Genomic DNA, 112612 nt, shown 5'->3' with positions numbered 1-112612 from the left:
CGCCAGTGACACCAGCACCGCAGGCGAAAGCCAGCCCCCGGCCCATTGCGGACGGGACAACAAGACCGCCACTGCCACGACGATCAATGGAATGCCGACGAAGTGGGTGGCGATGTTGCGCGGGTCGCGGTGGTAGGCGGCGTATTGACTGAGATGGTCAACGAGGCTTTTTTTCATTGTTATTCCTCCTGTAGGGTGACTGATCATGCCTTGGGGCCATTTCGCGCTCTGTCAGCCAGACGACAATCTCTAGGAGTTTTGATGGATAAGCAGGTCTGGCGTGCGCGCCTGATGCGTGGTCAGTGGTTCAGCCATCTGCCTGTGTCCCTACAGGATAGTCTGCTGGGTGCTGCGCGGGTACGGCACCTGTCAGCGGGTCAGCGCCTGTTCCAGCGTGGCGATCCGCCCTGTGGGCTGTACGCGGTGCTTGAAGGTGCGGTTCGCGTCGGCGCCGTCAACGAGCAGGGCAAGGAGGCATTGCTGGGCCTGGTGGAATCGCCTAACTGGTTCGGCGAGATCTGCCTGTTCGACGGTCAGCCACGTACCCATGATGCGTTCGGCGTGGGGCAGAGCACGCTGCTGCACCTCCCGCAAACCGTGCTGCTCAAGATGCTCGACGAACAGCCAGGGCATTGGCGGCAACTGGCATTGCTGATGAGCCAGAAACTGCGCATGACCTTCATCAATCTCGAACAGTTGAGCCTGTTGCCGGCCCCGGCCCGGCTGGCGCATCGCTTGCTGATGATCGCCGAAGGCTACGGCCAGCTCGACGAACCGCGTCGCGTCCTGCAACTGCCGCAAGAACAGCTTGCTGCCATGTTGTCGCTGTCACGCCAGACCACCAACCAGATCCTCAAGGATCTGCAGGGGCAGGGGATATTGCGTCTCGGGTATGGCGAGATCGAAATCCTCGATGTGCAACGGTTGCGGGCGTTGGTTGTTGTTTAATGGTGGGCTTTATCCGTGAACGCGCTTAGCCTGTCAGAACGACAGTCGAGGTGTGCCATGCGTGTACTGCTAGTAGAAGACAAACCAGGACTCGCCAAACTTCTGGCCAATGGCTTGAGTGAGGCAAGCTTTGTGGTGGATGTAGCGGTCAATGGCATGGACGGCCGGCGCTTTATCGAGAATGGCGAATATGAGCTGATTATCCTCGACGTCATGCTGCCAGGGCTCAACGGTTGGCAGTTGCTGCAACAGATCCGCAAGCTCGGCGAAACCCCTGTGCTGTTCCTCACCACCAAGGACGGCATCGAGGATCGCCTGCGTGGGTTGGAGTTGCACGAGGATGATTACCTGATCAAGCCGTTTGCCGTGAGTGAGCTGGTGGCGCGGGTGCGCAAGTTGTTGCGGCGGGATCGGGGGCGCTGAGTGGTTTCTGTGGTGCCTGTCCGGGCCTCTTCGCGAGCAGGCTCGCTCCCACATTAGACCGGGTCAGTCTGAACAACTCGTTCAACTGTGGGAGCGAGCCCGCTCGCGAAGAGGCCAGACGAGACAACCAACCTCCTGGATCAATCACCGCAACCCATCCCGAAACTGCCCCGGTGTCATCCCCGTCCAGCGCTTGAACGCACGGCTGAAGCTGCTGGTATCGGCAAACCCCAGCAAATAGCTGATCTCACTCAATGAGCATTGCGGATCACGCAGGTGCAGCAACGCCAGGTTTTCGCGGCTTTCGTTGAGCAGCGTATCGAACCGGCAACCCTCATCCGCCAGGTGCCGTTGCAGGCTGCGCAGACTCAGGTGCAGAGCCTTGGCGATGTGTTCGGCGCTGGGTTCGCCTTCCGGCAATTGCTCTTCAATGGCGTCGCGGACCTTGCGTTCCCACGTCAGCGGTTTGAGCTGCGCCAGGGTACGGTTGAGCACGGTTTCGTTGTGTTCGGCCAGTTCCGGGTTGGCATCGTCCAGGTGACTGTCGAAATCAGACAGCGCGAATTCCAGCCGATCCTCGCCGGTGGCGAAATACACTGGCGAGCGAAACACCTTGTGCCATTGGTGCGGGTCCGCCGGTTCAGGGCGACGCAAGTACACCGCCAGCGGTGCATAGTCGCGGCCCAGGCGATTGCGGCAAGTGCGCACATAAATCGCCACGAAGGCGTCGATGGCTTCGAAGGCCGGGGCTGGATTGCCTGGCGGGATTTTCAGATGGAAACAGTAGCGGTCATCGCAGCGGGTCAGCTCCAGTTCCAGGGCGTCGCTGACCACCTGGTGATAGCGCACGATGCGCTCGAAGACTTCGCGCAAGCTGCCGCTGGCCACCAGTGCATAACCTAGCGCGTGGAAGGTCGTGGGGCTGACGAAGCGCGAGACGCGCAGGCCAATCGCCGGGTCGCCGCTGACCTGTACCGCGATTTCCCACAGGCGCGTGGTGCCGGACAACGGATAGCGCGCATTCGGGTCGTCCATCAGTTGCGGGTCGAGCCCGGCCTGCTGGCACAGGGCGGTGCTGTCGAGGCCCAGGGCGTCGAGTTGCTTGCGCAGGGCGCGGGTCCAGCTGGCGAGGGAGGTCGGTTCAGTCATGCTGATTGGCGCTTCCGGTCAACAGGTTGGCGTTCTCGGCTACCGCTCCAGGTGTGTGAAGCGGGCAGGATGCGAACATCAATAACCAGAGGATGGAAGCATGCAAGGTACTTCTGCAAGTCCCCAGCGATTGAATGCAGCTGCGCGATCGGCACATATTCGTGAAGTGGTGCTGGCCAAGGGCGTAGAACTGCGCCAGCGCTACCCGATTCTCAAGCACCAGGACGCCTTGGGCGCGGGCATCCTGGCCTTCGCGCTGGCCGGGATGATCGGCTCGGCGGCGCTCTACATCCAGGGTCACATGGCTTGGTGGGTGTGCATGCTGCTCAATGCTTTTTTTGCGTCCCTGACCCACGAACTCGAGCACGACCTGATTCACAGCATGTACTTTCGCAAACAGCGGGTGCCGCACAACGTGATGATGGGCCTGGTCTGGCTGGCGCGTCCGAGCACGATCAATCCGTGGATTCGTCGTCACCTGCACCTCAATCACCACAAGGTATCCGGCTCCGAAACCGACATGGAAGAGCGTGCCATCACCAACGGCGAGCCTTGGGGTTTCGCGCGGTTGTTGATGATTGGCGACAACATCATGTCGTCGTTCATCCGCATGCTGCGGGCCAAGACCTGGGCGATGAAGCTCAGCATCATCCAGCGCACCCTGAAGGTCTATGCACCGCTGGCGCTAATACATTGGGGCGCGTGGTATGTGTTTCTCGGTTTCCACACCGCGAATGGCATCGCCTACCTGATGGGCACGCCGATCGAGTGGTCGGCGACCACGGTGTCGGTGATGAGCGTGATTGATATCGCCACGGTGGTGATCATCGGCCCGAATGTGCTGCGCACCTTTTGCCTGCACTTCATCAGTTCGAACATGCACTACTACGGTGACATCGAGCCGGGGAACGTGATGCAGCAGTGCCAGGTGTTGAATGCCTGGTGGCTATGGCCGTTGCAGGCGTTCTGCTTCAACTTCGGCAGCAGCCACGGGATTCATCACTTTGTGGTGAAGGAACCGTTCTACATCCGCCAGATGACCGTGCCGGTGGCGCATAAAGTGATGCGTGAGATGGGGGTGCGGTTCAATGATTTCGGGACGTTTGCGCGGGCGAACCGGTTTGTGCGCAAGGACGAAGCTCAGGGTGAAACCGTAGAGGGCGTGCGCGTCTGATGGCCTCATCGCTGACTTGCCAGCGATAGCGATTTTTCAGACAACCTCAATCCGGCTGAAATGGCGGCTCACTCAATGTCTGGTCTCTGCAGCCCTTACAGAGCAAAGCCGCAGTAAATCACACATTGTTAATATTCTTTTTTGGTCTATCTATAACGTTAAAAATTACTTTAAGAGATAAGCGTCTGGCTTGATGATTAAGCCATCGGGTAGCAATTTGCTCGACCTCGGGCATCCCCATCGACTTCAAGATTCATTAAACCGACACCTATTTAGCGCGAAACGTTTATAGGAGGAATTCACCATGACGTTATTGATCAAGTTGTCGGTGATCACTGCGCGCTGACAATTTTTCAAGTTTCCTGGGGCCGTCTCCTTGGCAGGGTGCGGCCCCTTTTTTTACCTGTAGGAGCTGGCTTCCCAGCGTAAGCGGTTTGTCAGGCGGTAGCTCTTTGACTGGAAGGACGCCTTCGCTGGCAAGCCAGCTCCCACAATTCTTATATTCGATTCAGGACTTAATAAATAGCTTCTTATTCCTTAACGAATATAAATCCCATCCCTATACTCGATCAGGAACAGACACGCAGCAGGAGAGCTTGCCCCATGCGCAACGAATCAATTCGCTACCTGATTGTGCCGGGCTGGCAAGGATCGCCAGAAGATCATTGGCAAAGCCACTGGCAAAACAGTTTGCCGAACAGCGCACGGGTGGAGCAGGCGGACTGGCTGACGCCGCGTCGTGAAGACTGGGTGGCGGCGCTGGCCGAGGCGATTGCAGCCGACAGCACTCCCGTCATCCTGATCGCCCACAGCCTTGGCTGCATCACCGTCGCGCACTGGGCGGCTACGGCGCCAGTGCAGTTTCTGCGTCAGGTACGTGGTGCCTTGCTGGTCGCGCCAGCGGACGTCGAACGCCCGGCTTGCGCGCCGGCGCTGCGCAATTTTGCACCGATTCCAACCGATCTTTTGCCGTTTCCCAGCCAGGTTGTCAGCTCTGACAACGACAGCGCCGTCAGCGCGCCGCGGGCTCTGGAGCTGGCGCGTAACTGGGGCGCGGAGGCGGGGATCCTGGCGGGTGCCGGGCACATCAATGTGAAGTCGGGTCATCAGCGTTGGGAGCAGGGTTTTGCCTATCTCTATCGTCTGCAAAACCGCATGGAACACCACGCCCTGCGCCGCGCCTGAACCTTTTGTTTTTTTCAACGCCCCCGTCCCCTGGCGGTTTTGGGCGGGAGTCTGCCATGAGCTTTGAAACCTTTGGTCAGCCACTGCTGACCTTTCCCGATGCTGAAAAAAGTCCCCTGAGCATCCGCGCCAAGGCGCTGGTATTCGTCGACCCGCGCTCGCGGCAATTACGCCAGGAGCTGGAACAGCTGGCACCGCGCTCGATCTCGGTACTGATTCGTGGTGAAACCGGCAGCGGCAAGGAACTGCTGGCCCGGCACATCCACCGCGCCAGTGATCGCGGCGGTTTGTTCGTCTCGGTCAATTGCGGAGCAATCAGCCCAACCTATGCCGACGCCGAATTGTTCGGCTATGCCGCCGGCAGCTACAGCGGTTCTGCCAGCAGCCGCGCCGGTTGGTTCGGTTCGGCCAACGGTGGCACGTTGTACCTGGATGAAATCGGCGACCTGCCGCTGCCGATACAAATCAAATTGCTCGCCGCCCTGGAAAACCACGAAGTGACCCGCGTCGGTGCGCATCAACCGAGCCCGGTGGACGTGCGCCTGGTCGCCGCTACCAGTATCGACCTGGCCCAGGCTGTCGCCGCCGGGAAATTCCACGAGCGGCTCTACCATTACCTCAGCGAAGGTCAACTCGAACTACCAGCACTGCGCGAACGTGTGGGCGACATCCTGTCGTTGGCCGAATACTTCCTCGGCATCTACAGCCAGCGCCTGGACCTGCCAGTGCCGTTGATCAGCGAGGCCGCGCAAGCGGTGCTGGAGCGACATAGCTGGCCGGGCAATACCCGTGAGCTGGAAAACGTCATTCACTTTGCGCTGTTGGTGAGTACCGGCGACGAGATTTTGCCGGAGCATTTGAATTTGCCTGATGAAGGGCTGAAGCAGGTCGAACAGCAGCTCAAGCGGATACTCGGAAGCGGCTCCACTGCTGAGAAAGAAGCCTTGAAACGCCTTCTACAAAACGCCGGCCTCCTGTAGGAGCTGCCGCAGGCTGCGATCTTTTGATTTTCAGCTGCCTTGAGGTCACAAAGGAGCAAAATCAAAAGATCGCAGCCTGCGGCAGCTCCTACATGGGTTGTGGCGATGTATGAACAAAATGGAATATGAAAGTGAATAAAAGATATTATTCGGGAATAAAAAATCCCGGTATTGTCCGCGTCACGCCAGCGATAGCACTTCACTGGCACCTAAATATCTAGCCGTCGCCACAAGCGACCGTGATTTTCGATAAGGACACTGCATGAAAAAGGTTCTGTTGTTCACCGCACTGGCGGCTGCCCTGACTGCGGGCCTGGCACAGGCTGGCGAGAAACTGGTGGTTGCGGCGACCCCGGTTCCACACGCCGAGATTCTCGAACTGATCAAGCCAACCCTCGCCAAAGAAGGCGTGGACCTGGAAATCAAGGTTTTCACCGACTACGTTCAGCCAAACGTGCAGGTCGACCAGAAGCGTCTGGACGCCAACTACTTCCAGACCCTGCCGTACCTGAAGAGCTTCAACGAAGGCAAAGGCACTCACCTGGAAACCGTGATCGGCGTTCACGTCGAACCGTTCGGTGGCTACTCGAAGAAAGTCAAAACCCTGGCCGAGCTGAAAGACGGCGCGACCATTGCCATCCCTAACGAAGGCAGCAACAGCGGCCGTGCCCTGATCCTGTTGCAGAAGGCTGGCCTGATCGAGTTGAAAGACCCGAAGAACGCCCTGGCCACCCCGAAAGACATCGCCAAGAACCCGCACAACTTCAAGTTCAAGGAGCTTGAGTCCGCCATGCTGCCGCGTGTGCTGGACCAGGTTGACCTGGACATGATCAACACCAACTACGCGCTGGAAGCGGGCCTGAACCCGGCCAAGGATGCACTGGTGATAGAAGGTGCCGATTCGCCTTACGTCAACTTCCTGGTGGCTCGTCCTGATAACAAGGACAGCGTCGCCATCCAGAAACTGGCCAAGGCCCTGACCAGCCCGGAAGTGAAAGCTTTCATCGAGAAGAAGTACAGCGGCGCGGTTTTGCCAGCGTTCTGATTCACGAGGTAAACCCGTTCCAGGTTGCCAACGCCGACAGCTGAGACAGCGTCGGCGTGATCGTTCCCACGCAGAGCGTGGGAACAATCCATGTGCCTCAATCCGGCCAATACCACGCCGGCTCATCCAGCATCCGCTGCCCGACAATCCCGGTTTGCCCGAGGTTTTTCTCCAGCACGATGCAATTGCACTGCGGGTCCTCTTGCAGTGCCGAAATCAGGCGTCGCGCATGGGACACCACCCACACCTGGCATTGCTCCGACGCCCGGATAATCAGCCTCGCCAGCGCTGGCAGCAGATCCGGATGCAGACTGGTTTCCGGTTCGTTCAGCACCATCAATGTCGGCGGCCGGGGCGTCAGCAGTGCCGCCACCAATAGCAAGTAACGCAACGTCCCGTCCGACAACTCAGCCGCCGACAACGGCCGCAGCAAACCTTCCTGATAGAACTCGATAGCAAAGCGTCCGCCGGGAAGCGGTTCGATGTGCAGTCGTGCACCGGGAAATGCGTCACTGATCGCGTTGCGCAATGCCTCGGGGTCGCCGATTTCGATAATGGTCTGCAATGCTGCCGCCAGGTCCCGACCGTCGTGGTGCAATACCGGGGTGCGGGTGCCCAGTTGTGGCTGACGCACCAGAGCGTCGGCATCGCTGCGAAAGTGATCGTAGAAGCGCCAGCGGCGGATGAACTCACGAGTCTCCAGGACTTCCGGCGAAGTACGCAGGCTGCCGACCTGATCGAACAGGCTGTCGAAATTCGGCGTGTGTTGCGCCAGCACGTCCCAGCTGCGGTTGGACCGACTGCGAATCAGCGGGCCGTCACGATCTACCAAAACGCTTGCTGGGCGATAGAACGTCCCGGCCCACAGACATTCGCGCTTGATTTGCGGGTCGAGGCTGAAACGTGACGGAATGGGTAAAGGGTTTCCAGGGAGCATGAAATGACCATTCGAATCGGGCAGCCCCAGGCTGATCGAGTATCCGAATTCTTCTCCGGTAAATCCCAATCGCAAACGCTTCACGCCCTGTCGCACCGTCGTCTCTACCGGCACTTCGCCATTGCGCATGCGCCGGGTGATGGTTTCCGGGCCGGCCCAGAAGGTCGAATGAAGTCCACCCTCGCGAGCCAACGCATTGACCACGCCACCCTGAGCCGTTTCCGCCAATAGGCGCAGCGCGCGGTAGAGATTGGATTTACCACTGCCGTTGGGGCCAGTAATCAGGTTCAACCGACCCAGCGGAATGACCAGTTTGTTGATCGAGCGGTAATTGGCCACCGCGAGGGTCTTGAGCATGAAGGACGTTCTCTGTAGGCGCTGCCGGAGACTGCGATCTTTTTTGATTCTTATCATTTAAATGCAAAAGATCTCAGCCTTTCGCAGCTCCTGTGTAGGAAATGACGATTATTGCGTAGGCGAAGGTTAATCCCTGTTCTAAGCTCACATGCGAATCGCGCCCGTTAAACGCAAAGGAGTCTGCATGGTTGGTCCCGGAATGAAAATAGCGCTTGGCCTGAGCCTGTTGGCCTTGCTGAGCGCCTGCAGTGAAGAGGCGCCGGTCGAAAAGAACCGGCCCCGGGTTTTCGTGCAAGAGGTCAAGCTGGCCGACTACGCCGTCAACATCACGTTGACCGGTGATGTCCAGGCCCGGGTGCAGACTGAGTTGTCGTTCCGCGTCGGGGGCAAGATCATCCAGCGTATGGTGGATGTCGGTGACCGGGTCTCGGCCAGGCAGGTGCTCGCCCGGCTCGATCCCAAGGACCTGCAGACCAACGTCGATTCGGCCCAGGCCCAGGTCGTCGCCGAGCAGGCCAAGGTCAAGCAGAACGCCGCGGCCTTCGTGCGCCAGCAGAAATTGTTGCCCAAGGGCTATACCAGCCAGAGCGAATACGATTCCGCCCAGGCGGCATTGCGCAGCACCCAAAGTTCGCTCGCGGCTGCCGAGGCGCAACTGGCCAACGCCCGTGAACAATTGAGCTACACCGCGTTGATCGCCGACGCACCGGGCGTGATCACGGCGCGGCAGGCCGAGGTCGGCCAGGTGGTGCAGGCCACGGTGCCGATTTTCAGCCTGGCCCGGGACGGGGATCGGGATGCGGTGTTCAACGTCTACGAGTCGCTACTGGCCGAGCCACCGTCGGACAGGGCGGTGGTGGTCAGTCTGCTGGATAATCCGGCGGTCAAGACCACCGGGACCGTGCGGGAAGTCACTCCGGCCGTCTCCGAGCAAACGGGTACGGTGCAGGTCAAAGTCACCCTCGACAGCTTGCCGCCAGGGATGCAATTGGGCTCGGTGGTGAGTGCCACCGCCAATACCCGGGGCAAGTCCGCCGTGGAGCTGCCGTGGTCGGCGCTGACCAAAAATGTCAGCGAGCCGGCGGTGTGGCTGGTGGATGGGGAGGGCAAGGCGCAATTGCACAACGTCAAGGTTGGCCGCTACCTGACCGGTAAAGTCATCATCAGCGCCGGACTGACCGGCGGTGAAAAAGTCGTCGTCGCGGGCGGTCAGTTGCTGCACCCCGGTGTGACGGTGGAAATCGCCGAAGACACCTACAAGGATTTGTCTGTGGGGGCTGCGCAATGAAGCGTCTGTTAGTGGTGCTCGCCGGTATGATGCTGCTGGCCTGCTCGAAAGAAGAACCCGCCCCGGAAATAGTGCGTCCAGTGTTGTCGATCACGGTCCAGGCCCTGGATGAGCAGAATCTCGGGCGTTTCGCGGGCAGCATCCAGGCCCGTTATGAAAGCAATATCGGTTTCCGAGTACCGGGGCGCATAGCCAGTCGCAGCGTCGATGTCGGTGCCGAAGTCGACAAAGGGGCCTTGCTCGCCACGCTTGATCCCACCGACCAGCAGAACCAGTTGCGTTCGGCCGAGGGCGACCTGGCGAGTGTCCAGGCGCAACTCATCAACGCCCAGGCCAGCGCCCGGCGACAGCAGCAATTGTTTGATCGCGGGGTGGGCTCCCAGGCGCAGCTCGACAGCGCACTCACCGACCTGAAAACCACCCAGGCCTCGCTCGACCAGGCCAAGGCCGCGGTCAGCCAAGCCAGGGACCAGCTCAACTATGTCGAGTTGCGCGCCGATCACAAGGCCGTGGTCACGGCGTGGAGTGCCGAAGCCGGGCAGGTCGTCACCGCGGGCCAGCAGGTGGTCACTTTGGCGCAGCCGGACATCAAGGAAGCGGTGATCGACCTGCCCGACACCTTGATCGACCAGTTGCCCGCCGACGTGGTGTTCCAGGTTGCCTCGCAACTGAACCCGAACATTGCCACCACGGCCATTGTGCGTGAAATCGAACCCCAGGCCGAAAGTGCGACCCGAACCCGGCGCGCACGCCTGACGCTGACCGAAACACCGCCGGCGTTTCGCCTCGGCACGGCGATCAGCGTGACCTTGAGTAGCGCGATCAAGCCGCGCATCGAGCTCCCCCTGAGTGCCTTGCAGGAGGTCGACGGCAAAAACCGCGTCTGGATCATTGATGCGCAGACGCAAACGGTTTCTCCAAGGGATGTCAGCATCGTCAGCCGTACGCAAACTACGGTGGTGCTGGCCAACGATATCAAGGCTGGCGAGCGAGTCGTCAGTGCCGGTGTGAACAGCCTCAAGCCGGGGCAGAAAGTGAAAGTCGATGAGGGCAACCCACAATGAAAGGGAGTTTCAACTTATCCGAATGGGCCCTCAAGCATCAGTCGTTCGTCTGGTATTTGATGTTTGTTTCTCTGCTGATGGGCGTCTTCTCGTACCTGAACCTGGGTCGCGAGGAAGACCCGTCGTTCACCATCAAGACCATGGTGATCCAGACCCGCTGGCCCGGTGCAACCCAGGAAGAAACCCTCAAGCAGATCACCGACCGTATCGAGAAAAAGCTCGAAGAGCTTGATTCCCTCGACTACGTGAAAAGCTATACCCGCCCTGGCGAATCCACGGTCTACGTGTACTTGCGCGATACCACCAAGGCCAAGGACATCCCGGAAATCTGGTACCAGGTGCGCAAGAAAATCGGCGACATCCGCTACTCGTTTCCCCAGGGCATTCAGGGGCCGTCGTTCAACGACGAGTTCGGTGACGTGTTTGGTTCGATCTACGCCTTCACCGCCGATGGCCTGTCGTTGCGCCAGTTGCGCGATTACGTCGAGCAGGCGCGCGCCGATATCCGCGGTGTGCCGGGGCTGGGCAAGATCGAGATGGTCGGCCAGCAGGACGAAGTGCTCTACCTGAATTTCTCGACACGCAAACTGGCGGCGCTGGGCATCGACGAGCAGCAAGTCGTACAAGCCCTGCAGACCCAGAACGCCGTGACGCCGTCCGGGGTGATCGAAGCCGGTCCGGAGCGGATTTCCGTGCGCACGTCCGGGCAGTTCATTTCCGAGAAGGATCTGGCCAACGTCAACTTGCGGCTCAATGACCGTTTCTATCGCCTGGCCGATATCGCCGATATTCGCCGTGGTTACGTCGACCCGTCGACCCCGGAATTTCGCTTCAATGGCCAACCCGCCATCGGTTTGGCCATTGCGATGCAAACGGGCGGCAACATCCAGGACTTCGGTAAGGCCCTGCACCAGCGCATCAGCGAGCTCACGGCGGATCTGCCAGTAGGCGTCGGTGTGCACAACGTGTCCGATCAGTCTGTCGTCGTGGAAGCGGCCGTAGGCGGGTTCACCAGTGCGTTGTTCGAAGCCGTGGTGATCGTGTTGGTGGTCAGCTTCATCAGCCTCGGCGTACGCGCGGGGCTGGTGGTGGCGTGCTCGATCCCGCTGGTGCTGGCGATGGTCTTCGTGTTCATGGAATACAGCGGCATCACCATGCAGCGAATTTCCCTCGGCGCATTGATCATCGCTCTCGGACTCCTGGTGGATGACGCGATGATCACCGTCGAGATGATGGTCTCGCGTTTGGAACTGGGCGAAACCAAGGAACAGGCCGCGACCTTTGCCTACACTTCGACCGCCTTCCCGATGCTCACCGGTACGCTGGTAACAGTGGCGGGTTTCGTACCCATTGGCCTCAATGGCAGCTCGGCCGGTGAATACACCTTCACCCTGTTTGCGGTCATTGCAGTGGCCATGTTGGTCTCGTGGGTTGTCGCGGTGTTGTTCGCCCCGGTGATTGGCGTGCACATCCTCAGTACCAATGTGAAGCCGCACTCGGCAGAGCCCGGGCGCCTCGGGCGGGCGTTCAATGGCGGCCTGCTGTGGAGCATGCGTAACCGCTGGTGGGCGATCGGCATAACGGTGCTGCTGTTCGGGTTGTCGGTGGTCGGCATGCGCTTTGTGCAGAACCAGTTCTTCCCGGCCTCGGATCGCCCGGAAATCCTGGTGGATCTGAACCTGCCGCAAAATGCCTCGATTGATGAAACCCGCAAAGCCGTGGATAAACTTGAAGCGACCCTCAAGGGCGACCCCGACATCGTGCGCTGGAGTACCTACATCGGCCAGGGCGCGATTCGTTTCTACCTGCCCCTCGACCAGCAACTGCAGAACCCTTACTACGCTCAGCTGGTGATTGTGAGTAAAGACTTCGAGACGCGCGCAGCCCTCAGTGACCGCCTGCGCGAACGCCTGCGCAAAGACTTCGTCGGCATCGGCAGTTTCGTCCAGGCCCTGGAAATGGGCCCACCCGTGGGGCGGCCGATCCAGTACCGCGTCAGCGGCCCGGACATCGACCAGGTGCGCAAGCACGCCATCGATCTGGCCAGCCAACTGGACAAGAACCCGCACATCGGTGAAATCATTTTCGACTGGAACGAGCCAGGCAAGGTACTGCGCATCGACATCGCCCAGGACAAGGCGCGCCAGCTCGGCTTGTCGTCCGAAGACGTGGCGAACCTGATGAACAGCATCGTCAGCGGCTCGACGGTGACCCAGGTCGACGACGATATCTATCTGATCAACGTGGTCGGTCGCGCCGTGGACGCCGAGCGGGGCTCACCGGATACCCTGCAGAACCTGCAGATCCTCACACCGGGCGGCACCTCCATTCCACTGCTGGCGTTTGCCTCCGTGCGCTACGAACTCGAGCAACCGCTGGTGTGGCGTCGCGACCGCAAACCGACAATCACCATCAAGACGGCGGTCATCGGTGATATCCAGCCAACCGATCTGGTGACACAGCTCAAGCCGGATATCGAAAAATTCGCCGCCTCGTTGCCGGCTGGCTACAAGGTCGCCACGGGCGGTACGGTGGAGGAAAGCGCCAAGGCCCAGGGGCCGATCAACAAGGTGGTGCCGTTGATGGTGTTCCTGATGGCCACCTTCCTGATGATTCAGCTGCACAGCGTGCAGAAGATGTTCCTGGTGGCCAGCGTCGCGCCGCTGGGGCTGATTGGCGTGGTGCTGGCGCTGGTGCCGACCGGAACGCCGATGGGCTTCGTGGCGATCCTCGGCATCCTGGCGCTGATCGGTATCATCATCCGCAACTCGGTGATCCTGGTGACCCAGATCGATGAGTTCGTGGCACAAGGTTCGTCACCCTGGGATGCGGTGGTGGAAGCTACCGAGCATCGTCGTCGACCGATCCTGCTGACCGCGGCGGCGGCGAGCCTGGGCATGATCCCGATTGCCCGGGAAGTGTTCTGGGGGCCGATGGCCTACGCGATGATTGGCGGGATCATCGTCGCCACCTTGCTGACGCTGCTGTTTTTGCCGGCCTTGTATGTGGCCTGGTACAAGATTCGCGAGCCGAAGAAAGAAGTGCGCTAAGACGAGCGCTGCGCGCTCATCGCGGGCAAGCCCGCGATGGCGTCAGTACTGACTACGAAGACTTGCGCCATACACTCGCCAACCAAGGCTGCTGCTCGCGCGGCAGCCCCGCTGGCCGGTAGTAATGCTCCAGCTCCACAAAGCCCGCTTCGGTCAGCAATTGCTGCCATGCCTTCAGGTCGTGATACGACCCATAGCGTGGCCCGTTCCAGCCTTCCTGGTTGTCGCCACGGGGATTGGAACTGAACAACACACCACCTGCCTTCAATGCCGTGCGCAGCTCTTTCAATACCCGGGGCAGCTCCTGGCGCGGGATGTGAAACAACACCGCATTGGCAAAAATCCCATCGAAGCGTTCCTGAGGCAAATCCAGCTTCAGGAAGTCCTGCTGCCAGACCTCGCAACCGCTGTCCTCCCGGGCCATTTGCGCAAACTTCTGCGAGCCATCAAGGCCTACCGCCGTGTGGCCCATGCGCGTAAAGGTCTGCAGGTCGCGACCGGGACCACAGCCAAAATCGAGAATGTCGAACGGCGGCTCGCCCTGAATATGCCGCAACAGCGCGTCGATGTTCTGGCTGACATCGTGATCGCGGGTGCCTTCGCGGAAACTTTCGGCCACCGAGTTGTAATGGTCCAGAGTCGTGGACGTGATCTGCTCGAGGTCGGCGGGAGTCTGTTTCATGGTCGGCTGCGCAGGTAAAGGGAGATGCGCAAACTATAAGCGCTTTCGCGCTTTAAAGATCGCAGCCTGCGGCAGCTCCTACAGAGGAGCTCCCTGTAGGAGCTGCCGAAGGCTGCGATCTTTTGATCTTGATTCAGCTCTTCTTCATCCCCAGGCACTCAATGGAATGATCCACCATCGCCTTGGCAATCTCCAGCAAATGCCAGACCGAGAACACCATTGCACGGTCGGCGCCCTTTAGATGGTCGCCACATTGATAGGCTGTGACCGAGGCGCAGCGCAGCAGATCGGCGATGTAGAGTTGGGTGTCTTCGAAGCTCACGTCTTTGCTGACGTTGTAGAACCGCAGTTCGTCGGGCGGGGAGGGTTGATCGCCAGTGAGGTAGAAATCAATGGCGCGGTAGAGCGCTGATCGATCCCTGAGCGGGTCTTTTTCGGGGGGTGGGTCGGGTACTGATCTTTCCATGTGTTGCTCCTATTGCTGCATGGGAGCCGACACTTTTCGCCTACTAAACGATTGGGTGGCGGCTGTACGCAGGTTAGTAGGCCGGTCAATAGGAGAAACCGGTGCACCCGAAGGTACCCCACGCACAGCCACCATTTTCTGCATGCGGCAAAGTGCCGGACATGAGCATGGAATTGCTATGCGCCTATTGTTCCGGGCTACTAAACCCGATCACTGATGAGCAGTGACGGACCGAGACTAACCACGGAGTTTGGCAGGCGCAAGCGAGCGGAATAATCTAGGAAACGTCCTGCAAAGGAAAGGGATTGAGCCTTCAGAATTGCCGATTTTCTTGTACGAAATATCGCCAAGATCGCAGCCTTCGGCAGCTCCTACAGGGTGTACACATTCCCTGTGGCGCCACCCTGTAGGAGCTGCCGAAGGCTGCGATCTTTTGATCTTGATCTAACGTTTGTTCAATCCCCGAGCCAACCGATCCCCACCCAACTGAATCACCGCCACCAACGCCACCAGCAACACGATCACCGTCAGCATGATCTGGCTATCGAAGCGCTGATACCCATACCGATAGGCAATGTCCCCCAACCCACCGGCACCAATCGCCCCCGCCATGGCAGATGAGTTGATCATCGTCACCAGGGTGATGGTGAAGCCCCCGACAATCCCCGGCAGCGCCTCAGGCAACAGCACATGCCAGACGATGTGTTCACGTCGGCAGCCCATGGCCTGTGCGGCTTCGATCAAGCCGTGATCGACTTCGCGCAAGCTGACTTCAGCGATGCGCGCAAAGAACGGCGTAGCGGCGATGGTCAATGGCACCACGGCTGCCCAAACGCCGTACGTGGTACCGACGATCAAGCGAGTGAACGGAATCAACGCCACCATCAGGATCAGGAACGGAATCGAGCGGAACAGGTTTACGAAGGCACCCAGTGCGCGATTAAGCGCCGGGGCTTCATAGATACCGCCCTTGGAACTGGTGACCAGGATCACCGCCAGCGGAATGCCCGCCAGCAGGGCGATCAACGACGACACGCCGACCATCAAGAACGTGTCGATGAATCCCTGCAGCAAGCGATCAAACCACATAGCCCAATACCTCTACCTGTTGCGCCCACTGGCCGGCGCGTTGACGCAATTCTTCGACGCCCAGGGACGAGCCCGTCACGGCCAGCAGCAGTTGCCCAAGCGCGTGTCCCTGAATCCGTTCCACGCCACCCTGCAGCAAGCGCACGCGGCCACCGAGTGCACTGAACAGTGCGGCAAGGTCCGGTTCGGCCTGGGCCGTTCCGGTGAACTGCAGGCGCAGTACCACCGCGTCCTCTGCGGACTGCGGTTGCGGATGCAAGCGGCTTTGCAGCTCTGGCGGCAGGGCGTGTTGCAACGGTGCGAGCAGGGTCTTGCTGACCTCATGCTGCGGGTTGCCGAAGACTTCCCACACCGGGCCTTGTTCGACGATGCGCCCGTATTCCAGCACCACGACGCGATCACAGATCTCGCGGATCACCGCCATTTCATGGGTGATCAGAATGATCGTCAGGCCCAAGCGTTGATTGATCTCGCGCAGCAGGCCGAGGATCGATTGCGTGGTCTCCGGGTCGAGTGCCGAAGTGGCTTCGTCGCACAGCAGAATCGCCGGGTCGTGAACCAGGGCGCGGGCGATGCCAACTCGCTGTTTCTGGCCACCGGACAGTTGCGCCGGGTAAGCCTTGTGCTTGGCTTGCAAGCCCACCAGTTCCAGCAGTTCACGAACCTTCTGCTCGCGCTTTTCCTTGGGTACGCCGGCGACTTTCAGCGGCAGCTCGACGTTCTGCCAAACCGTCTTGGCGGACATCAGGTTGAAGTGCTGGAAGATCATGCCGATGCGCCGACGCAACGCCACCAGATGGTCTTCATCGAACTCGCCGATGTCCACTTGATCGATCAGCACGCGCCCCGACGTCGGTTGTTCGAGGCGGTTGATGGTGCGGATCAGCGACGACTTGCCGGCGCCGCTACGACCGATGATGCCGAACACTTCACCGTGCTGGATCGCCAGGTCGATGCCCTGCAACGCGGCCACCGGACCTTGCTTGCCGTCATAGGTTTTACCCAGGCCGATGAAGCGCACGTGAGCGCGGTTCAGGTCCGGGTGCAGTTCGGTCTGTTCAGCTTTCTGGGGCTCTGGAATATCCAGTCGCCGTTGGATCGCAGCTGTCATGCTCAGCTCTCCCAACCGGCTTGGTAGAGCTTGCCGTGGGCTTTATCCAAGGCTGCGCGAACGGCTGGCGAGTGCTGGTAGATGTCGACGAACTTGATCAGGCGCGGGTCGGTTTTGCTCTTCGGCTGGATCACGAACTGGATCACGTATTCCTTGTGGTCGAGGCCGTCGAACAGCAGGGCAGAACCGGCGTCGAAGGTTTTAGCCAGGCGAATATAGGCCGGGTAGCCCTGGACGAGATCGGCGTCGTCGTAGGCACGTACCAGTTGCACGGCTTCGACTTGCAGGATCTTGATGTTCTTCGGGTTGGCGATGATGTCTTCTTCGGTGGCCTTGTAGCCGACCCCCGGTTTAAGCGTGATCAAGCCGGCCTTGGCCAACAGCTGCAAGCCACGCCCGCTGTTGATCGGGTCGTTGGCGATGGCCACGCTGGCGCCTTGCGGTAGCTCGTCGAAGCTTTTGTACTTCTTCGAGTAGAGACCGACATTGTTGATGATCCCCGGTGCAAAGGGCACCAGGTCAAACCCTGAGGCATTCTTGGCGTTTTCCAGGAACGGGATGTGTTGGAAGTAGTTCACGTCGATGTCGCCGGCGGCGAGGCTGACGTTGGGCGCGATCCAGTCGGTGAATTCCACCAGTTCAACTTTCAGGCCTTGTTTGCCGGCCTCTTCTACGGCCGCTTCCAGAGGAATGGCGAAGGCGGCGGTGGTGCCGATTTTCAGCGGCGCATCGGCGGCGAAAACCGCGGAGCTGAACAGGCCGAGGGCCAGGGCCAGTGCTTTGACTGGGTGGGTCAGGAGTTTCTTGGTCATGTTGGTTATTCCAGTCAGTACATAAATTTGGCCGATCGTTCCCACGCTCTGCGTGGGAACGCCTCTCGGGACGCTCCGCGTCCCTGCGGCTGTGACGCGGAGCGTCACTGGCTGCATTCCCACGCAGAGCGTGGGAACGATCAGTTACAAGGGTTAGTGTCGGTAGTGAGACCCGGTATGTTGCTCAGGCAAATGTGCGCCCTCGTTGAACAGCTTTTCGCGCAAGCTGCCATTGTCGTAAGCAGTCTTGTACGACCCACGCCGTTGCAACTCCGGGATCACCAGCTCAATGAAATCCACATAGCTTTCCGGTGTGACGATGCGCGTCAGGTTGAAGCCGTCCAGGCCGGTTTCGGCGATCCACGATTCCAGCTCATCGGCCACTTGCCCGGGCGAGCCGACCACGGTGATGTAGCGGCCACCCAGGGCGTGTTGCTCCAGCAATTTGCGCCGGGTCCAGTCGTTGTTCTGCAGGTTTTTGGTCGCCGACTGGATCGCGTTGCTCTTGACGTACTGGATCGGTTCGTCGATGCCATACTCGGAAAAATCGATGCCGGTGGAGGCCGAAAAATGCGCCACGCCGGCCTCGGCGCTGGCGTAGCTCAGGTATTCGGCGTGCTTGGCCCAAGCGAGTTCTTCAGTTGCGCCGACGATCACGTTCAAGCCCATGAACACTTTGATGTCCTCAGGGTTGCGCCCGGCCTCGACGGCGCTGGCGCGAACCTTGTCCACCTGGACCTTGGTCGACGGTTTGTTCTGGCCGCTGATGAACACGCACTCGGCGTGGCGCCCGGCGAACAGCAAACCGCGATCGGAACTACCCGCCTGGAATAGCACCGGGGTGCGCTGCGGTGACGGCTCGCACAGGTGATAACCCTCCACCTGATAGAACTCGCCCTTGTGTTCGACCTTGTGTACTTTTTCAGGCGCAGCGTAGATGCGCTGCTGCGGATCGTTGAGTACCGCGCCGTTTTCCCAACTGCCTTCCCAGAGTTTGTAGAGCACCTCCAGGTATTCATCGGCCTGGTCGTAGCGGCGGTCATGCTCGACTTGTTCGTTCAGGCCCATGGCCTTGGCCGCGCTGTCGAGGTAACCGGTGACGATGTTCCAACCGACTCGACCGCGACTCAGATGATCCAGCGTCGACATGCGCCGGGCGAACAGGTACGGCGGTTCGTAGGTGAGGTTGGCGGTGAGGCCGAAGCCAAGGTTTTTCGTCACCGCAGCCATCGCCGAAACCAGCAGCAACGGGTCGTTGACCGGCAGCTGGATCGACTCTTTGAGCGGCACGTCCACCGAGTTCTGGTACACGTCATAGACGCCGACGATATCCGCGATGAATAAGCCGTCGAACAACCCGCGTTCCAGCACCTGTGCCAGTTCGGTCCAGTATTCGATCGTCTTGTACTGGGTCGAGGTGTCCCGTGGATGCGTCCACAAGCCATGGTTGATGTGCCCGATGCAGTTCATGTTGAACGCGTTGAGCAGGATCTTCTTTTTCGCCTCGGCCATCAGATGGTCCCCCGCAGTGGCGGGTTTTCATCGTTGAGGTAGTAGTTGCCGACTGCGTGATATTTCCAGCGCACCGGGTCGTGCAGGGTATGCACCCGGGCGTTGCGCCAATGGCGATCCAGACCGTGCTCGATCAGGGTGGCCTGGCTGCCGGCCAATTCGAACAAGGTGGTGCCGGCGGCGAGGGAAATTTCAGTGCTGATGGCGCGAGCCTCGGCGACCGCAATCGACGCGGCAGCGACGCTCTCGGCATGAGTATCGGCCTGGGCCTTGTCGAGCAATTCACCAGCGCGCTCAAGCAAGGCTTCGGCAGCGTGCAGACGAATGCTCAAATGGCCGAAACTCTTGAGGGTCAGTGGGTCGTCGCTGGCTTTTTCATGGGTGGCGTCGATCCATGGCCGGGTTTTGGTGCGCACGAAATGCAGCGCGTCTTCATAGGCCGCGCGGGCGATGCCGGTGTCGATGGCGGCATGGAGAATCTGCGCCAGCGGGCCGACCGGTGTTGGCCGCTCGAAGGCGGTCTGGAACGGGATCACGTCTTCGGCGGCCACAAAGACCTCTTCGAACACCACCGAGCCGCTACCGGTGGTGCGCTGGCCGAAGCCGCTCCAGTCGTCGATCACCGTCAGGCCCTTGCTGTTGCGCGGGACAAAAGCCAGTTGCTGCACGCCGTTTTCATCGATCACCGAGGTCGGGATGCGCTGGGCGTAGATCGCGCCGGTGGCGTAGAACTTTCGACCGTTGATGCGATAGCCATCGCCATCGCGTGTCAGACGGGTGACGCGATCATGGGCGGTTTTTGTCCCCAGCTCTGCCAGTGCATTACCAAAGCGCTGGCCGGCCAGTACTTCGGCGTACAGGCGCTTTTTCTGCGCTTCGCTGCCATTCACGCGTAGCACTTCCAGCGCATAGAAGTGGTTCTGCGGGATTTGCCCGAGGGAACCATCCGCTTGGGCGATCAGTGCGATGACCTTGGCCAGGGTGACGTTGGAAACGCCCGCGCCGCCATACGCCTTCGGCACGCTGATGCCCCACAGGCCCGAGCGGGAGAACACCTCCAGCTCGGGGTGTGGCAAGCGACGTTCACGGTCGCGCAGGGCGCTGTCGCGTTTGAAATCTTCGGCCAGATCGCTGGCGACGATCAGGGCTTGCTCATCGCTGGTGATGACTGCGACGTGTTGAGAAAGGGTCATGTGTTTCTCCAGAGCTCTGGTAAAAAAGTGTCTGGCCGTCAAATCCAGGAATGCCGAGCCGGCAACGTGCCGTTCAGGTAATAGGCGCCAACCGCGTGGTATTTCCAGCGCACCGGGTCATGCAGGGTGTGCACCCGGGCGTTGCGCCAATGGCGGTCGAGGTTGAACTCGGCAAGGGTGGCGCGGCTGCCGGCCAGCTCGAACAGCTTTTCACTGGCCAGCAACGAGATTTCGGTGGTCAACACTTTGGCTTCGGCGACGGCAATCGAAGCGCGGGCAGCGGACTCAGCGGTGAGCGGTGCGGCGCTCACCTGGTCGAGCACCTGCCCGGCCTTGCGCAGCAGCGCTTCGGCGGCGTGCAGTTCGATTTTCAGCTTGCCGATATCGGCGATGACGTACAGGTCATCGCTGGCCCGTTCAACGTTGGCGTCAACCCATGGCCGGGCGCGGGTTTTCACGAACTTGATGGCGTCATCAATCGCGCCCCGGGCGATGCCGGCATCGATGGCCGCCTGGATCAGTTGCGAAACCGCGCCCTGAGTATTGGGCTTTTCATTGATCTTCCAGTTATCCACCACCAGCTCGGCGTCGACTCGCACGTTGTTGAGCAAAATGGTGCCGCTGGCGGTGGTGCGCTGGCCAAAACCGGACCAGTCATCGACGATGCGCAACCCCGGCGTACCGCGACGAACGAAGGCCAGCACTTGCTTGCCGTCGTCATTGAGCGCCTTGACCGCGACCCAGTGCGCGAACAGCGCGCCGGTGGAATAAAACTTCTGGCCGTTGAGGACAAAACCGTCGCCATCGGCAGTGATGCGCGCCTTGAGTTCAAGGGTGTTTTTAGCGCCACGTTCCGGTCCGGCATTACCAATGCGCCAGCCTTCGAGCACGCTTTTGAACAGCTGTTTTTTCTGCGCTTCGGTAGCGCTGCCGAGTATCAGGTTCAGGATGCCGAACTGGTTCTGCGGAATCTGCCCCAAGGCCGGGTCCGCCGCGGAAATGATCGCGAACACCTCGGCGAGGGTGACGAAGGAAACCTCTGGACCACCGTACTCGCGGGGAATGGCAATGCTGCCCAGGCCGCTTCGAGTGAATTGTTCGATTTCCGACCACGGCAACTTGCGTTGCTGGTCGCGCCTGGCCGCCTGCAAGAGAGCGACTTGCGCCAGTTCATGGGCGGCCTTGATGGCTTGGGCGTCGTTGCGCAGCACTTGCGCGGGCAACAACAATGGGGCGATGTCCAGGTCACTCTGGACGATTGCATCAGCCAGACTGGACATCAGTGCCACTCCTTGGCTACACGCAATGCCCTGGCGATCTGCACTGGGGTGATTGTGTTCCGGACCATACCTACCTCACATCTCATGAAAACGCCGCGGGGTGCGGCGAACGAAAACAAGAATGTCCGGTGGTCCGGTGTATATACCCTAATCTTGTATAAATATTTTTAAAACTAACTTTTAGGAATATGCATAGAAGGTCCCAAGATCGCAGCCATCGCTAGCGATGTTCCGCGGCCTGGAGGTGATCGCTCTTCGGCTCCTTGAGGTAGGGATTGGCACAACCAATCTTCAATGTCCGTGCGGGTGCCCAGCGAGAATTGTTGCCTACGCGATCGAGGATGCAGTAAGTCACTTCAAGTCGCAGGTCTTCGCCGGCTTCCAGAATGATCGCCGGAGGCACCCAGACCTGAACCGGCTGGCCCACATCGCGTTCCTTGAGTGGGGGCAAATCCATGCGGGCATCGCCCCATCGCAAGGTAATTTCGTCATCGGCGGCCATGTTCACATAGGGCTCGATGGTCACCGGCACGCCACGCTTGATCTGGTTAGGGTTCACTCCCTGGCGTCGAATTGTCCCGGGAATGTTTACCGGGGCCAGGCTCTGATTTTCGTCACCACTGAACGCAGATACCTGCCCGCCCGGACACTCGAGTTTGGACTGCACGCGCTGGGCGGGGGATACGATCGGTGCTTGTCCTATCTGCATGATTCGATAGTGGACGTATGAAGAGCCGCTAGCGATAAAACTCTCGGGTACCCGTAGCTGGACGGGTTGGCCAATCTCGTTGGCCGTCAGGACCCTGGAAGCGACGAAGCAGTTGTCCCAGAACAGTTCGATCAGGTCGCCTTCGTCCATCGCGGGGTAGGGCGGCACCTCGATCAGCAAGTGCGTCGCCGAGGCGAGGTTGATCCCTACCTTGTGCGATTGCGCGAGAGTCGGGGCGGCAAGTCCTGTTTTAGTTGAGGTGCTTTTCATGGAAGTCTCCTTGATGTTTTGCAATGAAGTCCGTTTGGGGAAAATAAAACGTGAATTCGAACAGCAAAACCGTTCATTACTTTGAGTTTAAATAATGACTGGGCGCGAGCGGTGCCGCTGGAAAGAGACTAGATAAGAGTTAGCTAGAGTAAGTGTCAATAGAGTGGGTTGGTTAAAAGGGATGTCTGGCGTTATTCAGAATTATCCTACGCTTTGAAGTTAATAAACTGTCCAGATACGTCGAATATACTTGCCAAGGGCGCCATCTTTTGAGAGTTGGTGTTGCTTGGGCGGTGGTCGAGAATCAGTCATTAAACTGTTGCGCTATACATATATGTATCGAGTGCACTGACAAAATATGCTTGTCGCGCACAGGTATATAAATATTCTAAGGATTGGGTTTTGTGGCAGGAAGGTGTCACTTCCATCCATGGAAGTTGACAAGTGTTACGAGGGATTTAATGGTGTGCGTTGTTCAGGAACTTGCTGAGAAACTGTTTCGTGCGCTCTTCCTTGGGGTTGGCAAACAATGCCTTGGCCTCGCCTTGTTCGACGATCACACCCTTGTCAAAAAACACCACGCGATTGGCCACGTCACGGGCGAAAGCCATTTCGTGGGTGACGATGACCATGGTGCGGTTCTCGTCGGCCAGGCCGCGGATGGTCGCCAGCACTTCACCCACAAGCTCCGGGTCGAGTGCCGAGGTCGGTTCGTCGAACAGAATCACTTCCGGTTCCATCGCCAGCGCGCGGGCAATCGCCACGCGCTGTTGCTGACCACCGGAAAGGCGGCGCGGGTAGGCGTCCTCCTTGCCTGCCAGGCCGACCTTGGCCAACAGCTTTTTACCCAGGGCAACGGCGTCGGCGTGCGGGATCTTCTTGACGATGATCGGGCCTTCAATAACGTTTTCCAGGGCTGTGCGGTGGGGGAACAGGTTGAAGTTCTGAAACACGAAGCCCACGTGCTGGCGCAAACGGCGCACCAGGCTCTGTTGCTGGTTCAATGGGCGGCTGGTATCGACTTCGATGTCGCCGACCTTGATCCGGCCGCTGGTGGGTGCTTCGAGGAAGTTCAGGCAACGCAGGAAGGTGGTCTTGCCCGAGCCGCTTGGCCCGATGATTGCCACCACCTCACCTTCCTTCACTTGCAGATCGATGCCGTTGAGCACGACTTGACCCTTGAACTGCTTTGTCAGTTTTTCCACGACAATCATGGGGTCAGGACTCCTGGTCGTGCCGATTGACCCGTGCTTCCAACTGGTTCTGCAGGTGCGATAGCACCGTGGCCAGGACCCAGTAGATCAGCGCGGCGGCAAGGTACATGGTGAACACTTCGAAGGTGCGTGCGGTAATCAGCTGCGCCTGGCGGAACAGCTCCGGCACTTGGATGGTAGCGGCCAGCGCGGTGTCCTTGACCAGCGAGATAAAGCTGTTGCCCAGTGGCGGCAATGCGGTACGCATCGCTTGCGGCAGGATGGCCCGGCGCAATGTTTGCGCACGGGTCATGCCGATACTGGCAGCGGCTTCCCACTGCCCGCGTTCAATCGAACCGATCGCGGCGCGCAGGATTTCGCAGGCGTAGGCCGCCATGTTCAGCGAGAAGCCGATCAGGGCCGCGGGCAGTGGATCGAGTTCCATGCCCAATTGCGGCAAGCCGTAATAGATCACGAACAGTTGCACCAGCAACGGCGTGCCGCGAAAGAACGACACGTAGATGCGGGCCAGCCAGTTGACCGATTTGAAGCGCGACAGGCGCATCAACGCCAGACCGAACCCCATCACCAGGCCGAAGAACATTCCGCCCAGGCTGAGGATGACCGTGTAATACGCGCCCTTGAGCAGAAAGGGCGCGGAATCCAGTGCGAGTTGGAAAGCAGCTTCCATTATTTGGTGACGTCAGCTTGGAAGTACTTTTCCGAGATCTTGGCCAGGGTACCGTCGGCACGCAACTCGTCGAGAGCCTTGTTCACGGCAGCCAGCAGTTCCGGCTCGCCTTTGCGCAGGGCAATACCGGCTTCCTGGCGGGAGAACGCCTGGCCGGCAGCGACGGTTTTCGGTGCTTTCTTGGCGTATTCAAGCGCGGCGAGGCGGTCAATCAGGATGGCGTCTGTACGACCGTTGTTGAGGTCGGCGAACTTGGTCGGATCATCGTCGTAGGTGCGCACGTCGGCGCCTGGTACGTTGGCTCTTACCCACTGTTCGTAGTTGGTGCCAAGGCCCACGCCGACTTTCTTGCCGGACAGGTCAGCGGCGCTCTTGATGTTCAGCGCGGCTTCCTTGTCCTTCAGCACCAACGCCTGGATACCGGAAACGGTGTATGGCTCGGAGAAGTCATACTTCTTCTTGCGTTCGTCGGAGATGGTCACCTGGTTGACCACTATGTCCAAGCGCTTGGATTCGAGAGCGGCGAGAATGCCGTCCCACTTGGTTGGCTGAATCTTGGCCTTGACGCCCAGCTTCTGGGCCAGGGCTTCGGAGAGCTCGACCTCGAAACCCGAAAGCTTGCCGTTTTCATCGACGAAGCTGAACGGAGGATAAGTACCTTCCAGGCCGACGTTGATCACGCCTTTATCCTTGATCTGTTTCAGTTGCTCACCGGCCCATGCCTGGCCGATCAGGCCGGCGCTCAGCGCCAGACCTAGCGAACCCACCAGCAGATTTCGACGTAGTGCGGAAAAATTCATGACAAGCCCCTGTGTTTTCTTATGGAAGACGCTTAAGGAAAGTTGGCAAAATCGGGATTTGGACGACTGCGATATCCTGCCTTAAAGCAGCGCACGCGTCTCGTTACAAATTCGCCTGGGGCGTGACTATATGATGGCGCTTTTAGATTAGAAAATAATAAATTCTATTTTTATTATTTCTTAATGGAATATGTGTTGCCCGGGAAGATCGCAGCCTTCGGCAGCACCTACAGAGGCTGCGATCTTTGATCTTGGCTCTTTACAGAAAGCTTGTATAGGCGAACAACGCTGGCGCTCCACCAGTGTGCAGGAAGATGATCGGCCCTTCATTGAAACGCTGGCGCCCGATCCCGTCCAACAACCCCGCCATGGCCTTGCCCGTGTAGACCGGGTCCAGCAGCAGGCCTTCCTGACCAGCCACCAGCTTCACCGCTGCCAACGTCCCGGCATTGGGCTCGCCATAGCGCGGTGCGAAGTATTCATCCCACAACTCAACCTTGAAGCTCGCCGGCAATGGCATCTCCAGCAACTCGGCGGTACGCTCGGCCAGGCCCTGGACTTTTGGCCGCTGATCTTCATCGCTGCGAGAAACGGTGACGCCGATGACTGGCAAATCCGGCAACGCTTCACTCAACGCCAGTGCCAGGCCACTGTGTGTCCCGGCACTGCCCGAGGCCAGGACGACGGCGGCGAAATTCAACCCGGTGTCCTTGATCTGCTCGGCCAGTTCCAGCCCGGCTCGTACATACCCCAAGGCACCCAGCGCATTCGAGCCACCGATCGGCACCAGGTACGGCTTCTTGCCGTTGCTGCGCAGACGGTTGGCCAAGGCTTGCAGTTGCTCATCGGCGTTATCCAGGTTCTCTACCAACTCAACCTTGGCATCGAACAGGTCCAGCAACAGCCGATTGCCGTTGCCGACGTAGTTGGCGTCGTCGGTGCCCAGCGGGTTTTCCAACAGGGCCACGCAACCCAGGCCCAGCTTGGCGGCAATGGCCGCGGTCTGGCGCACATGGTTGGACTGCAGAGCCCCGGCAGTGATCAATGTATCGGCGCCTTGGGCCAAGGCGTCGGCTGCCAGGAATTCAAGTTTGCGCAACTTGTTGCCGCCCATCGCCAGTGGCGTCAGGTCATCGCGTTTGACGTAGATGTCGCGACCCAGCCAGGCCGACAGGCGTTCGAGTTTTTCCAGGGCGGTGGGCTGACCGAGCAGGTCGAGACGATTAAAGCGGGCAAGCTGTTGTTTGATCATGGGTCCGTACTGGCGGTGGAAGGTCTCTGGACTATAGGCACGCCACTTTGTCGGGGCAACCGCCAATCGCTTATAGCCGTTTGTGCTTATCACAGCACAATTGGTTCTTAATTTGGCTTGCGGGCCTTGCCGTAAAGTAATCGCCGTTAGTGCGGCCAGACAGTCCGGCCGCCCGTGAGGAGTTTTTACCGTGAGTGAACGTTCCAGCCATTGGCAATTGCAAACCATCGTCAGCCAACTGCGCACGGCACGTGAGCAGTGGCGTGCACAAAACGGCCGCGCCAGCGGTGAGCAGGGTGGTCGCGAATTGCCGTCACGGGCGGCCATGGCGGATATTCTCGAAGCGCTCTGCGGTGCGCTGTTCCCGATGCGCCTGGGGCCGGTGGACTTGCGCGAAGAGAGTGAAGATTTCTACGTCGGCCACACCCTTGATGTGGCGTTAAATGCGTTGCTGGCCCAGGCGCGGCTTGAATTGCGCTACGCCGCACGGCACAGCGCCAAGGTCGACACTGAGGTCGAGGCTAAAACCATCCAGATCATCCAGGACTTCGCCCTCGCGTTGCCGGGGCTGCGCAGTCTGTTGGACACCGACGTCCTGGCGGCCTATCACGGCGACCCGGCGGCGCGTAGCGTCGACGAAGTGTTGCTGTGCTATCCCGGTATTCTGGCGGTGATTCACCATCGCCTCGCGCACCATCTGTATCGCGCCGGGCTGCCGTTGCTGGCACGGATCAGCGCGGAAATCGCCCACTCGGCCACCGGCATCGACATTCACCCGGGCGCGCAGATCGGCCGCAGTTTCTTTATCGACCATGGAACCGGCGTGGTGATCGGCGAGACCGCGATCATCGGCGAGCGGGTGCGGATCTATCAGGCGGTGACCTTGGGGGCCAAGCGTTTTCCCGCGGACGAAGACGGCCAGTTGCAGAAGGGCCAGGCACGGCATCCGATCGTCGAGGATGACGTGGTGATTTACGCCGGCGCGACGATTCTGGGGCGGATCACCATCGGCAAGGGCTCGACCATTGGCGGTAATGTCTGGCTGACCCGCAGCGTACCGGCAGGCAGTAACCTGACCCAGGCGAATTTGCAGCTTGATGACGGGGCGCAGAAGTAAGTCCTGAGACCTCCGCTGCTCGATATGCCGCCTTCGCGAGCAAGCCCGCTCCCACATTAGATGCGTACCTGCCTGGCAACTCGGTCTAATGTGGGAGCGGGCTTGCTCGCGAATGGTTTCAAGGCGAACCCTGGTAATGGCGTCCAGCAATTTTGCGGTGGGCCAATCCTCCAAAATCCGCGTAATACACCTCCTTGAGCTAGTGTTCAACCACGACCGCCGAACCTTGCGATTAGTCCTTAGCACCCTATTCATGTTTAACTTGAACGTTCATTCAAGTTAAACCGGTGGTTCGCTGCCCGCTCACAACAGGAGGCTTGCCTTTGCTGAGTCCGATTTCTACAGCCACGTCCAACCCCGTCGAGGTGCACCTTCAATGAGTGCATCGTCCATTCCCCCAAGCGGCCTGGTCCGCATGAATCCGCCGGTTTTCTACTTCGCGGCGACCTTCATTCTGTTGTTCGGTGTCGTGGTCATGGCCATGCCCGAACAGGCCGGCGCCTGGTTGCTGGCGGCGCAAAACTGGGCAGCCAACACCGTTGGCTGGTACTACATGCTGGCGATGACCCTGTATCTGGTCTTCGTGGTGGTCACCGCGTTATCGGGCTACGGCAAGATCAAACTCGGTGCCGACCACGACGAGCCCGAATTCAGTTATCTGTCCTGGGCCGGCATGCTGTTCGCTGCCGGAATCAGCATCACGCTGTTTTTCTTCTGCGTGTCCGAGCCCCTGACCCATATGCTGCAACCGCCTCAGGGCGAGGCGGGCACCGCGGATGCGGCGCGGCAGGCGATGCAGATCCTGTTTCTGCACTGGGGCCTGCATGGCTGGGGCGTGTTCGCCTTTGTCGGCATGGCGCTGGCCTACTTCGCCTACCGACATAACCTGCCGCTGGCCTTGCGCTCGGCGCTGTACCCGCTGATCGGCAAGCGCATCAATGGCCCCATTGGCTACGCGGTGGACGGCTTCGGCATTATCGCCACAGTCTTCGGTCTCGGCGCCGACATGGGCTTTGGCGTGTTGCACCTCAATTCGGGTCTGGACTACCTGTTTGGCATCGCTCACACGCAGTGGATTCAGGTCGGGCTGATCACGCTGATGATGGGCGCGGCGATCATCGTGGCGGTGTCCGGTGTCGACAAGGGTGTGCGAGTGATGTCCGACATCAACATGCTGCTGGCCTGCGCGCTGCTGCTGTTCGTGTTGTTCGCCGGGCCGACCCAGCACTTGCTCAATACCCTGATCCAGAACATTGGCGATTACCTTGGCGCCTTGCCGATGAAGAGTTTTGATCTCTACGCCTACGACAAGCCCAGCGACTGGTTGGGTGGCTGGACGGTGTTCTACTGGGCTTGGTGGATCGCGTGGTCGCCGTTCGTGGGCCTGTTCATTGCGCGGATCTCCCGTGGCCGGACCATCCGTGAGTTTGTCTTCGGTGTATTGCTGATTCCGCTGGGTTTCACCCTGGCGTGGATGTCGATCTTCGGCAACAGTGCCATCGACCAAGTGCTCAACCACGGCATGTCGGCGTTGGGCATGTCGGCCATCGACAACCCGTCGATGACCCTCTACCTGCTGCTGGAAACCTACCCGTGGAGCAAGACCGTGATCGCGGTCACGGTGTTCATCAGCTTCGTGTTCTTCGTCACTTCCGCCGACTCCGGCACCGTGGTGTTGTCGACGCTGTCCGCCAAGGGGGGTAACCCTGATGAGGACGGACCGAAGTGGCTGCGGGTGTTCTGGGGCGCGATGACCGCACTGGTGACCAGCGCGTTGCTGTTCTCCGGCAGCATTGATGCATTGAAGTCAGCGGTGGTCCTGACTTCACTGCCGTTCTCGCTGATTTTGCTGTTGATGATGTGGGGGCTGCATAAAGCGTTCTATCTGGAGTCGCAGAAGCAGATTGCGCAGATGCATTCCCTGGCGCCGGTGTCCGGCTCGCGGCGCGGTGGCTGGCGGCAGCGCTTGAGCCAGGCGGTACATTTCCCGTCGCGGGATGAGGTCTATCGCTTCCTCGATTCGACGGTGCGCCCGGCCATCGAAGAGGTGTCGGCGGTGTTTATCGAAAAGGGCCTGAGCGTCGTGACTCATCCCGAACCGGTCAACGACAGCGTCAGCCTGGAAATCGGTCACGGCGACGAACACCCGTTCATCTACCAGGTACAAATGCGCGGCTACTTTACGCCGTCGTTTGCCCGGGGCGGCATGGGCTCCAAGCAGCTCAACAATCGTCGCTATTACCGGGCTGAAGTGCATCTGAGCGAGGGTAGCCAGAATTACGATCTGGTGGGCTACACCAAGGAGCAGATCATCAACGACATCCTCGATCAGTACGAGCGGCACATGCAGTTCTTGCACCTGGTGCGTTGAGCGGCTCTTCAGGTCTCGGTGGTCAACACCATGAACAACACCAGCGCCGCCACCGGGATACCGAACACGGCGCTGCCAACCATCACCTCCGTGCCTAATGGCTGGCGGGCATGCACGATGCCCACCGCGCCATTGATCAGCGTCAGGGCCAGCCACAGCACGATAAAGCTGTAGGCGAGCACTTGGCGGGGGAAGCCGATTTTTTCGCCGATGTACAACATCAAGGCAAGCAGGATCAGCCCGAACGTGATGATGATGGTGGTGTGCATGGTGTTTGCCCCCCTTCAGGTGTGTGCTGCCACAAGATTCACCGCGATCCCTGTGGGAGCGAGCCTGCTCGCGAATGGTGTCGCTGCGGTTTTAGTGTGAGCATAGTTAAACCAGCCCGCCATTCACCCGCAGAATCTGCCCATTGACCCACGCCGCCTCCGGCCCGACCAGGAACGTCACGACACGGGCAATATCCTCTGGTTGCCCTAGGCGCTCCAGCGGCGCCATTTTGGCGAAATTCTGGATCTGCTCTTCGCTCTTTCCATGCAGGAACAAATCGGTCGCCACCGGCCCCGGTGCCACGGCATTGACCGTGATATTGCGCCCGCGCATCTCCTTGGCAAATACCTGGGTCAAAGATTCCACCGCGGCCTTGCTGGCGATGTACACGGCGTAGCCCGGCAGATTCAGGCCGACGGTACTGCTGGAAAAATTGATGATCTTCCCGCCGCTATTCAAGCGTGTGGCCGCTTCGCGCAGGGTGTTGAAGGTGCCGCGCGCATGGATGTTGAAGTTCTGTTCGAACAATTCGTCGCTGTGCTGCGCCAGGGGCATGACCTTGAGGATACCGGCGTTATTCACCAATACGTCGACCTTGCCCAACTGGGCTTCGGTCTCGTCGAACATCCGGCGCACGTCATCCGCACTGGCCACGTCGGCCTTGATCGCTATGGCTTGATGTCCGGCCTGACGCAACTCTACAACCAGTCTTGAAGCTTCGCTGGCGCTGCTGGCGTAGTTGATGGCGACCGCGAATCCTTCGCTGGCCAGTTGCCTGGCAATGACCGCACCGATGCCGCGGGAGGCGCCAGTCACGAGGGCCACCCTGGAAGTTTGAGTAATCATGCGATGCTCCTGTTGATGGGGTGTGGGGGCCAATTTCACATGTTTACCCAAGCCGATAAATGCAGCAGAGTTGCCTTGACTGTTCAATAATCGCCAACAATCAAGGGGATCGCCGTGGATCAGGTCAAAGCGATGAAGGTGTTCGTGCGGATCTATGAGCGCAGCAGCTTTACGTTGGCTGCGAATGACCTGAATTTGCCGCGCGCAACCCTGACCCACACGCTGAATCAATTCGAAGCCTGGCTGGGCACACGCTTGCTCGAGCGCAGCACGCGCAAGGTGCGCCCCACGCTGGACGGCGAGGCGTACTACCTGCGTTGTGTGCAACTGCTGGCAGAACTGGAAGAGGCCGAATTGGCGTTTCGCGGCGTGGCGCCAAAAGGACGGCTGCGGGTCGACTTGCACGGAACCCTGGCCAAACATTTCGTGATCCCGGCCTTGCCGCAATTCATGGTGCGCTACCCGGACATCGAACTTTCCATCAGCGAGGCCGACCGCCTGGTTGACTTGATCGCCGAAGGGGTCGACTGCGTGCTGCGCGCCGGCACGTTGAGCGACTCCGCTCTGATCGGCAAACGTGTTGCCAGCCTGCGCCAGATCACCTGCGCCAGTCCCGCTTATCTGCGCAAATACGGCGAACCGAAAAGCCTCGACGACCTGAAAAATCACCGCGCGGTGAATTACGTCTCACGCACGACGGCCAAGTTGTTCCCGTTCGAATTCATGGTCGATGGCGAGCTCAAGGAAGTGCCCATCGACGGTGCCGTTTCGGTATTCGGCGCGGAGATCTACGCGGCCTCGGCGATCGCCGGATTGGGCCTGATCCAGTGCCCGCATTACCGGATGGAAACGCAGATCGCCCAAGGGCTGATAAAGGAAGTCCTCATTGAAACACCGCCGCCACCGATGCCGGTTTCAGTGCTTTATCCACACAACCGGCACATGTCGCCACGAGTTCGGGTGTTTGTGGATTGGTTGGGGGAGGTGTTTGCGGATGCCGGTTGAAGATAGTTCCCACGCAGAGCGTGGGAACTATCGGCCATGAAACGTTTCAGCTTTTTTCGAATCCAGGGTTTTCTGACGTTTGTCCGGGCGTATGCTGGGCAACCAGATTCAAGACAGACAAGAGAGGATTCGATGACTTACACCGCTGCCGAAAACCGCTACGACTCCATCCCTTACCGCCGCGTGGGCCGTAGCGGGCTGGTACTGCCGGCTCTGTCCCTGGGCCTGTGGCACAACTTTGGCGACAGCACGCCGATCGACACCCAGCGTGCGTTGTTGCGCACGGCGTTCGACCTGGGCATCAACCATTTCGACCTGGCCAATAACTACGGTCCGCCGTACGGCAGTGCCGAGATCAACTTCGGGCGTTTGCTGCGTGAAGACTTCAAGCAGTACCGTGACGAGTTGATCATTTCGAGCAAGGCCGGTTGGGACATGTGGCCCGGTCCTTACGGTCAGGGCGGCGGTTCGCGCAAGTACGTGCTCGCCAGCCTTGACCAGAGCCTGCAACGCCTGGGCCTCGACTATGTGGACATTTTCTATTCCCACCGTTTCGATCCGGATACCCCGCTGGAAGAAACCGCCAGCGCCTTGGCTACTGCCGTACAACAAGGTAAAGCGTTGTACATCGGTATCTCGTCTTATTCCGGGGTGAAAACCCGCGAAATGGCGGCGCTGCTCAAAGAATGGAAAGTCCCGCTGTTGATTCACCAACCGGCCTACAACTTGCTCAATCGCTGGGTCGAAAAGGACTTGCTGGACACCACCGATGAGCTCGGTACGGGGGTGATTGCGTTCACGCCGCTGGCTCAGGGGCTGCTGACGGACAAATACCTCAACGGCGTGCCGGCGGATGCGCGAGTCAACCGTCCGGGCGGTGATTCGTTGCAGGCTTCGCACTTGTCCGAGGCCAACATTGCCCATGTGCGTGCGCTCAATGAGATCGCCAAGCGTCGCGGTCAAAGCCTGGCGCAGCTGGCGCTAGCCTGGACCCTGCGCGATCCGCGGGTGACTTCGGCGTTGATTGGCGCGAGCCGACCGGAGCAGATCATCGAGAACGTCGGGGCGTTGAAGAATTTGAGCTTCAGTGTTGAAGAGTTGGCGCAGATCGATCGGTTTGCCCAGGAGGGTGGGATCAATCTTTGGGAGAAGCCGTCGACCGCGGAGTAAGCGAGCACTGATCGTTCCCACGCAGAGCGTGGGAACGATCGGTTCAGCGAAAGAACGGCACATCCCCCAGCACCGTCGCCCGTTGCATCACCCGGCGCGCTGGGCGGTAATCATCCACGGCGTAATGCTGAGTCACGCGGTTGTCCCAGAACGCGATGTCGTCTTTCTGCCAGCGCCAGCGAATGGTGAATTCCGGGCGGGTGGTATGAGCGAACAGGAACTTCAAGATCGCCTCGCTCTCGGTTTCCGATAATTCGTTGATTTTCGAGGTGAAGCCCTCGTTGACGAACAATGAACGGCGCCCGCTCACCGGATGCGTGCGGATCACCGGGTGAGACAGCGGCGGATTCTTGCGCCGAGTCTCTTCCCATTGGGCCAGTGCTTCAGGTGTGTTGCCATAGCGCTCCAGTGGAAACGAACGGGTGAAATCGTGGGTGGCGGTCAGCCCTTCGAGCAGGTTTTTCATGGGCGCCGATAAGGCTTCATACGCCGCAATGCCGCTGGCCCACAGGGTATCGCCGCCAAACTCCGGCAGCAGCTTGGCGCTGAGGACCGCGCCCATGGCCGGGGTCGGGAGGAAGGTCACGTCGGTGTGCCAGATCGCGTTGTCACGCACGTCGGTGACGGCGGTGTCGAGGACCAGCACCTCCGGTTGCTCCGGCACGTTCGGGTAGATCGGATGGATGTGCAGGTCGCCGAAATTGGCGGCGAATCGTGCCTGCTGCTGCGGGGTGATCGGTTGGTCACGGAAGAACAGCACCTGGTGCTTGAGCAGCGCCTGCTCGATGGCGTCGCGTTGTTCCAGGTTCAGCGGCTGGCTGACGTCGACGCCGCTGATCTGTGCGCCGAGGGCCGAGCTTAGAGGGACGATGGTCAGGTTGCTCATGGTGGTTCTCTTCAATCCGGGTATCGAACAAAAACAGGAGGCATTAGTGAGCCTGGCCGTGCCATGGCACCAGCTTGCGTTGCAGGGCACGCAGGCCCATCTCCATCGCGAAGGCAATCAGCGCGATCACCAGAATCCCCAGCACCACCACATCGGTGACCAGGAACTGCGCAGCGGACTGCACCATGAAACCCAGGCCGCTGGTGGCGGCAATCAGTTCGGCGGCCACCAGCGTCGACCACCCCACGCCCAAGCCAATGCGCACCCCGGTCAATATGTCCGGCAAGGCGCTCGGCAGGATCACATGGCGGATCAATTGTGCACGGGTCGCGCCCAGTGACTGCGCGGCGCGCAATTTGGCCGGGTCGACGGTGCGCACGCCAGTGGCGGTAGCGATGGCAATCGGGGCGAAAATGGCCAGGTAGATCAGCAGCACTTTCGACAATTCGCCAATACCGCACCAGATCACGATCAGCGGCAGGTAAGCCAGCGGTGGAATAGGGCGGTAGAACTCGATCACTGGATCGAGAATGCCGCGTGCAATGCGGTTATGTCCGATAGCGATACCGACTGGCACGGCCGTCAGCACCGCAAAGCCAAGGCCCAGGCCGATGCGGCTGAGGCTCGCGCCCAAGTGCTGCCATAACGTCGAATCCATGTAGCCACTGGTGACCAGCAGCCAGCCTTTTTGCAGCACGGCGGACGGTGGCGGCAGAAACAGTGGCTCGATCATTCCTGTGGCGGTGACAGCCCACCAAATGAATATCAGCGCGATCAATGTCAGCACACTGATCCAGCGAGTACTCAAGCTACGGCGCAGCGCAATGGCTGTAGTACCTGGTTTAACCGCTGAGGCGGGAATTTCGTAGCTGCTCATGCGCGCTCCTGCCGCTGGGCGGCGCTGCGTTGGGAGAACACTTCGGCAAGCACGTGCTCGCGGGTTTCGATAAAGCGCGGATCGGACTTGATCGACCGTGCCGATTCACCCGCGGCGTAACGCTGGCCGAAATCCAGATGCAGGCGCTCGACGATCTGCCCGGGATTGGGTGCCAGTAGAATCAGATCCGTGGCGAGAAACACCGCTTCTTCGATGTCGTGGGTAATCAGGAAGACAGGTTTGGCGGTGCGCCGCCAGACTTGCAGCAGCAGCTCTTGCATCTGTTCGCGGGTGAAGGCATCCAGGGCCCCGAAGGGTTCGTCCATCAGCAATACACGCGGATCGGCAGCGAGCGCGCGGGCCAGGCCGACACGCTGTTTCTGGCCGCCAGAGAGTTGCCAGATCCGGCGGCTTTCAAAACCGGCGAGGTCCACCAGCGCCAGCATTTCCCTTGCGCGGATTTCGCGTTTGCCCCGAGCAATGCCGGCCAGTTCCAGGCCGAAGCCTACGTTGGCCAGCACGTCCTGCCAGGGCAGCAGGGCGTCATCCTGGAACACCACGCCGCGCTCGGCACTCGGGCCTTTGACCGGTACGCCATCGAGGGTAATACGCCCGGCACTGGGCTCGACGAAACCGGCAATCAGGTTCAACAGCGAGGTCTTGCCACTGCCGGACGGGCCGAGGGCAACCAGCAACTGCTGGGGCCCGAGGGTCAGGGAAATATCCGCCAGCACAGGTTCCGGGCTGCCGGGGTACTGTGCGCTGATGCGCTCCAGCTGTAGCAAAGCCATCGCCATTAACTCCTGATCAATCCGTGATGAACTTGGCGCTGACGTACGGCGCGTAGTCCGGCAATACAGCATCAACCTTGCCTTGTTCCTTGAGGAACACGGCGGTGTCGGTGATCGCCTTGGTAGTCGGCGCGCCGAGGGTGACCACTTGATCAGCCGCCAGCGGGTAAACGTTGCCTTGCAGCAGCAGCGGAATGTCGCTGGCCTTGGCGCCGGACAGTTTTACCAGCTTGTCGACGTTGCCTTGATTGGCGAGCCAGGCTTGCGGGTCTTTGCGGTAATCGGCGTAGGCATCCAGGGTCACTTTGGCAAACGCGGTGACGATTTCCGGGTGCTTCTCGGCGAAGTCCTTGCGCACGATCCAGGCATCGAAGGTAGGCGCACCGAACTTGGCCAGTTCACCGGAGGTGATCAGGACTTTGCCGTTTTCCTTGGCCACACCCAAGGCCGGGTCCCACACGTAGGTGGCGTCTATGTCACCGCGTTTCCAGGCGGCAATGATCGCTGGCGGCGCCAGGTTCAGCACCGTGACTTTCGATGGGTCGATGTTCCAGTGCTTCAGCGCAGCCAGCAGGCTGTAGTGGCCGGTGGAAACGAAGGGTACGGCGATTTTCTTTCCGATCAGGTCTTGGGGAGTCTTGATCCCGGAACCTTCGCGGGCCACCAGCGCTTCGGCGGCGCCGATCTGGGTCGCGATGAGGAAGGTTTCCACTGGTACTTTGCGGGTGATCGCTGCTGTCAGCGGACTGGAACCGAGGTAGCCGATCTGCACGTCACCCGAGGCGATCGCGGCGATGATGTCGGCACCGTTATCGAATTTGCGCCAGTTGATGTCGGCCTTGGTGGCTTTTTCATACGCGCCGTCGGCCTGTGCGACTTTTGCCGGGTCGACGGTGGTCTGGTAAGCGACAGTCACGTCGGCTGCCTGGGCCAAAAAGCTCGCCGCCGCCAGAGAGGCGGCCGCCAGGAGGCGAAGGGGGAAATTCAGTTTCATCGGGAAGCTCCTTGTCAGGCGACTGAGAGTCGGCGTGAAAGGAGACTAAATGATATAAGAATTCGAAAATAAATAACTTTTTCGAATGAGCTTATGAGCGGAAAATTCTAAGCCGGAGCGTAGCTGATCGTTCCCACGCGCAGCGAAAGATCGCCTCCATGGACGCTGCGCGTTCGGCTTTGGGACGCAGAGCGTCCCGGGCTGCATTCCCACGCAGAGCGTGGGAACGATCAGTGCGCTAGTTGCTGATCGCCAGAATACTCGCCTGGTACGCACCAACGAACACATCGAAATCACCCACTTCGTTCTGCTCAAGCTCGGCTTGTTGGGCCAGCGATGAACGCGCCAGCTCTTCAAACCTGGCCTGTTGCTCTGCCGGCAACGGCTCGCTGCGGAAAAACTCGGCGTGTGCCCGGCTCTGACGCAGGGAAAATTGAGCAAAGCTTTCCTTGTGCTCGGCCATTGCCGCCAGCACCTGGGCCGATGGCGTCAGGGAAGGGTTCTGGACCTTGGCCATCTGCGCGTCCAGTGCTTTGCTATGGGCGTCGCCGCCATGGCTCTGGTCAAGCAGTGCGGCCAGTGGGGCAATCTGCTCCAGCAATTGGCCCGCCCACTCTTTCAGGTCGACCGGTTGCCCGTTGCGCTGCAATTGCAGGCCTGGGCGACGACCTTCCTTGACCACACTGAGGAAGTTGGAGGTCGCATTCGAGCAACTGGTGTTGGTCAACAACGGGCTGTCGTTCAGCGCGCAGTACAGCAGGAAGGCGTCGAGGAAGCGCGATTCGGTGAGATCGATGCCCATTGGCAGGAACGGGTTGATGTCCAGGCAGCGCACTTCGACGTACTGGATGCCGCGGGCCATCAGCGCCTGGATCGGCCGCTCGCCGGTATAGGTTACGCGTTTGGGGCGGATGTTGGAGTAGTACTCGTTTTCGATCTGCAGGATGTTGGTATTGAGCTGGACCCACTCACCGTCCTGGTGGGTACCGACTTCGACATACGGCGCATAGGGTGTCGCCACCGCTTTGCGCAGGCTATCGGTATAGCTGTTCAGATCGTTGTAGCACGGTGTCAGGCCCGCTTGGGCGTTGCTCTGGTAACCCAGGTCACTCATGCGCAGGCTGGTGGCGTACGGCAAATAGAGGGTGTCCGGGTCCAGCTGTTCCAGCTGGTGCGAACGACCACGCAAGAAGCCAGCGTCCAATGCTGGTGAAGCACCGAACAGGTACATCAGCAGCCAGCTGTAGCGCCGGAAGTTGCGGATCAGTGCGATATAGGACGACGACTGGAAATCGCGGTCGGTGCCGACAAAGCCTTCGGCCTGCTTGAGCAGCGGCCAGAGTTTTTCCGGCAGGGAAAAGTTGTAGTGAATGCCGGCAATGCATTGCATGGTCTTGCCGTAGCGCAGGGCGAGGCCTTTGCGGTAGACGTACTTGAGCTGCCCGATATTGGACGTGCCGTAGTAGGCAATCGGGATGTCTTCCTCGGCCGGCAACGGACACGGCATCGAGGGGCTCCACAGGTACTCGTTGCCGAGCTTGCTGTAGGCAAAACGGTGAATGCTGTCCAGGCTCGCCAGCGTATCCGCCGGGTCGGGCAGGGCTGGGGTGATGAACTCCAGCAGCGACTCGGAATAGTCGGTGGTGATCTGTTCGTTGGTCAGCGCGGAACCCAATTCTTCCGGGTGCGGCGTTTGCGCAAGGCGACCTTCATCGGTCACGCGCAGGCATTCACGTTCGATGCCGTGAAGGCACTGTTCGAGCAGAGAGAGGTTAGCGCGCTCGCCGAGCAGGGCCAGGCGGCGGTTGAGAAGTTCGCTCAAGTTGGATTCCTTCACGCGTCAGTCGCCCCAATATGGGGGTGGGCAAGACGGTCTACAAGGGTGAAGTTAAAACTGGCGTTTTCGCCTGGTTTTTGTCGCCGTGCACGTTCTGATCGTCGCAATCCCCTGTGGGAGCGAGCCTGCTCGCGAAGAGGGAGTGTCAATCGACATTGAAGTCGCCTGATACACCACCTTCGCGAGCAGGCTCGCTCCCACAGGAAACTCCGGCGCTGCGGTCACAGCGTCGAAATTAACTCAAATCGATGACATCTAGCTACAGGACAGCGAACGTGCCTTGTGCTTTTGCGACCAGTTTGTCGCCTTGCATCACGTCGGCTTCGACCACCAGCGTGCGGCGGCCCGGGTGGATAACCCGCGCCGTGCACATCACCTCGCCGTCGGCGACGGCGCGGATGTAGTTGATCTTGCACTCGATGGTCGCGCTTTGCTGGTCAAAACCGTGGGTGCTGGAGCAGGCCAGCCCCATGGCAATGTCCACCAGGCTGAACAAGGCCCCGCCGTGCAGCTTGTTGGCGCGATTGCGCAGTTGTGGCTCAAGCGCCAGGGCGACTTGCGCCACCCCGGTTTCCAGGCTGTGCAAACGGCAACCCAACAGCTTGAAAAATGCGCTTTCGGTGTACCCGGCAGGGATGTCCATCAGCGCTTCTTCAGCTGTTTGGCGTTGGCAAACAGTGACGCCATGGCGTTGTTGCTCGGCGCTGCAGCGGTGGTTTCCTTGCGCGGTGCGGTGTTCTGGGATTGGCGTGGCGCCGAACCCGGACGCGCACCACGAGCACCGTCGACTTTCTCGCCCGGGGTGTCGCTCATGCGCATCGACAGGCCCACGCGCTTACGCGGGATGTCGACTTCCATGACCTTCACTTTCACCACGTCACCGGCCTTCACCGCTTCCCGTGGATCCTTGATGAATTTCTCCGAAAGTGCGGAGATGTGCACCAAACCATCCTGATGCACGCCGATATCGACGAATGCTCCGAAGTTGGTCACGTTGGTCACGACGCCTTCTAGGATCATGCCCAATTCCAAGTCCTTGAGGTCTTCGACACCTTCCTGGAACTCTGCGGTCTTGAATTCGGGGCGCGGGTCGCGGCCGGGTTTTTCAAGCTCTTGCAGGATGTCGGTGACCGTTGGCAGACCGAAAGTTTCGTCGGTGAACTTCTTCGGGTCGAGGCGCTTGAGGAACGCGGCATCGCCAATCAGCGAACGGATATCGCGGTCGGTCTCGGCGGCAATTCGCTGTACCAGCGGATAGGCTTCCGGGTGCACTGCCGACGAATCCAGTGGGTTCTCGCCGTTCATGACGCGCAGGAAACCTGCTGCCTGCTCGAAGGTTTTTTCGCCAAGGCGCGCGACTTTCTTCAGCGCAGCGCGAGTCTTGAACGCACCGTGTTCGTCGCGATGGCTGACGATATTCTGCGCCAGGGTCGCGTTGAGGCCGGAGATCCGCGCCAGCAATGCCACGGAGGCGGTGTTGACGTCGACGCCCACGGCGTTCACGCAGTCTTCGACCACGGCATCCAGGCCCCGCGCCAGTTTCAACTGCGACACGTCATGCTGGTATTGGCCGACTCCGATGGATTTCGGATCGATCTTCACCAGCTCGGCCAGCGGATCCTGCAGGCGGCGGGCAATCGACACCGCGCCACGGATCGACACATCCAGGTCCGGGAATTCCTTGGAAGCCAGTTCCGATGCGGAGTAAACCGATGCGCCGGCTTCGGAGACCATGACCTTGGTCATCTTCATGGCTGGGTATTTCTTGATCAGTTCGGCGGCCAGCTTGTCGGTTTCACGACTGGCGGTGCCGTTGCCGATGGCGATCAGGTCCACCGAATGCTTGGCGCACAGGGCGGCGAGCACGGCGAGGGTCTGGTCCCACTTGTTGTGCGGCACGTGCGGGTAAACCGTGGCGTGATCGAGCAGCTTGCCGGTGGAATCGACCACCGCAACCTTGCACCCGGTGCGCAAGCCCGGGTCGAGGCCCAGGGTCGCGCGCGGGCCGGCCGGAGCCGACAGCAGCAGGTCGTGCAGGTTGTGGGCGAACACGTTGATCGCCTCGGTTTCAGCGCCGTCGCGCAACTCACCTAGCAGGTCGGTTTCCAGGTGGGTGTAGAGCTTGACCTTCCAGGTCCAGCGCACCACTTCACCCAGCCATTTATCGGCGGCGCGGTTCTGGTTCTGGATGCCGACGTGCTGGCCGATCATGCCCTCGCACGGGTGCATGGTGCCCGGCAGTTCATCGCCAACTTTCAGGGCGGAGCTGAGAATGCCTTCGTTGCGGCCACGGAAAATCGCCAGCGCGCGGTGCGACGGCATGCTCTTCAGCGGTTCGTCGTGTTCGAAGTAGTCGCGGAACTTGGCGCCTTCCTCTTCCTTTCCAGCAATTACGCGGGCACTGAGAGTGGCTTCCTGCTTCAGGTAGCTGCGCAGCTTGTCCAGGAGGCCTGCGTCTTCGGCGAAGCGCTCCATGAGAATGTACTTGGCACCTTCGAGGGCGGACTTCACATCGGCCACGCCTTTTTCGGCGTCGATGAAGCGGGCGGCTTCGGTTTCCGGGCTCAGGGTCGGGTCGTTGAACAGGCCGTCGGCCAGTTCGCCGAGGCCGGCTTCCAGGGCGATCTGGCCCTTGGTGCGGCGCTTCTGCTTGTACGGCAGGTACAAGTCTTCGAGGCGGGTCTTGGTGTCTGCGAGCTTGATGTCGCGTTCCAGCTGCGGGGTCAGCTTGCCTTGCTCTGTAATGCTGGCAAGGATGCTGATGCGCCGTTCGTCGAGTTCTCGCAGGTAGCGCAGACGCTCTTCCAGATGACGCAATTGGGTGTCATCGAGGCTGCCGGTCACTTCTTTCCGGTAACGGGCGATGAAGGGAACGGTAGAACCTTCATCGAGTAGCGCGACGGCCGCTTCGACCTGTTGTGGGCGTACACCGAGTTCCTCGGCGATGCGGCTGTTGATGCTGTCCATAAAACCACCTGACAAATTGTGAAAGCAGGCTCGCAGGCGCAACGATGAGGCCTTGGCGAGTCTGGTTGAGCGGCCTGGCCTGCGCCGCTACCTGGATCAAAGGTATCCCGTTGACCCGTGAAATCGAACAATTACTGCCGGCGCCATGAAAATAAAAAGCGGTCAACCGGGGTAACGATCAGACGTTGCCTGACACAAAAGGCCGCGCATTATAACCAGCGTTCTGCCATTCGGGGGCATCGCAGGTTGTAGGCATAATCACCGGATTTCTGGCGATAAAGGAAAAATCTGCTAACAATGCACACGGTGCGTATAACGGCAGCTACGCCATAATGCGCGCCGAGATCAAAGGAGCATCCAATGAGCAGCACTGCAAACATTGCTGAAGGCGAAAAAATTCTTATTGTTGACGACGATCCGGGCCTCAGCAGCCTGCTGGAGCGTTTTTTCGTCAGCAAGGGCTACCGTGCCCGCGCCGTACCGAACACCGAACAAATGGACCGCCTGCTGGCGCGTGAAGTGTTCAACCTGGTCGTCCTCGACTTGATGCTGCCTGGGGAGGACGGCCTGACCGCTTGCCGCCGCTTGCGTGGAGCGAACAATCAGATCCCGATCATCATGCTGACCGCCAAGGGCGACGAGCTGAGCCGGATCAAGGGCCTGGAACTGGGCGCCGACGATTACCTGGCCAAGCCTTTCAACCCGGACGAGCTGATGGCCCGCGTAAAAGCTGTCCTGCGTCGTCAGTCGGCTCCGGTGCCTGGCGCACCAGGCAGCGAAGACGAAAGCGTGACCTTCGGTGACTACGAGCTGTCCCTGGCCACCCGCGAACTCAAGCGTGGTGAAGAAGTGCACATGCTCACTACCGGTGAGTTCGCTGTGCTCAAGGCGCTGGTGATGAACGCCCGCCAGCCATTGACCCGGGACAAGCTGATGAACCTGGCCCGTGGTCGTGAGTGGGATGCTCTGGAGCGCTCCATTGACGTGCAAATTTCCCGTCTGCGCCGGATGATCGAACCCGATCCGTCCAAGCCGCGTTACATCCAGACCGTCTGGGGTGTGGGTTACGTATTCGTTCCGGATGGCGCCGCCACGAAGTAACTGGCGAAGTGATCGTCGATTTGTAGGCGCGAGTTTGTGCGGGCAGAGGGCCTGATGGCCTTGCCCGCAGACTCTCGACCGGCAATGTGCGAGCATCGCTCGCTCCTGCACGTGTTTAACGGTTGCCCATGAAAACCCCGGTTTGGTTTCCCCAGAGTTTCTTCTCCCGCACCCTTTGGCTGGTGCTGATCGTCGTCCTGTTTTCCAAGGCGCTGACCTTGGTTTATCTGCTGATGAACGAAGACGTGCTGGTGGACCGCCAGTACAGCCATGGCGTCGCCCTGACGCTGCGCGCCTACTGGGCCGCCGATGAAAACAATCGCGAAAAGATTGCCGAGGCTGCAACCCTGATCCGGGTGGTCGGCGCCGGTGTGCCGGAGGGTGAACAACACTGGCCTTACAGCGGGATCTACCAGCGGCAGATGCAAGACGAACTGGGGGCCGACACCGAGGTGCGCTTGCGCATGCACTCGCCCCCGGCGCTATGGGTGCGCGCGCCCAGCCTGGGCGATGGCTGGCTGAAAGTGCCACTGTATCCGCACCCGTTGCGTGGCCAGAAAATCTGGAATGTGCTCGGCTGGTTTCTCGCCATCGGCCTGCTGTCCACGGCTTCGGCGTGGATCTTCGTCAGCCAGCTAAACCAACCCCTCAAGCGCCTTGTGTATGCCGCGCGGCAACTCGGCCAGGGGCGCAGCGTGCGCCTGCCGATCAGTGATACACCCAGTGAAATGACCGAGGTCTATCGCGCTTTCAACCAGATGGCCGAAGACGTCGAGCAGGCCGGTCGCGAGCGCGAACTGATGCTGGCCGGGGTTTCCCATGACCTGCGCACACCGCTGACCCGGTTACGCCTGTCGCTGGAACTGATGGGTGACCATAACGACCTGACAGACGCCATGGTGCGCGATATCGAGGACATGGACGCCATTCTCGATCAGTTCCTGGCGTTCATTCGCGATGGGCGTGATGAATCGGTGGAGGAGGTGGACCTGAGCGATCTTGTCCGTGAAGTCGCCGCGCCGTATAACCAGAACGAAGAAAAGGTGCGTTTGCGTCTTGAGCCGATTCCACCGTTCCCGTTGCGTCGGGTGTCGATGAAGCGGCTGTTGAACAATCTGATTGGCAACGCGCTGAATCACGCGGGCAGTGGGGTTGAGGTGGCGGCGTATGTGTCGGGGGATACCAGTGCGCCTTATGTCGTCCTGAGCGTCATGGACCGTGGAGCCGGGATAGATCCATCGGAGCTGGAAGCGATTTTCAACCCGTTCACCCGGGGCGACCGCGCCCGGGGCGGCAAGGGCACGGGCCTGGGCCTGGCAATTGTGAAGCGAATTGCTTCGATGCATGGCGGCAATGTTGAATTGCGCAACCGTTCCGGCGGCGGCCTGGAAGCGCGGGTGCGCTTGCCGTTGGGGCTGATGCTACCGCGGGATGCCGTCTAACCCGATCGTTCCCACGCAGAGCGTGGGAACGATCGGTGTGTTAACCCTTGCCTTTGGTTCGGGTCATGTTCGGCCCGCCATTCTTCTCCAGATGCTCGATGATGATCCCCGCCACGTTCTTGCTGGTGGTGGTTTCGATCCCCTCCAGGCCTGGCGACGAGTTCACCTCCATCACCAGTGGCCCGTGATTGGAGCGTAGGATATCCACCCCGGCCACGGCCAGGCCCATCACTTTCGCCGCGCGTAATGCCGTCATGCGTTCTTCCGGGGTGATCTTGATCAGGCTGGCGCTACCACCGCGATGCAGGTTGGAACGAAATTCCCCGGGTTTGGCCTGGCGTTTCATGGCTGCAATGACTTTGTCACCCACCACGAAGCAGCGAATGTCGGCGCCGCCAGCTTCCTTGATGTACTCCTGAACCATGATGTTCTGCTTGAGGCCCATGAATGCCTCGATCACCGACTCCGCCGCCGTGGCGGTTTCGCACAGCACCACACCGATACCCTGGGTGCCTTCCAGCACCTTGATCACCAAGGGTGCACCGTTGACCATTTCGATCAGGTCGGGAATATCGTCTGGCGAGTGGGCAAAACCGGTGACCGGCAATCCGATGCCCCGACGTGACAGCAATTGCAGCGAGCGCAGCTTGTCCCGCGAGCGAGCAATGGCCACCGATTCGTTGAGTGGAAAAACCCCCATCATTTCGAACTGGCGCAACACCGCGCAGCCGTAAAACGTGACCGAAGCACCGATTCGCGGGATCACCGCGTCGAAGCCTTCCAGTGGCTTGCCGCGGTAGTGGATCTGCGGCTTGTGACTGGCAATGTTCATGTAGGCGCGCAGGGTATCGACCACCACCATTTCATGGCCGCGTTCGGTACCGGCTTCGACCAGGCGGCGGGTGGAATACAGACGCGGGTTCCGCGACAGCACAGCGATCTTCATGCAACACCTGTGGAGGAGGTAGATACCGGGAACACCGGCTTGTCTTGTACATATTTGATGCCGGGATTGACTACCAACTGGCCATCAATCAGGGCTTTGGAACCGAGCAGCAAGCGATAGCGCATGGATTTTCGGCAGGCGAGCGTGAACTCGACCCGCCAGACCCGATCGCCGAGGGCCAGGGTGGTGCTGATCACGTATCGCACCTGCGCATGACCGTTGGAGCTTTTAATGGTTTTTCTCGTCACCAGCGGTGCTTCGCAGCGGCGGTGACGCAGCTGCACCACCGTGCCCAGGTGCGCGGTGAAGCGCACCCACTGCTCGCCGTCACGGTCGAACGTCTCGATGTCGGTGGCATGCAGGCTGGAGGTGCTGGCACCGGTGTCGATTTTTGCCCGAAGGCCCGCGACTCCCAAATCCGGGAGCGCCACCCACTCGCGCAGACCGACAACGGTCAAATGGTCAAATGTCTTCAAAGTTGCTCAACCGGTAGATACCGCTCTGGCCGCAAGCGGCCGAATTCGCGGTATTCACGCAGAATAATGGTTAAAAGGCGACAGATATCTACGGCCCGGATTTCCAGCCTCACGGGGAGGTTCTGGAATGTCTGCATTGTAATCCGAGACGGCGTAATTCTTGGTACGAGAGAAACGGTAGTACAGTTCATCAATATTTCAGAACGAGGAAATCCCATGGCACAAAAAAACGACGAGGATGACAAAGTCCGGCTGGATAAATGGTTATGGGCGGCGCGTTTTTACAAAACCCGTGCCTTGGCCAAGGCGGCGATTGAAAGCGGCAAAGTGCACTGCCGGGGTGAACGCTGCAAACCGGGCAAGGAGCCGCGCATTGGCGATGAATTTGTGATTCGCACCGGTTTCGAGGAGCGCACGGTGGTGGTCCAGGCGCTTTCGATCGTGCGCCGTGGTGCACCTGAAGCACAGACGTTGTACGCCGAAACCGAAGCCAGCATCGCCAAGCGCGAGAATGCCGCGGCCGAGCGCAAGGCAGGCGTCCTGGGCGTGAGCACCGATGGCAAACCGAGCAAGAAACAGCGGCGGGATCTGTTCAAGTTTCGTGGCAGCAGCAACGAATGATTGCCCCGGCCACCGATCGCGCCAGTCGGGCCAGGACTTGTAATTGCGCCTGTGCGTAGCCATATGAGGTAATTAGTCTGCCGAGCATGTGCCATTCGTCGTAAAGCGCGCACAGCCACCGGTCTCAAGGCCACAACCCGGCAGCCATACGCTATAGCCAAGGCGTAACCTCGTCTGTAACCATTTTTGTCACCCATTCAGATACCAGACTTATGACCGACTTACCGGATAACGACTTCACCCAACGCTTCATCTTCGATGACAGCGACACCCGTGGCGAGATGGTTTCGCTGGAACTCAGCTACGCTGAAGTCCTGGCCAAACACGCCTATCCGGAGCCGGTTGCGCAACTGCTCGGCGAACTGATGGCGGCTGCGGCGTTGCTGGTCGGCACCTTGAAGTTCGATGGCCTGCTGATCCTTCAGGCCCGCTCCGAAGGCCCGATTCCATTGCTGATGATCGAGTGCTCCAGCGAGCGCGACATCCGTGGCCTGGCCCGTTACGAGGCTGACCGGATTGCCCCCAATGCCACCCTGGCCGACCTGATGCCGGATGGCTCGCTGACATTGACCATCGACCCGCAGCAGGGCCAGCGCTATCAGGGCGTCGTCGATCTGGACGGCGAAACCTTGTCCGACTGCTTCACCAACTACTTCGTCATGTCTCAGCAGATTGGCACTCGCATCAAGCTCTGTGCCGATGGCCGCCGCGCCCGTGGCCTGTTGCTGCAGCAGTTGCCCGCCGATCGCCTGAAAGACGAGGAAGAACGTGCTGCCAGCTGGCAGCACCTCACCGCGCTGGCCACCACGCTGACAGCCGATGAATTGCTGGGCCTGGACAACGAAACCGTGCTCCATCGTCTCTATCACGAAGAGCAGGTTCGTCTGTTCGATGTGCAGAAACTGCGCTTCCGTTGCAGCTGCTCGCGCGAACGTTCAGCCAATGCGCTGGTCAGTCTGGGTATGGAAGATGCGCAAAACCTGGTGCTCGAGCACGGCGGTAATATCGAGATCGATTGCCAGTTCTGCAACCAGCAGTACCTGTTCGATGCCGCCGATGTCACTCAATTGTTCGCTGGTGCGGGTGTTGAGACGCCGTCAGATACCCGGCACTAAAACGGTTCAGCGCAGGTAAATTCACTGGAAAGTACCGCAATAGCGCCGTTACGACGGGAGGGCCCTACTTTTTTTGGGCTTTTCTGGCATAATCCGGCCCACTTTTTTCGCGGTAGTAGTGCACGACTTTCTACTACAAAACGTTTGGAGCACTCGGCCACTGGCCGACGGGGAACCTCATGACGCAAGCCAATAACGCCGTGTACACCGATCTGAGTGTTGATGATCTGGTCAAAGAAGCCCTCAACCGCGGTGAAGGCGAGCTTGCCGATACCGGCGCACTGGTTGTACGTACCGGTCACCGTACCGGCCGTTCGCCAGTCGATCGTTTCATCGTTGATGAGCCAACCACCACGGGCGCCATCGCCTGGGGCCCGATCAACCGCAAGTTCCCGGCTGACAAGTTCGATGCCTTGTGGAACCGCGTCGAGGCGTTCAACAACGCGCAAGAGCACTTTGTTTCCCACGTGCATGTAGGTGCCGCTTCCGAGCACTACCTGGCCGTGAAGATGACCACCCAGACCGCTTGGCAGAACCTGTTCGGCCGTTGCCTGTTCATCAACCCGGCACAGTACAACCCGGCTGGCCGTGAAGAATGGCAAGTGCTCAACGTTGCCAACTTCGAATGCGTTCCAGAGCGTGACGGCACCAACTCCGACGGTTGCGTGATCATCAACTTCGCGCAGAAGAAAGTGCTGATCGCTGGCATGCGTTATGCCGGTGAAATGAAGAAAGCCATGTTCTCGGTGCAGAACTTCCTGCTGCCGGCTGCCGACGTACTGCCAATGCACTGCGCCGCCAACATCGGCGAAGAAGGCGACGTGACCCTGTTCTTCGGTCTGTCGGGTACCGGCAAGACCACCCTGTCCGCTGACGAAAGCCGTTACCTGATCGGTGACGACGAGCACGGCTGGGGCGAGGGCGTGGTGTTCAACATCGAAGGCGGTTGCTATGCCAAGTGCATCGACCTGTCCGAGAAGAACGAGCCGGTTATCTGGAAAGCCATCAAGCACGGTGCAGTCCTGGAAAACGTCGTGATCGACGACGCCAAGCACGCCGACTACGCCGATGTCAGCCTGACCCAGAACAGCCGCGCCGCCTACCCGCTGGAGCACGTTGCCAAGCGTTCCGAGAAGAACCTCGGCGGCGAGCCAAACGCAGTGATCTTCCTGACCTGCGACCTGACCGGCGTTCTGCCGCCAGTGTCGATCCTCAACGAAGAACAAGCGGCCTACCACTTCCTGTCCGGCTACACCGCGCTGGTGGGCTCGACTGAAATGGGTTCGGGCAGCGGCATCAAGTCGACCTTCTCCACCTGCTTCGGCGCACCGTTCTTCCCGCGTCCGGCTGGCGAATACGCAGAGCTGCTGATCAAGCGCATCCGCGGCTTCGGCTCCAAGGTCTACCTGGTCAACACCGGTTGGACCGGCGGTGGCTATGGCGTCGGCAAACGCTTCAACATCCCGACCACTCGCGCGGTGATCGCAGCGATCCAGAGCGGCGCGCTGATCGGTGCCGAGACCGAGCACCTGGACACCATCAACCTCGACGTGCCAGTGGCCGTACCGGGCGTTGAGACTGGCCTGCTGAACCCACGTAACACCTGGGCCGATAAAGCCGCCTACGACGAAGCCGCCAAAGCACTGGCCGGCCTGTTCATCGAGAACTTCAAGAAGTTTGAAGTGAGCGACGCGATCAAGGCTGCCGGTCCTAAGCTGTAAGCGCTGGATTGAAGCCATGAAAAAGCCGCCCTTCGGGGCGGCTTTTTTTTGCGCGGCGTTTCAGGTTTTCAGATGCAGGACAAACGCCCCCACCAACACCAGCACAACCCCTGACACCTGCACCTTACCTAGGCGCTCCTTGAAAAAAACATACCCCAGGATCGCCGCAATCCCGCCAGACAATGTACTGATCACCGTCACCACTGAAACCGAGCCTGCCACAGCACCCCAGGCAAATGATGAAAACCCGCCGAGGTTCATCAGGCTGGCACCGGTCAGTGTCAGGCAATTTTTAAGCGGCGGGAATTTCAGGCCGTCGTCGATTCTGAGCACGATGCCTACCAGCACGATCAGCCCGACAAGATACGCGAGCCAGAGCATCGTCACCGGTCCGAGTACTGGCAGGACAAAACGTCCCTGCAGCCAGAAACTGGTGCCGTAGAACACCGCCGCCAGCAGCGCATAGGCAATGGAACTGCTCGCCTGCGTGCTGTGTGGCACCTTCGGGTCGGAATGCATGCTGGAGAGGACCACGCCAATGACGCAGAGGGCGATGCACAGTAACTGCAGCAGGCTGATCTGCTCACCGCCAGCCCAGGACAGCAACGTGGTCACTACGCCGTAGGAGGTCACCAGCGGGGCGACAATGGAAGCTTTACCCAGGGCGAAGGCCTTGGACAAGGCCAACGCACCAGACACGGTCAGCACAGCGGCAGCGACGCCGATCAGCCAGACATCAAGCGGTGCGGCCATGGACCGGAGAATGAATACGGGGAAGACGATCAGCAGCAGGCTCATGATCGTAAATCCCAGCGCCTGACCGAAATACACGGCACGTTTGACGCCAACCGCTCGGGCGTTCAAGCCCACCAGAAAATCCGTACCGCCCCACAGCAAGGCGGCTAGCAAGCCCATCAATACGTCCACGCAATTTCCTTATTGTTATGCGCCGCGGACGCTACAGGCCTTCGAGCTCCCGGGTGTCCCAGCGTTGATCCTTGATCGCTCGGTAGAGCATGCCGATGGTCAATGGTTCCTTCTTGCCGCGACCCTTGGCCTTACGCTTGAGAAAGACATCGTAGCCCTCGGGGTGAAAGTAGCGATAGCTGTCGTAGTCGACGAAATCGATGGCGAAGTGCTCTTCAAGGGTTTCGATCAAGTGTTGTGCATCGGCACCGTTGCAGCCGAGATCGAAGTTAATCGAGGTGGTGAGGCTGATCGTTTTGCGTTCGGGGAGGCCGAGTTCTTCGTGCAGTAGCTGGATGAGTAGGTGAAGGGTGGGGTCGTCGGGGAGGTTGGGGGCGAGGTTCATTGCTGGGTGTCCGGGTGGGCTTGAACAGATCTTATGGGTCGTTGGACTGGAGTGGAAGGATTGAAACCGACGCTCATCCCGCAGAACCCGTTCACTTCAGGAAACGGTGGTTTTGAGCAGGCGTTGCCGGGCGATGTTGAGCAGGTCGTTGCCATCCTGGGTCAGCAGATACAACGCATTGACGATGTTGGGAATGTCGCTGGCGTCGGCTTGTTTGAAGCACAGGCAATACAGGGTTTCCAGCAGGTCGCTGGCGGCACGGATGCGTTGGCGGGCGGCGTCGAGGATTTCCAGGGGGTCGGCCTCGGTGTCGATCACCAGCACTGGGGTTTCACTGTTACTGGACTTGAGCAGGTGATAGCGGTCAGCCAGTGGATCTGTGGTGTTCATCAAAGTGGGTCCTGTGCGAAATCGGCAAGTGTGCCCGGCAGGCCGAGACACTTTTTCAGCCGCGCCGAAAACTATAGGAGGGTGCGTGGCCATGCGACAAGACGGCGTTGATGGACAGGTTTTGTAGGGTATTTACCGTTTTTTGAGGATGGGACTACGTTGGCGCTGGTTTTCGTGCGCGAAACGATTAGAGGTAAAAATGCCTACAGGAGTGTCCGGCGTTGTTGGGTGAGTCTCGGTAGGGAGGGCAACAGAAGCTGTAGGATTTTTCGACATCAACACGCTGTATCATCCCGTATCGTTTTTGCCCCCGACCTTTTCTCGACTCGCTGCGATCGCCGGCTAGGCTTTGCTCATCGCAGCAGTCAACGGAGTGACAGCTTATGCACAACACCCTGGAACAGGTTTTCGGTTATCCACAGTTTCGGCCCGGCCAGGAGGCAGTGGTCAGCGCGGTGTTGGCGGGGCGCTCGGCGGCGGCGATTTTCCCCACCGGTTCCGGCAAGTCCCTTTGCTATCAGTTGTCGGCGGTTCTGTTGCCGCACCTGACGCTGGTGGTCTCGCCATTGCTGGCGTTGATGCAGGATCAGTTGGCGTTCCTGCAACGCCACGGCATTGCCGCGGGCAGTATCGATTCGGCCCAGAGTCGCGACGACGCCAGCGATGTCATGGCCCGTGCCAAGTCCGGCGAACTGAAAATCCTTATGGTCTCCGTGGAGCGCTTGAAGAACGAGCGTTTTCGTAATTTCCTGCAGCAGGTGCCGATCTCGCTGCTGGTAGTGGACGAGGCGCATTGCATCTCGGAATGGGGGCACAACTTTCGCCCGGACTACCTCAAGCTTCCGGACTATCAGCGCCAGTTCAACATCCCCCAGGTGTTGTTGCTGACCGCCACGGCGACCCCGAAAGTGATCGCCGACATGCAGGCGAAATTCGCCATCGAACCTGTGGATGTAGTGACCACTGGCTTTTATCGGCCGAACCTCAATCTGTGGGTGGAGCCGGTTCGCAGCCAGGATAAGCGCATGCGCCTTGTGGAATGGATGAGCCAGCGACCCGGCCAACCGAGCATTGTCTACGTCACCCAACAGAAAACCGCCGAGCACATTGCTGAACACCTGCTGCGCAATGGCATTCAAGCTGAGGCCTATCACGCCGGTTTGCCCCACGAACAGCGCGAAGGCATCCAGAAGCGCTTCATGGGCGGACAGTCCAATTGCATCGTCGCCACCATCGCCTTCGGCATGGGCATCGACAAGAGCGACATCCGTAACGTGGTGCATTTCGACCTGCCCAAGTCCATCGAAAACTACAGCCAGGAAATCGGCCGTGCCGGGCGTGATGGGCAGCCATCTGACTGCCTGGTGCTGGCCAATCGCGACAGCCTCAACGTGCTGGAAAACTTCGTCTATGGCGACACGCCTGAACAGGACGGTATCCGCTATGTGCTCGACGAGATGCAGGTCGCCGCGCCCGAGGGGCAGTGGGAGTTTCTCCTGGGGCCTCTGGGGGACCAGAGCAACATCCGCCAGCTACCGCTCAAGACCTTGCTGGTTCAACTGGAGCTTCGTGGCTTGATCGCCCCGCGTTATGCCTACTACGCCGAATACCGCTTCAAATATCTGCAGGAACCTGAGGCATTGCTGGCTCGCTTCGAGGGCGAGCGCAGGGATTTCGTCGCGGCGATCATCCAGACGTCCACCCGTGCACGTACCTGGGCTACGGTAAATTTCGATGCGTTGTATGAACAGCACCGGGCCGAGCGCAGTCGGGTGGTGAAGGCCCTGGATTATTTCCAGGAAAAGGGCTGGGTCGAGCTTGAAAGCAAGCAGATGACCGAGGTCTACAGCCTGTTGCAAACCGATTTCGACAGTGCCGTGTTGAGTGAAGAGCTGCACGCCGGTTTCAGACGGCATGAACAGACCGAGATCGCGCGGATTCACGCCATGCTGGACCTGTTCGCTACCGATCGCTGTCTGGGCTATCGCCTGGCCGAGTATTTCGGCGACGAAAATGTGCCCCGCCAGTGCGGGCACTGTTCGGTTTGCCACGGGCAGGTGGCGCGGCTGCCTGCACCGCCGGCGTTACCGGCGCTTGTGGATAAAAACTTCGAGGCACTGTGTGCTGATTTTATCCACAGGCATGAACAACACACTGGGAAGGCGCCGTCGGCTGAGCGCGTGACACGGTTCTTGTGCGGGATCAGCGTGCCGCTGTTTACCAAGCTCAAGGTGCGGACGATTTCGGGATGTGCGGCGTTGGAGGATTATCCGTATGCCGAGGTTCGTGAGTGGGCGCAGGCACACCTCTAAATCGGTGTCGGCGGAGCGGCATCCATCCGCTGAATGTCGCTCATCACAGGAATAAATTTCAAAAAGGCGCGGCGGCTGACTATGGTGAGGGCTGTCTTCGGATCGCCAACAAGAGAATAATCATGAGCCAGACACCGTTCAATATTCAGCGCGCAGCCGTCATCGGCGCGGGCACCATGGGCCGCGGCATTGTCATGTGCCTGGCCAACGCCGGGGTAGCGGTACAATGGGTCGATAACAATCCGCAGATGCTTGAACAGGCACTGGTCACTGTGTCGGACACCTATGCCCATAGTGTTCGACAGGAACGCATCGACCAGGTCGAGGCCGATGCCCGCATCGCTCGGGTCACGGCGGCCGCTGATTATGCGGCTATCCGTGACGTCGACCTGGTCATCGAAGCCGTCTACGAAAACCTCGAGCTCAAGCAGTCAATCTTCCGCGAACTGGACGGCCTGCTAAAACCTGCAGCCATTCTGGCGAGCAACACCTCTGCTCTGGACATCGACGCCATTGCCGCGGTGACTGGCCGACCACAGCAGGTCCTGGGCCTGCACTTCTTCAGCCCGGCGCACATTATGAAGCTGCTGGAAATCGTCCGTGGTGCCCAGACTGCACCGGCGGTCATCGATGCTGCGCTGGCGCTGGGCAAGCGCATGGGCAAGGTCAGCGTGGTGTCGGGCAATTGCGACGGCTTTATTGGCAATCGCATGCTAAACACCTACGTGCTGGAAGCCCGCAAAATGCTGCTTGAGGGCGCTTATCCCTATCAGGTCGATGCGGCGCTGCAAGGCTTTGGCTTCGCCATGGGACCATTCCGTATGTTCGATGTGGTTGGCGTCGACCTGCAATGGCGCGCCCGGCAACTGTCCGGTGTGGCGCAGGATGCACCAGAGGTACAGGTGGATAACCGTCTGTGCGAGCAGGGCCGTTTCGGTCAGAAGAGCGGCGACGGCTACTACCACTACGAGCCGGGCAGTCGCCAGGCTGAGCACGACCCGCTAGTCGATGCATTGGTGTTGGAAGTCAGCGAAGGGCTGGGTTTCCATCGCCGTGAAATCAGCCCGGAGGAAATCCTGGAGCGCTGCTTGCTGGCATTGGTCAACGAGGGGGCGAAGATCCTTCAGGAGGGCATCGCCGGATCGGCTCACGACATCGATCTGGTGTACCTCAACGGATACGGATTCCCGGCGGACAAGGGTGGTCCAATGGCCTGGGCGGATCAGCAAGGGTTGGCGGACATTCATCAACGCCTGCTGGCGCTTGAGACCCGCCAGGGTGATCACTGGCGCCCGGCGCGGTTGATTGGTGAGTTGGCGGCGGCAGGTAGAGGGTTTGCGGACAAGTGATTGATGGGGTGCCTGCGAGGGCGCCATCGCGAGCAGGCTCGCTCCCACAGTTGATCTTCAGTGAACCCAAATTTTATGTACGACTAAGATCCCTGTGGGAGCGAGCCTGCTCGCGAAGAACGATAACGCGGTTTCACCTTAGACTGGCGAACACACTCAGGAATCCACACCAATGCCCCAACGCTGCGACTATCCACACTTCCAACCCATCACCACACGCTGGCACGACAACGATGCCTATGGTCACGTCAACAACGTCACCTACTACAGTTTTTTCGACACGGCGGTGAACACCTACCTGATCGAAGTCGGTGGCCTGGATATACACGATGGCGAGGTAGTGGGTTTCGTGGTGAGTTCAGCCTGCGACTACTTTGCTTCCATCGCCTTCCCGGACCGGATCGAGGTCGGCTTGCGGGTCGGCAAGTTGGGCAACAGCTCGGTGCAGTACGAGTTGGCAGTGTTCAAGCAAGGGGAAGACGAGGCCTGCGCAGCCGGGCGCTTCGTGCATGTGTTTGTCGACCGGGCATCGAATCAGCCGGTGGCGATTCCGGCCGGGTTGCGTAACGCATTGGAGTGTCTGGTGGTTTAAACCAGGCAAAAAAAATCGCAGCCCTCGGGCTGCGATTTTTATCTGTCAGTGAACCCTTTCGGGATCAGTGACGATGGCGGTAGTACTTGTGATGCTTGCGATGGCCATAGGCATGACCGCGACCTGGGTGGCCGTCACGGTAGTAACGACGATCATCATGACCACGGTAGCGACGATCATCGTCGTCATCATCATCGGCCTTGTTGCCCATGTAGTTGCCCAGCGCGCCACCGGCGCCGCCGCCTGCTGCGGAGCCGATCAGGCTGCCCGTGGTGCCGCCCATGCTGCGACCGACCACGTTACCGCCTGCTGCGCCCAACGCACCGCCAATGGCCGCTTCGCCACGGCTGCGTTTGTCTGCGCCAACTGCGCTACCACCCGCGCCACCCAGGGCCGCGCCGATAGTGGAACCTGTACTGCCGCCAAGCGATTGGCCGACGACTGAGCCCAAAACCCCGCCCAATGCGCCGCCCACACCTGCTTCGGTGGTGCCGCCAGCGGAGGCCATGCCACTGACCAGGCCAAGGGACAACAAGAGAATCGAGGAGAACTTCATGGAGGAACCTCAAGGGGATGACGACGCGATCCTGAGGCTGTGTAAGGGGTGTGACAATCGAAATCCGACGAGTAACACGACTTCAGCACATTTCTATAAGTTACTGTTTTTTGGGCGGAACTTAATGGTTTTTCGCCGGTCTTTTATTACTTCGGATAGGCCGTTTTCATGAGGAAACGGCCTTTTTTGTGGGCGTTTGGAAATTGTTTTGCCAGCGACACGGCTAAAAGATCGCAGCCTGCGGCAGCTCCTGCAGAGATCGGCGTAGGAGCTACCGAAGGCTGCGATCTTTTGATTTTGCTTTAAGCAGACTTTGCCATGATCAATCCGGTCTCACTCGCCGCTTCCAGCCGGATCGCCACGAACTTGGATGTTGGTGTATGGCTGCCATCCCCGGTGCTTTCCAACGGCACCAGCGGGTTCACTTCCGGATAGTACGCCGCTGCTTGCCCCGCTGGAATATCAAATGCCAGCAGCGTGAAGCCTTTCACCCGGCGCTCAAGTCCGTCATCCCAGATTGAAACGATATCGGCCTTCTGCCCCGGCTTGAAGCCCAGGCGAATGATGTCGGCTTCGTTGACAAACAGCACGTCACGCTGCCCCTTCACTCCGCGATAACGGTCATTGAGGCCATAGATCGTGGTGTTGTACTGATCGTGGGAGCGCATCGATTGCATGATCAGGTCCGGCAACACACCGGTAGCACGGGTGCGCTCGTGCACCAGGTCCTTGGGCAACGCATTTGGGCGGAAATTGGCCCGGCCTGATGCAGTGTTCCACTTGCGCGCACCGGCGCTGTTGCCCAGGTAGAACCCGCCCGGGTTCTTGACTCTCTCGTTGAAGTCCTTGAAGCCGGGAATGGTATCGGCAATCAAGTCGCGGATGCGGCTGTAGTCTGCCACCAGCCAGTTCCAGTCCACTGGCTGGTTGCCCAGCGTGGCTGCCGCGATGCCTGCCAGGATCGCTGGCTCCGAACGCATCTGCTGCGAGAGCGGCTCCAGCTGGCCATTGGAGGCGTGGACCATGCTGAACGAGTCTTCGACGGTCACCGCTTGAGGACCTTGGGTTTGCCGGTCGATATCGGTCCGGCCCAGGCACGGCAGGATCAGGGCGTCTTTACCGTGAGTCAGGTGGCTGCGGTTGAGCTTGGTGCTGATCTGCACGGTCAGGTCGCAGTTACGCAGGGCCTGGAAGGTGCGCGGGCTGTCCGGAGTGGCTTGGGCGAAGTTGCCGCCCAGGCCGATGAAAACCTTGGCCCGACCTTCGGCCATGGCATGAATCGCCTCGACCACGTTGTGGCCGTTTTCGCGCGGCACCTTGAACTGGAAGCGTCGTTCAAGGGCATCGAGGAACGCCGTGGGTGGCCGTTCGTTGATGCCCATGGTCCGGTCGCCCTGCACGTTGCTGTGGCCACGCACCGGGCACAGGCCGGCGCCCGGCCGACCGATGTTGCCGCGCAGCAACATCAGGTTGGCGATTTCCTGGATGGTCGCTACCGAATGGCGATGCTGGGTGATCCCCATGGCCCAGCACATGATGACGTTCTTGCCCTTGGCGTACATGCGCGCCGCTTGCTCGATTTCCACCAGAGGCAGGCCGGATTGCTCGACGATCTGTTGCCATGGGGTGTCGTCGATGATGGCCAGGTAGTCCAGGACATTGACACTGTGTTCATTGAGGAAGGCGTGATCGAACACCGCAGGCTCGCCCGCTTTCTGTGCGTCGCGCTCCCATTGCAGCAGGAATTTGGCCATGCCACGCATGATCGCCATGTCGCCGCCCAATGCCGGTCGGAAGAACGCGGTATTGGTCGGTTTGTCGCCGTTGGTAAGCATTTCAATCGCGTGTTGCGGGTGCTGGAAGCGTTCCAGGCCGCGCTCTTTAAGCGGGTTGATGCACACCACCTGGGCGCCGCGTTTCACTGCCTCTCGCAACGGTTCGAGCATCCGTGGATGGTTGGTGCCGGGGTTCTGGCCCCAGACGAAAATGGCATCGGCGTGTTCGAAATCGTCGAAGGTGACGGTGCCTTTGCCGACGCCGACACTTTGCGCCAATGCCACGCCGCTAGCCTCGTGGCACATGTTCGAACAATCAGGGAAGTTGTTGGTGCCGTAGGCGCGCACGAACAGCTGGTACAAAAAGGCTGCTTCGTTACTGGCCCGGCCCGAGGTGTAGAACTCGGCCTGATTCGGGCTCGACAAGCCGTTCAGATGTTTGGCGATCAGCGCAAAGGCGGCGTCCCAACTGATCGGCTTGTAGCGGTCGGTCTCTGCGTCATAGCTCATCGGCTCGGTCAGCCGACCCTGATACTCAAGCCAGTAGTCGCTTTGTTCGAGCAACGACGTGACGCTGTGCCTGGCGAAAAACTTGGCATCGACGCGGCGCTTGGTCGCTTCCCAGTTCACCGCCTTGGCGCCGTTCTCGCAGAACATCACCATGCCGCCTTCATTGGAATCGCCCCAGGCGCAACCGGGGCAGTCGAAGCCGCCGTTCTTGTTGGTCTTGAGCATCATGCGCAGGTTTTTCAGCGCGTTGTCGCTGGTCAACCAGGCCTGGGCGACACTGATCAGTGCGCCCCAGCCTCCGGCGGCGCCTTTGTATGGCTTGTATCGAGGAACGGGTGTCTGGTCGGCTTGACGGTGTTGACTCACGCTTGGTTCTCCAACGCTGGGCTGTAGACCCGCGGCGCATTCTTTTGTGGCAGATGAATGAGATTGAGGTTGTGGCGACGGGCCCATTGCACGGCGAGCCCGGTGGGCGACGACAGGCTGACCAGCGTCTGGATGCCGGCGCGCAAGACTTTCTGGATCAATTCGAGGCTGCATCGACTGGTGACAATCGCCAGTCCGCCAGCCGTCGAAATGTTTTGGCGGACCAAGCCGCCGATCAATTTATCCAGCGCGTTGTGCCGGCCGATATCTTCGCGACCCAGCAACAGTTGGCCTTGGTCGTTCATGAACACGGCCGCGTGCACCGCCCCGCAGTGTTGGCCAAGCGGCTGGAACGCGCCGATGCGCTGGCGCAGGCCGTCCAGCCATTCAGCCGGTGGCAGGGGCGCGCCGGGCAATACTTCGAGCTCGGGCAATGCCTGCTCCACCGCTTCCACGCCGCAAAGGCCGCAACCGCTGGTACCGGCCAGCTGCCGACGCTGTTGCTTGAGGTTCCAGAACGCGCGATTGGCGATGGTCACCTGCGCGTACTGCGCTGAGCCCGAGCCGCTGAGTTGCAGGTCATAGATATCCGAGGCGTCCTGGATAATGCCGCTGCCCAGGCTGAAGCCGACGATGAAATCTTCAAGGTCGGTGGGCGTCACCAGCATCACCGCCTGGCTGATGCCGTTAAAGGCAATCGCCAGTGCGACTTCCTCGGCCAGCGCGGTGCTGGCTGACTCCGTGTGCTCAAGGTTGCTGTAGCTGTAGGTGTGGCTGGCGGCGGGCGCAGGCGTTTCGAGGGCAGGCGCCGCGCAGGCTGGGCGCTTGGCGTTCATGGCATCACCGAGGGATTGATCAGCTTTAAGACTAGGCGCGGCAACTTGCCACGTCTAATCGCTATTACTGATCTGCCGATAGATGCCGTCGATCAAGCGCCAATCAGTGATTGTTGATAAACCGCGAAACACGCTTCAGCCAAGGCTGAACGTGGCGCGCTGCGGCGCATGATCAGGCCCAGCCGGCCAAGGGTTTGGGCGTTTTCGATCGGTTGCAGGCGCAAATGCTCGGTCAGCCCTTCCAGTCCACCGTCCAACGGCATCACCGCGCAGCACAAGCCGCCATGCACAGCTTGTAACAGTTGATGCACGGCATCGGTTTGCAACAAAGGCTGTGGGTTGAGGCCGCGGCTGTGGAAGTTGTGGTCGATGGATTGGCGAAAGTGCATGCCGCTGGTGAGCATGCCCAGCGGCAACTCGATCAACGATTCCCAGCTCAGCGGTGCTTCGCCAAAGGTAAAGAAGCGCTGATCGTAGAGCAGGCCCATGTGGGTTTCACTGAAGGCGAAGGAGTCAAAGCGCTCGGCATCCAGGCGTTCGAGGTAGGACACGCCGAGGTCCAGGCGATTGTTCGCCAGTTGTTCGAGGATCTGTTCGGAGCTCAGTGCCGAGAGTTCAAAGCGCAGGTTCGGGTGTTCTGCGTGCAGGCGCTGCAGCAGCGGCAACGGATCGAAGCTCGACAGCGGCACCACGCCCAGGCGCAAGGTGCCGACCAGATTGCCGCGACAGGCCGCCGCCTCGGCGTACAAGCCGTCATAGGCGGCCAAGACGGTGCGCGCCCAAGCCAGCACCCTCTCGCCAGGTGCAGTAAAGCCTTCAAAGCGCTGGCCGCGATTGACCAGCGGCAGATCGAGTTCCTCCTCGAGGCTGCGCAGACGCATGGACAGGGTCGGCTGGGTAATATGGCAGCGTGCGGCGGCCTGGCCGAAATGGCGGGTTTCATCCAGAGCGATGAGGAATTTCAGCTGCTTGATGTCCATCTTCGCTCCAGGGTGCGGGAAGGGGTCGATTCTAGCGCAAGCGGCGTCATTGGTCGGTTTGGATTGGCAAACGGCTGCCGTGGTCTAGGCTTTTACGTCTGGAACCCGAAACCCAAGGAGAGCGAAACGATGAGCCTGTTCAGTTTTCTCAAAGAAGCCGGTGAAAAAATCCTCGACGCGTTGACGCCGGACAAGGCTGAAGCCAATAGCGAGGCATTGACCAAGCATGTGCAGAGTGCGTTGACGGGGATCGATACTTCCAAGATTCAGGTGAAGGTCGAGGGCGATAAGGTCATCGCCAGCGGCGAAGCGAAGACGCAGGAAGAAAAGGAAAAAATTCTCCTGACGCTGGGCAACGTGGCGGGTGTCAGCGGTGTTGAAGACCAGATCACCGTGACCGGTCCAGTGGTCGTGGCCGCGAAGTTTGTCGTGGTCGAGAAGGGCGACACCTTGAGCGCCATTTCCCTGCGCGTGTACGGCAATGCCAACCTGTACAACAAAATCTTCGAAGCCAACAAACCGATGCTCAAGGATGTGAACAAGATCTATCCGGGGCAATCGTTGCGTATTCCTGAATAATGTGAGGCCCTGTAGGAGCTGCCGAAGGCTGCGATCTTTTGACTTTGATCTTTAAAAACAAGATCAAAAGATCGCAGCCTGCGGCAGCTCCTACAGGAAATCAAAGGCCGGTTATCAAATCCCGATAGTCCTCGACCGCCGCAAACTCCGCCGTGTCCTTGGGCCCTTTGCGGCTATCCGGCTCTTTCACCGCCAACAAATGCGCCACGCCGAACTCCCGGGCACTGCGCAGGATCGGCAGTGTGTCGTCGATAAACAGGCTGCGCGCCGGGTCGAAGTCGATGTCGGCCTGCAAGGCATCCCAGAACTGCGGGTTTTCCTTGGGGAAACCGTAATCGTGGGAGCTGATCAAACGCTCGAAATACGGCGCCAGCTCGATTCTTTCCAGCTTCAATGACAGCGAATCGCGATGCGCATTGGTGATCAGCACCACACGCTTGCCTGCACGCTTGATCGCCGCCAGGAAGATGTCCGCATCCGGGCGCAAGGCGATCAGATGAGCCGTTTCCAGTTTCAGCTCGCGCACGGGTAGTTTCAGTTCGGTACTCCAGAAATCCAGGCAGTACCACTGCAGCTGACCGGCATTGCGTTCAAATAACGGCTGCAGTTCCAGTTCGGCCATTGCCCGGCTCACCCCGTGCAGTTCGGCATAACGCTGGGGCAAGTGCTCCAGCCAGAAATGGTTGTCGAAGTGCAGGTCCAGCAGCGTGCCGTCCATGTCCAGCAGAACGGTATCGATGTCGTGCCAGGGCAGCAGGGACATAAAAACTTCTCCAACGGTAAAAAAAGGTATCCGGGGACAACAATCAGGATAGGCCGGGTATAGTAACCCGCTATCGCCCAGGAGCCGCTCATGCGCCAGAAACCCACCATCCTCGCCCGCGAGATTGTCGCCACCAGCCGTTTGTTCTGCGTCGAGGAGCTGAAGCTGCGTTTTTCCAATGGCGTGGAGCGCACCTATGAGCGATTGGTCGGCAAGGGCGCAGGCTATGGTGCCGTGATGATCGTGGCGATGCTCGATGCCGACCATGCCGTATTGGTCGAAGAGTACTGCGGCGGTACCGATGCATACGAATTATCCCTGCCTAAAGGCTTGATCGAGCCAGGCGAGGACGTTTTGGCGGCAGCCGAGCGCGAGCTCAAGGAAGAGGCAGGTTATGGGGCGCGACAGTTGGAACATCTGACCGAGCTGTCGTTGTCACCTGGTTACATGAGCCAGAAAATCCAGGTGGTGTTGGCCACTGACCTGTACGAAGAGCGCCTGGAAGGTGACGAGCCGGAGCCGATGGGCGTGGACAAGATCAACCTGCGCGAATTGTCGGCCCTGGCGCAGAACCCGAAGTTCACCGAAGGCCGTGCCTTGGCGGCGTTGTACCTGGCCCGTGACCTGCTGACCCAGCGCGGGGTGTTCCAGCCATGAATTTTCCCCATCCGTTGATGGCGCCGGTGGTCGAGCTGGCATTGAAGGCCGGCGAGGCGATCTTGCCGTTCTGGCGCGTCGGCACGGCCGTGACTGCCAAGACTGACGATTCACCCGTGACTGCCGCAGACATGGCTGCTCATCATCTGATTCTGGCCGGGCTGACGGCGCTTGATCCGAGTATTCCGGTGTTGTCCGAAGAAGACGCCAACATCCCGCAGAGTGTTCGCGCCAGTTGGCAGCGCTGGTGGTTGGTCGATCCGTTGGACGGGACCAAGGAATTCATCAGCGGCAGCGAAGAGTTCACCGTCAACATCGCGTTGATCGAGCAGGGGCGCGTGGTATTCGGCGTGGTGTCGATGCCGACTAACGGGCGTGTCTATGTCGGTGGTGCCGGTTTCGGCGCGTGGCGTTGCGATCAGGGGGGTACGCCCGTGGCGATTTCGGTGCGTGATGTACCGGGCCCCGGCCAATCGTTCACCGTGGTGGCCAGCCGTCGCCATTCCAGTCCACAGCAGGAACGCTTGCTGGCCGGATTGAGCGCCAGCCTGGGTGAACTGGAACTGGCCAGTATCGGCAGCTCCCTGAAATTCTGCCTGTTGGCCGAGGGGGCGGCGGATTGTTATCCGCGGCTGGCGCCGACTTCGCAGTGGGACACGGCGGCGGCGCAAGGCGTGCTGGAAGGGGCGGGTGGCGAGGTGCTGGATCTCAATGGCGCACCGTTCTGCTATCCGGCGCGGGAATCGCTGCTGAACGAATTTTTCCTCGCACTGCCGGCCAAGGCTGCATGGCGGGAGAAACTGTTGGCGCTGGCTCGAGATTAAAATCAAAATATCGCAGCCTGCGGCAGCTCCTACGGGTATACACATAACCCCTGTAGGAGCTGCCGCAGGCTGCGATCTTTTGATTTACCGGTGCAACACGTATTGCCCGACAAACTTCACCGCATCCTCATCGCTACCCGCGTTCACCACCCGCGTGTGCAGGACCAGCCGCGCCCGTCCGTATCGCTGATACATCGCCAGGAATTTCTTCCACACCTGCGCACCCGGCGCCTGGCAAATGGCATGTGCATCCCCTGTCACCGGCAGCGGGTAGTGGATCTGCCCTTCCTGAATAACGATGTGTCCGTCGGTTATCCCTTCTTCTTTGAGGCGCAAATGCAGCCAGCCCCAACCGGCCAGTACCGCGCCACAATACAGGCTGCCGCCGAACATGGTGCTCTTGTGATTGACGTTAGCGTCCAGCGGCAAGTACAGGCGCAGTTGTTGATCGTGCCAGTCGAGCACCTTCAGGCCCATGTCCCGGGTGAGGGGAATGTCGTGATGGAGGACGGATTCCAGTTGACGACTGTCGCGGCTCATTCAGGGGCCTCTTGTTTGCAGTGGATAAGTGGGCGGCGGCTCAATCGAGGTCGTCGCTATGGGTGGCGGTGCCACTATCGGCGAAGCTCAGGCCGTGCTTGCGCAATTTGTCATGCAAGGTCTTGCGTGGAATGCCGAGCGCTTCGGCGACGCTGCGCACTGAACTGTGCGAGCGCGCCAGTTCGGCGGCAATCAGGGTTTTTTCGAAGTTTTCCACTTGCTCGCTCAACCCGCCGCTGACCATTTCTACCGTCGTGCCAACCGTGCCTTGCACCTCATTGTTGTCCAGCGCCAGTTCCAGGCCCAGGGCGAAGCGTTCGGCAGCATTCTGCAGTTCGCGCACGTTGCCGGGCCAGGCGTGACGCAACAGCAGGGCACGTTGTCCGGGTTGCAGTTCATGGGGCGGCAAGCCATGGCGGGCGCTGGCTTCATCGGCGAAATGCTGGAACAGCACCAGCGCGTCTTCACCGCGTTCGCGCAGCGGTGGAATGCGCAATGGCGCGACGTTCAGGCGATAGTACAAGTCGGCGCGGAATCGGCCCTGATCGGCGGCCTGGCGCAGGTCTTCCTTGGTGGCGGCGATGATGCGGATGTCCAGCGGGATCAGTTGATTGCCGCCCAGGCGTTCGACCACCCGCTCCTGCAGCAAGCGCAGCAATTTCACCTGGACGTCCAGGCTCATGCTTTCGATCTCATCGAGAAACAACGTGCCACCGTTGGCAAATTCGAACTTGCCGATGCGGCGTTTCTGCGCGCCCGTGAAAGCGCCGGGCTCATGCCCGAACAACTCGCTTTCGACCACCGACTCGGCCAGCGCTCCGGCGTTGATCGCCACGAACGGACCACTGCGCCGACTCGACAGGTCATGCAAGGCTCGTGCAACCACTTCTTTACCGGCCCCGGTCTCGCCGAGGATCAGCACGTCTGCCCGAGTTGCCGCCAAGGCGCCGATTTGCTCGCGCAGACGCAGCATCGAGGGCGACTGCCCGACCAGGCGCGTGCTCAATTCATTGCGATCGCTCAGGGCCAGGCGCAGGCTGCGGTTGTCCAGCACCAGTCGGCGCAAGGCCAGGGCACGGCGCACGCTGTCGAGCAGCGCATCGCTGGCGAAGGGTTTTTCCAGAAAATCATAGGCACCGGCGCGCATGGCTTGCACCGCCAGCGGCACATCGCCGTGGCCGGTGATCAGCAGCACCGGCAGTTCCGGATCCTGGGCGTGGAGCTCGGTCAGCAGTTCGATGCCGTCCATGCCCGGCATGCGGATATCGCTGACGACCACGCCTGGCCAGTCGCGCTCCAGTTGTGCGGCCAGGCCCTTGGCTTCGGCCAGCGGCAGAATCTTCAGGCCGGCGAGGTCCAGGGTCTGGCTCAAGGCCTGGCGCAGGTGGGGATCGTCGTCGATCAACACGACCTGGATGCGGTTGTCGATGGTCATGCACTTCGGTCCTCGGACGGTTGCAGGCTCACACCCGGTGCGCCTGCGCGTAGCTTCAGGGTAATCAGGGCGCCGCCCTCCTTGTGGTTGGCGAACGACAGTTCGCCGCCGAAGGCGCGCATCAGGGTCTCGCATATCGCCAGCCCCAATCCAAGCCCCTGGGTACGGGTCTTGGTGGTGTAGAAGGGCTCACTGGCACGGCCAAGAGCCTCCAGGCAGAAACCGGGGCCGTTGTCGCGAATGTACAGGTTGACGCCTTCGCCCGTGGATTGGGCACTCAGCCAGAGTTTACGCGGCGGACCTTTTTCCGTCAGGGCATCGAGGGCGTTGGCCAGCAGGTTGCCCAGCACTTGGCGCAGCCGGGTTTCTCCGGCCTCGACCCACAACGTGGCGGCGGGCAAGTCGCGGATCAGTTCGACTTCCATGCTGCGTCGACGCTTGGCCAACAAGGCCAGGGCATCGTCAAGCGCCGGCTGCAGGGCGACGCTTTCCGGAGCGTGGCGATCGCGCCGGGCAAAGGCGCGCAGGTGAGCGATGATCGACGCCATGCGCCCGGTCAGTTCGCTGATCAGCTTTAGGTTGCCACGGGCATCGTCGGTGCGCTCGTGGTCGAGCAACACTTCGGCGTTTTCCGCGTAGCTGCGGATGGCTGCCAGCGGTTGGTTGAGCTCGTGGCTGATGCTCGCCGACATCGTTCCCAGCGCCGAGAGCTTGCCGGCCTGCACCAGGTCATCCTGGGCGCGAACCAGTTCTTGCTGGGCCTGCTCGCGCTCCAGCACTTCCTGTTTGAGTCGGCGGTTGAGACCCTCAAGGTCGCTGGTACGTTCAGCCACCCGGCCTTCCAGTTCGCGCCGGGCCTTGGCTTCGAAGGCGATGCGTTCCAGGTAATGACGGCGGCGTTGCATCATCAGGCCGAGCAACAGCATCAACACCAGCAGCGTCGCGCCACCGATGGCGACTACCGTGCGCACCGGACGATCGATCAGGGTGCGCGGGGCGAGGATGCTGACGTTCCAGCCGGTTTCCGCGATCGGCTGAGTCTGGGTCAACCAGGCGTTGGGATTGAGCTTGAGCGGCTTGGGTTCGCGGGTGGGGTAGGGCTGGATCGCGGTGATGGCCTTGCGCTCTTCTTCGCTCAACTCACGGGTCGAACGAAAACGCCATTCCGGCCGCGAAGTGAGGATGACCACGCCGTTGTGATCGGTCAGCAGCAGTTGCTCCGGGGTTTTGCCCCATAGGCTTTCGGTGTGGTCGAGGTCGACCTTGACTACCAGCACGCCGATGATTTTTTCGCCCTCTCGCACGGCAGCGGCGAAGAAGTAGCCCCGTTTGGCGGACGTGGTGCCCAGCCCGAAAAATCGTCCGAGCCGCCCGGCCATGGCTTCGCTGAAGTACGGCCGGAAGGCAAAGTTGCGGCCGACGAAACTGTCGTGCTTGTCCCAGTTGGAGGCGGCCAGGGTCTTGCCCGTCGTGTCCATCAGGTACATGACTTCGGCGCCGGTCTGGGTGCTGATGTTCTGCAACAGGCGATTGGCGTTGCCCTGGGTGACACCATCGTCTGGCGCGCCAAGCACGGCGCGCAAGGCCGGCAGGTCGCCGAGGATCTGCGGCAGTACTTCATAACGGTGCAGGGTGCCCAGCAGGTTGGCGACGTAGAGATCGAGGGTCTGGCGATTCTGCCCAGCCAATTCGCTGCGGTAATAGCGCTCGGCCAGGTGCTCCAGCGGCCACAGTAAGGGTGCCAGGCACAGTGCGAGCAGGGCCAGGCTGCGCCAGCGGGGTCTGCGGGGAAGGGTTGGAGTCATGAGCATCGAGCGCCTGTGGGTACAGGTGCATTATGCCTAGGCTTGCCGACACAGTCTGCGCACCTTGCGGCCGGTGCGAGCGGTGTGTCAGTCGAAGACGTCGGCGTCCTTGAAAAATGCCGCGGCCTGGTCCCTGGCCGACAGTTGCGGCGCAGTATCGAGCGGCCAGTCGATGGCCAGGTCGGGGTCGTCCCAGCGAATGCTGCGTTCGGCCGATGGGTTGTAGTACTCAGTGGTTTTGTACAAAACCTCGGCGAACTCACTCAACACCAGGAAACCGTGGGCGAAACCCTTGGGAATCCACAGTTGGCGATTGTTCTGCGCAGAAAGACGCACGGCTACCCACTGGCCGAAATGTGGCGAGCTGCGCCGCACATCAACAGCCACATCAAGGATTTCCCCGGCACAGACCCGAACCAGTTTGTCCTGGGTATTCTCAAGTTGGTAATGCAGCCCGCGCAGCACGCCTTTTTGCGAGCGCGAATGGTTGTCCTGAATGAATTGAGTGCTCAGGCCAGTGGCTTCCTTGAAAACCTTCGCATTGAAACTTTCGTAGAAAAAACCACGATCGTCACCGAAAACCTTGGGCTCGATGATCAAAACACCGGGCAGGTCGGTGGTCACAACATTCATGGGTTTCTCCAACGATGGGCATTGATGGTCGCCATTCTTGCCCAGAGTGCCTGTAAGGGCGAGTGTCGTGTGCTTTTTTCTTCGAAGTTGACCGATCCAGCCGCTTGCCAGCCGGCTGAAGGGGGGTTGCGTATCGCCCCGAGCAGTGGCGATATAGGCGCCTAATAAAATTTCAGGGGTCGTTGTATGCCGCTCGCCACGTTGATTCATCGCGCCAGTTTGCCCAGTCCGCAAGTCTCTGCCGAGCAAGCGCTTGAGCTTTTGCAGGCGCATTACGGGTTCGACGGAACGTTGCAGGCCCTTGGCAGCCAGCAGGATCTGAACTTTCGCGTCGACAGTGCTCAAGGGCGTTTTGTCCTGAAAATATGCCGGGGAGACTATTCGGCGCTGGAGTTGCAAGCCCAGCATGCCGGGCTCAAGCACCTGGCTGAGCATCCGGATGTGCACGTACCGCGTGTGATCGCGGCGAAAAACGGGGCGGACCTGTTGTCCCTGGAGGTCGCTGGCCAAGCGGTGCATGTGCGTTTGCTGGACTACATCGAGGGACAGTCCCTGACGCACCTCGAGCATTTCAATCGAACGGTGGTCGCCGGTTTCGGGCGGCTGTGCGGTGAAATGGACCTGGCACTGGCGGATTTTGAACATCCGGGGCTGGTGCGAACCCTGCAATGGGACGCGCGTCACGCCCACGCATTGATCGCGCATTTGTTGCCGGTGATCAAGGATGAAGCCCAGCGCCGACTGATCGTTGAAGCGTCCGAGCAGGCCGAGCGCCATTTGTTGCCGCTGCAAGACAAGTTGCCGGTGCAAGCCATTCACATGGACATCACCGACGATAACGTGGTGTGGCAGCGCGATGCGCAACGCCATTGGCAACTGCAAGGTGTGATCGATTTCGGCGACTTGATCCGTACCTGGCGCATAACCGACCTGTCGGTGACCTGTGCAGCGTTGCTGCACCATGGTGAAGGTGATCCGTTCTGCATCTTGCCAGCGGTGCAGGCGTATCACGCGGTCAATCCGTTGCAGCATGAAGAGCTGCTGGCGCTGTGGCCGCTGATCGTCGCCCGCGCGGCGGTGTTGGTGCTCAGTGGTGAACAACAGGTGAGCATCGATCCGGGCAATACCTATAGCCGCGACAACCTGGTCCACGAATGGGAGATCTTCCGTGTGGCCACGTCGGTGCCATTGGCGCTGATGGAAGCGGCCATCCTGTCGGCTGTCGGGCAGAGCCTGCCGGGCATTGGCAGCGAAGGCTTCGCCCCGCTGCTGCCGAGCCTGGTGGGGCGTGAGTTTGCGTTGATCGACCTGGGCGTGCTCAGCCCGCATTTCGAGGCCGGTAACTGGGAGCAGGCAGGCATCGATCAACGCCTGTTGGATGAGGCCGCCGCTGTCCACGGCCTGGCGGCCAGTCGTTATGGGCAATACCGTTTGTCACGCACGCGCCCGGACACGGCCGGCGAGCCGGACACCTGCCCTCTGCACGTCGAATTGCGCGTACCCCATGGCACGACCGTCGAAGCGCCGTTCGCCGGGGTGGTGCACCAGCCGATGCCCGGGGTGCTGCAACTGGACGGTCCGCAACTGAGCGTGCGGCTGTGGGGTGTCACGCCATCGCTGCATAGCGGCGCGGCGCTGGTCAAGGGCCAGGTGCTGGGCTCGGTCAGCGGGCCGTTGATCGTGCAGCTGTGCCGAGGGGCTTCGTTCAGCGCGCCGTTGTTTTGCACACCTTCACGAGCCGCCGCATGGCAAGCGCTGTGCCCATCGCCCGCGATGCTTCTGGGGTTGGCTTGCGATGCGCAGGAGGAACTCGATTCACAGACCTTGCTGGCACGCCGCGGCGCCAGTTTCGCCCGCACGCAAAAACACTATTATGTCGACCCGCCGCGCATCGAACGCGGCTGGCGCAACCACCTGATCGACATGCAGGGCCGTTCTTACCTCGACATGCTCAACAACGTCGCGGTACTCGGCCACGGCCATCCGCGCATGGCGGCAGTCGCCAGCCGCCAGTGGTCGTTGCTCAACACCAACTCGCGGTTCAACTATGCCGCCGTGGCCGAGTTCTCCGAGCGCCTGCTGAAATTGGCGCCCGAGGGCATGGACCGGGTGTTCCTGGTCAACAGCGGCAGCGAGGCCAACGACCTGGCCATTCGCCTGGCATGGGCCTATAGCGGCGGGCGCGACATGCTCAGCGTGCTGGAGGCCTATCACGGCTGGACCGTAGGCGCGGATGCGGTATCGACTTCGATCGCCGACAACCCCAAGGCCTTGAGCAGCCGCCCGGACTGGGTGCACCCGGTGACCGCGCCGAACACCTATCGCGGTGAATTCCGCGGCCCTGACAGCGCGCCGGACTACGTGCGCAGCGTCGAACACAACCTGGCGAAAATCGCCGGGCAAAATCGTCAACTGGCCGGGTTCATTTGCGAACCGGTATACGGCAATGCCGGTGGCATCTCCCTGCCACCGGGTTATTTGCAGCAGGTTTACACAATGGTTCGTGCCCAGGGCGGCGTGTGCATCGCCGACGAAGTGCAAGTGGGTTATGGGCGCATGGGGCATTTCTTCTGGGGCTTTGAAGAGCAGGGCGTGGTCCCGGACATCATTACCATGGCCAAGGGCATGGGCAACGGCCAGCCACTGGGCGCGGTGATCACCCGCCGGGAAATCGCCGAAGCGCTGGAGGCCGAGGGGTATTTCTTTTCGTCCGCCGGTGGCAGCCCGGTCAGTTGCCAGATCGGCATTGCGGTGCTGGATGTGATGGAAGAGGAAAAACTCTGGGAAAACGCCCAGGTTGTTGGCGGGTACTTCAAGGAGCGGCTTGAAGCGCTGATCGATATTCATCCGTTGGTTGGCGCCGTGCACGGCTCCGGGTTCTATCTGGGGGTGGAATTGATCCGCAACCGTGAAACCCTGGAACCGGCCACCGAAGAAACCACCGCGCTGTGCGATCGCTTGCGAGAGCTGGGGATTTTCATGCAACCGACGGGCGATTACCTCAACGTGCTGAAGATCAAGCCGCCGATGGTCACTTCGCGCCAGAGCGTGGATTTCTTCGTGGACATGCTCTCGAAGGTGCTAAGCGAAGGACTGTAAGTATCACCGTTGATCCCCTGTAGGAGCTGCCGCAGGCTGCGATGTTTTGACTTTTTGGCGCCAGTAACGGCTTTGAAGATCAAAAGATCGCAGCCTGCGGCAGCTCCATAGGGTATGTGAAAGTCGAATGTTATCGGGTTTAAGTGAGAGATTTAAGACGAAAGGCGAACTAAACGCTTCAAAAGCCGATTTTTATCGGATATAAAGTCGCCAATGCCAGGGTGTGGATGAACCATGCCCGACCGTCACGCACTTGCCCGGAGATGCTTCATGAGCCGTAACGTTACTGTCGCTGCCACGCAAATGGCCTGTTCCTGGGACCTCGAAGGCAACATTGAGGTCGCTGAAAGACTGGTCCGTGAAGCCGCCGCCAAAGGCGCGCAAATCATCCTGATCCAGGAATTGTTCGAAGCGCCGTACTTCTGCCAGAAGCCGAATCCGGATTACCTGCAACTGGCGACAACGGTGGAAGATAACGTCGCCATCAAGCACTTCCAGAAAGTCGCCAAGGAGCTGCAAGTCGTGTTGCCGATCAGCTTCTACGAACTGGCGGGCCGTGCGCGGTTCAACAGCATCGCGATCATCGATGCCGACGGCAGCAACCTCGGGATTTATCGTAAAAGCCACATTCCGGATGGCCCTGGCTATCACGAGAAGTATTACTTCAACCCGGGCGATACCGGCTTCAAGGTGTGGAACACCCGCTACGCGAAAATCGGCGTGGGCATCTGCTGGGACCAGTGGTTCCCCGAGGCTGCGCGCAGCATGGCGCTGCAAGGCGCGGAAATCCTGTTCTACCCGACTGCCATCGGCAGCGAACCCCACGACAAGACCATTTCGTCCCGTGATCACTGGCAACGCGTGCAACAGGGCCACGCCGGCGCTAACCTGATGCCGCTGATCGCCAGTAATCGCATCGGCAACGAAGAACAAGACGGCTACGACATTACCTTCTATGGTTCGTCGTTCATCGCCAACCAGTTCGGCGAGAAGGTGCAGGAACTCAACGAAACCGAAGAAGGCATCCTGGTTCACACCTTCGACCTCGACCAACTGGAACACATCCGTAGCGCGTGGGGCTCGTTCCGTGACCGTCGTCCGAACTTGTACGGCGCGCTGAAAACCCTCGACGGTACCCTGGAGTCCTGATCGACATGACCACTTTGAAAAGCACCCCTCGCGCAGACGGCTTCTACATGCCGGCCGAGTGGGCACCCCAGACCCAGACCTGGATGATCTGGCCTGAGCGCCCGGACAACTGGCGCCTGGGCGGCAAGCCTGCACAAGCCGCGCACGTCGCGGTGGCCAAGGCTATCGCCCGTTTTGAACCTGTCACCGTAGCGGTGTCCGCCGGCCAATACGAAAACGCCCGTGCACGCCTCGACGTTCCGAATATCCGCGTTGTCGAGATGTCCAGCGACGACGCCTGGGTTCGGGACACCGGCCCGACCTTCGTCATCAACAACAGCGGCGAAGTCCGGGGCGTGAACTGGGATTTCAACGCGTGGGGTGGTTTCGACGGCGGCCTGTATTCGCCGTGGAACCGCGACTCGCAAGTGGGCGGCAAGATCCTCGAAATCGAGCGCAGCCCACGTTATCGAACCGAGGGCTTCGTGCTCGAAGGCGGTTCGATCCATGTCGATGGCGAAGGCACACTGATCACCACTGAAGAATGCCTGCTCAACCGAAATCGCAATCCGCACCTGAACCGTGCAGAAATCGAAGCGGTACTGAAAGATAATCTGGCTGTGGATAAGATCATCTGGCTGCCGGACGGTCTGTTCAACGACGAAACCGATGGCCATGTGGATAACTTCTGCTGCTATGTGCGTCCGGGTGAAGTGCTGTTGGCCTGGACAGACGATCCACAGGACCCGAACTACCCACGCTGCCAGGCGGCCATGAAGGTGCTGCAAAATAGCACCGACGCCAAGGGCCGCCCGTTCACGGTGCACAAGATGCCGATTCCGGGGCCGCTGTATGCGACTGAGGAAGAATGTGACGGTGTCGATCCGGTCGACGGGACTCAGGAGCGCAACCCGAGCGTGCGTCTGGCCGGCTCTTACGTCAACTTCCTGATCGTCAACGGCGGCATCATTGCCCCGAGTTTCGATGACCCGCTGGATGGTCCGGCAAAAGAGATTTTGCAGACGTTGTTCCCGCAGCACGAAGTGGTCATGGTTCCAGGTCGTGAACTGTTACTGGGGGGCGGTAACATTCACTGCCTTACCCAACAGCAGCCAGCACCACACAAGGAATGAGTGCCCTCGTAACAGCTTGAGATAATTGCAAAAAAATCAGGCAAACGTTTTCGCGCACCGCCTGGTATAGAGCCCGCAGTCCTTCTGGTCGGCGGGCTTTTTTGTATCCGCTCGTCGACATTCCAGGCACCTTGGCATAGCTCTTGTATCGCTCATGGCGCAAAACAGGGAGGGGGAGAACTTAGTTGTTCTGTCATAAACCTTGGATAAGTTAGGCCGCTCGCAAACCAGGAGAGAGCGCTGAAATGAACGCCGATGTGAATGTGGTGAGCGACCGGGCGTTGCATCCCCTGGCGGTAAATGCTGAATCGCTCCAGACTCTGGCGAATTGGTTCAAGTCCAAAGGAACGCGTCAGACCACAAAAAGTGATCCGCGCCGGACGATGATCGAACGCTACCCCGCTGGTTTATTCAGCGAGGCAGAACTGGATGCGTTATGGGATGTGATGGAAGGATAAGAAGAAAAACAATGGATTGATAAAAGAAAAGCGCTGCCAGGATGGCAGCGCTTTTTTTGTGGGCGCAGGTTGCTTCACGCCGGACAACCGTTTGAGTTTTTCTGCCAAGGAACCTCACTTCTTAGACGAATTACGCCTATTTACAGACGATTCATGAAATTGACATATAGTTAACCCCGCAGCTACGATCCGGCCCAACGCCTGTGGCAGACCGCCATGACCGAAAAATAATAAAAAGGCCCGCCGCGACTGATCGTGGGCGGGCCTTTTTCTTTGCGGAATGAAATAAGAGTGCGATAGCGCCGTTTCAGCCGATCAACACAGCGCGTTTCAACCCGTAATAAGGAAAACAACATGTTGAACAAGCGAATCAGCCTGATCGCTCTGGGGATTTTGAGCGCTACGCAGGCCATGGCTAACGACCAGGCCGAATCCAAGGGCTTTGTTGAAGAAAGCAGCCTAAAAGTGCTGCTGCGCAACGCCTATATGAACCGTGACTACAAAGACGGCAACCCGGACAAGTCCGAGTGGGGCCAAGCGGCCATCGGTACGTTCTCGTCCGGCTTCACCCAAGGCACCATCGGTGTGGGTGTGGATGCCTTTGGTCTGTACGCGCTCAACCTGGAGCGCAATGAAGACCGTAGCGGCGCCCAAGGCATCGATTTTTTCAAAAAGGGTGCCAGCGGCGAACCGGCTGACGACCTGGCCAAAGCTGGCGCAGCGGTCAAATTCCGCCTGTCCAGCACAACGCTGACTTACGGCGACCAAATGCCGGTCCTGCCGGTACTGAGCTACGACAACGGTCGCCTGCTGCCGGAAAGCTACACCGGCACCCTGATCACCTCCAAGGAGATCAAGGGCCTGGAACTGAACGCCGGTCGCTTCACCGCCGAATCGCGCAAAAGCGCCGAAGGTCATGACAGCGGTGGCCTGAAGTCGATCAACGTGTTGGGTGGTAGCTACCAGTTCACCGAACAATTCAAGGCCGCGTTGTACGCCTCCGACGTCGAAGACGTGCTGAAGAAGCAATACGTGAACGCCAACTACGTGTTCCCGTTCGACAAGGATCAGTCCCTGACCCTGGACTTCAACGGCTATCGCACCAAGCTGGAAGATTCCTACGTTCGCGACAACAACATCACCGGCGACGACAACAAGATCTGGAGCCTGGCAGCCACCTTCGCCACCGGCCCACACTCGTTCACCCTCGCGCACCAGCGCAGCACCGGCGACAGCAACCTGGGCTACGCCTACGGCGGCTACCAGAAGGATCAAGGTCGCGTCGGTGACGGTGGCAACACCATCTACCTGGCCAACTCCTACTGGTCGGACTTCAACGCCGAAGACGAACGCAGCTGGCAACTGGGCTACGGCCTGGACTTCAGCACCTTCGGTGTACCGGGCCTGAGCTACAACTTCGCTTACGTACGCGGTGACAACATCACCACCTCCACCAGCGAAGGCGGTACCGAGCGCGAGATCTTCAACCAGTTCAAGTACGTCGTGCAAAGCGGCCCGGCCAAAGACCTGAGCATCAAGCTGCGCAGCTCCATCCTGCGCGTGTCGCAGAAGTCGAGCGAATACAACGTCAGCGGTAACGAAGTGCGGGTTTTCGTGGATTACCCGATCAACGTTTTCTGATGATGGGTTGTGTTATCGAGGCCTGATTCAAGGCCGAAAAGAAGAAGCCCCGACTGGTTCGGGGCTTTTTTTCGTGTGCTAAATGGGTCATGTCGTCAAAAGTCGATTTCGGGTACATGTGTTGTGAACGTGTCGCCCGCGGCGACATGTTCCGAGGACGTGTCGCAAAAAGTGAAAAAGTGCGACACGTTATGCCCTCATGTCTACACTGGCGACATGAGAGAGGTCAATCTCTGCTCAAAACACATACAAAATGATCAGGAACGCATCCATGACCGAACCGTTGCTGCCATGGCAGGCAGACAGGCCATACAACCAGCTTCCACTGCTGCCGCCGGGAGTCGAGCTGGAAACACGTGCAGTCCTCAAAAAATGTATTGAGGCACGCACGGCCTTGGCCGAGTTGAAGCAGGCAGCAGAGTTGATTCCTAACCAGACGGTTCTGATCAATACCATTCCGTTGCTCGAAGCCAAGGCTAGCTCGGAAATAGAAAGCATCGTCACCACCACGGATTTGCTGTTCCAGCATGCGCAAGACACGGAAAACCACGCAGACCCGGCCACCAAGGAGGCGCTGCGCTATCGAACGGCGCTGAGCCAAGGTTTCCAGTCCTTGGCTGAACGTCCGCTATCCACCAACACCGCCGTGGAAATCTGCCGTACGTTGAAGGGCGCGAAACTGGATATTCGCCGTACACCTGGCACGCAGCTCGCCAATGACCGGACCGGTGAGGTCATCTATACCCCGCCCGAAGGAGAAGAACACCTGCGCAACCTTCTCGCCAACTGGGAGCGCTTTCTGCACAACGAAACCGATCTCGATCCACTGGTTCGCATGGCGGTCGGGCATTATCAATTTGAGGCCATCCATCCTTTTGTCGACGGCAATGGTCGTACCGGGCGCGTCATCAATACTCTGTTTCTGATTCAGGAAGGCTTGCTTAACCTGCCGATTCTGTATCTCAGCCGCTACATCATTGCCCAGCGTGCCGATTACTATCGACTCTTGCTGGAGGTGACGACCCAGCAGGCGTGGGAGCCATGGCTGTTGTTCATGCTCAGTGCAGTAGAGGAAACCGCGCGTTGGACGACAGCCAAAATTGCCGCAATCCGCGCATTGTCCGAACACACCACTCAATTTGTGCATGACCAAGTACCCAAAACCTACTCACGGGAGTTGTTGGACGTCATCTTCGAACAGCCCTACTGCCGCATCAGCAACGTGGTCGACAAGAAAGTTGCTCAACGACAGGCTGCTTCACGTCACCTGAAAGATCTGGTGACCATTGGTGTGTTAGAGGAGATTCAAGTGGGCAAGGAAAAGCTGTTTATCCATCCGAAACTGATGCAGTTGCTAAGCCGCGACAGTAATGAATTTAAACGTTACGCCGACTAACTCGCGAAAATGAAAAGCCCCGAATGATTCGGGGCTTTTTCTTCAGAACGAACGGAGAATATTCCCGGCGGAGCCTTCGTTGACGGAGGAACTTATTACGCCACGTAACTAATGATGTTCCCGCCCCCACCTTTATCCCCTCCAGCGAACTCCCTACATTGAGCTCCAACGCCTCTCCCATCATCCCGACGGGAAGGTCACTGGAGTTTCCCTCATGCCTTTCGTAAGCGTACGCATCACCCGCGATGGCGTTACCACTGAGCAGAAAGCTCAGGTGATCGCCGAGATCACTGAAACACTGGAACGCGTCCTCAACAAACGCCCTGACCTGACCCACATCGTGATCGAGGAAGTCGACACCGATAACTGGGGCTACGCCGGGATCACCACCACCCAGTACCGCAAGCAACTGGCGGACGAGGGGCAGTCATGACGCCTTCAGTCACCATCGATTTCGTCTCCGATGTGGTGTGCCCATGGTGCGCACTGGGGGCGACGGCGCTGGAGCAGGCGATCGAGAACGTGGCGGGTGAAGTTGCGGTCGAGCTGACCTACAAGCCTTTCGAGCTGAACCCGAACATGCCGCCCGAAGGCGAGAAAGCGGTCGAGCATTTGATGCGCAAATACGGACGTACCGCCCAGGACGTCGCCAATGGCAAAGCAATGCAGATCGAACGCGGCAATGCCATCGGCTTCAAGTTCGACCTGGAGAAGCGCACCCACTTCTACAACACCTTCGACGCCCACCGGTTGTTGCTCTGGGCACTGGAAGAAGGACGCCAGGTGGCACTGAAGAAAATCCTGCTTCGCGCTTACTTCAGCGAAGGCCAGAACCCGAGCGATCAGCAGACGCTGGTACGGCTGGCGGGTCAAGCCGGATTGGACGAGGACCGTGCACGCGAGGTGTTGGCGTCGGGCGCCTTTGCCAACGAGGTGCGTGAGCTTGAAGCGTTCTATCACCAGCACGGCATCAATTCGGTCCCGGCCCTGGTACTCAACGGCCGTCACCTGGTGTCCGGTTCGCAGTCGGTCGAGTACTACGAACAGATGTTGAGACAAATGGCGCAAGCCTGATCACTGCTTTTTCAAACCATCATTCATTAGTAGAGGTTCATCATGAGCAATTCGAAAAAAGTCGTTGTCATCACTGGCGCATCCCAAGGTCTCGGCGACGGCATGGTCAAGGCCTTCCGCGAGCTCGGCTACCAGATCGTCGCGACCTCGCGCTCGATCAAGCCATCCACCGATCCAGACATCCTCACCGTGGCCGGCGACATCGGCGAGCCAGAGACTGCACAGCGCGTAATCCGTGAAGCGATCGCACGCTTCGGTCGTGTCGACACCCTGATCAACAACGCCGGGATCTTCATCGCCAAGCCGTTCACCCAGTACACCGCTGAAGACTACGCCAACGTGTTGTCGGTGAACGTCAACGGCTTCTTCTACATCACTCAGCTGGCTATTGCCGAGATGGAAAAACAAGGCAGCGGCCACGTGGTCAACATCACCACCAGCCTGGTGGACCACGCCATCGACGGCGTGCCATCGGTACTGGCCTCGCTGACCAAAGGTGGCCTGAACGCGGCAACCAAATCCCTGGCCATCGAATACGCCAAGCGCGGCATTCGGGTGAATGCTGTATCGCCTGGCATCATCAAGACCCCAATGCACGGCGAAGAAACCCACGCCGCACTGGGCGCTCTGCACCCGGTCGGGCACATGGGCGAGATCGATGATATTGCCAACGCGGTCGTGTACCTGGACGGCGCCAAGTTCGTCACTGGCGAAATCCTCCACGTTGATGGCGGGCAGAGCGCGGGTCACTAAGGTCTGGGTTTTTAAACGGCAGAAACAACAAAGCCCTCGTATTGCTACGAGGGCTTTGTTTTGTATGGTGCCGGCACCAGGAATCGAACCCGGGACCTACTGATTACAAGTCAGTTGCTCTACCATCTGAGCTATACCGGCATGTCAGGGCGACGATTATAGCGATTGGGAAGGTTCTGTAAACCCCTGAATTCAGACTATTTTTGCGCGGGCTTCTGTTGAGGTCTTCCGACCCTCACTGGTTGTCATCGCGCGGTGCAAAACGAGGTCTCGGCGCTGCATTTTCTTGCGTGCTGCGGGACCGATCAGTCGTTGATTATGTCTTTTGATCGAATGCTTATGCACAACGGGATTTTCGATTCACCCGGTTTACAGTGTTTTTGTGGATCCGTTCTCATTAGTTCGCAAATGCCTGTTTTTCGGGTTATTTATTCAGTGTACGAAATTTGATCAGCGCTGTTTCAGGGCTGAACCAGCTGTAAAGATTGGATCCATTAATATTTCATCAACAGAGTTATCCACAGGCTGAGAGACGTTAAGGGTGTTCCGCTAGCAGCAGGATGTTACGCGGTGTGATTGAGGGTTCGCAGAAGGTGCCGAGGCGAACGGTGTAACCCTGTTCTTGCAGGAAAAGGGCCCGATCGAGCACCAGCCAAAGTTCCAATGGGCGTCGGAAAAGTCCGCGCAGGAGCTCTAGATTGCGTACTTGGGCAAGGCGCTGCCATCCGGCGGCCTCAAGCTCGGGCCAATTTTGGGCGCCGATTGTGGATAACTCTTTGACTTCGGCCAAGTGCTGGCAGTATTCGGCAAAGGGTTTTTCCAGCCAGGCGCTGGGCAGGGATGGGGTTGGCAGGTACTCGTCGACGCCGCGCAGTTGCCTTTGCAATAAGTCAAAGCCCAGGCGTCGGGCCATCGAGGTGTCGCGTTGGCGTCGTACGCGGGCGCCGGCGGTGACGGTTTCACTCATTGGCAGCCCCAGATCATCGAGGGACAGCTGCAGGTCAGAGTGTTGCGCGGCCGAGGACATCGGCGAATACCGTGTCAGGTGGGTCCGGTTGTAGCAGCAAGGGGCGATGGCCAGTTGCTTGCAGCCGGCTGCGCTGGCGAGCCGGATCAGTCGCACGTGCAAATCGCCGCAGGCATGCAGTGCGACGGGTGTATGTCGAGCTTCCAATAGCGCTGCTGCATTGGCCGCCAGTACGTCCTGTTCGACATGCAGCGCGTGCAGTCGATGGTGCTGGCTGAGTGCCTGGCCGCTGGCAACCAGCGCTGGATCGTATTCCAGGCAGGTGAGTTGCTGTCCGGGTTGTAGCAGGCGGCGGCCCAGGTGTCCCTTGCCCGAACACCAGTCCAGCCAATGCCTGGCGGGATCAGCAAACTGCAGTCGACCGGCAAAGGCTTCAATTTGCTGCCACTTGCGCCCTGGAACATCCACATTCAATCGATGAGCTGGCGCTTCGAGCGTATGAGCAGGCAATTCATCCAGCGCACTCAGTGCCAGGGACATGTCCGCCAACGCAGCAAAAGGCTGCGGCGCATCCACAAGGGCAGGGTGGTTGTGAGCGCTTTCCGCCTCTTCCAGCGATCGCCCGCGAAGCCAGGTGGCGAGTTCAGGGTAGGTGGTTTCCCAGGGCAGTTGCAGATGTGTGAAGGGGCGAGGTTTCCACAGGGCCTGGTGCGCTGTCAGAAAAGTGTCCAGCGCGGTGAAACGGGCGAGCAGTTCCTCGCCCGTCAGCACCTTGGGATCAACGCCCTTGGCAGGCATCGACGCGCAACCAGCGCTCCAGCAGCTTGAAGCCGCGTACCAGCATGTAGGCCATCAGCAGATAGAACATGCCAGCGGCGAAGAAGATCTCCACCGGCAGGTAGGTCCGGGCGATGATGGTACGGGCCATGCCGGTCAGTTCCAGCAACGTCACGGTGCTGGCCAGGGCGCTGGCCTTGAGCATCAGGATCACTTCGTTGCTGTAGGCCGGTAGGCCGATGCGCGCCGCGCGGGGCAGCATGATGTAGATCAGCGCCTTGGCTTTGGACATGCCCAGCGCCCGAGCCGCTTCGATCTCACCCGGCGGTATCGCCTGGATCGCGCCGCGCAGGATTTCAGCGATGTAGGCGGCAGTGTGCAGGGTCATGGTGGCTGTCGCACACCAGAACGGATCGCGCAGGTAGGGCCACATCGAGCTATTACGGATCGCGTCGAACTGCGCCAGCCCGTAATAGACGAGGAACAGTTGGACCAGCAACGGCGTACCGCGGAAAAAGAAGATGTAGGCGTAGGGAAACGCTCGCACCCACCACAGGCGCGACGAACGCGCGATGCCCAGCGGGATCGCCAGCAGGAGGCCGGCGATGACGGCAATGGCGACCAGTTCCAGGGTCAGGGTTGCGCCCTGGGCCAGTTTCGGCAGCCACTTGATGATGACTTCCCAGTTCATTGGGCGCTCCTCGCGAAGCCGCGAGCGGCGCGTTTTTCCAGGAAGTGCATGCCGGTCATGGCTAGAATCGTCAGACTCAGATACATGAACGCCGCGACCATATAAAAGGTGAACGGTTGCTTGGAGACGGTCACGCCGATTTGCGCGTGACGCATGATTTCTTCCAGGCCGATCACCGACACCAGCGCGGTGTCCTTCATCAGGATCATGAACAGGTTGCCCAGGCCCGGCAGGGCGATGCGCCACATCTGCGGCATGATCAACTTGGTGAAGATGCGAAATTTCGACAGGCCCAGGGCCACGCCGGCTTCACGATGGCCTTTGGGGATGGCGAGGATCGCGCCGCGAAACACTTCCGTGGCGTAGGCGCCAAAGCACAGGCCCAGGGCAATCACGCCCGCAGCGAAGGCATTGAGCTCAAGGTCGGGGTTACCGAAAAACTCGCCCAGGGCGCGCATCAGGTTAACGGTGCCGAAGTAGATCAACAGCACCCAGAGCAGCTCCGGGATGCCGCGAACCAGTGTCGAGTATGTGCCGCCAAGCCATTGCAACGGCTTGTACGGGGAAGTCTTGGCCAAGGCGCCGAGCAGACCGAGCACCAGCCCCAGGCACAGGGCCGAGAGTGCCAGTTTCACAGTCATCAGCGCGCCAGCGGCGAGCGCCGGGCCGAATCCGTAGAGGTCGATAATCATGGATTTCTTTTCAAATCGCGGCAGGCAATACCGTGAACGGCGCCATCAGGCGCCGGTCAGGCAGGTCAGGATCAATAGATGCTGAACGGGAAGTACTTGTCGTTGATCTTCTTGTAGGTGCCGTCGGCAACGATTTCCTTGAGCGCAGTGTTCAGCTTCTCGCGGATAGGGTCGTTCTTGCGAACGGCGATACCGATCTTGTCGCTTTCTTCCACTGGGTCGCCTTTGAACTCGTAGGACTTGCCTGCGTCGCTCTTGAGCCACTCGTAGTTGACGTATTTGTCGGCCAGGATGCCGTCAAGGCGACCGGAAGTCAGGTCCAGGTAAGCGTTTTCCTGGGTGTCGTAGAGTTTGACTTCAACGCCTTCCATGTTGTCTTCCAGCCAGGTACCCGCCAGCGTCGCGCGCTGCGCGCCGATCACTTTACCCTGCAGGGAAGCCTTGTCGGTCTTGAAATCGACGTCTTTCTTGGCGATGAACTGCAGCTTGTTGGAGTAGTACGGGTCGGTGAAGTCCACCGCTTGCTTGCGCTCGTCGGTGATCGACATCGAGGAGATCAGGAAGTCGAACTTCTTGGCGTTCAGGGCCGGGATGATGCCGTCCCAGTCGGAGGTCACGACGGTGCACTCGACTTTCATCTTGGCGCACAGGGCGTCGCCGATTTCCTTGTCGAAGCCGACGACATTGCCACTGGCATCTTTATTGTTGAACGGCGGGTAGGCCGCTTCGATGCCCATCTTCAGGGTTTCGGCCATGGCACCGGCGCTGAACGCCAGGGTAACGGCGGCGGCCAGGAAGACCTTCTTGTAATTGCGCATGCGGTTAGCTCCGTTAGCGGTTGCTGGACATGAATTGTTTGCAGCGCGCCGAAAGCGGGTTTTCAAACACCTGCTGTGGCGATCCTTGCTCTTCTACCAGGCCCTGGTGGAGGAACACCACTTCGCTGGAGACCTGACGGGCAAAGCCCATCTCATGGGTGACCAGCAGCATGGTGCGGCCTTCTTCGGCCAGTGCGCGGATGACATTAAGTACTTCCTGGACCATTTCCGGGTCAAGCGCGGAAGTGGGCTCGTCGAACAGGATGACCTTGGGCTGCATGGCCAGGGTGCGGGCGATGGCCGCACGTTGTTGCTGGCCGCCGGACAATTGCGCCGGGTAGGCGTGGCGCTTGTCGGCGATGCCGACCTTGGCCAGCAGGGCTTCGGCGACTTCGATGGCTTCGGCCTTGCTCTGGCCAAGTACGCGGCGCGGGGCCTCGATGATGTTGTCGAGCACGCTCATGTGCGGCCACAGGTTAAAGTTTTGAAATACAAAACCTATTTCGCTGCGCAGTCGGTTGATCTGCTTGCCGTCGGCAGCGACCAGTTCGCCGTTCTTCGCGGCCTTGAGCTTGAGTTCCTCGCCGGCCACCAGGATCTGACCCTGGTGTGGGTTTTCCAGCAGGTTGATGCAACGCAGGAACGTGGACTTGCCGGAACCGGAGGAACCGAGGATCGAGATCACGTCGCCGTCGCGGGCGGTCAGCGAGATACCCTTGAGTACCTCCAGCGAGCCGTAGCGTTTGTGCAAGTTGCGGATTTCAAGCGCGGGCGTGGCCTCAGCCATGTGCGTTCCTCATTGTGTATTCGCTCCTGCTGTTGGTGGCCTTCCTGGCGAGGCGGCCAAGCTAGCATAGCGTTTCAAGGGCAGCCAACAGCGCTACGGGCAGTAAACGGGTGGTATGTGGCAGGTTGTCGCATCGGTACAGCAGACTGTCGCCCCATCAACAACCGAACAGCCGTTTGAACCCTGCTTTCAGACAAAAGCGCGGTGGCTGTCGCGTAAAAAAGGGCGCGATGTTGCCAGCTTTGGCGGGGGGTTGGAAGCGCTAACGGGCCAAAGGTGCCGGATCTGCCCTTTTATCGTGCATCGAGGAATCTTTACGTGTGTTTCCGGTGCGCTGGATCGCTCCGAAAGTGAGTCGCAGGGTAACGCTCTGGCAAAGTGCCATTAATATCAATGGCTTGCGATGACTGTCCGGTCAGGATGAAATTCCCGAGTTAGACGGCTTTGAAACATTTTGGCGCAATTATTGCGTGCAGATTCCGGAACGCCCCGTTTGTTTCTTTTTACAAGAAGGAACACAAGCGGGATGCATGCATTCGCTTTTCCTTACAAAGGTAGTTTCAATGAGCAGTATCCAAAGCTCTAACGGCCTCGAACAGGGGCTCAAACCGCGGCATGTCACCATGCTGTCGATCGCCGGGGTTATCGGCGCCGGCCTGTTCGTTGGCTCGGGCCACGCCATCGCTGCAGCAGGCCCGGCCGTGCTTCTGGCTTACGCCGCCGCCGGCATGCTGGTAGTGCTGGTGATGCGCATGCTCGGTGAAATGGCTGTTGCCTCGCCGGACACGGGCTCCTTCTCGACATACGCCGATCGCGCGATTGGTCACTGGGCCGGTTTCACCATCGGCTGGCTGTACTGGTGGTTCTGGGTCCTGGTGATTCCGTTGGAAGCCAACGCCGCCGCAACCATCCTGCACGCCTGGTTCCCAGGTGTGGATATCTGGGCCTTTGCCTTGGTCATCACGATGCTGTTGACCGTGACCAACCTGTTCAGCGTGAAGAACTACGGTGAGTTCGAGTTCTGGTTTGCCCTGATCAAAGTGTTGGCCATCATCGGCTTCATCGTTCTGGGCGTCATGGCCATTTTCGGCTTCCTGCCGGGCAGCCAGGTCAGCGGCGTTTCCCATCTGTTCGACACCCAGGGCTTCCTGCCAAACGGCATGGGCGCGGTGTTGGGCGCCATCCTGACCACCATGTTCTCCTTCATGGGCACCGAGATCGTGACCATTGCGGCCGCGGAATCGAAGAACCCTGGCAAGCAAATCTCCAAGGCCACCAACTCGGTGATCTGGCGGATCGGCTTGTTCTACCTCGTATCCATTTTCATCGTCGTGGCCCTGGTGCCTTGGAACGATCCGGTGCTGGCGAGCCTGGGCTCCTACCAGACCGTGCTTGAGCGCATGGGCATTCCTAACGCCAAGATGATCGTCGACATCGTCGTACTGGTCGCCGTGACAAGCTGCCTGAACTCGGCGCTGTACACCTCGTCGCGCATGCTCTTCTCCCTGGGCAAGCGCGGCGATGCGCCGGCCATGTCTACTCGCACCAACAAAAGCGGCACCCCTTACTGGGCGGTGATGCTGTCCACTGGTGCTGCGTTCCTGGCAACCTTCGCCAACTACGTGGCCCCGGCTGCGGTGTTCGAGTTCCTGTTGGCCAGCTCCGGCGCCATTGCGCTGCTGGTATACCTGGTGATCGCGATCTCGCAACTGCGCATGCGCAAGCAGCGTATGGCTCGCGGCGAGAAAATCGTGTTCAGCATGTGGTTGTTCCCGGGCCTGACCTACGCGGTGATCATTTTCATCGTCGGTGCCCTGACCATCATGCTGTTCCAGGAAGCTCATCGTGTGGAAATCCTCGCGACTGGCCTGCTCAGCGTGCTGGTGGTGGCTGCTGGTTTGCTGGTGGCTCGCCGTCGCAAGCTGGAAAAAGGTGGCGCGGTGGTGTTGAACTGATTCATACCGCGTAACGCAAAACGGCCGCTGTCAGTGATGACAAGCGGCCGTTTTTGTTTGAGGCGTAACCGTTACTCGGCTTTTTCTTCCGGCGTTTCCAGCGACTCGCGGTAGACATCCAGTGCTGCGCTGAAATCGGCGATGAACTGTGGCTCGCTCAGCCATGCCTGGGCAGCGTCGCGGTCCATGCCGTCGGCCCACATGCGGTAGTCGATCAGCATATCGGCGGCCAGGTGAGTGGCGGCCATGCCTTCGTCATCGGCGTTTTCCATGTCCAGCAGTTCTGGATGGTCGATGATGATGAAGGCGAGATTCGTCAGCAGCACGGCAAGCATTTCCTTGCGGCTGATGGCTTCGGCATCGCGCATTTTGCTGAACATTGCCAGGGTGTAGTCCGGGATCGGCTCGCCGATTTCGCCAAGGTCATCGTCCAGCGCGGCGGGTTTTCTGCCGTGGATATTGATTTGCTTGGCTTTGGCTTTTGCGCGTTTGGCGCGTTTCTGTTGCTTGTTCAGGGAGGCCATGGGAACTCAGTTCGATTTCTGTTGGGTTTGTGCCGCGATGGCGTCGGACGCCGCCACGTAGTCAGCCTGGAAGGCTGGTGATTCGATCCACGCCAGGGCGCCCGCTTCGTCGGTTTCGGCCGACCATTGGCGATATTCAATCAGTGCGGCGAGGATAAAGTCCATCGCGCCTTCTTCGCCTTCCTGCTCGTACACCAGTTCCAGCAACGGGTCTTCGAGGAAGGCCGCGCACATGGCTTGCTGGCTGATCTTCTCGGCGTCGATCATTTTCTTGAACAATTCGGTCAGGTCCACCGATTCAAAATCGATGCGGTCGTCGTTCGGGTCGAGCTCGACCGGCGCGGCAGCCCGCTGGGTGCGGTTCTGCTTGGCCTTGGCCTTGGCGCGGGAGGCGCGTTTGTGCTGCTTGTTGGCGGAGGCCATGGGCGTCGTTCCGTATTTCGTTGAAAAGGGCTGGTGGCTCAGTTGCGTGGCACTGTTTGCCCGGGTGTATCGGGGGCCAGCTCGCCGTTTTGCAGCCAGGACAGTGCGATGGGCCATAGTGTGGCTTGGTATGCGCTGCGAAAAAAGGCGAAATGTCCAACTTCTTGTTCGCCGATGTCTTCGGGGGTTATGCGCAGGTGGGTGTTTGTGCTGCCAGTGAAGTAGCGGAGCAGGCGTTCGATGGCGGGGATTGTGCCGTAGGGATCGTCGCTGATGCTGATCGCCAGGGTTTTCGCGGTGACCGCAGCGAAGTTCCTGACATGGCTGTCCTGGCCGCTGGGGCGCTTTTCGTAACGAGCGGTGGGCGTGCTCCAGTCTTGGACTACACCGGCCGGGGTGTCTTCCAGCCAGCCGAGGCGTTTGCCGGGAAAATATCCGCACAGCCTCGTCACCACCGGCATTACCACGTGCCACTTGGCAAACATCCGCCAGCGGTGAGCGGGTGCATAGTCGCGCCAGTAAGCGAATTGCGCGCCGACCGTTACCAGGTGGCGAATGAGCTGGCCGGATGCACCCAAGCCCGCTGCGCAGCCTCCAAAGCTGTGACCGACCACGTCGATCGACTGGCCGGGAAAGTCACGCTGTACGCGCTTGAGCATCGCCTCGAAGTCCAGGGCGCCCCAGTCGGACCAGGTCGCTTTCAGTCCTTTCATAGACGCTGGCCGTGATTCGCCAATGCCGCGGTAGTCGTAGGTGATGACATCGAAGCCGTTGGCAAACAGGTAATCGGCGAAACGCGAGTAGTGTCGGCAGCGGACTGAGGTGGCGGCGTTGATGATGACCACTGCCCGGGAAGTGTCCTGTCGCGCATGCCGCCAGATGAAGCCGCCAAGGATGAAACCGTCGGCGGCAGCTTGCTTGAACGGTTCGCCCGAAGTGCCAGGCGTCAGTGGCAGCTCGATTTGAGTCGGGGCGAGTGAGGGGGCGTCCTGCAAATTCATTGGCGTCGGACCTTTGCGGGTAGCTGCCTAAGATAGTCCTCATGTCGCGCCTGAACAATCGAGCCGCTTTACTCAGGCATCTGGTCGAAAAGGCGCTCTTCGAGCCTTGCTCGTTCCCGATCCAGTTCCGCTCGCAGCTCATCCTCGCTCGGTAGTACCAACTTGTATTTGCTGGCGAAGAGTTGCTCATTGCCCTGGAGGACCGAATAGCGCACTACAGACTCGTTTTTTTGCGCGCAGAGAATAATGCCGACAGTTGGGCCGTCTTCCTCGCTTCGTTTGATATCGTCATACATGCGCACATACATGTCCATCTGGCCCACATCCTGATGTGTCAATTCTCCGCGCTTGAGATCGAAAATAACAAAGCATTTGAGCAGGTAATTGTAAAACACCAGATCGATGTAGAAGTCTCGACCTTCGGTGCTGATGCGTTGTTGGCGGGCAATGAAAGCAAACCCCTTACCCAGCTCAAGCAGAAAACCCTGGAGTTGCTCGATCAGGGCCTGCTCAAGTCTGGTTTCCAAGACGATTCCGGTATTGGGTAGGCCAAGAAACTCCAGCATCACGGGATCCCGGATGAAATTCCGGGGATCGTTGCTCATTGGATCAATGTTGGTGGCGGCCTCTGCCATGACTGCAAACTTGTCACGACTCATCAGGAGACGTTCGTAGTAGAGCGTATTGATCTGGCGCTCAAGACTGCGGCTCGACCAGTTTTGGCCAGCTGCTTCGTCCATGTACCACTTGCGCGCCTTCTCATTGTCCACGCGTAGAAGCCTGCGGTAGTGCGTCCAGCTCAATTCGAGACGCAGTGCGTCTCGAATTGGAAACGCCTGATAGAACAGGCGCATCTTTCGCAAGTTGGTTTCGTCAAAACCCTTCCCGAACTCCACTGTCAGCACCTTCGCAAGCGTTGCCAGCAACTGCTTGCCGTATACCGCGCGCCGGGAGCCCTCTTGTTCAAACTCCACTATATGTCGTCCGATGTTCCAGTAGGTTTGCACCTGGGCGGTATCGACTGCTCGCAGTAGCTTATGTCGCGCCTGCCGGATTAACTCACCAAGATGGCCAACCAGTGAGGTGATTTGTGGATCTTGTGTGTGATGGGGTTCGAGGGCGCTCATGAAGTCTTCCGCGGCAGGTTTAACAGGCAGAAGAGGATGGCAAGAGTGGGCTGTCAGTGATGCAGGACGCAACTGAGAAGCGCGAAGGAAATGCCAGCTACGTCGGCACGATCGGGCTGATGGTAGGTGAGGTCATCGGAGCGATCCTTGTAGTACGTTTCGTAGCGCATTCAAGTACAAATCGTTCTAAAACATGACGACCGCGCCGGAAATCAAAATTAGGTAACGAAAGGGTTCCGCGGAGCCCGGGAGGCGTCATCATGAAGTATGTTCAGACACTGTTCCTGCCCTTTGTTGTCGCTATCGGCATGTCGATGTTTCCGGTCATCGGACAGGCCGCCAGCCTCGAACCGGTCGACACTTCGGGTGTGCAGGTCCAACGCCAGGAACAAAACGGAATTGCCTACCTGTCCGGTGGTATCGGTGAAGATGAGGCGAAAGCCATCCAGCAAACCAAGGGCTACAACCTGCATATGACATTCTCCGTCGGCGTCGGTAACGAATACATTCCGGATGTAAATGTCGCCATTCAAAATGCGCAGGGGAAAAGCGTGTTGACCCTGACTGAGGCCGGTCCGCTGGTTTACGTTCAGCTTCCGCCTGGCAAGTACACGGTCGTTGCATCGCGTGCTGGTCAGGAGCGACGTGATACCGCGGATGTTGGCTCGGGGGCTGCGCGCAACCTGGTATTTCACTGGAGTGACAGTTAGCCGTGCCGAAAGGCGCGCGGCGAATTCCTCAACTCTCACATCCGCAAACAGCTGGCTTCACAGCTGTTTGCGGAGTATCTCGCGCTAGAGTTTGCGGTGTGCAAACGCGCGATGGATGGTTTGCTGAACAAACACCTTGGGGGGATGTGTTAGCGGATGCTGCGGATATTGCCCTTATTACCTTTTACAACTGGTAGGAGGGAGTGCCAGGTAGACGTAGGAATTTCAAAGGCGGTAGATTTGTTAAATCCCGAGCATAAAAAAGAAATCTTGCCTGCTGCTCCAGAACCTCGTCGCTACCCAGTTTTTTCTTGGGAACCGAGCACATTTTTACTATTTTTCCTCGCCGCGAGAGTAGAGCACCATCCTGCGAAACCAATAAAAACTGACCGTATCGGCGGTCGGCATGGGAGTAGCGTGTGCTCGATCTCAACTACTGGCAGCAGCGGGCTGCCCACCAAACATTCATTGAAAATGCCTTGATCGCAGGGCAGCCGGTCGCGTGCGCCTCGGGGGCGACTTTCGAGGTGATCAATCCGGCGACCAATCAGCGGCTGGCCTGTGTCGCGGCATGCGGCGAGGATGAAGTGAATCTTGCGGTACGTTCGGCTCGCCAGGCGTTCGAAGAGGGAACGTGGGCTCACATGGCTCCGGTGGAGCGCAAGAAGATCCTGATCAGGCTTTCCGAACTGCTCCTGGCCAACCGCGAGGAGCTGGCATTGCTTGACTCGCTGAGCATGGGCAAGCCGGTCATGGATGCCTACAACATCGATGTGCCTGGCGCGGCCAGTGTGTTCGCCTGGTACGGTGAAGCCCTGGACAAGCTCTACGATCAGGTCGCGCCCACCGCGCGCAATGCCCTCGCCACCATTACTCGCGAGGCACTGGGAGTGGTCGCCGCCGTGGTGCCATGGAACTTCCCGCTGGACATGGCGGCCTGGAAGCTCGCTCCGGCATTGGCCGCCGGTAATAGCGTGGTCCTCAAGCCCGCCGAGCAATCGCCGTTTTCAGCCTTGCGCCTGGGTCAACTGGCGCTCGAAGCCGGCATCCCGAAAGGGGTGTTGAACGTTGTCCCCGGCCTGGGTGAAAGCGCTGGCAAGGCCCTGGGCCTGCATCCTGATGTGGACTGCCTGGTGTTTACCGGCTCGACCCAGGTCGGTAAATATTTCATGCAGTACTCGGCGCAGTCCAACCTCAAGCAGGTCTGGCTGGAGTGCGGCGGCAAGAGCCCGAACCTGGTCTTCGAAGACTGCCAGGACCTGGACCTGGCTGCGGAAAAAGCCGCGTTCGGCATTTTCTTCAATCAGGGCGAGGTCTGCTCGGCCAACTCCCGGCTCTACGTGCAACGTTCTATCCATGATGAATTCGTCGAGCGCTTGATCACCAAGGCTCGGGCCTGGCTGCCCGGTGATCCGCTGGACCCTAAAAGCAAAGCCGGTGCGATCGTGGATAGCGAGCAAGCCGCTCGCATCATGCAGGCGATCGAACAAGCACGTGGTGATGGCGCGAAACTCCTGGCAGGCGGCGAGCGCCTGACGGTCAATGGCTCTTCGAACTTCATCCAGCCGACGATTTTCGCTGGCGTGGATAGAAACATGCGCCTGGCGCGTGAGGAGATTTTCGGTCCAGTGCTGGCCATCAGTGCCTTCGACTCAGAAGAAGAGGCGATTGAGTTGGCCAACGACAGCATCTATGGTCTCGCCGCGTCAGTCTGGAGCGATGACCTGAACCGCGCTCATCGTGTGGCTCGGGCATTGAAGGCCGGGACTGTCTCGGTCAACACCATGGATGCACTGGATGTCGCCATTCCTTTCGGCGGCGGCAAGCAGTCCGGCTTCGGGCGCGATCTTTCCCTCCATTCATTCGACAAGTACACGCAACTTAAAACCACCTGGTTCCAGCTTCGTTAACACCGCTTCCATAGGCCACGTCGCAAGGCGTGGCAGGGGAAAACCCGACTGCACGCACTCCTTGGAGTGGCGTGCTTTTCCTGCTTGTGGGGCATATGGGGCGGCCGTTTGGCACCCTTTGGTCGACTCACCCTATCGGGTGATATCGGCAGTTTTCCGAGCGTGGGAACATCATTTCAACCCCGGCACCAGTCACCTCGTGTCGTTCCCAACCGTTCTTTTGGCGAGTCTTTGAAGTGGAAAACGATCGGTTTGTTTCTGCGCAATGGTTCGAACAGATGGCCAAGGTGACCGAGAGTATCGGTCAACCGGGATTCACCGCGACGCTGTTCGAAACCCTGGGCTGTATCTGGCCCATTCAGGCGACGACGCTGTACCAGTATCCGCATGGCGGCATGCCCAGCGCGCTGTTCGAACTTGACGGCCCCTGGCTGCCGCAAGGCAATGTGCGCCAGTACCTGTCCGGGTTCTATCTGCTCGACCCGTTCTACGGTGCCTGTGTAGAGGGCTTTAGCTCCGGTTGCTACGACCTTGCTGATGTCGCTCCCGACCACTTCGAGCTCAGCGAGTATTACCAGTCGTTCTATCGGCACTCGCACCTTCAGGATGAGTTGAACTACATCCTGCAGTTGTCTCCCGGGCTGAGCCTGGCTGTCTCGCTGGCATTCACGGAAAAACTGGACGCCACCACGACGCAGCAGTTCAAGCGCATTGCGCCCTGGGTCCTGACCTTGCTGAAAAAGCATTTTGTCGGCTTGGACACGCGCGGCGCTCGTTTCGAAAACCTGTTGGAGCAGCGCATCCACTCGGCACTGGATAACTTCGGCTCGTCGATCCTGACCGAGCGCGAATGTCGAATCGCGCAACTGATCCTGCGTGGCCATTCGACCCGCTCCCTGGCCGAGCGCCTAGGGGTGTCGGAGGACACCATCAAGTCTCACCGTAAAAACGTCTACTGCAAGCTCGACATCGGCACGCAATCGGAATTGTTCTCACTGTTCATCGATTCGTTGGCCGAAGCCCAGGGCGTGCTCAGCAAAGACCCGCTTGAAAGCTACATGAGCAAGAGCCGCTGAACGGACTTGCTCCCCCTCGCGTGACTACCAACAAAAGAGAAAAAAGCCATGAATGCACCCTTCGAACCGAAACGGCAGACTCAGGATTATCAGAAGTCCGATGCCGCCCACCATATCCATGCATTTGTGGATCAGAAGGCGCTCAATGCCGAAGGCCCTCGAGTGATGGTACGCGGCGAGAGACTGTATCTCTGGGACAACGATGACAAGCGCTACCTGGACGGCATGTCGGGCCTGTGGTGCACCCAGCTCGGCTACGGTCGCAAGGACCTGACCGCCGCGGCGGCTGCGCAGATGGACCAATTGCCGTACTACAACATGTTCTTCCACACCACGCATCCAGCGGTGATCGAGCTGTCCGAGCTGCTGTTCAGCCTGCTGCCGGGTCACTACAGCCACGTCATCTACACCAACTCCGGCTCCGAAGCGAACGAGGTGCTGATCCGTACCGTTCGCCGTTACTGGCAGGTCGTTGGCAAGCCACAGAAGAAAATCATGATCGGCCGCTGGAACGGTTATCACGGTTCGACCCTGGCAGCCACCGCGCTGGGCGGGATGAAGTTCATGCACGAGATGGGTGGCCCGATTCCAGACGTCGCGCACATCGATGAGCCTTACTGGTACGCCCAGGGCGGCGAGCTGACCCCGGCCGAGTTCGGTCGTCGCTGTGCCCTGCAACTGGAAGAGAAGATTCTTGAGCTGGGTGCCGAAAATGTCGCGGGCTTTATCGCCGAGCCTTTCCAGGGCGCTGGCGGCATGATTTTCCCGCCCGAGAGCTACTGGCCGGAAATCCAGCGCATCTGCCGCCAATACGATGTGCTGCTGTGTGCCGATGAAGTGATCGGTGGTTTTGGTCGCACGGGCGAGTGGTTCGCACACCAGTATTTCGGTTTCGAGCCGGACACCCTGTCGATCGCCAAGGGCCTGACTTCCGGTTACGTGCCGATGGGTGGCCTGGTGCTGGGCAAGCGCATTGCCGATGCGCTGGTGGAGCAGGGCGGCGTCTTCGCCCACGGCCTGACCTATTCCGGACACCCGGTCGCGGCCGCGGTCGCGCTCGCCAACCTCAAGGCGTTGCGTGACGAAGGCATCGTGCGCCAGGTGAAGGAGGATACCGGACCGTACTTGCAGCGGATCCTGCGCGAAGTGTTTGGCAACCACCCGATGATCGGCGAGATCCAGGGCGCGGGCCTCGTCGCGGCCTTGCAGTTCGCTGAGGACAAGGCTACGCGCAAACGCTTCACCAACGAAAACGATCTGGCGTGGCAGTGCCGCACCTTTGGTTTTGAAGAGGGCGTGATCATTCGTTCGACCTTGGGCCGCATGATCATGGCGCCGGCACTTGTGGCAACGCGCGCGGAGCTGGACGAGCTGGTTGAAAAGACCCGTATCGCGGTAGACCGCACTGCACGGATCGCGGGAAAGCTCTGAGCTCATCTGTGGGCCAGGCATGCTCGGGGCGGTGATCAACAGCGTTGCATCGCCCTGTATGCCTATCGATTGAACAAGTGGCTGTCGGAAATCGGGCAGCCCACCCTTCAGCAGATCATTCACTAACGGTAACCGTTCTTCGGATACCGCAGCGTCCTGCATTCAAATTTTCAGGAGTCAGCAATGAATACAATAACAAGCGTGGCCGACACTCCTTCCCATCACTCCCCATCGGAATCGGTTTCGCCTGGCAGGTTTCGACAATCCCTGGGGCTTACCGCTCTGGTCCTCTTCGGCCTGGCGTACATGGTCCCGCTGGCGGTGTTCACCACCTATGGCCTGGTGACCCAGATGACCAAGGGCCACTTGCCGACCGCCTACCTGCTGACCCTTGCCGCCATGCTGCTAACCGCCTACAGCTACGGGCGCATGGTGCAGGCACATCCATATTCGGGATCGGTGTACTCCTATACGCGTAAGGCCTTCGGTAGCTACTTTGGCTTCATGGCCGGCTGGACCTTGTTGCTGGACTATATCTTCCTGCCGCTGCTCAGTTATCTGCTGATCGGCATCTACATGTCCGAATACTTCCCCGCAGTTCCCGCGGCGGTGTGGGTGGTTGGCTCCATTGCTCTGGTGACCTTCCTCAACCTGATCGGTATCGAATCCATCACCCGGGTCAACTTGCTGCTCGTGGTTGTCCAGTTGGTCTTCATCGTTGTGTTCGTTGCGTTGTCGATCCATAACCTGGGGGATCAGTCGGAGCCGGTTTCGTTGCTCGCACCCTTCCATCACGAGGGCTTCAGCGTCCCGCTGATCATGACCGGCGCAGCGGTCCTGTGTCTGTCCTTCCTCGGCTTCGACGCCGTGTCGACCATGGCCGAGGAGACGCCAAACCCGCGGCGTCTCATCCCCCTCGCCATCATGGTGGTGAGCATGCTTGGTGGCCTGCTGTTTGTCCTTGTTTCGTATTTCGCGCAAATGGTCTATCCACAATGGAACACCTTTGCCGACCCGGACTCGGCGTCGCTGGACGTCATGCGCCGCGTGGGGGGGGAACTGCTAGTGACCGCCTTTACCGCCACCTACGTGGCCGGGTGTTTTGCCTCGGCGATGGTCTCCCAGGCCAGCGTCTCCCGGGTGCTGTTCGCCATGGGGCGGGATGGTGCGCTGCCGCGGGTGTTCGGCAGGCTGGTCTCGAAGAAGCGGGTGCCGGCCACGGCGATCATGCTGGTCAGTCTGTTCTCGCTGATTGCCCTGTTCATCACCCTGGATACCGTGGCCAACATGATCAGCTTCGGCGCGCTCTTCGCGTTCTCGGCGGTGAACCTGGCGGTGATCAAGCATTACCTCGTCGACCAGAAGATGCGCGGCCTGCGCAATTGCCTGATCTACGGTCTGGTGCCGGCCCTGGGCTTCCTCAGCACCATTTGGCTTTGGACCAGCCTGTCCAGCATGTCGTTCATGATTGGTCTTGGCTGGATGGGGTTAGGGTTACTTTGTTTGATGGGCGTTACGCGTGGGTTCCGGATGAAGCTGCCGGAGTTGCAGATGGCGGAGTGAACGACTGCTGAGGCCGGGCTACTCCAGCCGCCCCTTGTGATCGCTTGCCAAGCTTTCACGGGGGGCATGCAAGGGTACAAAGCCTGAAAAGCAAAAAACCCGCACTAGGCGGGTTTTTTGTGTGCTTCCAGGTGTGCTTGGCATCACCTGAAAACGGAAGGTGGTGCCCAGAGACGGAATCGAACCGCCGACACGGGGATTTTCAATCCCCTGCTCTACCGACTGAGCTATCTGGGCAACGGGGCGCATTAAACGGGTTTTTCAGAGGGTCGTCAAGCAAGTTATCAAAAAAATTTAATTATTACCGTCGCTTACGATCCGACCCCCCGATTTCACGGGCTTACTCGGCAGGCGGAACGTAGCCTTCGGCCTTGGCGTAATCCTCACCGGAGAAGTACTTGTCCATCTCGCCCTGAAGATATTTGCGGTCTTCGGCGTTCATCATGTTCAGGCGCTTTTCGTTGATCAGCAGCGTTTGGTGTTTTTGCCAATCGGCCCAGGCCTTGGCCGAGACGTGGTCAAGAATGTCCAGGCCTTTGGCACCCGGGAATGGAGCGCGCTCCAGGGCGGGCAATTCTTCTTTGTACTTGCGGCACATGATGGTGCGGGTCATGACGACTCTCCTGCGTTCAATACGGCAGCCGCGCGTTCGAGCAAGGTCTTGACCGGGGCGGCAAGGCCCAGGCGCGGCGGGGTGGCGAGGTTATACCAGAGCCAGTCGGCCTCGGCCACGTGCTGGCCGGCCTCCTGGACCTGAACCAGCCAGGGTTCGATGGATAACTGGAAATGGCTGAAGGTGTGCACCAGGTTCGGCAGTGCCTGCGGGTTGCCCAACTCCAGCGAGTGCTGCGAGGCGAGATGTTGCAGGTCGTCGAGGTCATCGAGTTCCGGCAAGCTCCACAAGCCGCCCCACAGGCCCGTGGAAGGTCGACGGTAAAGCAGGATCGCACCTTCAGCATTGGCAAGCATCGGCATCAGCGTGCGTTTCTGCGGGATGGCTTTGCGTGGCTTGGGAATCGGGTAGCGGGTTTCCAGGCCGAGCATGTGCGCTTCACAGCCTTTTTCCAGCGGGCAGAGCAGGCAGCTCGGCTTGCTTCGGGTGCAGAGCGTGGCGCCCAGGTCCATCATCGCCTGGGTGTAGGCGTTCACCCGATCGTGCGGTGTAAAGCGCTCAGCGTTCGCCCATAGCTGTTTGGCGACCTTCGGCTCGCCCGGGTAACCCTCTTGCGCGGTAAAGCGTGCCAGAACGCGTTTGACGTTGCCGTCGAGGATCGGCGCGCGCAGGCCCATGCTGATACTGGCGATCGCACCCGCCGTGGACAGGCCGATGCCGGGCAGGTCGGTGAGTTTTTCCACGTCCCGGGGGAATTCACCGCCGTACTGCTCGACGACGATTTTGGCAGTCTTCTGCAGATTCCGCGCGCGGGTGTAGTAACCAAGGCCCGTCCACAGGTGCAGCACTTCGTCCTCGGGCGCCGCCGCCAGGGCTTCGACCGTCGGCAGCGAGGCCATGAACCGGTCGAAGTAATTCAGCACGGTGCTGACCTGGGTTTGTTGCAGCATGATTTCCGAGACCCACACCCGATAAGGGGTGATGCCCTGTTGCCAGGGCAAATCGTGGCGGCCGTGGCGGTCGAACCATTCCAGCACCGCCAATGAAAACTGATCGGCTCTCATCGCTTGAACAGCCCCTTGAGTGCGTCCTTGAGTTCCGGGCTGACCTTGTCGCCCAGTTTCTCGTCGATTTTTTCGCTGATGCGCTCGCCCGCCAGTTTGCTCGCGACCTGGCCCATGCGTTCGTTATCCAGGCGGCAGGCCTTGGCGCCGAGCTCCAGTGGGCCGCGGCAACGCAACGGCCACTGGATGCCGACAAATTTCTCGCTCACCTGGCAGGCCGGGTCCGGCATGTCGCTCTTGTCGCCTTCGACAATGATGCCCACGCGATAATCCATGCCCAAGACCCGCAGGTCGATGTCGCCGTCGCCGTTGACGGTCATGCCCGGGATGCGCACTTTCAGGTCCGGGTTGCTCGCGACGCCGTTTCGAAAGGTCAGGTTACCCTTGAGCTCCTGGAACGGTGTGTCCTTGCCCCTTGGCTCGCCGCTGAGGGACTTGCGGTTGAGCGTGGCGATGCCTTTGCACAACTGTTGTTCGAGGTTGGCATTGAGCAGCACGCCATTGTTGATGACGAAACTGGCGTTGCCATTAAGGGTTTCGATCAGCGCTTTCTGGCTGTTGCCGCTACCGGTGAGGGTGCTGTTGAGTGTTACCAGGCCTTTGACCGGTGGCTCCTTGCCCTGGCTTTCGAGGATTTTTTCCGCTGGCACCCGGCTGATTTGCGTCTGCATGTTCAGCACCGGCGCCTGCTGGCGCACATCAAGGGTGCCTTTGGCTTCGAAGTTGCCCTCGTACAGGTCGCCGCGCAGGCTGCTCAGCGTCAACAATCCACCCTGGCCGTTGGCCTTGAGCACCGCGTTGTGGATCGGCAGTTTTTCCAGGGTTAACTGGCCGAAGGTCAGGTCGGCGTCTACATCCAGCTTGCTCAGACGTTCCACCGGCAGCAGGCGTTCGTTGCTCCAGGCTTCTTTGGTTGGGGATTGCGGCAGGGGTGTGCTGCCGGCCCCGGCCATGGCATCAGCTTCGGTGCTGGCGACTTCGGCCTGACGCACTTGCTTGGCGCTGTTAGCCTCGGCCGACTTCGGCGCCAGGTAACGGTCGACGTTGAAGGTGTCCGCCTTGAGGGTTGCGCGCAGGGATTGCTTGGCGAAATCCTCGACAGCGATGCGACCGGTAAAGGTGCTGTCGTCGACTTTCAGGTTGATGTCATCGAGCGTGAGGCTGGAGGGCGTGCCGGTCAGGCGCGTGGCCAGTTCGACCTTGCTCAGGCTGCCTTCGGCCATCGCCGGGAGTTTCTGGCCGATGCTGTCGACGAATTTCGCCAGGTCGAACTGGGCAATCGACAAGCCGCCGTTAACCTGCGGGGTTTTATCGAGGTCATTGACCTTCAGCTCGCCCAGCGCTCGCAGTTGGTTGGCGGAGACCTTGATCCCGGTCCACTCGGCGACGTTGGCAGCCTTGTCCAGCAACAGCTGGCCTTGCGCAGCGAAGGTCACGGTCTTGCCTTGCAGCGGATCGCCGGCGACTTCACCGGACAGCTTCATGTCTTCGAGCTTGTAGCGCTGCAGCGCGCGTTCGAAACGCAATTCGCCGTTGAGCTCGGTGCGCACCCGCAGAACCGGCTGGTTGGTGCCCAGGAACGCGGTGAGCTTGACCGGGATGTTGGTGGAGTCGTGCACCGGCCCGGTACTGAGCTGGATGCTTTCGGCGCTGAATTGCTTGCCGGTTTTTTCGTCGCTGTATTCCACGCGGGCGTTGTTGACGGTCAGGCTGTCGATGTCCAGGCGAATGGGCTGTGCCGGTTTTTCCGCCTGGGCGGTGGTTGGCTGCTCAGGTTCGCTGGTGGCATCGGCAGGCGTGGCCGTGGTTGCAGGCTTGGGCACCTTGCCGATGTCTTCCCAGTTGCCGTGGCCATCTTTGTCGCGGTTCAGGCGCAGGTTCAGGCCTTCGACGCGCACATCGCTCATCTGCACCTCGCGGCGCAGCAATGGCAGCACGCGGACCGACAGGCCGAGCATCTGCAGGTCGGCGAAGGGCTCGGCGGGCTTGGCCAGGGTAGCGACCGCCGCATCGTGCAGTTCCAGGCCCAGCCAAGGGAACAGGCTCCAGCCGATATCGCCATTGAGCGTCAGCTCGATGTGGGCCTTGTCGCGGGCAATCTGGCGTATCTCGTCTTTGTAGTCGTTGGGATCGAAGAGGTGGGTCAGGGCAAAGCCCAGCGCCACTACGATCAGCAACAGCCCGAGAAGTACCAGACCCAGGATTTTGCCGAACGCTTTCATGGGCGAGTCCTTGTAGTTAGTCGAATTCGAAATTTAGCCGGGGAGTATAGCGCTCCGCAGCGCCCGACCGGGCAGATCACAAGGACAGAGCGTCGAGCATCCAGGCAAAAAGTGATTTTGCCTGCGTGTAGACAGGATCTGTACCGGAGAAGAAGTGGTTAATCAGTTCGACAATGATCGCAAGGGAGGTTCCTTCAGTGGTACGAAAACGGACAACTTCGAAAACGTGATGTCAGTTTGGTTTTTCGACCATTGGCAAATGCTACCCTGCACCGGTTCGTCCGCCCCTCTGCGACGTGATGTCGCAGGAAAAACGAGCTTTTCCCTAAAAAACGGTCATGTCTGCGTGCATTAAGGCTGAGGGTGAAAAGTGGCTGGCGAACACTACTGACAATTGGGGGATAAACAATGACCACGAGCATCACGGCAGACGGCCTTCAAGCCGGCCAGCCCGCGTTCCTTTCCAAGGAGCGCATTATCGCCAGGCCCGGTTTCAACCGATGGCTGGTGCCACCGGCCGCGCTGGCTATCCATCTGTGTATCGGCATGGCGTATGGCTTCTCGGTATTCTGGTTGCCGCTGTCCAAAGCGCTCGGCATCACCGCACCAGTGGCTTGTGCGCCCGACATGAGCTTCATCGCTCAAGTGTTTTCTTCGCAATGCGACTGGCCGATTTCGATGCTCGGCTGGATCTACACCCTGTTCTTCATCTTCCTGGGTTGCTCGGCCGCCATCTGGGGTGGCTGGCTGGAGCATGCCGGGCCGCGCAAGGCGGGTGTCGTCTCGGCGCTGTGCTGGTGCGGCGGTCTGCTGATTTCCGCGCTGGGGGTCTATACCCACCAGATCTGGCTGATGTGGATCGGCTCCGGGGTCATTGGCGGTATCGGCCTGGGCCTGGGCTACATCTCGCCGGTGTCGACCTTGATCAAGTGGTTCCCGGACAAGCGCGGCATGGCGACCGGCATGGCGATCATGGGTTTCGGCGGGGGTGCAATGGTCGGTGCGCCCTTGGCGGCGGCGTTGATGAGTCATTTTGCCTCGCCCACCAGTGTCGGCGTGTGGCAAAGCTTCCTGGTCATGGCTGCGATCTATTTCGTGTTCATGATCGGCGGCGCGCTGTCCTATCGAGTGCCGCCGACCGGCTGGAAGCCTGAAGGCTGGACGGCACCTGCGAAAAAAGCCTCGAACGCGATGATCACCCACCGTCACGTGCACGTTAACGTGGCGTGGAAGACGCCACAATTTCGCCTGGTATGGCTGGTGTTGTGCCTGAACGTATCCGCCGGTATCGGCATCCTCGGCATGGCTTCGCCACTGTTGCAGGAGGTTTTTGCCGGCAAGTTGCTGGGCAATGACCTGACATTTGGCCAACTGGACGCCTCGCAACTGGCTTCGATTGCCGCCATCGCTGCGGGCTTCACCGGTTTGCTGAGCCTGTTCAACATCGGCGGGCGTTTCTTCTGGGCCTCGTTCTCGGATTACCTGGGCCGTAAAAACACCTACTTCGTGTTCTTCGCCCTGGGCTTTGCTTTATACGGACTGATTCCGAACCTTGGGCATCTGGGCAGTGTCGCGCTGTTCGTGGCAGCCTTCTGCATCATCCTGTCGATGTACGGCGGTGGTTTTGCCACGGTCCCCGCTTATCTGGCGGACCTGTTCGGCACGCAAATGGTCGGTGCGATCCACGGTCGCCTGCTGACGGCATGGGCGGCGGCAGGTGTGTTGGGTCCGGTGCTGGTGAACTACCTGCGTGAATATCAGCTGAGCATCGGCGTCGAGCGTGCAGCGGCGTACGACATCACCTTGTACATCCTGGCGGGCCTGCTGGTACTGGGCTTTATCTGCAACCTGCTGGTACGTCCGGTGGCCGACAAGTACTTCATGACCGACGCCGAGCTGGCTGCCGAACAGGCTCTGGGTCACGACAAAGGGGCTGACAGCAGCACCGTGCTGGAGTGGAAAGCCGATGCCGGCACCAAGCCGTTGGCGGTAGCTGCCTGGCTGGTGGTGGGTATTCCGTTGGCATGGGGTGTGTGGGTGACGCTGCAAAAAACAGCGGTACTGTTCCACTAAGAAGCTGAGGGTCTGGCCTGACATCTTCAGGCCAACACCAACCCCTGTGGGAGCGGGCTTGCTCGCGATTGCGGTCTGACAGTCGACAGAGATGTTGAATGTGCAGCCCCTTTCGCGAGCAAGCCCGCTCCCACATTTGTCTGGTGGTGCCTGAAAATGGCTTGTATGGACATGTCTATCCCCGACGACCGGGGATTCTATCCGTCAGCGATATCACCTCCCGTGTTTCTGTTTCGCGCCCGCGCCCCTATAATGGTTGCCTTTTTCGCCCAATGATTTTGCGGAGCTGGTGATGGCCGAACGTATGGCGTCAGTCGAGCGCGACACTCTGGAAACCCAGATCAAAGCCTCGATCAACCTGGATGGCACCGGAAAGGCCCGATTTGATATCGGTGTACCTTTTCTTGAGCACATGCTGGACCAGATCGCCCGTCACGGGCTGATCGACCTGGATATCGTCAGCAAAGGCGACCTGCATATCGATGACCACCACACGGTGGAAGATGTCGGTATCACCCTGGGTCAGGCATTCACCAAAGCCATCGGCGACAAGAAAGGCATCCGTCGCTACGGCCACGCCTACGTGCCGCTCGATGAAGCGCTGTCGCGCGTGGTAATCGACTTCTCCGGCCGCCCTGGCCTGCAGATGCATGTGCCGTATACCCGCGCCACCGTCGGCGGTTTCGATGTTGACCTGTTCCAGGAATTCTTCCAGGGCTTCGTCAACCACGCCAACGTCACCCTGCACATCGACAACCTGCGTGGGCACAACACCCACCACCAGATCGAAACTGTGTTCAAGGCTTTCGGCCGCGCCCTGCGCATGGCCGTGGAACTCGATGACCGCATGGCCGGGCAAATGCCTTCGACCAAGGGCGTCCTGTAATGCAGACAGTCGCGGTTATCGATTACGGCATGGGCAACCTGCACTCGGTGGCCAAGGCCCTCGAGCACGTGGGGGCTGGCAAGGTCCTGATCACCAGCGATGCGAACGTGATTCGCGAAGCCGACCGGGTGGTTTTCCCCGGTGTTGGCGCGATCCGCGACTGCATGGCGGAGATCCGTCGACTGGGTTTCGATTCACTGGTACGTGAGGTCAGCCAGGATCGTCCGTTCCTCGGCATCTGCGTTGGCATGCAGGCCTTGCTCGAACACAGCGAAGAGAACGACGGCGTCGACTGCATCGGCCTGTTCCCGGGCCAGGTGAAGTTCTTCGGCAAGGATCTTGTCGAGGACGGCGAACACCTGAAAGTCCCGCACATGGGCTGGAACGAAGTAAAGCAGAAGGTGAGTCACCCGCTGTGGCACGACATTCCAGACATGGCGCGGTTTTACTTCGTGCACAGCTACTACATCGCCGCCGGTAATGCGCGGCAGGTGGTCGGTGGCGGTCATTACGGGGTCGACTTTGCCGCAGCGCTGGCCGAAGGCTCGCGTTTCGCCGTGCAGTTCCACCCGGAGAAAAGCCATACCCATGGCCTGCAGTTGCTGCAGAACTTCGCCGCGTGGGACGGTCGCTGGTAATGGCGGTCAAGAAGAAGCCGCCGATCCTGACCCTCACTCCTGAACAGGAGAGTGAGGCCAATCACAAGATCAAGCGCTTCATGGAGGATCGCTTCGAACTGGACCTGGGTTCGTTCGAAGCGGCCGAAATCCTTGAGCTGTTCACCCGCGAAATTGCTCCTCACTATTACAACAGGGCGATATTCGATGTGCAGGCGCACCTCAAGGAGAGGTTCGAAAGCATCGAAAGCGACCTGTGGGCGCTCGAGAAAAACTGATTTCCGAGCCAAGCTGAACATTCAAATTTGAAGGTTTGCCAGATGCTGATTATTCCCGCTATCGATCTTAAAGACGGTGCCTGTGTTCGTCTGCGCCAGGGCCGCATGGAAGATTCCACAGTGTTCTCCGATGACCCGGTGAGCATGGCTGCCAAGTGGGTGGAGGGCGGTTGCCGTCGTCTGCATCTGGTCGACCTGAACGGTGCGTTCGAAGGCCAGCCGGTCAACGGCGAAGTGGTCACCGCGATTGCCAGGCGCTACCCGAACCTGCCGATCCAGATCGGCGGTGGCATCCGTTCCCTGGAAACCATCGAACACTACGTGAAAGCGGGCGTGAGCTACGTGATCATCGGCACCAAGGCCGTGAAAGATCCGGCCTTCGTTGCCGAAGCCTGCCGCGCGTTCCCGGGCAAGGTAATTGTCGGCCTGGACGCCAAGGACGGTTTCGTCGCTACCGATGGCTGGGCTGAAATCAGCACCATCCAGGTGATCGACCTGGCCAAGCAATTTGAAGCCGACGGCGTGTCCGCCATCGTTTATACCGACATCGCCAAAGACGGCATGATGCAGGGTTGCAACGTGCCGTTCACCGCTGCGCTGGCGGCTGCCACGAAGATCCCGGTGATCGCTTCCGGTGGCATCCACAACCTGGGTGACATCAAGACCCTGCTCGACGCCAAGGCGCCAGGCATCATCGGTGCGATCACCGGTCGTGCGATTTATGAAGGCACCCTCGACGTCGCTGAAGCGCAAGCTTTCTGCGATTCGTACAAAGGCTGAGGACTGACCATGGCGCTGGCCAAACGCATCATCCCTTGCCTGGACGTGGATAACGGCCGGGTCGTCAAAGGTGTGAAGTTCGAGAACATCCGTGACGCGGGCGACCCGGTGGAGATCGCCCGTCGTTATGACGAGCAGGGTGCCGACGAGATTACTTTCCTCGACATCACTGCCAGCGTCGACGGTCGCGACACCACGCTGCATACCGTCGAGCGCATGGCCAGCCAGGTGTTTATCCCGCTGACCGTGGGCGGTGGCGTACGCACCGTGCAGGACATTCGTAACCTGCTCAATGCCGGTGCGGACAAGGTCTCGATCAACACCGCTGCTGTGTTCAACCCGGAATTCGTCGGTGAAGCGGCGCAGCACTTCGGTTCGCAATGCATCGTGGTTGCCATTGATGCGAAGAAGGTCTCGGGACCTGGCGAAACCCCGCGCTGGGAAATCTTCACCCACGGCGGGCGCAAGCCCACCGGGCTCGACGCGGTCGAATGGGCGAAGAAGATGGAAGGCCTGGGTGCCGGTGAGATCCTCCTGACCAGCATGGACCAGGACGGCATGAAAAATGGCTTCGACCTGGGTGTCACCCGCGCCATCAGCGATGCATTGGGCATTCCGGTGATCGCTTCCGGCGGTGTCGGCAACCTCCAGCACCTGGCCGACGGCATTCTCGAGGGCCACGCCAGTGCAGTGTTGGCAGCGAGTATTTTCCACTTCGGTGAATACACCGTTCAAGAAGCCAAGGCCTATATGGCCCACCGCGGTATTGTGATGCGCTGAACAAACCGGTACAGGCCAGTGGACATCATGGCGGGCTCAGGGCACTCTTGAGTACGCCATGGATTTCGGTAGCCAGACATGTTTAAACGCATTCTTCTTGTCCTCGCCAGCGCTTCCTTGTTGCTCATCAGTAGCGCACGCGCCGCCGACAGCTCCACCACGGAACTGGTGTTGCTGACGGAAAACTTCCCGCCGTACAACATGGCCAAGAACGGCAAGAACTTCGCTCAGGACGAGAACATCAATGGGATCGCCGTGGACATCGTCCGCGAGATGTTCAAGCGCGCCAACGTCACTTATAGCCTGACCCTGCGTTTCCCTTGGGAGCGTGTCTACAAACTCGCGCTGGAAAACCCCGGTTACGGAGCATTCGTGATGGCCCGTTTGCCGGACCGCGAGCGGCTTTTCAAATGGGTCGGGCCGATCGGTCCGGATGACTGGATCATGCTGGCCAAGGCTGACAGCAAAATCTCCCTCGAGACCCTGGAGGACGCGCGCAAATACAGGATTGGCGCGTACAAGGGCGATGCGATTGCCGAGACGCTCGCCAAGCAGGGCCTGAAGCCAATCGTGGTGCTACGCGATCAGGATAATGCGAAGAAGCTGGTCAGCGGACAGATCGACCTGTGGGCCACCGGCGACCCGGCCGGGCGCTATCTGGCGCGCCAGGACGGGGTAAACGGGCTAAAGACCGTGTTGCGTTTCAACAGCGCCGAGCTGTACCTGGCGCTGAACAAGGACGTACCGCAGGCAACCGTCGCCAAGTTACAGGCTGCACTGGATCAGATGCGCAAGGACGGCGTGGTCGACGAGATCATGGGGCGGTATCTATAGTTGCTGCTGGAATTTCTACTGGTTAAAGGGTGGGTGTGACTTCATCCGTCTTTTAAGATGAGAATTCAGTCAGGTGTAAATTGCTCATGTCGGTGTAATTAAGCTCTGTAGTGACTTGAGTTCTGTCTTCGCGCAGCAGTCTGTAGTTACTCTGCATTTGATATACCGCCACAGTTCTGTTTTTCGAGACGACGATAAAGACTTCTGTGGCAGCATGGGCGGACCATCCGCCTGACTCATCAGAATGAGCAAATTTCTTGTCCAATCTCCCCGAAAAGTTGATGAGAGGCGCCTGCACGTTGATTGGCCATTCACTATCGAATTCGATAGACGTGACGAGGGCGAATGCCGTCAGGCTTTGACGTGTCTGAACTCTGTGTACTATCCACTTGAAGGTTTTACTCGCGGCGTCTTCATTATGGCCGCTTCCCACGAGCACATACTGGTCTGTCCTCTCCAAGAGGTATGAAGGCGTTGTGCGTAGTTGCTCAATCGGGCTCAGAACCGGGTCTATTACGGTAAACCAGGGAAGTTTGGCGATGTAAGTGGTTTCGGCTTTTTCGAGTTGTGTAGGCTGCCCGATCCCGGACAGTACTGGTGCCTGCAGCTGGGGGTTGATTTGAAGCGGGATGCTCATTCGCAATGAATAAGTAGTGAGTGTCGTCGGTTTGGAATAGCCTCTAACACCGGCAAAGGTACCGGGTGAAAGGTAGATTTCACCGTTTTGCGCGATGGGTGGGCAGATGCTCCAAGCGCTGAGATCCTGTCGCGCACCACTGCTTTTATCGCTCCAGATCAAGTTGCCGACAGTTGAGGCTACTACCAGGTCCTCCCTGATGCATCGAACCACGTTGAGCGAAGGTTTTTCACGGTCGGAACACACCATCCCCATTGCAACGTAGCCATCGGGAGGGATCGGGCGCCAAATCGTGCAGTCCGCAACGGTTGTTGAGCCTGCACTTCTCCAGACTTGTTCGAAGTCGATAGGTGGGCTGAGTGCATTAACTTTGGTGCTTTCTCCACTTTTTGGTCCTTCGCAGACGACCACGGCCACTTTTTTACTATTAATACTGTCATGTCCAGGAATGACTAAATCGCCCAGAGAGAAATAGCCCGGCAGCAAATCAGGGGCTGGCGCAGCGCGCCAAAAGGTTGCGGGCTTCGCTTGTGATCGCCCGCTGTCCCAGAGTCGCTGAAACTCTGTCGTAAAGTTGATTAGCAAGTTATCGACTTTTATCGAGCCTATTGGTTTTGTAGCGCTGTTCTCGGTGTTCATGGTTATTCCTGATATGTAAAAGGCGACTCAGGGCCGCGACCTGTTGCAGGTCTCAATATCTGGAATTGGAAGAGGTGTCGGGCGGTAGCTATGTATAGGTGCCTGGCGAGTTGTTACCGGTAAATTCCGTCTTTGCCATGGGCAACCATGGCGCGATTGCCGCGCACACTGACCATCTGCTTGATATCAATCCACTCGATACCCTGAGCCTTGAGCTTGGGCAGTTCACGCTCCAGTACCGCCAGCGTCTGTGGATACGGATGCCCGATCATCACCGCCGAACCCTGCTTACGCGCAAGGCTGATTGCTGTCTGCAACTGGGTGAAGATTGCCGCTTCAGTGCGCTCATCATCCAGAAACACATCACGCGAAATACTCGCCAATCCAATGTTCTGCGCTTCGGCCGCTGCCACAGTCTGCGCGCTGGTGCGACTATCCACGAAGAGCTTGTGCCGACGCTGCAGGTCAGCCATCAACCAGGCCATGGCTGGGCGTTGGGCAGTCATGCGGCTGCCCATGTGGTTATTGATGCCAGCGGTATAGGGTACGACCTTGAGTGCTGCGTTCAGGCGTTTCTCGAGCTCTTCGACAGGCAAGTCGGGATGCCAGGCGAACGGACCGGTGGCCGGGTCCATGGGCATGTGCAGGATGACGATCTTGCCGGCACGATGGGCTTCGCGAGCGAACTCGGTGGCGTGAGGGGTGTCGGGCATGATCGCCGCCGTCACCGGCCCCGGAAGGGCCAGCACCTGGCGATCCCGGGGCAGGTTTTGCCCCAGGTCATCGATGATCAGGCTGATATAAGCCTTTTGAGGGGCGGGTGCAGCGTGAACAACACCCGCCAGGCAACACAACAGCCCCAGGACTACCCGCGCAAGCATCTCAGCGACCGGATGTGATGCTCAGCCCTTTGAGCAGGCTCAGGGCCTGGGCCAGTTGATAATCGTCGTCTTGCGGCATCGGCTTGGCCTTGCCGCCGGAGCTGCTTGGTTTGTCGGCGCCACCGTTGCCGTTGCCCAAGTGACCTTGCAGGTCGGCTTCCTTGAAGTAGTCGCCGTCTTGCTCGTTGGTGATCTTGGCCTTGCGCACTTCGATGTCCGGGACGATACCCTGGGCCTGGATCGAGCGGCCGTTGGGCGTGTAGTACAACGCGGTGGTGATCTTCAGTGCTCGGTCGTTGTTCAGTGGCAGCACGGTTTGCACCGAGCCTTTGCCGAAACTCGGCGTACCCATGATCACCGCGCGTTTCTGGTCTTGCAGGGCGCCGGCGACGATTTCCGAGGCCGAGGCGCTGCCGCCATTGATCAGCGCGACCATTGGCACGGCTTCGCTTTCGTCCTTGCCGGTGGCAGAGAAACGCAGTTCGGAGTTGGCGATGCGACCCTTGGTGTAGACGATCAGGCCCTTGGTGATGAAATGGTCGACCACTTCCACCGCCGATTGCAGTACGCCGCCCGGGTTGTTGCGCAGGTCGAGGATGATGCCGTTGAGTTTCTTGCCGTTGTCTTTGCGCAGCTTCGCCAGGGCCTTGGACACTTCTTCGCCGGTCTTGACCTGGAATTGGGTGATGCGGATGTAGCCATAGCCGGATTCGAGCAGCTGGCTCTTCACGCTCTTCACCTGAATGATGGCGCGGGCCAGGGTCACATCGAATGGCGTACCGCCGTCACGTACCAGGGTCAGGGTGATTTTCTGGCCGATCTTGCCGCGCATCTTGTCCACCGCTTCGGTCATGCTCTGTCCGCGGGTGGGTTGGCCGTTGATCTTGACGATGAAGTCGCCTGCCTGGATGCCAGCCTTGGAGGCCGGTGTGTCATCGATTGGCGACACCACTTTGATAAAGCCGTCCTCGGCGCCGACTTCGATGCCCAGGCCGCCGAATTCGCCACTGGTGCTTTCCTGCAGTTCAGCGAAGTCTTCTGGTCCCAGGTAGGCGGAGTGCGGGTCAAGGTTGCTGAGCATGCCCTTGATCGCGTTTTCCAGCAGGGTCTTGTCGTCTACCGGTTCGACATACGCGGCCTTGATCCGATCCATGACCTCGGCAAAGGTGCGCAACTCTTCCAGCGGCAGTGGCGCCTTGGTGGTCGCGGCAGTGCCCGCAGGCGCGACTGCCGGGGCCGGTTGAGCGGCGAACGCCAGAGGCGCGCCGATCACCAGGGCGATCGCCAGGGCCAGCGAGGTAAGGCGGGACAAATGCAGCATGTCGAACGAACTCCTAATGTAGGTGACTCAGCGCCTATCCTTGCGCGCGGCACCATTGCGCCGGATCACTCGGGTGACCCTGCTGACGAATAGCAAAGTACAGCGCTGGTGTGTCCTGCCCGCCACTGTTACCGACAGTGGAGATGGATTCACCGGCTTTTACCACGTCACCCGCAGACTTGAGCAGTGTCTGGTTGTGACCATAAAGACTCAGGAAACCGTTGCCGTGGTCGAGAATCACCAGCAGCCCGGCCCCGCGCAACCAGTCGGCGAACACCACTCGACCGCCATGCACCGCATGCACCGCACTGCCTGCAGAAGCGCCGATCATTACGCCGTCCCACTTGGTCCGGGCGTCGTCGCCACGGCTTTCACCGAAGCGCGCCAACAGTCGACCATCGACAGGCCATGGAAGTTTGCCGCGAGTTGAAGCAAATGCGCCGCCAAAGGTTTCACCGGAACTGGAAACCAGTGGGCCGGGTGTCGATTTAACCGGTTTGCGTGGGGCATCGTCGTTGGCATCTGCCAGCGCCTGGGCCTCACGTAAACGCTTTTTTTCGGCTTCCTGCTGGGCGATCAGCGCTTTTTGTCGCGCCTCTTCTGCCTCACGAGCCTGGCGGGCCAAGGTTTCTTCAATAGTTTTAAGGACTTTAGACAGGTCTGCCTGGTCCTGCTCACGGGCTGCCAGTTTCTGGTCGCGAGCTTTCACGTCGTCGTTGAGCTTGGCCAGGACTTGCTGGCGCTCCTGACGTACTTTCTCGAGCTCGCCACGCTGGGTTTCCAGGCTGCTTTGCTGTACCAGCAATTGCGCCTGCTGCAGGCCGATGTCTTTTTCGACATTGGCGAGCTGGCGCAGGGTTTCGTTGAAATTCTTCAGCTGCTCCAGGCGAGCCTGGCTCAGGTAGTCGTAATAGGTGAGCGTGCGGGCGAACTTCTCTGGGTTCTGCTGGTTGAGCAGCAGTTTCAAGTATTCCTGCCGGCCGTTCTGATAAGCCGCGCGGGCCTGGATGGCAATCAGTCGCTGTTGTTCAGTGCGCGCGCTCTGGAGTTTTTTTTTCTCTGCATCGAGTCGTTGCAACTCGGTTTCGCTTTTCTTCAGCTCTTTTTGCAGGGCGTCGACCTGCTTCTCGAGCTTGCCCATCTCGGTTTCAGTGCCCTTGAGGTCTTTCTGCACGCCGGACTTTTCTTCCTGCAGCTTGCCCAGCAGTTTTTTCAACTCGGCAATGTCGTGACGCGTGGCGTCCAATTGTTGCTGGGTTTGCGCGCGCTCATCGGCGAAGGCCGGCTGGAGCAGGCAAGTCAGGGCGAGGGCTATCAGGACGCGGAGCATAGAGGCGGGCGACACCAAAGAAAGGGACGTCCTAGTATGCCCGCCATGAGCAGCAAAAAAAATGCCCATTTCTGACTGTGTGATGACTGGAAGGGGAGGTGGGGGGGATTTAGTCTGTAAAACCACCACAAACCACTGTGGGAGCTGGCAGGCCAGCTCCCACAGTGGTTTGTGGCGTTTGAGCGTGCGGGTTACACCAGAATCGAAGTCCCGGTCATTTCCGCCGGTTTTTCAAGGCCTAGCAGCTTCAGCATGGTCGGCGCCACATCTGCCAGCACGCCGCCTTCGCGAACCTTCAGGTCACGCTTGCCCACATAGATGAACGGCACCGGTTCGGTGGTGTGCGCGGTGTGGGCCTGGCCGGTGGTTTCGTCGGACATCTGCTCGACGTTGCCGTGGTCCGCGGTGATCAGCGCTTCGCCGCCGACTTTTTCCAGGGCATCGACGATGCGACCGACGCACTGGTCAAGGCACTCAACAGCCTTGACCGCTGCCTCGAACACACCGCTGTGGCCGACCATGTCGCCGTTGGCGTAGTTGACCACGATTACGTCGTAACGCTGGTTTTCGATGGCGTCGACGATGCGGTCGGTGACTTCAGGCGCGCTCATTTCCGGCTGCAAGTCATAGGTAGCGACTTGAGGCGACGGGATCAGGATGCGTTCTTCGCCCGGGAACGGTTCTTCACGACCGCCAGAGAAGAAGAAGGTCACGTGGGCGTATTTCTCGGTTTCGGCGATACGCAGCTGGGTCTTGCCGTTTTTCGCCAGGTAGTCGCCCAGCACGTTTTCCAGGCTGCCGGCGGCAAAGGCCGAAGGTGCGGGAATGCTGGCGGCGTATTGGGTCAGCATGACGAAACCGGCCAGTTTTGGCTGACGGGTACGTTCAAATTCCTTGAAGTCGTCCTCGACGAAAACGCGGGTCAGCTCGCGCGCGCGGTCGGCGCGGAAGTTCATGAACACCACGGCGTCGCCGTCTTCGACTTTCACCGGCTCGCCAATGGAAGTGGCCTTGACGAATTCATCGCTTTCGCCGCGCTCGTAAGCCGCTTGCAGACCTTCCTGAGCGGTGGCGGCGTTGAATTCGCCCTGGCCTTCGACGATCAGGTTGTAGGCCTGGGAGACACGGTCCCAGCGGTTGTCGCGATCCATGGCGAAATAACGACCGATGAGGCTGGCGATCCGGCCTTTACCCAGGGCCTTGAAGGTAGCGTCCAGCAGTTCGATCGACGATTGCGCGCTTTTCGGCGGGGTATCGCGGCCGTCGAGGAAGGCGTGCAGGTAGATTTTTTCGGCGCCGCGCTTGGCGGCCAGTTCGGCCATGGCGACCAGGTGATCCTGGTGGCTGTGCACACCGCCATCGGACAGCAAGCCCATGAAGTGCACGGCCTTCCCGGCAGCGACAGCTTTGTCCACCGCGGCACAGATGGTCGGGTTCTCGAAGAACTCGCCGTCGCGGATCGATTTGGTCACACGGGTGAAGTCCTGATACACCACGCGACCGGCACCGAGGTTCATGTGGCCGACTTCGGAGTTGCCCATCTGGCCGTCCGGCAAGCCGACGTCCATGCCGCTGCCCGAAATCAGGCCGTTGGGCACGGTGGCCCACAGGCGGTCCAATACAGGCTTCTTGGCGGCAAAGATCGCGTTGGATTCAGGGCTCTCACTGTGACCGAAGCCGTCGAGAATAATCAGGACCAAAGGTTTAGGCGTGGTAGTCATGGAGTCCACTCGTGGCTGAGATAAAAGAGGGCGATGGAAAAGGGAGTGGCAGTTTAAAGCGAAGTTCCGGCCACGTCACCGCCGGACGGGGTTTGGCCCACCATAGTGGCTGTGTATACTGGCCGACATTTTAACGCCCTGGAACCTCCTTCGATGGTTGCTCACCTGATTGAATTTGCCACTAACCACTACATCCTCGTCGGTATCTTCGTCGTACTGCTGGCGTTGCTGATTGCCTATCAGATGCAGGGCGGCGGCCGTAGCCTGAGCACTGGCGAATTGACTGGCCTGGTCAACAAAGACGCGGGCGTGGTAATCGACATTCGTCCTGCCAAGGATTTCGCTGCCGGTCACATTGTTGGTGCGTTGAATATTCCTCACGACAAACTGGCTGCCCGTATTGTCGAGCTGGAAAAGCACAAGGCCAAGACCATCATCCTGGTCGACGCCATGGGCCAGACGGCCGGGACTCACGCTCGCGAACTGGTAAAGGCTGGCTTCACCGCCGCCAAACTGTCCGGTGGTGTTTCCAGCTGGAAAGCCGACAATCTGCCGCTGGTGAAGTGATATGAGCAACGTCGTCGTCTATTCCAGCGATTACTGCCCTTATTGCTCCCGAGCCAAATACCTGCTCGAGAACAAAGGCGTGGCCTTCGAAGAGATCAAGGTCGATGGCAAGCCGCAGGTGCGTGCCGCAATGGCTCAGAAGGCCGGGCGTACGTCCGTGCCGCAGATCTGGATCGGCAGCACCCACGTTGGCGGTTGTGATGATTTGTTTGCCCTGGAGCGCGCCGGCAAGCTCGACGCGCTGCTCAAGGCCTGAATTCCATACCCTATAAAAGCCCAAGATCAGAAAGGATCTGAGATGACTGACCAACAGAACACTGCAGCTAGCGAAGAAGAAACCGCACCGCAATTCTCCTTGCAGCGCATCTACGTACGTGACTTGTCCTTCGAAGCCCCGAAAAGCCCGGCGATCTTCCGCCAGCAGTGGGAGCCGAGTGTCGGTCTGGATCTCAATACCCGTCAAAAGGCGCTGGAAGGCGACTTCCATGAAGTTGTGCTGACCCTGTCGGTCACCGTGAAGAACGGTGAAGAAGTGGCATTCATCGCCGAAGTGCAACAGGCCGGTATCTTCCTGATCAAGAACCTGGACGACGCTTCGATGAGTCACACGCTGGGCGCGTTCTGCCCGAACATCCTGTTCCCGTACGCTCGCGAAGCGCTGGACAGCCTGGTGACCCGCGGCTCGTTCCCGGCCCTGATGCTGGCTCCGGTGAACTTCGATGCCTTGTACGCGCAAGAGCTGCAACGCATGCAAGCGGCGGGCGAGACTCCGACCGTCCAATAAAAGCTTCGTTTGCTCCATGAAAAA

105 protein-coding genes and 2 tRNA genes (1 of these 107 cut by a window edge) are annotated in these 112612 nt (G+C 59.5%); 49 read left to right on the top strand and 58 right to left on the bottom strand.

What is annotated here, in order from left to right; translation table 11 throughout:
- Positions 1-177, bottom strand: partial view of a DUF962 domain-containing protein gene (locus PG5_RS04145; RefSeq protein WP_020795832.1) — the start only. Its footprint begins 345 nt before the window's first position; only the first 177 of its 522 coding nucleotides appear in the window; its start codon is at positions 175-177; the stop codon falls past the left edge of the window.
- An 84-nt stretch (positions 178-261) separates the two neighbouring features.
- Between PG5_RS04145 and PG5_RS04140 the strand changes: the two genes are divergently transcribed.
- Positions 262-948 (top strand): Crp/Fnr family transcriptional regulator, encoded by a 687-nt coding sequence (locus tag PG5_RS04140; RefSeq protein ID WP_020795831.1) that lies wholly within the window; start codon positions 262-264, stop codon positions 946-948.
- 57 nt (positions 949-1005) lie between these two features.
- Entirely contained in the window at positions 1006-1371 is a 366-nt protein-coding gene (locus PG5_RS04135) for a response regulator (RefSeq protein ID WP_020795830.1), read from the top strand.
- A gap of 144 nt (positions 1372-1515) precedes the next feature.
- Here the strand turns inward: PG5_RS04135 and PG5_RS04130 are convergent, their stop codons facing one another.
- Positions 1516-2520, bottom strand: a complete 1005-nt coding sequence (locus PG5_RS04130) for an AraC family transcriptional regulator (protein WP_020795829.1) — start codon at positions 2518-2520, stop codon at positions 1516-1518.
- 100 nt (positions 2521-2620) lie between these two features.
- On the opposite strand from PG5_RS04130, the gene PG5_RS04125 reads away from it, so the two are divergent.
- From PG5_RS04125 to PG5_RS04110, 4 genes are all read left to right on the top strand, one after another.
- On the top strand, positions 2621-3694 hold the full coding sequence (locus PG5_RS04125) for a fatty acid desaturase (RefSeq protein ID WP_020795828.1): 1074 nt from the start codon (positions 2621-2623) through the stop codon (positions 3692-3694).
- Between the two features lie 603 nt (positions 3695-4297).
- Positions 4298-4879, top strand: a complete 582-nt coding sequence (locus PG5_RS04120; protein WP_007972928.1) for an alpha/beta hydrolase — start codon at positions 4298-4300, stop codon at positions 4877-4879.
- 56 nt (positions 4880-4935) lie between these two features.
- Positions 4936-5859, top strand: a complete 924-nt coding sequence (locus tag PG5_RS04115; protein WP_020795827.1) for a sigma 54-interacting transcriptional regulator — start codon at positions 4936-4938, stop codon at positions 5857-5859.
- A gap of 262 nt (positions 5860-6121) precedes the next feature.
- Positions 6122-6904 carry a MetQ/NlpA family ABC transporter substrate-binding protein gene (locus tag PG5_RS04110; protein ID WP_007972924.1) on the top strand — a complete coding sequence of 261 codons (783 nt, stop codon included), beginning with the start codon at positions 6122-6124 and terminating at the stop codon, positions 6902-6904.
- Positions 6905-7001: 97 nt separating this feature from the next.
- Here the strand turns inward: PG5_RS04110 and PG5_RS04105 are convergent, their stop codons facing one another.
- Entirely contained in the window at positions 7002-8198 is a 1197-nt protein-coding gene (locus PG5_RS04105) for an AAA family ATPase (protein ID WP_020795826.1), read from the bottom strand.
- 184 nt (positions 8199-8382) lie between these two features.
- Here PG5_RS04105 and PG5_RS04100 point away from each other — a divergent pair, with 184 nt between their 5' ends.
- Genes PG5_RS04100 through PG5_RS04090 form a run of 3 tightly spaced genes read left to right on the top strand, consistent with a single transcriptional unit; the run spans position 8383 to position 13600 of the window.
- Positions 8383-9486, top strand: coding sequence for an efflux RND transporter periplasmic adaptor subunit (locus PG5_RS04100; protein ID WP_020795825.1), 1104 nt, complete (start codon positions 8383-8385; stop codon positions 9484-9486).
- A complete protein-coding gene (locus tag PG5_RS04095) occupies positions 9483-10550 on the top strand; it encodes an efflux RND transporter periplasmic adaptor subunit (protein WP_042955232.1) in 1068 nt (355 codons plus the stop codon). Before PG5_RS04100 ends, PG5_RS04095 begins: the two co-directional genes overlap by 4 nt.
- Positions 10547-13600, top strand: a complete 3054-nt coding sequence (locus tag PG5_RS04090; protein ID WP_020795823.1) for an efflux RND transporter permease subunit — start codon at positions 10547-10549, stop codon at positions 13598-13600. Before PG5_RS04095 ends, PG5_RS04090 begins: the two co-directional genes overlap by 4 nt.
- Positions 13601-13652: 52 nt before the next feature.
- Here PG5_RS04090 and PG5_RS04085 read toward each other — a convergent pair whose 3' ends face one another.
- The 13 genes from PG5_RS04085 to PG5_RS04025 form a co-directional block, all read right to left on the bottom strand.
- The gene (locus tag PG5_RS04085; protein ID WP_020795822.1) at positions 13653-14282 is read right to left on the bottom strand and encodes a bifunctional 2-polyprenyl-6-hydroxyphenol methylase/3-demethylubiquinol 3-O-methyltransferase UbiG; all 630 of its coding nucleotides are present in this window, start codon (positions 14280-14282) and stop codon (positions 13653-13655) included.
- A gap of 133 nt (positions 14283-14415) precedes the next feature.
- Positions 14416-14748: a DUF6124 family protein gene (locus PG5_RS04080; protein WP_020795821.1), complete on the bottom strand. Its 333-nt coding sequence runs from the start codon at positions 14746-14748 to the stop codon at positions 14416-14418.
- Between the two features lie 444 nt (positions 14749-15192).
- Positions 15193-15837, bottom strand: coding sequence for a methionine ABC transporter permease (locus PG5_RS04075; RefSeq protein WP_020795820.1), 645 nt, complete (start codon positions 15835-15837; stop codon positions 15193-15195).
- The gene (locus PG5_RS04070; RefSeq protein ID WP_020795819.1) at positions 15827-16948 is read right to left on the bottom strand and encodes a methionine ABC transporter ATP-binding protein; all 1122 of its coding nucleotides are present in this window, start codon (positions 16946-16948) and stop codon (positions 15827-15829) included. Before PG5_RS04070 ends, PG5_RS04075 begins: the two co-directional genes overlap by 11 nt.
- Positions 16949-16950: 2 nt before the next feature.
- On the bottom strand, positions 16951-17760 hold the full coding sequence (locus tag PG5_RS04065; RefSeq protein ID WP_020795818.1) for a MetQ/NlpA family ABC transporter substrate-binding protein: 810 nt from the start codon (positions 17758-17760) through the stop codon (positions 16951-16953).
- Between the two features lie 153 nt (positions 17761-17913).
- Positions 17914-19272 (bottom strand): LLM class flavin-dependent oxidoreductase, encoded by a 1359-nt coding sequence (locus PG5_RS04060; protein ID WP_020795817.1) that lies wholly within the window; start codon positions 19270-19272, stop codon positions 17914-17916.
- Positions 19272-20465, bottom strand: coding sequence for an SfnB family sulfur acquisition oxidoreductase (locus PG5_RS04055; RefSeq protein ID WP_020795816.1), 1194 nt, complete (start codon positions 20463-20465; stop codon positions 19272-19274). The genes PG5_RS04060 and PG5_RS04055 overlap by 1 nt, the downstream gene beginning before the upstream one ends.
- Positions 20466-20503: 38 nt before the next feature.
- Positions 20504-21745, bottom strand: a complete 1242-nt coding sequence (locus PG5_RS04050) for an SfnB family sulfur acquisition oxidoreductase (RefSeq protein WP_020795815.1) — start codon at positions 21743-21745, stop codon at positions 20504-20506.
- 220 nt (positions 21746-21965) lie between these two features.
- Positions 21966-22724: a hypothetical protein gene (locus tag PG5_RS04045; RefSeq protein ID WP_020795813.1), complete on the bottom strand. Its 759-nt coding sequence runs from the start codon at positions 22722-22724 to the stop codon at positions 21966-21968.
- A 458-nt stretch (positions 22725-23182) separates the two neighbouring features.
- A complete protein-coding gene (tcyN, locus tag PG5_RS04040) occupies positions 23183-23938 on the bottom strand; it encodes an L-cystine ABC transporter ATP-binding protein TcyN (RefSeq protein WP_020795812.1) in 756 nt (251 codons plus the stop codon).
- 4 nt (positions 23939-23942) lie between these two features.
- Positions 23943-24608: a cystine ABC transporter permease gene (gene tcyL, locus PG5_RS04035; RefSeq protein ID WP_020795811.1), complete on the bottom strand. Its 666-nt coding sequence runs from the start codon at positions 24606-24608 to the stop codon at positions 23943-23945.
- A complete protein-coding gene (gene tcyJ, locus PG5_RS04030; RefSeq protein WP_020795810.1) occupies positions 24608-25408 on the bottom strand; it encodes a cystine ABC transporter substrate-binding protein in 801 nt (266 codons plus the stop codon). Before tcyJ ends, tcyL begins: the two co-directional genes overlap by 1 nt.
- A 259-nt stretch (positions 25409-25667) precedes the next feature.
- Positions 25668-26660 carry a D-cysteine desulfhydrase gene (locus tag PG5_RS04025; protein WP_020795808.1) on the bottom strand — a complete coding sequence of 331 codons (993 nt, stop codon included), beginning with the start codon at positions 26658-26660 and terminating at the stop codon, positions 25668-25670.
- Positions 26661-26850: 190 nt separating this feature from the next.
- Between PG5_RS04025 and epsC the strand changes: the two genes are divergently transcribed.
- Both epsC and betT read left to right on the top strand, forming a co-directional pair.
- Positions 26851-27777, top strand: coding sequence for a serine O-acetyltransferase EpsC (epsC, locus tag PG5_RS04020; protein ID WP_020795807.1), 927 nt, complete (start codon positions 26851-26853; stop codon positions 27775-27777).
- A 415-nt stretch (positions 27778-28192) separates the two neighbouring features.
- Positions 28193-30148 carry a choline transporter BetT gene (gene betT, locus PG5_RS04015; protein ID WP_168759123.1) on the top strand — a complete coding sequence of 652 codons (1956 nt, stop codon included), beginning with the start codon at positions 28193-28195 and terminating at the stop codon, positions 30146-30148.
- 8 nt (positions 30149-30156) lie between these two features.
- On the opposite strand, the gene PG5_RS04010 is transcribed toward betT, so the two are convergent.
- Positions 30157-30417: a hypothetical protein gene (locus PG5_RS04010; protein ID WP_020795805.1), complete on the bottom strand. Its 261-nt coding sequence runs from the start codon at positions 30415-30417 to the stop codon at positions 30157-30159.
- 106 nt (positions 30418-30523) lie between these two features.
- Positions 30524-31264: an SDR family oxidoreductase gene (locus PG5_RS04005; protein ID WP_020795804.1), complete on the bottom strand. Its 741-nt coding sequence runs from the start codon at positions 31262-31264 to the stop codon at positions 30524-30526.
- Positions 31265-31378: 114 nt separating this feature from the next.
- On the opposite strand from PG5_RS04005, the gene PG5_RS04000 reads away from it, so the two are divergent.
- Positions 31379-32269 carry a LysR family transcriptional regulator gene (locus tag PG5_RS04000; RefSeq protein ID WP_020795803.1) on the top strand — a complete coding sequence of 297 codons (891 nt, stop codon included), beginning with the start codon at positions 31379-31381 and terminating at the stop codon, positions 32267-32269.
- A gap of 132 nt (positions 32270-32401) precedes the next feature.
- Positions 32402-33439, top strand: coding sequence for an L-glyceraldehyde 3-phosphate reductase (mgrA, locus tag PG5_RS03995; protein WP_033040852.1), 1038 nt, complete (start codon positions 32402-32404; stop codon positions 33437-33439).
- A gap of 43 nt (positions 33440-33482) precedes the next feature.
- On the opposite strand, the gene tauD is transcribed toward mgrA, so the two are convergent.
- The 7 genes from tauD to PG5_RS03960 form a co-directional block, all read right to left on the bottom strand.
- Positions 33483-34325 (bottom strand): taurine dioxygenase, encoded by an 843-nt coding sequence (tauD, locus tag PG5_RS03990; protein ID WP_020795801.1) that lies wholly within the window; start codon positions 34323-34325, stop codon positions 33483-33485.
- Positions 34326-34368: 43 nt separating this feature from the next.
- On the bottom strand, positions 34369-35202 hold the full coding sequence (gene tauC, locus PG5_RS03985; RefSeq protein WP_020795800.1) for a taurine ABC transporter permease TauC: 834 nt from the start codon (positions 35200-35202) through the stop codon (positions 34369-34371).
- The gene (gene tauB / locus PG5_RS03980; RefSeq protein ID WP_020795799.1) at positions 35199-35993 is read right to left on the bottom strand and encodes a taurine ABC transporter ATP-binding subunit; all 795 of its coding nucleotides are present in this window, start codon (positions 35991-35993) and stop codon (positions 35199-35201) included. The genes tauC and tauB overlap by 4 nt, the downstream gene beginning before the upstream one ends.
- A 16-nt stretch (positions 35994-36009) precedes the next feature.
- Positions 36010-36987 carry a taurine ABC transporter substrate-binding protein gene (gene tauA, locus PG5_RS03975; protein ID WP_020795798.1) on the bottom strand — a complete coding sequence of 326 codons (978 nt, stop codon included), beginning with the start codon at positions 36985-36987 and terminating at the stop codon, positions 36010-36012.
- Positions 36988-37225: 238 nt separating this feature from the next.
- Positions 37226-38809 carry a glutamate--cysteine ligase gene (gene gshA / locus PG5_RS03970; protein ID WP_020795797.1) on the bottom strand — a complete coding sequence of 528 codons (1584 nt, stop codon included), beginning with the start codon at positions 38807-38809 and terminating at the stop codon, positions 37226-37228.
- Positions 38810-39083: 274 nt separating this feature from the next.
- A complete protein-coding gene (locus tag PG5_RS03965) occupies positions 39084-39467 on the bottom strand; it encodes a PaaI family thioesterase (RefSeq protein WP_020795796.1) in 384 nt (127 codons plus the stop codon).
- On the bottom strand, positions 39467-41791 hold the full coding sequence (locus tag PG5_RS03960) for a Tex family protein (protein WP_020795795.1): 2325 nt from the start codon (positions 41789-41791) through the stop codon (positions 39467-39469). The genes PG5_RS03965 and PG5_RS03960 overlap by 1 nt, the downstream gene beginning before the upstream one ends.
- Before the next feature lie 360 nt (positions 41792-42151).
- On the opposite strand from PG5_RS03960, the gene ompR reads away from it, so the two are divergent.
- Complete coding sequence (gene ompR, locus PG5_RS03955; protein WP_020795794.1) at positions 42152-42892, top strand: two-component system response regulator OmpR; 741 nt, start codon at positions 42152-42154, stop codon at positions 42890-42892.
- Between the two features lie 128 nt (positions 42893-43020).
- Entirely contained in the window at positions 43021-44334 is a 1314-nt protein-coding gene (locus PG5_RS03950) for an ATP-binding protein (RefSeq protein WP_020795793.1), read from the top strand.
- A 40-nt stretch (positions 44335-44374) separates the two neighbouring features.
- Here the strand turns inward: PG5_RS03950 and rimK are convergent, their stop codons facing one another.
- Positions 44375-45280 carry a 30S ribosomal protein S6--L-glutamate ligase gene (rimK, locus tag PG5_RS03945; RefSeq protein ID WP_020795792.1) on the bottom strand — a complete coding sequence of 302 codons (906 nt, stop codon included), beginning with the start codon at positions 45278-45280 and terminating at the stop codon, positions 44375-44377.
- Complete coding sequence (locus tag PG5_RS03940; RefSeq protein WP_173667190.1) at positions 45277-45738, bottom strand: ATP-dependent zinc protease; 462 nt, start codon at positions 45736-45738, stop codon at positions 45277-45279. Before PG5_RS03940 ends, rimK begins: the two co-directional genes overlap by 4 nt.
- 234 nt (positions 45739-45972) lie before the next feature.
- Here PG5_RS03940 and PG5_RS03935 point away from each other — a divergent pair, with 234 nt between their 5' ends.
- The 3 genes from PG5_RS03935 (at position 45973) to PG5_RS03925 (ending at position 49213) form a co-directional block, all read left to right on the top strand.
- Entirely contained in the window at positions 45973-46377 is a 405-nt protein-coding gene (locus PG5_RS03935) for an RNA-binding S4 domain-containing protein (RefSeq protein WP_020795790.1), read from the top strand.
- 212 nt (positions 46378-46589) lie between these two features.
- Complete coding sequence (hslO, locus tag PG5_RS03930) at positions 46590-47492, top strand: Hsp33 family molecular chaperone HslO (protein WP_020795789.1); 903 nt, start codon at positions 46590-46592, stop codon at positions 47490-47492.
- Between the two features lie 179 nt (positions 47493-47671).
- Positions 47672-49213: a phosphoenolpyruvate carboxykinase gene (locus PG5_RS03925; RefSeq protein ID WP_020795787.1), complete on the top strand. Its 1542-nt coding sequence runs from the start codon at positions 47672-47674 to the stop codon at positions 49211-49213.
- A 60-nt stretch (positions 49214-49273) separates the two neighbouring features.
- Here PG5_RS03925 and PG5_RS03920 read toward each other — a convergent pair whose 3' ends face one another.
- The 3 genes from PG5_RS03920 to PG5_RS03910 form a co-directional block, all read right to left on the bottom strand.
- The gene (locus PG5_RS03920; protein ID WP_042955235.1) at positions 49274-50128 is read right to left on the bottom strand and encodes a DMT family transporter; all 855 of its coding nucleotides are present in this window, start codon (positions 50126-50128) and stop codon (positions 49274-49276) included.
- Between the two features lie 43 nt (positions 50129-50171).
- Positions 50172-50525 (bottom strand): DUF1493 family protein, encoded by a 354-nt coding sequence (locus PG5_RS03915; RefSeq protein WP_020795785.1) that lies wholly within the window; start codon positions 50523-50525, stop codon positions 50172-50174.
- Positions 50526-50621: 96 nt separating this feature from the next.
- Positions 50622-50915, bottom strand: coding sequence for a hypothetical protein (locus PG5_RS03910; protein ID WP_020795784.1), 294 nt, complete (start codon positions 50913-50915; stop codon positions 50622-50624).
- Between the two features lie 383 nt (positions 50916-51298).
- Here PG5_RS03910 and PG5_RS03905 point away from each other — a divergent pair, with 383 nt between their 5' ends.
- The 3 genes from PG5_RS03905 (at position 51299) to PG5_RS03895 (ending at position 55168) form a co-directional block, all read left to right on the top strand.
- Positions 51299-53227, top strand: a complete 1929-nt coding sequence (locus PG5_RS03905; RefSeq protein WP_020795783.1) for an ATP-dependent DNA helicase RecQ — start codon at positions 51299-51301, stop codon at positions 53225-53227.
- Positions 53228-53349: 122 nt separating this feature from the next.
- Entirely contained in the window at positions 53350-54576 is a 1227-nt protein-coding gene (locus tag PG5_RS03900) for a 3-hydroxyacyl-CoA dehydrogenase (protein WP_020795782.1), read from the top strand.
- A gap of 172 nt (positions 54577-54748) precedes the next feature.
- Positions 54749-55168 carry a thioesterase family protein gene (locus PG5_RS03895; RefSeq protein ID WP_020795781.1) on the top strand — a complete coding sequence of 140 codons (420 nt, stop codon included), beginning with the start codon at positions 54749-54751 and terminating at the stop codon, positions 55166-55168.
- 64 nt (positions 55169-55232) lie between these two features.
- Here PG5_RS03895 and PG5_RS03890 read toward each other — a convergent pair whose 3' ends face one another.
- From PG5_RS03890 to PG5_RS03875, 4 genes are all read right to left on the bottom strand, one after another.
- A complete protein-coding gene (locus PG5_RS03890) occupies positions 55233-55724 on the bottom strand; it encodes a glycine zipper domain-containing protein (protein ID WP_020795780.1) in 492 nt (163 codons plus the stop codon).
- 302 nt (positions 55725-56026) lie between these two features.
- Positions 56027-58375 carry an FdhF/YdeP family oxidoreductase gene (locus tag PG5_RS03885; protein WP_020795778.1) on the bottom strand — a complete coding sequence of 783 codons (2349 nt, stop codon included), beginning with the start codon at positions 58373-58375 and terminating at the stop codon, positions 56027-56029.
- Complete coding sequence (gene fdhD, locus PG5_RS03880; RefSeq protein WP_020795777.1) at positions 58372-59211, bottom strand: formate dehydrogenase accessory sulfurtransferase FdhD; 840 nt, start codon at positions 59209-59211, stop codon at positions 58372-58374. Before fdhD ends, PG5_RS03885 begins: the two co-directional genes overlap by 4 nt.
- 92 nt (positions 59212-59303) lie before the next feature.
- A complete protein-coding gene (locus PG5_RS03875) occupies positions 59304-60191 on the bottom strand; it encodes a LysR family transcriptional regulator (RefSeq protein WP_020795776.1) in 888 nt (295 codons plus the stop codon).
- 129 nt (positions 60192-60320) lie between these two features.
- Between PG5_RS03875 and lysM the strand changes: the two genes are divergently transcribed.
- A complete protein-coding gene (lysM, locus tag PG5_RS03870; RefSeq protein ID WP_020795775.1) occupies positions 60321-60770 on the top strand; it encodes a peptidoglycan-binding protein LysM in 450 nt (149 codons plus the stop codon).
- 100 nt (positions 60771-60870) lie between these two features.
- Here the strand turns inward: lysM and yrfG are convergent, their stop codons facing one another.
- A complete protein-coding gene (gene yrfG / locus PG5_RS03865; protein WP_020795774.1) occupies positions 60871-61533 on the bottom strand; it encodes a GMP/IMP nucleotidase in 663 nt (220 codons plus the stop codon).
- A 90-nt stretch (positions 61534-61623) separates the two neighbouring features.
- Here yrfG and nudE point away from each other — a divergent pair, with 90 nt between their 5' ends.
- Positions 61624-62190: an ADP compounds hydrolase NudE gene (gene nudE, locus PG5_RS03860; protein ID WP_020795773.1), complete on the top strand. Its 567-nt coding sequence runs from the start codon at positions 61624-61626 to the stop codon at positions 62188-62190.
- Entirely contained in the window at positions 62187-63014 is an 828-nt protein-coding gene (cysQ, locus tag PG5_RS03855; protein ID WP_020795772.1) for a 3'(2'),5'-bisphosphate nucleotidase CysQ, read from the top strand. The genes nudE and cysQ overlap by 4 nt, the downstream gene beginning before the upstream one ends.
- An 84-nt stretch (positions 63015-63098) precedes the next feature.
- On the opposite strand, the gene PG5_RS03850 is transcribed toward cysQ, so the two are convergent.
- From PG5_RS03850 to rfbC, 4 genes are all read right to left on the bottom strand, one after another.
- The gene (locus PG5_RS03850) at positions 63099-63554 is read right to left on the bottom strand and encodes a YiiD C-terminal domain-containing protein (RefSeq protein ID WP_020795771.1); all 456 of its coding nucleotides are present in this window, start codon (positions 63552-63554) and stop codon (positions 63099-63101) included.
- A 40-nt stretch (positions 63555-63594) separates the two neighbouring features.
- Complete coding sequence (locus PG5_RS03845; protein ID WP_020795770.1) at positions 63595-64989, bottom strand: sigma-54 dependent transcriptional regulator; 1395 nt, start codon at positions 64987-64989, stop codon at positions 63595-63597.
- Entirely contained in the window at positions 64986-66794 is a 1809-nt protein-coding gene (locus PG5_RS03840; protein ID WP_042955231.1) for an ATP-binding protein, read from the bottom strand. Before PG5_RS03840 ends, PG5_RS03845 begins: the two co-directional genes overlap by 4 nt.
- Before the next feature lie 87 nt (positions 66795-66881).
- Positions 66882-67427, bottom strand: coding sequence for a dTDP-4-dehydrorhamnose 3,5-epimerase (gene rfbC / locus PG5_RS03835; RefSeq protein ID WP_020795768.1), 546 nt, complete (start codon positions 67425-67427; stop codon positions 66882-66884).
- A 186-nt stretch (positions 67428-67613) separates the two neighbouring features.
- On the opposite strand from rfbC, the gene PG5_RS03830 reads away from it, so the two are divergent.
- The 9 genes from PG5_RS03830 to PG5_RS03790 all read left to right on the top strand — a co-directional run bounded on the left by PG5_RS03830 (position 67614) and on the right by PG5_RS03790 (position 78109).
- A complete protein-coding gene (locus PG5_RS03830; RefSeq protein ID WP_020795766.1) occupies positions 67614-70526 on the top strand; it encodes an aminotransferase in 2913 nt (970 codons plus the stop codon).
- Positions 70527-70796: 270 nt separating this feature from the next.
- Positions 70797-71675, top strand: coding sequence for an N-carbamoylputrescine amidase (gene aguB / locus PG5_RS03825; RefSeq protein ID WP_020795765.1), 879 nt, complete (start codon positions 70797-70799; stop codon positions 71673-71675).
- 5 nt (positions 71676-71680) lie between these two features.
- Positions 71681-72787: an agmatine deiminase gene (aguA, locus tag PG5_RS03820; protein ID WP_020795764.1), complete on the top strand. Its 1107-nt coding sequence runs from the start codon at positions 71681-71683 to the stop codon at positions 72785-72787.
- 245 nt (positions 72788-73032) lie between these two features.
- Positions 73033-73245, top strand: coding sequence for a hypothetical protein (locus PG5_RS03815; RefSeq protein ID WP_020795763.1), 213 nt, complete (start codon positions 73033-73035; stop codon positions 73243-73245).
- Positions 73246-73599: 354 nt separating this feature from the next.
- The gene (locus PG5_RS03810; RefSeq protein WP_020795761.1) at positions 73600-74886 is read left to right on the top strand and encodes an OprD family porin; all 1287 of its coding nucleotides are present in this window, start codon (positions 73600-73602) and stop codon (positions 74884-74886) included.
- 271 nt (positions 74887-75157) lie between these two features.
- A complete protein-coding gene (fic, locus tag PG5_RS03805) occupies positions 75158-76282 on the top strand; it encodes a protein adenylyltransferase Fic (protein WP_020795760.1) in 1125 nt (374 codons plus the stop codon).
- A 214-nt stretch (positions 76283-76496) separates the two neighbouring features.
- On the top strand, positions 76497-76715 hold the full coding sequence (locus PG5_RS03800; RefSeq protein ID WP_020795759.1) for a 4-oxalocrotonate tautomerase family protein: 219 nt from the start codon (positions 76497-76499) through the stop codon (positions 76713-76715).
- Positions 76712-77356: a DsbA family oxidoreductase gene (locus PG5_RS03795; RefSeq protein WP_020795758.1), complete on the top strand. Its 645-nt coding sequence runs from the start codon at positions 76712-76714 to the stop codon at positions 77354-77356. The genes PG5_RS03800 and PG5_RS03795 overlap by 4 nt, the downstream gene beginning before the upstream one ends.
- Before the next feature lie 42 nt (positions 77357-77398).
- Positions 77399-78109, top strand: coding sequence for an SDR family NAD(P)-dependent oxidoreductase (locus tag PG5_RS03790; RefSeq protein WP_020795757.1), 711 nt, complete (start codon positions 77399-77401; stop codon positions 78107-78109).
- A gap of 65 nt (positions 78110-78174) precedes the next feature.
- On the opposite strand, the gene PG5_RS03785 is transcribed toward PG5_RS03790, so the two are convergent.
- From PG5_RS03785 to PG5_RS03760, 6 genes are all read right to left on the bottom strand, one after another.
- A tRNA-Thr gene (locus PG5_RS03785) sits at positions 78175-78250 on the bottom strand.
- Between the two features lie 394 nt (positions 78251-78644).
- Positions 78645-79874, bottom strand: coding sequence for a methyltransferase (locus tag PG5_RS03780; RefSeq protein ID WP_020795756.1), 1230 nt, complete (start codon positions 79872-79874; stop codon positions 78645-78647).
- Entirely contained in the window at positions 79855-80544 is a 690-nt protein-coding gene (locus PG5_RS03775; RefSeq protein ID WP_020795755.1) for an ABC transporter permease, read from the bottom strand. Before PG5_RS03775 ends, PG5_RS03780 begins: the two co-directional genes overlap by 20 nt.
- Entirely contained in the window at positions 80541-81236 is a 696-nt protein-coding gene (locus PG5_RS03770) for an ABC transporter permease (protein WP_020795754.1), read from the bottom strand. Before PG5_RS03770 ends, PG5_RS03775 begins: the two co-directional genes overlap by 4 nt.
- Before the next feature lie 71 nt (positions 81237-81307).
- A complete protein-coding gene (locus PG5_RS03765) occupies positions 81308-82054 on the bottom strand; it encodes an ABC transporter substrate-binding protein (RefSeq protein ID WP_020795753.1) in 747 nt (248 codons plus the stop codon).
- Between the two features lie 13 nt (positions 82055-82067).
- The gene (locus PG5_RS03760; protein ID WP_007972784.1) at positions 82068-82841 is read right to left on the bottom strand and encodes an ABC transporter ATP-binding protein; all 774 of its coding nucleotides are present in this window, start codon (positions 82839-82841) and stop codon (positions 82068-82070) included.
- Between the two features lie 563 nt (positions 82842-83404).
- On the opposite strand from PG5_RS03760, the gene gabP reads away from it, so the two are divergent.
- A complete protein-coding gene (gabP, locus tag PG5_RS03755; RefSeq protein ID WP_020795752.1) occupies positions 83405-84796 on the top strand; it encodes a GABA permease in 1392 nt (463 codons plus the stop codon).
- A 71-nt stretch (positions 84797-84867) separates the two neighbouring features.
- Here gabP and PG5_RS03750 read toward each other — a convergent pair whose 3' ends face one another.
- The 4 genes from PG5_RS03750 to PG5_RS03735 all read right to left on the bottom strand — a co-directional run bounded on the left by PG5_RS03750 (position 84868) and on the right by PG5_RS03735 (position 87871).
- Positions 84868-85320, bottom strand: a complete 453-nt coding sequence (locus tag PG5_RS03750) for a hypothetical protein (RefSeq protein ID WP_020795751.1) — start codon at positions 85318-85320, stop codon at positions 84868-84870.
- A gap of 6 nt (positions 85321-85326) precedes the next feature.
- Positions 85327-85743 (bottom strand): hypothetical protein, encoded by a 417-nt coding sequence (locus tag PG5_RS03745; protein ID WP_020795750.1) that lies wholly within the window; start codon positions 85741-85743, stop codon positions 85327-85329.
- Positions 85744-85781: 38 nt separating this feature from the next.
- Positions 85782-86744 carry an alpha/beta fold hydrolase gene (locus tag PG5_RS03740; protein ID WP_020795749.1) on the bottom strand — a complete coding sequence of 321 codons (963 nt, stop codon included), beginning with the start codon at positions 86742-86744 and terminating at the stop codon, positions 85782-85784.
- Between the two features lie 68 nt (positions 86745-86812).
- On the bottom strand, positions 86813-87871 hold the full coding sequence (locus tag PG5_RS03735) for a YhcG family protein (RefSeq protein ID WP_020795748.1): 1059 nt from the start codon (positions 87869-87871) through the stop codon (positions 86813-86815).
- Between the two features lie 260 nt (positions 87872-88131).
- Here PG5_RS03735 and PG5_RS03730 point away from each other — a divergent pair, with 260 nt between their 5' ends.
- From PG5_RS03730 to PG5_RS03710, 5 genes are all read left to right on the top strand, one after another.
- On the top strand, positions 88132-88581 hold the full coding sequence (locus PG5_RS03730) for a hypothetical protein (protein ID WP_020795747.1): 450 nt from the start codon (positions 88132-88134) through the stop codon (positions 88579-88581).
- Between the two features lie 419 nt (positions 88582-89000).
- The gene (locus PG5_RS03725) at positions 89001-90491 is read left to right on the top strand and encodes an aldehyde dehydrogenase (protein ID WP_020795746.1); all 1491 of its coding nucleotides are present in this window, start codon (positions 89001-89003) and stop codon (positions 90489-90491) included.
- 278 nt (positions 90492-90769) lie between these two features.
- On the top strand, positions 90770-91567 hold the full coding sequence (locus tag PG5_RS03720) for a helix-turn-helix transcriptional regulator (protein ID WP_052024671.1): 798 nt from the start codon (positions 90770-90772) through the stop codon (positions 91565-91567).
- Positions 91568-91615: 48 nt separating this feature from the next.
- Complete coding sequence (locus PG5_RS03715; protein WP_020795744.1) at positions 91616-92998, top strand: aspartate aminotransferase family protein; 1383 nt, start codon at positions 91616-91618, stop codon at positions 92996-92998.
- Between the two features lie 183 nt (positions 92999-93181).
- Positions 93182-94561 carry an APC family permease gene (locus PG5_RS03710; RefSeq protein WP_020795743.1) on the top strand — a complete coding sequence of 460 codons (1380 nt, stop codon included), beginning with the start codon at positions 93182-93184 and terminating at the stop codon, positions 94559-94561.
- A 161-nt stretch (positions 94562-94722) separates the two neighbouring features.
- Here the strand turns inward: PG5_RS03710 and PG5_RS03705 are convergent.
- The 4 genes from PG5_RS03705 to PG5_RS03690 all read right to left on the bottom strand — a co-directional run bounded on the left by PG5_RS03705 (position 94723) and on the right by PG5_RS03690 (position 98460).
- Positions 94723-94798 (bottom strand) — tRNA-Phe (locus PG5_RS03705).
- A gap of 103 nt (positions 94799-94901) precedes the next feature.
- Positions 94902-95174 carry an oxidative damage protection protein gene (locus tag PG5_RS03700; RefSeq protein WP_020795742.1) on the bottom strand — a complete coding sequence of 91 codons (273 nt, stop codon included), beginning with the start codon at positions 95172-95174 and terminating at the stop codon, positions 94902-94904.
- Positions 95171-96238, bottom strand: coding sequence for an A/G-specific adenine glycosylase (mutY, locus tag PG5_RS03695; RefSeq protein WP_020795741.1), 1068 nt, complete (start codon positions 96236-96238; stop codon positions 95171-95173). The genes PG5_RS03700 and mutY overlap by 4 nt, the downstream gene beginning before the upstream one ends.
- Complete coding sequence (locus PG5_RS03690; RefSeq protein WP_020795740.1) at positions 96235-98460, bottom strand: AsmA family protein; 2226 nt, start codon at positions 98458-98460, stop codon at positions 96235-96237. The genes mutY and PG5_RS03690 overlap by 4 nt, the downstream gene beginning before the upstream one ends.
- A gap of 408 nt (positions 98461-98868) precedes the next feature.
- Here PG5_RS03690 and PG5_RS03685 point away from each other — a divergent pair, with 408 nt between their 5' ends.
- The 7 genes from PG5_RS03685 (at position 98869) to PG5_RS03655 (ending at position 104708) form a co-directional block, all read left to right on the top strand.
- On the top strand, positions 98869-100533 hold the full coding sequence (locus PG5_RS03685) for an OFA family MFS transporter (RefSeq protein ID WP_020795739.1): 1665 nt from the start codon (positions 98869-98871) through the stop codon (positions 100531-100533).
- A gap of 292 nt (positions 100534-100825) precedes the next feature.
- Positions 100826-101419 carry an imidazoleglycerol-phosphate dehydratase HisB gene (hisB, locus tag PG5_RS03680; RefSeq protein ID WP_007939452.1) on the top strand — a complete coding sequence of 198 codons (594 nt, stop codon included), beginning with the start codon at positions 100826-100828 and terminating at the stop codon, positions 101417-101419.
- Positions 101419-102057: an imidazole glycerol phosphate synthase subunit HisH gene (gene hisH, locus PG5_RS03675; RefSeq protein ID WP_020795738.1), complete on the top strand. Its 639-nt coding sequence runs from the start codon at positions 101419-101421 to the stop codon at positions 102055-102057. Before hisB ends, hisH begins: the two co-directional genes overlap by 1 nt.
- Positions 102057-102314 (top strand): DUF2164 domain-containing protein, encoded by a 258-nt coding sequence (locus tag PG5_RS03670; protein WP_020795737.1) that lies wholly within the window; start codon positions 102057-102059, stop codon positions 102312-102314. The genes hisH and PG5_RS03670 overlap by 1 nt, the downstream gene beginning before the upstream one ends.
- A gap of 42 nt (positions 102315-102356) precedes the next feature.
- A complete protein-coding gene (gene hisA, locus PG5_RS03665) occupies positions 102357-103094 on the top strand; it encodes a 1-(5-phosphoribosyl)-5-[(5-phosphoribosylamino)methylideneamino]imidazole-4-carboxamide isomerase (RefSeq protein WP_020795736.1) in 738 nt (245 codons plus the stop codon).
- 9 nt (positions 103095-103103) lie between these two features.
- Complete coding sequence (gene hisF, locus PG5_RS03660) at positions 103104-103874, top strand: imidazole glycerol phosphate synthase subunit HisF (protein ID WP_007897430.1); 771 nt, start codon at positions 103104-103106, stop codon at positions 103872-103874.
- Positions 103875-103952: 78 nt separating this feature from the next.
- Positions 103953-104708: an ABC transporter substrate-binding protein gene (locus tag PG5_RS03655; RefSeq protein ID WP_020795735.1), complete on the top strand. Its 756-nt coding sequence runs from the start codon at positions 103953-103955 to the stop codon at positions 104706-104708.
- Positions 104709-104760: 52 nt separating this feature from the next.
- Here PG5_RS03655 and PG5_RS03650 read toward each other — a convergent pair whose 3' ends face one another.
- The 5 genes from PG5_RS03650 to gpmI form a co-directional block, all read right to left on the bottom strand.
- Positions 104761-105984 carry a Vps62-related protein gene (locus PG5_RS03650; RefSeq protein WP_020795734.1) on the bottom strand — a complete coding sequence of 408 codons (1224 nt, stop codon included), beginning with the start codon at positions 105982-105984 and terminating at the stop codon, positions 104761-104763.
- A 113-nt stretch (positions 105985-106097) separates the two neighbouring features.
- Complete coding sequence (locus tag PG5_RS03645; RefSeq protein ID WP_020795733.1) at positions 106098-106865, bottom strand: divergent polysaccharide deacetylase family protein; 768 nt, start codon at positions 106863-106865, stop codon at positions 106098-106100.
- Between the two features lies 1 nt (position 106866).
- Positions 106867-108186, bottom strand: coding sequence for a S41 family peptidase (locus tag PG5_RS03640; protein WP_020795732.1), 1320 nt, complete (start codon positions 108184-108186; stop codon positions 106867-106869).
- A gap of 34 nt (positions 108187-108220) precedes the next feature.
- The gene (locus PG5_RS03635) at positions 108221-109516 is read right to left on the bottom strand and encodes a murein hydrolase activator EnvC (RefSeq protein ID WP_020795731.1); all 1296 of its coding nucleotides are present in this window, start codon (positions 109514-109516) and stop codon (positions 108221-108223) included.
- 191 nt (positions 109517-109707) lie between these two features.
- Positions 109708-111237, bottom strand: a complete 1530-nt coding sequence (gene gpmI / locus PG5_RS03630; protein WP_020795730.1) for a 2,3-bisphosphoglycerate-independent phosphoglycerate mutase — start codon at positions 111235-111237, stop codon at positions 109708-109710.
- A 153-nt stretch (positions 111238-111390) separates the two neighbouring features.
- On the opposite strand from gpmI, the gene PG5_RS03625 reads away from it, so the two are divergent.
- Genes PG5_RS03625 through secB form a run of 3 tightly spaced genes read left to right on the top strand, consistent with a single transcriptional unit; the run spans position 111391 to position 112588 of the window.
- On the top strand, positions 111391-111804 hold the full coding sequence (locus tag PG5_RS03625) for a rhodanese-like domain-containing protein (RefSeq protein WP_020795729.1): 414 nt from the start codon (positions 111391-111393) through the stop codon (positions 111802-111804).
- Position 111805: 1 nt separating this feature from the next.
- Entirely contained in the window at positions 111806-112060 is a 255-nt protein-coding gene (gene grxC / locus PG5_RS03620) for a glutaredoxin 3 (protein ID WP_008058538.1), read from the top strand.
- A 42-nt stretch (positions 112061-112102) separates the two neighbouring features.
- Positions 112103-112588: a protein-export chaperone SecB gene (gene secB, locus PG5_RS03615; protein ID WP_008058540.1), complete on the top strand. Its 486-nt coding sequence runs from the start codon at positions 112103-112105 to the stop codon at positions 112586-112588.
- Positions 112589-112612 lie beyond the last annotated feature (24 nt).

Origin of the sequence: Pseudomonas sp. G5(2012), from assembly GCF_000408945.1 — a bacterium.
Classification (GTDB): Bacteria; Pseudomonadota; Gammaproteobacteria; order Pseudomonadales; family Pseudomonadaceae; genus Aquipseudomonas; species Aquipseudomonas umsongensis.
The sequence above is the reverse complement of the archived record's forward strand: the minus strand, read 5'-3'. Positions and strand labels throughout refer to the sequence as shown.

Excerpts from the sequence above, each read along its gene's own strand:
- PG5_RS04140 (WP_020795831.1), top strand. The coding sequence starts at position 262 with ATGGATAAGCAGGTCTGGCGTGCGCGCCTGATGCGTGGTCAGTGGTTC.
- PG5_RS04135 (WP_020795830.1), top strand. The coding sequence starts at position 1,006 with ATGCGTGTACTGCTAGTAGAAGACAAACCAGGACTCGCCAAACTTCTG.
- PG5_RS04130 (WP_020795829.1), bottom strand. The coding sequence starts at position 2,520 with ATGACTGAACCGACCTCCCTCGCCAGCTGGACCCGCGCCCTGCGCAAG.
- PG5_RS04125 (WP_020795828.1), top strand. The coding sequence starts at position 2,621 with ATGCAAGGTACTTCTGCAAGTCCCCAGCGATTGAATGCAGCTGCGCGA.
- PG5_RS04120 (WP_007972928.1), top strand. The coding sequence starts at position 4,298 with ATGCGCAACGAATCAATTCGCTACCTGATTGTGCCGGGCTGGCAAGGA.
- PG5_RS04115 (WP_020795827.1), top strand. The coding sequence starts at position 4,936 with ATGAGCTTTGAAACCTTTGGTCAGCCACTGCTGACCTTTCCCGATGCT.
- PG5_RS04110 (WP_007972924.1), top strand. The coding sequence starts at position 6,122 with ATGAAAAAGGTTCTGTTGTTCACCGCACTGGCGGCTGCCCTGACTGCG.
- PG5_RS04105 (WP_020795826.1), bottom strand. The coding sequence starts at position 8,198 with ATGCTCAAGACCCTCGCGGTGGCCAATTACCGCTCGATCAACAAACTG.
- PG5_RS04100 (WP_020795825.1), top strand. The coding sequence starts at position 8,383 with ATGGTTGGTCCCGGAATGAAAATAGCGCTTGGCCTGAGCCTGTTGGCC.
- PG5_RS04095 (WP_042955232.1), top strand. The coding sequence starts at position 9,483 with ATGAAGCGTCTGTTAGTGGTGCTCGCCGGTATGATGCTGCTGGCCTGC.
- PG5_RS04090 (WP_020795823.1), top strand. The coding sequence starts at position 10,547 with ATGAAAGGGAGTTTCAACTTATCCGAATGGGCCCTCAAGCATCAGTCG.
- PG5_RS04085 (WP_020795822.1), bottom strand. The coding sequence starts at position 14,282 with ATGAAACAGACTCCCGCCGACCTCGAGCAGATCACGTCCACGACTCTG.
- PG5_RS04080 (WP_020795821.1), bottom strand. The coding sequence starts at position 14,748 with ATGGAAAGATCAGTACCCGACCCACCCCCCGAAAAAGACCCGCTCAGG.
- PG5_RS04075 (WP_020795820.1), bottom strand. The coding sequence starts at position 15,837 with ATGTGGTTTGATCGCTTGCTGCAGGGATTCATCGACACGTTCTTGATG.
- PG5_RS04070 (WP_020795819.1), bottom strand. The coding sequence starts at position 16,948 with ATGACAGCTGCGATCCAACGGCGACTGGATATTCCAGAGCCCCAGAAA.
- PG5_RS04065 (WP_020795818.1), bottom strand. The coding sequence starts at position 17,760 with ATGACCAAGAAACTCCTGACCCACCCAGTCAAAGCACTGGCCCTGGCC.
- PG5_RS04060 (WP_020795817.1), bottom strand. The coding sequence starts at position 19,272 with ATGGCCGAGGCGAAAAAGAAGATCCTGCTCAACGCGTTCAACATGAAC.
- PG5_RS04055 (WP_020795816.1), bottom strand. The coding sequence starts at position 20,465 with ATGACCCTTTCTCAACACGTCGCAGTCATCACCAGCGATGAGCAAGCC.
- PG5_RS04050 (WP_020795815.1), bottom strand. The coding sequence starts at position 21,745 with ATGTCCAGTCTGGCTGATGCAATCGTCCAGAGTGACCTGGACATCGCC.
- PG5_RS04045 (WP_020795813.1), bottom strand. The coding sequence starts at position 22,724 with ATGAAAAGCACCTCAACTAAAACAGGACTTGCCGCCCCGACTCTCGCG.
- tcyN (WP_020795812.1), bottom strand. The coding sequence starts at position 23,938 with ATGATTGTCGTGGAAAAACTGACAAAGCAGTTCAAGGGTCAAGTCGTG.
- tcyL (WP_020795811.1), bottom strand. The coding sequence starts at position 24,608 with ATGGAAGCTGCTTTCCAACTCGCACTGGATTCCGCGCCCTTTCTGCTC.
- tcyJ (WP_020795810.1), bottom strand. The coding sequence starts at position 25,408 with ATGAATTTTTCCGCACTACGTCGAAATCTGCTGGTGGGTTCGCTAGGT.
- PG5_RS04025 (WP_020795808.1), bottom strand. The coding sequence starts at position 26,660 with ATGATCAAACAACAGCTTGCCCGCTTTAATCGTCTCGACCTGCTCGGT.
- betT (WP_168759123.1), top strand. The coding sequence starts at position 28,193 with ATGAATCCGCCGGTTTTCTACTTCGCGGCGACCTTCATTCTGTTGTTC.
- PG5_RS04010 (WP_020795805.1), bottom strand. The coding sequence starts at position 30,417 with ATGCACACCACCATCATCATCACGTTCGGGCTGATCCTGCTTGCCTTG.
- PG5_RS04005 (WP_020795804.1), bottom strand. The coding sequence starts at position 31,264 with ATGATTACTCAAACTTCCAGGGTGGCCCTCGTGACTGGCGCCTCCCGC.
- mgrA (WP_033040852.1), top strand. The coding sequence starts at position 32,402 with ATGACTTACACCGCTGCCGAAAACCGCTACGACTCCATCCCTTACCGC.
- tauD (WP_020795801.1), bottom strand. The coding sequence starts at position 34,325 with ATGAGCAACCTGACCATCGTCCCTCTAAGCTCGGCCCTCGGCGCACAG.
- tauC (WP_020795800.1), bottom strand. The coding sequence starts at position 35,202 with ATGAGCAGCTACGAAATTCCCGCCTCAGCGGTTAAACCAGGTACTACA.
- tauB (WP_020795799.1), bottom strand. The coding sequence starts at position 35,993 with ATGGCTTTGCTACAGCTGGAGCGCATCAGCGCACAGTACCCCGGCAGC.
- tauA (WP_020795798.1), bottom strand. The coding sequence starts at position 36,987 with ATGAAACTGAATTTCCCCCTTCGCCTCCTGGCGGCCGCCTCTCTGGCG.
- PG5_RS03965 (WP_020795796.1), bottom strand. The coding sequence starts at position 39,467 with ATGGACATCCCTGCCGGGTACACCGAAAGCGCATTTTTCAAGCTGTTG.
- PG5_RS03960 (WP_020795795.1), bottom strand. The coding sequence starts at position 41,791 with ATGGACAGCATCAACAGCCGCATCGCCGAGGAACTCGGTGTACGCCCA.
- ompR (WP_020795794.1), top strand. The coding sequence starts at position 42,152 with ATGAGCAGCACTGCAAACATTGCTGAAGGCGAAAAAATTCTTATTGTT.
- PG5_RS03950 (WP_020795793.1), top strand. The coding sequence starts at position 43,021 with ATGAAAACCCCGGTTTGGTTTCCCCAGAGTTTCTTCTCCCGCACCCTT.
- rimK (WP_020795792.1), bottom strand. The coding sequence starts at position 45,280 with ATGAAGATCGCTGTGCTGTCGCGGAACCCGCGTCTGTATTCCACCCGC.
- PG5_RS03935 (WP_020795790.1), top strand. The coding sequence starts at position 45,973 with ATGGCACAAAAAAACGACGAGGATGACAAAGTCCGGCTGGATAAATGG.
- hslO (WP_020795789.1), top strand. The coding sequence starts at position 46,590 with ATGACCGACTTACCGGATAACGACTTCACCCAACGCTTCATCTTCGAT.
- PG5_RS03925 (WP_020795787.1), top strand. The coding sequence starts at position 47,672 with ATGACGCAAGCCAATAACGCCGTGTACACCGATCTGAGTGTTGATGAT.
- PG5_RS03920 (WP_042955235.1), bottom strand. The coding sequence starts at position 50,128 with ATGGGCTTGCTAGCCGCCTTGCTGTGGGGCGGTACGGATTTTCTGGTG.
- PG5_RS03915 (WP_020795785.1), bottom strand. The coding sequence starts at position 50,525 with ATGAACCTCGCCCCCAACCTCCCCGACGACCCCACCCTTCACCTACTC.
- PG5_RS03910 (WP_020795784.1), bottom strand. The coding sequence starts at position 50,915 with ATGAACACCACAGATCCACTGGCTGACCGCTATCACCTGCTCAAGTCC.
- PG5_RS03905 (WP_020795783.1), top strand. The coding sequence starts at position 51,299 with ATGCACAACACCCTGGAACAGGTTTTCGGTTATCCACAGTTTCGGCCC.
- PG5_RS03900 (WP_020795782.1), top strand. The coding sequence starts at position 53,350 with ATGAGCCAGACACCGTTCAATATTCAGCGCGCAGCCGTCATCGGCGCG.
- PG5_RS03895 (WP_020795781.1), top strand. The coding sequence starts at position 54,749 with ATGCCCCAACGCTGCGACTATCCACACTTCCAACCCATCACCACACGC.
- PG5_RS03890 (WP_020795780.1), bottom strand. The coding sequence starts at position 55,724 with ATGAAGTTCTCCTCGATTCTCTTGTTGTCCCTTGGCCTGGTCAGTGGC.
- fdhD (WP_020795777.1), bottom strand. The coding sequence starts at position 59,211 with ATGAACGCCAAGCGCCCAGCCTGCGCGGCGCCTGCCCTCGAAACGCCT.
- PG5_RS03875 (WP_020795776.1), bottom strand. The coding sequence starts at position 60,191 with ATGGACATCAAGCAGCTGAAATTCCTCATCGCTCTGGATGAAACCCGC.
- lysM (WP_020795775.1), top strand. The coding sequence starts at position 60,321 with ATGAGCCTGTTCAGTTTTCTCAAAGAAGCCGGTGAAAAAATCCTCGAC.
- yrfG (WP_020795774.1), bottom strand. The coding sequence starts at position 61,533 with ATGTCCCTGCTGCCCTGGCACGACATCGATACCGTTCTGCTGGACATG.
- nudE (WP_020795773.1), top strand. The coding sequence starts at position 61,624 with ATGCGCCAGAAACCCACCATCCTCGCCCGCGAGATTGTCGCCACCAGC.
- cysQ (WP_020795772.1), top strand. The coding sequence starts at position 62,187 with ATGAATTTTCCCCATCCGTTGATGGCGCCGGTGGTCGAGCTGGCATTG.
- PG5_RS03850 (WP_020795771.1), bottom strand. The coding sequence starts at position 63,554 with ATGAGCCGCGACAGTCGTCAACTGGAATCCGTCCTCCATCACGACATT.
- PG5_RS03845 (WP_020795770.1), bottom strand. The coding sequence starts at position 64,989 with ATGACCATCGACAACCGCATCCAGGTCGTGTTGATCGACGACGATCCC.
- PG5_RS03840 (WP_042955231.1), bottom strand. The coding sequence starts at position 66,794 with ATGACTCCAACCCTTCCCCGCAGACCCCGCTGGCGCAGCCTGGCCCTG.
- rfbC (WP_020795768.1), bottom strand. The coding sequence starts at position 67,427 with ATGAATGTTGTGACCACCGACCTGCCCGGTGTTTTGATCATCGAGCCC.
- PG5_RS03830 (WP_020795766.1), top strand. The coding sequence starts at position 67,614 with ATGCCGCTCGCCACGTTGATTCATCGCGCCAGTTTGCCCAGTCCGCAA.
- aguB (WP_020795765.1), top strand. The coding sequence starts at position 70,797 with ATGAGCCGTAACGTTACTGTCGCTGCCACGCAAATGGCCTGTTCCTGG.
- aguA (WP_020795764.1), top strand. The coding sequence starts at position 71,681 with ATGACCACTTTGAAAAGCACCCCTCGCGCAGACGGCTTCTACATGCCG.
- PG5_RS03815 (WP_020795763.1), top strand. The coding sequence starts at position 73,033 with ATGAACGCCGATGTGAATGTGGTGAGCGACCGGGCGTTGCATCCCCTG.
- PG5_RS03810 (WP_020795761.1), top strand. The coding sequence starts at position 73,600 with ATGTTGAACAAGCGAATCAGCCTGATCGCTCTGGGGATTTTGAGCGCT.
- fic (WP_020795760.1), top strand. The coding sequence starts at position 75,158 with ATGACCGAACCGTTGCTGCCATGGCAGGCAGACAGGCCATACAACCAG.
- PG5_RS03800 (WP_020795759.1), top strand. The coding sequence starts at position 76,497 with ATGCCTTTCGTAAGCGTACGCATCACCCGCGATGGCGTTACCACTGAG.
- PG5_RS03795 (WP_020795758.1), top strand. The coding sequence starts at position 76,712 with ATGACGCCTTCAGTCACCATCGATTTCGTCTCCGATGTGGTGTGCCCA.
- PG5_RS03790 (WP_020795757.1), top strand. The coding sequence starts at position 77,399 with ATGAGCAATTCGAAAAAAGTCGTTGTCATCACTGGCGCATCCCAAGGT.
- PG5_RS03780 (WP_020795756.1), bottom strand. The coding sequence starts at position 79,874 with ATGCCTGCCAAGGGCGTTGATCCCAAGGTGCTGACGGGCGAGGAACTG.
- PG5_RS03775 (WP_020795755.1), bottom strand. The coding sequence starts at position 80,544 with ATGAACTGGGAAGTCATCATCAAGTGGCTGCCGAAACTGGCCCAGGGC.
- PG5_RS03770 (WP_020795754.1), bottom strand. The coding sequence starts at position 81,236 with ATGATTATCGACCTCTACGGATTCGGCCCGGCGCTCGCCGCTGGCGCG.
- PG5_RS03765 (WP_020795753.1), bottom strand. The coding sequence starts at position 82,054 with ATGCGCAATTACAAGAAGGTCTTCCTGGCCGCCGCCGTTACCCTGGCG.
- PG5_RS03760 (WP_007972784.1), bottom strand. The coding sequence starts at position 82,841 with ATGGCTGAGGCCACGCCCGCGCTTGAAATCCGCAACTTGCACAAACGC.
- gabP (WP_020795752.1), top strand. The coding sequence starts at position 83,405 with ATGAGCAGTATCCAAAGCTCTAACGGCCTCGAACAGGGGCTCAAACCG.
- PG5_RS03750 (WP_020795751.1), bottom strand. The coding sequence starts at position 85,320 with ATGGCCTCCCTGAACAAGCAACAGAAACGCGCCAAACGCGCAAAAGCC.
- PG5_RS03745 (WP_020795750.1), bottom strand. The coding sequence starts at position 85,743 with ATGGCCTCCGCCAACAAGCAGCACAAACGCGCCTCCCGCGCCAAGGCC.
- PG5_RS03740 (WP_020795749.1), bottom strand. The coding sequence starts at position 86,744 with ATGAATTTGCAGGACGCCCCCTCACTCGCCCCGACTCAAATCGAGCTG.
- PG5_RS03735 (WP_020795748.1), bottom strand. The coding sequence starts at position 87,871 with ATGAGCGCCCTCGAACCCCATCACACACAAGATCCACAAATCACCTCA.
- PG5_RS03730 (WP_020795747.1), top strand. The coding sequence starts at position 88,132 with ATGAAGTATGTTCAGACACTGTTCCTGCCCTTTGTTGTCGCTATCGGC.
- PG5_RS03720 (WP_052024671.1), top strand. The coding sequence starts at position 90,770 with ATGGCCAAGGTGACCGAGAGTATCGGTCAACCGGGATTCACCGCGACG.
- PG5_RS03715 (WP_020795744.1), top strand. The coding sequence starts at position 91,616 with ATGAATGCACCCTTCGAACCGAAACGGCAGACTCAGGATTATCAGAAG.
- PG5_RS03710 (WP_020795743.1), top strand. The coding sequence starts at position 93,182 with ATGAATACAATAACAAGCGTGGCCGACACTCCTTCCCATCACTCCCCA.
- PG5_RS03700 (WP_020795742.1), bottom strand. The coding sequence starts at position 95,174 with ATGACCCGCACCATCATGTGCCGCAAGTACAAAGAAGAATTGCCCGCC.
- mutY (WP_020795741.1), bottom strand. The coding sequence starts at position 96,238 with ATGAGAGCCGATCAGTTTTCATTGGCGGTGCTGGAATGGTTCGACCGC.
- PG5_RS03690 (WP_020795740.1), bottom strand. The coding sequence starts at position 98,460 with ATGAAAGCGTTCGGCAAAATCCTGGGTCTGGTACTTCTCGGGCTGTTG.
- PG5_RS03685 (WP_020795739.1), top strand. The coding sequence starts at position 98,869 with ATGACCACGAGCATCACGGCAGACGGCCTTCAAGCCGGCCAGCCCGCG.
- hisB (WP_007939452.1), top strand. The coding sequence starts at position 100,826 with ATGGCCGAACGTATGGCGTCAGTCGAGCGCGACACTCTGGAAACCCAG.
- hisH (WP_020795738.1), top strand. The coding sequence starts at position 101,419 with ATGCAGACAGTCGCGGTTATCGATTACGGCATGGGCAACCTGCACTCG.
- PG5_RS03670 (WP_020795737.1), top strand. The coding sequence starts at position 102,057 with ATGGCGGTCAAGAAGAAGCCGCCGATCCTGACCCTCACTCCTGAACAG.
- hisA (WP_020795736.1), top strand. The coding sequence starts at position 102,357 with ATGCTGATTATTCCCGCTATCGATCTTAAAGACGGTGCCTGTGTTCGT.
- hisF (WP_007897430.1), top strand. The coding sequence starts at position 103,104 with ATGGCGCTGGCCAAACGCATCATCCCTTGCCTGGACGTGGATAACGGC.
- PG5_RS03655 (WP_020795735.1), top strand. The coding sequence starts at position 103,953 with ATGTTTAAACGCATTCTTCTTGTCCTCGCCAGCGCTTCCTTGTTGCTC.
- PG5_RS03650 (WP_020795734.1), bottom strand. The coding sequence starts at position 105,984 with ATGAACACCGAGAACAGCGCTACAAAACCAATAGGCTCGATAAAAGTC.
- PG5_RS03645 (WP_020795733.1), bottom strand. The coding sequence starts at position 106,865 with ATGCTTGCGCGGGTAGTCCTGGGGCTGTTGTGTTGCCTGGCGGGTGTT.
- PG5_RS03640 (WP_020795732.1), bottom strand. The coding sequence starts at position 108,186 with ATGCTGCATTTGTCCCGCCTTACCTCGCTGGCCCTGGCGATCGCCCTG.
- PG5_RS03635 (WP_020795731.1), bottom strand. The coding sequence starts at position 109,516 with ATGCTCCGCGTCCTGATAGCCCTCGCCCTGACTTGCCTGCTCCAGCCG.
- gpmI (WP_020795730.1), bottom strand. The coding sequence starts at position 111,237 with ATGACTACCACGCCTAAACCTTTGGTCCTGATTATTCTCGACGGCTTC.
- PG5_RS03625 (WP_020795729.1), top strand. The coding sequence starts at position 111,391 with ATGGTTGCTCACCTGATTGAATTTGCCACTAACCACTACATCCTCGTC.
- grxC (WP_008058538.1), top strand. The coding sequence starts at position 111,806 with ATGAGCAACGTCGTCGTCTATTCCAGCGATTACTGCCCTTATTGCTCC.
- secB (WP_008058540.1), top strand. The coding sequence starts at position 112,103 with ATGACTGACCAACAGAACACTGCAGCTAGCGAAGAAGAAACCGCACCG.